This window comes from Pseudomonas sp. RV120224-01b (assembly GCF_003208145.1).
Classification (GTDB): domain Bacteria; phylum Pseudomonadota; class Gammaproteobacteria; order Pseudomonadales; family Pseudomonadaceae; genus Aquipseudomonas; species Aquipseudomonas monteilii.
Map to the genome: position 1 here is coordinate 1 of NZ_QKMQ01000011.1, position 113,607 is coordinate 113,607.

Genomic DNA, 113,607 nt, shown 5'->3' on the forward strand with positions numbered 1-113,607 from the left:
TAGTCATCCACTCGGATCAAGGGTGGCATTATCAGCAGGCTCAATACCGTCACAAACTTGCCGCACGAGGTGTGAAGCAGAGCATGTCCCGCAAAGGCAATTGCCTGGATAATGCGGCGATGGAAAGCTTCTTCGGCACGCTCAAGTCGGAGTTTTTCTACCTGAATCGCTTTGAGAGTGTCGAGGAACTAAAAGCGGGACTGGATGAGTACATTCACTACTACAACCATGACCGCATCAGGCTGAAACTCAATGGCCTGAGCCCTGTGAGCTACAGGACTCAGACCACTGGCTAAAACTGTCCAACTTTTGGGGGGCAGTCCAATCCTGTGGGAGCGGGCGTGCCCGCGAAGAGGCCAGTACAGGCGACAACTACTCAGCCTTCTTCTCCGCCGTTTTCAATTCCTTGATCCGCTGGTCTATCAGCTGACACTTGTCGGGCAAGTCCTTGCTCGCCGTCTCCAGATCCATCCCCTGAAGTTCATCATTGATCTCCTTGGCCTTTTGCGGATTCTGCTCGGTCAACTGGGTAACCAGCCCGGCCAGCTCTTCACGTTTCTGCGTGGCTTCTTCCGGTGTGCAGGCCCAGGCGGGCAGGGCGCAGGACAGAGCAATGGCGCAAGTGAGGGACAGTAGCGGTTTCATCCTTTCTACCTCCAGCGATGGCTATGTGCGGTGGAGGGCAAAAGGCGCGGGCAAGTTCAGCGATTGCGACCGATGGCGATAACGGTTAGTCATCCAGCGAGGTGGGGCACTCATATCGTGGCTCTCATTTAACTTTCCGGAACGTCACCACCCACTCTCCGGTCCCAACCTGTGTACCCCTTCCGTCCATAGCTGGAGCCCATCACCATGAGCATCCCCTACGATTGGGACCTGATCGAGCGCTTGTTGCACGAGGTGCAGAACGGCGCTGGTCACAGCTTTACCCCACGCCCCTATGCCGAGCAGCACGCTGCAGCGCTGGCTGCCAAGGGTGAGCCGGTGGGAGACCTGGACCTGCTTAAAACCCTTGCCTGTGAGTACGAGAAGCTGCTGTTCAAGCGTGGCTTCATCGAAAGCCGGCCTGAAGAAGAGGGCGGAAATGGCGAAAACTTCGTGCTGACCGAGCGCGGTTTGCGCCTGATGAGCCTGATCGACAGCAGCATCCCCGGCTTCGAGCACCCGCGTCAGGTGCTGGACGAGCAGGCGGATGCGCTGGATGAAGCCACCTTCGAACAGGTGTCAGCGAAGGCGCAGATTGCTTGAGGTCGTTTTGAGGCTGGCAACGGTGGGCATGGAAACCCGATAATCGGTAACTTCTGAATACTGCCGAGCCTTTGCCCATGCCTACGATCACCCCAGAGGCCCGCCCATGAGCGCGGTCCGCAAGAACCCTGACGCCTTCGCTTTCCAGGTGATGCTGGGGCTGTGCCTGATCTGGGGTTGCCAGCAGGTGCTGATCAAAACCGCCGCCGTGGATATCGCCCCGGTGATGCAAGCGGCCCTGCGCAATGGTATCGCTGCCGTTCTGGTAGGCCTGATGTTGTGCTGGCGCGGTGGCTGGGAACAGGTCGGCACTACATGGCGCGCCGGGGTGGTGGCGGGTGGGTTGTTCGGCCTTGAATTCCTGTTCATCGCCGAGGGGCTGAAGCTGACGTCGGCCGCGCACATGTCGGTGTTCCTCTATACCGCACCGGTGTTTACCGCGCTGGGCCTGCATTTCCGGTTACCTAGCGAGCGCCTGAGACTGTTGCAGTGGCTGGGGATTCTGCTGGCATTTGGTGGCATTGCCATGGCGTTTGCCGGTGGCATGTCGTTCGAGGAGATGGATGGCCGCATGCTGCTGGGTGATGCCTTCGGTGTCATCGCCGGCCTGGCCTGGGGCGCGACCACGGTGGTGGTGCGCTGCTCGCGGCTGTCGGAGGCCCCGGCGACCTTGACCCTGTTCTATCAGCTGGCGGTGGGTTTTGCCGGGCTGTTGCTGATTGCCTTGCTCAGTGGACAGATCGGCGCCGTGTCGCTGACGCCATTGGCCATGGGCAGTGTGCTGTTCCAGGGGATTGTGGTGTCGTTCGTCAGCTACCTGACCTGGTTCTGGTTGCTGCGCAAGTACCTGGCATCAAACCTCGCTGTGTTTTCGTTCATCACCCCGCTGTTCGGGGTGACCTTTGGTGTACTGCTGCTGGATGAGCCGCTGAGCGTCAACTTTGTGATTGGCGCGTTGATGGTGCTGCTGGGGGTGATTCTGGTAAGTGCCGAGCCTTGGGTGAAGAAGCAGCTACGGCGGTATGTAGGTTAAAGGTTTGCCGGGCAGGCGCCGCCGGCCCGCTCGCTGCGTGCCAACCGCATCAGCCCTCCGGCCACCACCAACCCGCCCGCCGCCGCCATCAGTGCCGGCTGCAGCCCGCCGCTGTACTGGATGCTGAGTGCTGCCAGCAATGGGCCACTCAGTTGCCCCAGGGCAAAGCATGCGGTCAATAGCCCGGCATTGCGTTGCGTGGCATGGGGTGCCAGCTCTCGCGAGCGTTGCATCACCAGTTGCATGCAGGCCAGGAACGGCCCGCCACACAGCACCACGCCCAGCGCCAGCCCGATGCCCCCGCCCAACAGGCAGGCCAGCACGCCGACCCCTTGCAGCCACAGCGTGGCGGTCAGCCAGGTTGAGGTGCGGCCGCCACGGCGCAGGCTTACCAGCAGCACGCCCAAGGCCGCCGCCAGGCCAAACGCCGGCCAGAACAGGTCGGCCTGCCACTGCCCCTGGAACTGTTGGTTGGCCATTTGCGACAGGAAGGTGGCCGGCAAGATGTAACCCACGCCGTACAGCGCATACACCAGGCCCAGGCGGCCAATGCCGACGCTGCGGGTAGGGCCTTGGCGCACTGGCGACGGGGCTGGCGCCGCATGCAGGGCGCGTGGCAGCCATGGCCGCACGGCCAGCAACATCATCAGCGCAGCCACGGCATAGATCAGCCACAGGGCGGCCGAGCCCAGCCCCAGCACATGCGCCACCAAAGCCAGCAGCCCGGTCACGGCAATGCCCAGGCCCGGCCCGGCGAACACCAAGGCGCCTTGGCGCTGGCGGTTGTGTGCATTGGCCACTTGCTGGCTGAGGCTGGTGATCATCACCAGCACCCAGGCACTGGCCACACCGGTACCAAAGCGCAGCAGCAGGTGGCTCCACAACCCATCAGCGGCCCACGAGGCCAGAGTCAGCAGCACGCACAGCCACAGCCCGCCTTGCAGGCGCAGTCGCACCTGGCCGGGTGAGCGGGCGAACATGGCATCTACCGCGCCAATGAAATAGCCCAGGTAGTTGGCTGCCGCGACCAGCCCGGCAACCGCCAGGTCGAACTGGCCTTCGGCGATCAGTTGCGGCAATTGTGGCGTGAGGGCGAAACGGCCGATGCCCATGGCCATCATCAGCGCCACGGCGCTGGCCAGCAGTTGGATAAGTGGCGACATGACAAGTCTCCTGCACGGATGTAAGCGATAGCCGGCAGGTTAGGGCGGTTTCTTTTTCAATAAAATTGAATAATGATGATCAAGTTGTTCTGTTTTGGAGAAAGCCGTGGAATTCAGCCAGCTGCGTATCTTCCAGGCCGTGGCCGAGGAAGGCTCGGTCACCCGTGCTGCAGAGCGCCTGCATCGGGTGCCGTCAAACCTGTCGACGCGCCTGCGCCAACTGGAAGAGCAGTTGGGCGTCGAGCTGTTCCTGCGCGAACGCCAGCGCCTGCAGCTATCGCCGGCGGGCAAGGTGCTGCTGGACTACGCACACCGCATGTCGGCCTTGCGCGACGAGGCGCTGGCTGCCGTGCGGGGCGGCCAGCCGGCCGGGGATTTTGTGCTGGGGACCATGTACAGCACAGCGGCAACCCATTTGCCGGCGTTGCTGGCGCGCTATCACCAGGCCTACCCGGCGGTGAACCTGCAGGTGCGCGCTGCCCCTAGCGGCGAGCTGCTGGAAGGCTTGCTAAGCCACCGCCTGGATGCTGCCCTGGTGGATGGGCCGCTGAACCTGGCCGGGCTGGATGGGGTGCCGTTGTGTGACGAGCATCTGGTGCTGATCACCAGCCCGGAGCACCCGGCGGTGCATACCGCCAAGGATGTGGCAGGGAAGGCGGTGTTCACGTTCCGCCAGGGCTGCTCGTACCGCATGCGCCTGGAGGCCTGGTATGCCCATGCGCATACCCCTATGGGCCGGGTCATGGAGATCGAGTCTTACCAGAGCATGCTGGCCTGCGTGATTGCTGGCGCAGGGGTGGCGATGATGGCCCAGTCGATGCTCGACAGCTTGCCCGGGCGCGACCGGGTAAGGGTGCACCGTCTGCAAGCACCGTTCGATCAGGCGGTCACCTGGCTGATGTGGCGCCAGGGTATGCGCGGCGCCAATTTGCAGGCGTGGATCGACCTGCAACAAAGCGAAACGATTAACCAGTCGTCGGAATGCGCCGTTACGGCTTGATCCGCGTCAAAATGGCCCTTATCTGTAAGAGCAGAGGCATGCGTAATACAGGACATCGGGCTATGATCTGTATGAAACATCGCAGGATTGATTTGCCGTGAGGCTGACCCGTCAAGGGGGCATTATGAATAAACCACTGTCCAACTGGCTCCACGACCTGGCGGTTGCCTTGGGGCTGATTCCACCACCCTTGCAGCCGGTGCCGATCCCGACTGATGAAGAGCAGCGCAAGCGCCAGCCGCGTCGTCGCTGATAAAAAACAAAGGCCGCTGCATCCGGTTGGATGCAGCGGCCTTGTTTTATCTGTCAGGATCTATCAGGCCAGCTTCACTGCTGCCACCGACTTACGCGACATCAGGCTAACCACCACAAAGCTCACCAGGCCAATAGCCAGGCTGTAGTAGATCGGCGTATTGGCCTCCAGCCCGTCCTTGAACATGAACAGCAGCGCGGTGGCAAAGCCCAGCGACATGCTGGCAATGGCGCCGGCGGTGGTCGCACGCTTCCAGAAGATCGCCCCGATCAGCGGGATCAGCATGCCGCCGACCAGCAGGTTGTAGGCCAGGGTCAGTGCGTTGATCACGTCGTTCACCATCAGCGCGATACCCAGTACCACCAGGCCGGTGAGCAGGGTGAACAGGCGGCTGACGCCAAGGCTCGACTGCTTGCCGCCACGCAGCTTGGGCAGCAGGTCTTCGGTCACGGTCGTCGAGGCCGCCAGCAGGCCGGCACTGGCGGTGGACATCATGGCTGCCAGCGCTGCCGCCATCAGCAGGCCACGGATGCCATCGGGCAGGGTGGTCTTGATCATTTCGGCGAACGCATTGTTCGGGTTGGCCAGGTCGGGCATCAGCACATGTGCAGCCATGCCGATCGCGGCGCAGGCCAGGCCGTACAGCACGCAGTACACACCGGCGGTGGTACCGGCACGCTGGCAGACTTTCTCGTCACGGGCGGTGAACACCCGCTGCCAGATATCCTGGCCGATGAGGATGCCGAAGAAGTAGATCAGGAAGTAGGTGATGATGGTGTCCCAGCCAATGGTGGTCAGCTGGAAGCTGGCCGCCGGCAGCTTGGCCACCAGGGTGTCCCAGCCACCGGCCTTGTACAGGCACACTGGCAACAGGATGAACATCAGGCCGACGGTTTTGATCACGAACTGCACGATGTCGGTCAGGGTCAGCGACCACATGCCGCCAATGGTGGAGTACAGCACCACTACACCGCCGCCGAGCATCAGCGAGGCCCAGAATGGCAGGTCCAGCAGCACTTGCAGTACGGTGGCCATGGCCAAGGTGGAGGTTACGCCGATCATCAGCGCGTAAGCCAGCATGATTACGGCGCTGGCCTGGCGAGCAGTCGGGTTGTAGCGCTGCTCCAGCACCTGAGTCACGGTGAAGATGCGCAGGCGCAGCAACGGTTTGGCGAGGAACAGGTTGATGGCGATGATGCCCAGGCCCAAGGCTGCACACAGCCAGAAACCGGAAATGCCGTGGACGTAGCCCAGGCGTACGGTGCCAACGGTAGAAGCACCACCGAGCACGGTCGTGGCCATGGTGCCCATGTACAGGACAGGGCCGAGGTTTCGCCCGGCTACCAGGTAGTCTTCGTGGGTTTTCGCGCGCCGCATGCCATACCAGCCAAGCCCGAGCATGCCGGCGGTATAGATCATTACAACAATGATGTCCAAGGCCATTGGGGGTCTCCCGATTATCTTTATTATGGCGAGATCGACCACGCGGGCGGTTGCACGGCGCCCGGCGGTCTTGTCGTGTTGTTGGCGGGCCTCAGTGGCCCTCCCTCATGGCTCCTGCCGGGGTGTAGCGGTATTAGCGACGCACTACGCCCGGTAGCACGCAGAGCATTTCGAACAGCAGGTTGGCACCGAGCAGCGAGGTGTTGCCGGTGGTGTCGTAAGGCGGGGAGACTTCGACAAGGTCACAGCCGATCAGGTCCAGGCCGTGGCAGCCGCGAATGATCTCCATCGCCTGGATGGTGGTCAAGCCGCCAATTTCCGGGGTGCCGGTGCCAGGCGCCCAGGCCGGGTCGATGCCGTCGATGTCGAACGACAGGTAAACCGGGCCGCCGCCGACTTTTTCCCGCACTTCGGCCATCAGTGGCTCCAGCGACTTGTGCCAGCACTCTTCGGCCTGCACCACACGGAAGCCCTGGCGGCGGCTCCAGTTGAAGTCGTCGGCGGTATAGCCCTGGGCGCGCAGGCCGATCTGCACCACGCGGTCGCAATCGAGCAGGCCTTCTTCCACGGCGCGGCGGAAGGTGGTGCCGTGGGCGATCTTCTCGCCAAACATGTGGTCGTTGACGTCGGCGTGGGCATCGATGTGCACCAGGCCGATCTTGCCGTGCTTCTTGTGCAGTGCGCGCAGGATCGGCAGGGTGATGGTGTGGTCGCCACCCAGGGTCATCGGGATGACATTGTGCTCGACGATCTCGTCATACGCTTCTTCGATGATGCGCACGGCGTCCAGCAGGTTGAAGGTGTTGATCGCCACGTCGCCGATGTCGGCCACCGACAGCGAGTCGAACGGTGCAGCACCGGTGGCCATGTTGTACGGGCGGATCATCACCGACTCGGCGCGAATCTGCCGTGGGCCGAAGCGGGTGCCGGAGCGCAGCGAGGTGCCGATGTCCAGCGGCACGCCAATGAAGGCGGCATCCAGGCCTTCGGCGCTTTGCAGGTGGGGGAGACGGAGCATGGTGGCGATGCCGCCGAAACGCGGCATTTCGTTGCCGCCCAGTGGTTGGTGGAGAGTCTTGTCCACGGTGGGCCTCATCAGTCGGTCGATTGTTCTGTTTGTTCGAACCTGTGCCGCCGCGCGCCATTTCAAGTGTGGTTTTGCCGGCGGGCAGGGACATTTCGGCCAAGTCTGCTGAAGGTAGTGGCGGGGAAGAATCGCTACCGACAAAAACTTAGTTCAGGAATTTCTGAACTAAAGGCGGGCAGAGCGGTTAGACTGCGCGCAAATACCCCTGCGGAACCGTTGCACCATGGCCTCGACCTTGCCCGACCTGAAACTGCTGCGCATCTTTATCAGCGTGGTGCGCCACCAGGGCTTTGCCAACGCCCAGCGCGAGCTGAACCTTTCAACCTCGGCCATCAGTACTTACATGAGCCAGTTGGAGGGGGCCCTGGGTATCGTGCTGTGTCACCGTGGCCGTGGCGGCTTCAGCCTCACCAGCAAAGGCGAACTGTTCCACCAGGAAACCCTGCGCCTGTTGGCCGAGCTGGACGGCTTCGAGCAGTATGCCGCTGCCCTCAAGGGTGAACTGCGCGGCACCCTCAACCTTGGGGTGATCGACTCCACGGTCGGTGACCGGGCCTTGCCGCTGGCCGAAGCCATCGGCGCCTACAGCCAGGAGCACCCGGCGGTGCACCTGCACCTGTCGGTGTCCAGCCCCTACGAGCTGCAACTGGGTGTGCAGGACAACCGCCTGGACCTGGCCATTGGCGCGTTCTCCTCGCGCATGAGCGGCCTGCTGTACCAGCCGTTGTACCGTGAGCAGCACTGGTTGTACTGCAGCAGCCGTCACCCGTTGTATACCGAGCGGCGCATCCCTGAGCCGGTGGTGACGCAGCAACGCATGGTAGGGCGTGGCTACTGGAGCCAGGCCGAGTTGGCCCGGCATGGTTTCAAGCACAGCGCGGCGACGGTGGAGAGTATGGAGGCGCAGCTGATCCTGATTCTGTCCGGGGCTTATATCGGCTATTTGCCCGAACATTACGCCCAGGCCTGGGTCGACAAGGGCGACTTGCGTGTGCTGTCGCCGTCGACGTTTGGTTACCAGGCCCCGTTTTCGCTGATCATCCGTCGCGGGCGTAGCCGTGAACCCTTGATCCAGACCTTCCGCGACCTGCTGAAAAGCCAGCTCAACGTGGGCTGAGAAGCAACGCGTTCATGCATTCCGTCGGGAGGCGCTAAATTCCGGCAAAAGCAGACCGCTAACCTGATAGCGCTCTGCTACATATCAACTTGCGCTGATGATTTTCCCTCATTTCATCCTGCAAGGATCGCCCAAGATGCGCATGAATTTGCCCGTCACTGAGCACGAAAGAACCTTTTCCAGCGATCAACGCCTGATTTCCACCACGGACCTGAACAGCCGCATCACCTACTGCAACGACGCCTTCGTGGCGATCAGCGGCTTCACCTACGACGAGCTGGTTGGCCAACCCCACAACCTGGTGCGCCACCCGGATATGCCGCCGGCGGTGTTCGGGCATATGTGGGAGACCATCAAGCAGGGCAAACCGTGGATGGGCGTGGTCAAGAACCGGGCCAAGAACGGGGACTATTACTGGGTCAGCGCCTATGTCACGGCGATCTACGAACAAGGCCGCATCAGTGGCTACGAGTCGGTGCGCTCTGTGCCCACGCGCGAGCAGATCCGCCGTGCCGAGTCGCTGTATGCACGTCTTCGCGCCGGCCGTGCAGCGGTGCCATGGGCGGCGCGGCTGGGGCATGGGCTGGGGCACGGCTGGCCGCTGATTGGCGCGGGCCTGCTGTCGGCGGCTGGCTACCTGTGGCTGCCACCCTATGCAGCGCTTGGCGTGCTGATGGCCAGCCTCCTGCTGGCCTGGTACCTGGTCGAGCACCGGCAGAACCAGGCCATCCGCCGTACGCTGGCCGAGCACCCCAAGGCCTTCACCAGCCCGCTGGTGGCGTTGACCTACAGCGACAACCCAGGGCTGCAGGGCCAGCTCGACCTGGCAATCATCAGCGAGGAAGCACGACTGCAAACGGCTTTGACCCGTTTGGTGGATGCAGGCGTCGGGGTGAAGTCGCGGGCGGCGCAGTCGTCCGATTTATCCGATGCGCAAGCACAAATGCTCGACCGCCAGCGCAGCGAGACCGACCAATCCGCGACGGCCATTGCCCAGATGGCGGCGACCATTCAGGAGGTTACCCACAACGTGCAAAGCACCGCACACGCGGCGGGTGATGCCGACCAGCTGGCGCAGCAGGGTAGCGAACTGGCGCTGCAGAGCCTCAAGGCCATGGGCAGCATGAGCGATGCGGTCAATGACATCGGCCTGGCAGTCAATGCCTTGGCCGAGCAGACCCAGTCGATCGGCAGTGTGGTCGATGTCATTACCTCGATTGCCGAACAGACCAACCTGTTGGCACTGAACGCAGCCATCGAGGCGGCGCGCGCGGGCGAGCAGGGGCGCGGGTTTGCCGTGGTGGCGGATGAAGTACGTTCGCTGGCCCAGCGCACCCGTGCGTCTACCGATGAGATCCACCACATCATTGCCTCGCTGCGTGCAGGTGCCGAGCGTGCGGTGAGCACGGCCAGCCGGGGCGAGCAGATCTCGCGGGACAGCGTGCACAGTGTCGAGGCCGTGCAGGCTGCGCTGAGCGGGATAGCCCAGGCGGTCAGCCGTATCACTGGCATGAGCCAGCAGATGGCGACGGCGTCGGAGCAGCAGAGCCATGTGGCCGAGGACATCAACCAGCAGATCGTGAGGATTGCCCAGCTGTGTGACCAGAGTGCCGGGCAGGCCAGGCAGGGGGCGGAGATCAGCCAGGATCTGGAGCGTATGGCGGAGTATCTGCATAGCCTGGCGGAGCGCTTCAACCGCTGAGATTGCCGGGGCCGCTGTGCGGCCCTATCGCAGGCAAGCCAGCTCCCACAGGTACTGCATAAGCCTGTGCCTTGTGCAGTACCTGTGGGAGCTGGCTTGCCTGCGAATGGCCCGCAAAGCGGGCCTCGTTTATGTGGCAAACTGTCTCCGCCAAGGAGAACCCCATGCCCAGACCCCGTTGCGAGCGCTGCCAGCGCCCGCTCGACCATTGCCTTTGCCCACTGATCCCCGCACTCGACAGCCGCACCCGCGTCATCCTGCTGCAGCACCCCAGTGAAACCGCCCATGCCCTGAATACCGCACGTCTTGCTGCCCTTGGCCTGAACAATGCCGAGTTGCGGATTGGAGAGGTGTTCGAGGACTTGAGTGAACTGTTGGCGACGCCCGGTTACCGCCCGGCGCTGCTATTCCCGGGTGACGACGCCCAGGTGCTCTCGGCGTATAGCGAAGCCGAAGATCAACCCTTGCTGCTGATCGTGCCCGACGGCACCTGGCGCAAGGCGCGCAAGCTGCTGTACATGAATCCGTTGCTGGAGGGGTTGCCGAGAGTGACCTTGGGGGCCGTTACGCCTTCACGTTACCGGCTGCGCAAAGCGCCGGAGGAGGGGGCATTGTCGACGATCGAGGCGGTGGTGGGGGCATTGAATACGCTGGAGCAGCCTGCCTGCTTCGATGCACTGCTGGCGCCGTTCGAGGCGTTGATCGAGGGGCAGATCAAGGCGATGGGGATGGAGACGTTTCTGCGTAACCATGGTACCGAGTGAGGGCTGGGGGCCGCAAAGCGGCCCCCGAATCTCAAATCCGATCAACGCATCTCGGGCAGGCGCGCCTCGGTGCGTACCTCAGTGGTCGCCAGCGCCTCTGGCGGCAGCGAGATATGTTGCTTGGTCAGCAACTCACCCATGGTCGCCAGCACGCGGTAGCGCGAGAACTCCTCGGTATAACGCACTTCGGTGTAGCGGCGGTCAGCGTTGTACAGCTCGTTCTCACTGTCCAGCACGTCCAGCAGGGTACGTTGGCCCAGGCCGAACTGGTCCTGGTAGGCAGCACGTACGCGCTTGGTGGTCTCGGCGTATTCACGCGCGGTCGGCAGCTGCTTGCTGGCGTTGTTCATGGCGTTCCACGCCAGGCTCAGGTTCTCGGTCAGCTCACGCAGGGCGTTGTTGCGGATGTCCAGGGCCTGGTTGATCTTGTGCGCGTCAGACTGCAGGCGGGCCTTGTCGCTGCCACCGCGGAACAGGTTGTAGTTCATCTCTACACCGGCCTGCCAGTCGTTGTTGTTGTGGCCTTTCTCGCCGCCGGTGTTGTTGTTGGCACCGGTTGCCAGAATGGCGTCGAAGCGCGGGTAGAAAGTCGACTTGCCGACTTCGTACTGCTGCTCGGCCGCGTTGACGTCAGCCTGGGCAGATTTGATGTAGGGGTTGTTCTGACGCATGCTGTCGCGGGCGCCGTCGAGGGTTTCTGGCACCTCGGCCTTGATGGTCTGCGGGCTTTCCAGCTCGTCCGGGGCGCGGCCGATCACGCTGAAGAAGTTGGCCTCGGCATCGGCCAGGTCGACTTCGGCGGTGTCCAGGTTGTTTTCTGCCAGGGCGCGACGTGCGCGGGACTGGTCGAGGTCGGCGGTGCTGCCAACGCCGCGCTCGTTACGCAGGCCGATCTGGTCGTTGACGCGCAGGTGGGCTTGCAGGTTGTTCTTGGCCAAGGTTACCAGCTCGCGGCGCTTGAGCACTTCCAGGTACACCTCCACGGCACGCAAGGCGACATCTTGGGCAACGGCCTGGGTGTAGTAGGCACGGGAGGTGGAGACTGCCTCGGTACGGCCCACTTCATTCGAGGTGTTGAAGCCGTCGAAGATCATCTGCCGCAGGCGCAGCTCGGACTGGGTGTAGTTGAGGGTTTCCTTGTTGTGGTTACCCTCGGCACGGGTAGTGGTGTTGTCCGAACGCTGGCGGCCATAGCCAGCGACCAAATCCACGGAAGGGTAGTAGCCACCACGCGCAAATTTCACGTCCTCATCGGCCGACAGCTTGCTGTTGCGATTGGAGCTGACTTGTGGGTGGTAGTCCACGGCGCTCTGGACGGCCTCGGTGATCGACATCGCCTGTACGTTGGCACTCGCCAGGGCCAACAGTAATGCACTGGTGATGGGGTTCAAAACGCGCATGGTACATCTCCCTGATCCTGGAATTGATCCTGCTGCTCGCCAAAAAAATGACGATAATGTTATCGCGTATAGTGTTGCAGGTTTTTAACAACACAGCTAAGTACATTCAACGTGATATGTAAGAAGATTTATTCATATCAAATTGATATATAAGATCTTTATTTTCTAACAAGAAAGCCAATAAGTGCTGATGGCGAATGCGCGTATCGCTTCCAAAGCCAGTGTCTGCAAGGCTTTCGTGCGGTTCCAGAATTATTCTAAATAAAGGAAATATCCGTTAGGCGAAAGTGATATTTGGCGACAAAAAAATGTCACTTTGGCTTATGCAGAGTTTTCTGTCTGAGGATATACAGGCTGACCAGCACGGCGCTTGTCAGCATGAATGTGCGCGCCCAGAAGAGGGGAACCAGGTAGCACGATAGACCAATGCTGGCCCACATCAGGCCGATGGCGTAGACCTTGCCCTTGAGGGGAATGCCTTCACCACTGAGGTAGTCGCGAATCCACGGCCCGAGCCTGGGGTGGTTGACCAGCCAGTGGTGAAAGCGCGGCGAGCTGCGGGCAAAGCAGGCTGCCGCCAGTAGCAGGAAGGGGGTGGTGGGCAGTACCGGCAGGAAAATCCCCAACACCCCCAGCGCAACGCTGAGCCAGCCGATGGCCAGCAGCAGGTAGCGCACAGGCAGATTAGTGGTGGCGTGGTTTGAGCAGCGCCGGTTTTTCGTCAGGGGCGTGCAGCAGCAGGAACAGCGCGGTCAGCGCTTCGGGGATCTGTACGATCATGTCGTCCTGCAGGTTGGCGTTGCTGGCGATGTCGGCGAACTCTGGCTGTTCGTCGAACAGGCCCGAGCCGACCATGATCGGCAGCAGCATCTCGCTGACTTCTTCTTCGGCGTTCTCGAACCAGGCTTCTTCACGCAGGAACACGCCTTCCATGAAGCCGATGCACCAGCCACGCAGGTCGGAATCGTCCGGCTCGTCGGTCAGGTCCAGGTCGCATGGCAGTTCGAATTCGTCGTCGCTGGCCAGCTGGCGGGCGATGTGCGCCTTGAGGGCAACCAGCGTCGCCTCGATTTCGGTGCGCTGGGCATCGCTGCTGTAGTGCGGCTCTTCGGCGAACAGGGCGTCGATCCACTCGCGCTCCGGTACATCCTCGGCGTTGATCGACAGGGCGGTGAGGTAGCCGTGTGCGGCGACATAGTCCAGCGCTTCTTCGTGCAGCTCGTCGGCGTCGAGGAAGGCTTGCAGGCGGGTCAGTTGCTCGGCGAAGGACATTACAGGGCTACCTTGGGGAATAAACGATAACGAATTCTAGCACCTTGCAGCGGCAGCGGGGCAAAGGGAACGTCTATCGCAGTGGTGCCCTGCGCAGTGCGGTGCTGCGGTATACTCCGCGGTTTTTCATCCAGGGGCAGGGTTTACCGGTCGCCTGGCAAAAACCGCTTACGCTTTTGGCGTGTGCGGGGCGGGTTTTTCGTCCAGCCTGTTTCCAGGATGGTACGGCGATTTGGAGTTGCACATGCTCGAACAGGCTCAGCGCGTTCTCAAGGACATCTTCGGCTACGACAGTTTCCGAGGGCGCCAGGCAGCAATCATCGAATGCGTGGCCAATGGCGGCGATGCCCTGGTGCTGATGCCCACCGGCGGCGGCAAGTCGTTGTGCTTCCAGGTACCGGGGCTGCTGCGCCCGGGCCTTACGGTGGTGGTTTCGCCGCTGATCGCGCTGATGGATGACCAGGTTGCCACCCTTGACGAGCTGGGCGTGGCGGCGGCTGCGTTGAACTCCACGCTGACGCCTGAGCAGCAGCGTGACCTGGCCGGGCGCCTGCGCCGTGGCGAAGTGAAGATGCTGTACCTGGCGCCGGAGCGCCTGGTGCAGCCACGCATGCTCGATTTCCTGCGCGACCTGGACATTTCGTTGTTCGCCATTGACGAAGCCCACTGCGTCTCGCAATGGGGCCACGACTTCCGCCCCGAATACCTGCAACTGGGCCAGCTGGCCGAGCTGTTCCCGCATGTGCCGCGTATTGCGCTGACCGCCACCGCCGACATGCGAACCCGCGAGGAAATCGTCCAGCGCCTGCACCTGCAAGGCGCCGAGCGCTTCCTGTCGAGCTTCGACCGGCCCAACATTTTCTACCGCATCGTGCCCAAGGAAGCGCCGCGCAAGCAGCTGATGGCCTTTCTGGGCGAGCGCCGTGGCAACGCAGGCATCGTCTACTGCCTGTCGCGCAAGAAGGTCGACGAAACCGCCGCCTTCCTCTGTGACCAAGGCTTCCCGGCATTGCCGTACCACGCTGGCCTGGCTGCCGAGACGCGCGCGGCCAACCAGCACCGCTTCCTCAATGAGGAAGGGCTGATCATGGTCGCCACCATTGCGTTTGGCATGGGCATCGACAAGCCCAACGTGCGCTTCGTTGCCCACCTCGACCTGCCCAAGTCGCTTGAGGCCTATTACCAGGAAACCGGCCGTGCCGGTCGTGACGGCCTGCCCTCCGATGCCTGGATGGCCTACGGCCTGCAGGACATGGTGATGCTCAAGCAGATGCTGCAGAACTCCGAAGGTGACGAGCGCCACAAACGCATCGAGCAGCACAAGCTCGATGCCATGCTGGCGCTGTGCGAGGAAACCCGCTGCCGCCGCCAGTCTCTGTTGGCCTATTTCGACGAAACCCTCGAACAGCCCTGCGGGCATTGCGACAACTGTGTCGACAAGATCCAGACCTGGGACGCCACAGAGCCGGCCCGCCAGGCCCTGTCGGCGGTGTTCCGCACGGGCCAGCGCTATGGCGTCGGCCACCTGGTCGATGTGTTGCTGGGCAAGGACACCGAGAAGGTACGCAATTTCGGCCACGAGAAGCTGTCGGTTTTCGGCGTCGGCAAGGGCCTGGCCGAGGTCGAGTGGCGTTCGCTGTTCCGCCAACTGGTGGCGCGCGGCCTGGTTGATATCGACCTGGAGGGCTATGGCGGCCTTCGCTTGTCCGACAGCTGCCGGCCGCTGCTGCGTGGCGAGGTCACCCTGCAATTGCGCCGCGACCTCAAGCCGCAGACCACGGCCAAGGCGTCGTCGTCCAGCGGCGGCAGCCCGGCCAGCCAGCTGGTGCGTGCCGAAGAGCGCGAGCTGTGGGAAGCGCTGCGTACCTTGCGGCGCAAGCTGGCGGAGGAGCACAGCGTGCCACCCTACGTCATCTTCCCCGACTCGACGTTGCTGGAAATGCTGCGCAGCCAGCCAGTCAGCCTCAGCGACATGGCCCAGGTCAGCGGCGTGGGTGCGCGAAAGCTGGAGCGCTATGGCCAGGCATTCCTCGAAGTGCTGAACAACAGTGGCGGCACCGACGAGGCGCCGAAAGTGGTGCTCGACCTGCACCACGAGTTGGTCAGCCTGGCGCGCGCCGGCATGACGCCGGCGCAGATCGCCGGGCAGCTCAACTGCAGCGAGAAGAACGTGTATAGCCTGCTGGCCGAGGCACTGGGCCGCCAGGAACTGAGCCTGGACCAGGCCCTCGACCTGCCGGAAGACCTGCTGATGGAAGTGCAGGACGCCTTCCTGGATGGCGAAGGCGAGCTGCCAGCGGTGTCGGCCATTGCGCCGTTGTTCGGCGCCCGGGTGCCGGAGGGCGTGCTGTATTGCGTGCGCGCCGCGTTGGCGGCGGAGTTCGAGCTGTAAGCGGCGGCAGGATCGAAGGCAGAAGCGCCATCTGCTGACCTTTGTCATGCTTTTTGACGATTATCGAACACACCAGCGTGCCCGAGCCTTGCCTCGTGGCGCCGGCCATGGTTAGCTGCCTAATAATTAGATCTATTCAATGAGTTGCTTATGCCCCTGACCGACAACCAACACCGCTTTGGCATGCAGCTGGCCCAGATGTCCCGGGGTTGGCGTGCCGAACTGGATCGCCGCCTGGCCGGGCTCAACCTGTCCCAGGCGCGCTGGCTGGTGTTGCTGCACCTGGCCCGTTTCGAAGAAGCCCCGACCCAGCGTGAGCTGGCCCAGAGTGTGGGCGTTGAAGGCCCGACCCTGGCGCGCCTGCTCGACAGCCTTGAGGCACAAGGGTTGGTGCGTCGGCAGGCGGTGCTGGAGGACCGGCGGGCGAAGAAGATTGTGCTGTGCCCGCCGGCCAAGCCGCTGATCGACCAGATCGAGACCATTGCCAATCAACTGCGGATCGAGCTGTTTACCGGGGTGGATGAGGCAGAGTTGCAGGTGTGCATGCGGGTGCATGCCAAGATCCTGGCCAACCTGGAAAAGTCCTGAGGGCCATTGGGGCTTAAAGTTGGCGATGTCCCTGTAGGAGCGGCTTTAGCCGCGAACACCGGCGGAGCCGGTGCCATGCACCGCGTTGCATTCTTCGCGGCTAAAGCCGCTCCTACAGGGATCTAATCGATCCCGAGAGCGATGAGGCCCTAGAAGGTATGCCCAAGGTTCAGGTACACCGCCTGCTCATGCGCACTGTTGGTGCCATAGCTGAAATTCAACGGCCCCAGCGGCGTCTCCAGCCCCAGGAAGATACTCGCCGCATTGATGTACCCACTGTCGAACGCATTGTCGTTGTTCCACGCCCGCCCACGTTCCAGCGACCCGCCAATGTACAGCGGGAAGTCCAGCGGCACGTAGGCCCGTGGCGTCAGCCGGCGGTAGTAGACCATGCGCATCAGGCTCACGTTCTGCCCCGACACCGAGTCCTGGCGGAACCCTGACAGCTGCCGCGCGCCACCGATCACGAAGCTCGACGTCACCACTTCGGCGTCATCCAGCGTGCGCCCGTAGCGCCCGCCCAGCACGAAGGTGTTCGGCCCGCTGCTGATGGCCTTGTCCAGGTTGAACAACCACTGCCGATAATCCTGGTCCGAGTCCAGCGACTTGTCGTACTTGCGCAGGGTCAGCCCTATGTCTTCGCCGCTGTGGGGGAAGTACACGTTGTCGAGGGTGTCGAACGAGTACTTCAGCTCGTAGAAACCTTCGTTGAAGCTGACTTTGGGCAGGTCCTGGTCGCCGATGCGCACCTCGGCCTCGCCCCACGCCTTGCCCACGCCCAGGCGCACTTCGCCATTGGTGCCGATCTGCCGGCCAACGTTGAGGCCAAAGCCGTAGCGCTCCAGGCGGTACTCGGCAATAGGGTCGTTGTCCAGGGTGGCTTCGATGTTCTGCGAGCCGAAGTCCAGGTACGGTGCGATGAAGTAGCGTGAGCCCACGTCCAGCGGTTGGTAGAACTCACTGTACAGCTCTTGCTGGTCACCGATCTGACCACGGGTCAGCCATTCGGCACCCAGGCTGTTGATGCCGTTGACCCGGTAGCTGGCACCCAGGTTGAAGGCGCTGTCGCCACGCAGGTCGTCCGACAGGTTCAGGCCCAGGCGCAGGTAGTCGGTACCGCCGCGTCGGCCGCGGGCATTGATCACCAGCGTGTTGTCGTCGCCCTTGTGCACCACGCGGTACTGCACCCGGTCGAAGTAGTCCAGGCCGTACAGCGTGCCCATGTCGGTCTGCAGGCGGTCCAGTTCCAGCGGGGCATCGATCGGCTGGCGAATGTACGAGCGGATCACATCGTCGCTGACCTTGGAGTCGTTCTCGATCCGGATTGCGGTAATCACCGGTGTACGCTGACGTGGCGAGCGGGCCACCGCCAGGCTGCTGTCTTCGGGCTGGCGCAGGCTGGCAAGGCGCGGGTCGAGCAGGCGGGTGGCGCGGTAGCCAGCGTCGATCATGTCCCGGGCGCGGCCGAAGTCGGTTACACCAAACGCGGTCAGCGAAGGCTGGATGAGGATATCGTCGCGGTGCAGGCTGGCCAGTTGCTCTTCCGAGTTGCGCCGGGTCATCAGGGTGATCGACTGGTTGAGCACGTCGACCACCGTGGCCAGTTGCTTGCGGTCACGCAGCGGGGTGCCGATGTCGACCACGATGGCCAGGTCCACGCCCATTTCCCGGGCCACGTCCAGCGGGATGTTGTCGACCATGCCGCCGTCCACCAGCAGGCGACCCTCCAGTTCGACCGGGGCGAACACGGCGGGGATCGACATGCTGGCACGGATTACCTGGGGCAGGTGACCGCGACGGAACACCACTTTTTCGCCGCTGGCAATGTCGGTGGCCACGGCGCGAAAGGGGATGGGCAGCTTGTCGAAGTCGCGTGTGTCGGCGGTATGCGCCAGCTTGCTTTCCAGCAGCAGCGCGAGGTTCTGGCCCTGGATGACCCCCAGCGGCAGGCCCAGGCTGCCGTCGTCGCGAAAGCTGAGCTTCTGTTTGACGAGGAAGTCGCGGTCATCCTGCTTGCGCCGGAACGGCACGTCCTTGCGCGGTGGGGCATCGGACAGCGCCTGTTGCCAGTCCAGTGTGGTGGCGAGCTTTTCCAGCTCTTCGACGCTGTACCCGGAGGCGTACAACCCGCCGACCACAGCCCCCATGCTGGTGCCGGCGATGGCGTCAATGCGCACGCCTTGTTCTTCCAGGGCCTTGAGCACGCCGATATGGGCCAGGCCACGGGCCGCGCCACCCGACAACACCAGCCCGACCTTGGGCCTGGCCGGTTCGGCGGCAATTGCCGTGAGGCTGGTGAGGGTGAGCAGAAAGCAGAACAGCAAACGGCGCATCGTGAGTCTCAAACCGTGGGCTAAAGACCGCTAGTATAAGCGGCCCCTTACCTGGAGATGCGCCACCATGGCCGACAGCAAGCCGGAAATCGTCATCACATATTGCACCCAGTGCCAATGGCTGCTGCGTGCCGCCTGGCTGGCCCAGGAACTGCTCAGCACCTTCGCCGACGACCTTGGCCGGGTGGCGCTGGAGCCGGGCACCGGCGGTATCTTCCGCATCACCTGCAATGGCGTGCAGATCTGGGAGCGCAAGGCCGACGGCGGGTTCCCCGAGGCCAAGGTGCTGAAGCAGCGGGTGCGCGACCAGATCGACCCTCAGCGTGACCTTGGCCATAACGACCGCTGATCACGCACCTTCGGGCAGTGGCTGCTTGGGCGGCTGCTCGGCGGCCAGGCGGCTGGACAGCACGATGGCGAAGATGATCAGCGCGCCGCCCAGCAGCATGCGCAGCGTGGGGGTTTCGGCGAACACGACCCAGGCCACTGCAATGCCGTAGACCGGCTCCATGCCGAATACCACCGCGGCGGTGCGCGCCTTGATCACCGCCAGGCTGGCGACGAACAGGCTGTGCGCCACGCCGGTGCAGAAGATACCGAGCAGGGCGATCCACAGCCAGTCCATGGGTGCCACGTCTGCCAGGCCCGGTGCTGCGAAGGGCAGCAGGCACAGGCCCACCACCAGGTTTTGCCACAGCGCAGCCTGAACCGCAGGCAAGCGCCCGGAGCCTGCGCGGTTGGTGAGTGACAGCAGCGAGAACAGCAACCCGGAAAGCAGTGCCCAGAGCAGGCCGCCCGTGGCTTCGCTGGCCAGATCGAAGGCCGGTGTGACCAAGACCAGGCCAATGCTGACCAGCAGTACCAGCACGGCCTCGTTGCGGCGGATGCGTTCGCGGAACAGCAGGCCTTCGAGGATGACGGTAAGGGCCGGGAAACTGGCGAAGCCGAGGGTGGCGATGGCCACGCCGCCGACTTTGACGGCGATGAAGAAGCTGACCCAATGGCCGGCCAGCAGCACACCACCGAGCAGCAGGCGGCGGATGTCCTGACTGCTCAGGCGTTGCCAGCCCGGGCCGGCGAGGCTGGCGAACAGGGCCAGGGCAAGCACGGCGAAGGCGGCGCGGCCGAACACGATGATTGCCGGGCTGGCGCTGGCAGCCAGTTTGCCGAAGACGCCGGTCAGGCCGAAGAACAGCGCGCCAATGTGCAGGGCGCCGAGGGCGGTGCGGTGGTTCATGGTGGTCCTTGCTCAAGATCTCTAATGGCTGTGCCGGCCTCTTCGCGGGCTCGCCCGCTCCCACAGGTATTGCACAAGTCCCGAAAGCAGTGAAGTGCCTGTGGGAGCGGGCGTGCCCGCGAAAGGGCCGGTACAGGCAAAGTGTATAGGTTCAGGCAAACCCGTTCTGTCGCAAGACTGCTGTCAGTTATCGCCAGGCTCTCGCCGCAACGCCAAAGGCGTACACCCGAACGCCCGCAACATCGCCGCCGAAAACGCACTCTGCGAGCTGTACCCCACCTGCGCGGCAATCTCCCCCATCGGCAACAAGGTGTGTGTCACCAGCCGCCGCGCCTTAAGCAAGCGTCGCTGGCGAATGTAGTCCATCGGCGTCATGCCACACTCCGCCATGAATCGCGCATGCAGCCGGGTACCGGAAAGCCCGGCCAGCCGCGCCAGGTCGGCCACCTGCAGCGGGTAGGCGGCATGCTGCTCGATATGCGCATCGAAGGCCGCATAGGGCAGGCGCCGGCTGGCGGTAACGCTGGCTGCTGCGCTGGGGTTGAGGCTGGCCAGCAGCAGCGCCGCGCCTTGCCGGGCAATCAGCGGGTCGTCCATCGGGCTGGCCGCCAACCAGTCCACCAACTGCTGCTGGCGGTCGTCCAGGCCCAGCGCGGCAGGGCAGTCGAGCAGCCGGCGGCTGGCATCGGCATGCTCGCCCAACTGCTCGTGCAACCACTGCTCGCCGGGCACATCGAGCACCAGGCAGTGGCTGCCGCCGTCGCTGGCACAGGTGTGGTGCGCGCCGGCCGGCACCACGACCAGCCCCTGCCGATCGATGCCGGCGCCTTGCCCTTGCACCTCGAACTCCAGGCGGCCGCGCAGGCCGAACACCAGTTGTGGGTGTTCGTGGCTGTGGGCGATCAGGCTGTCGCGGTAATGGCGCAGCGAGAGGATCGGGCCGGCGGTCATGGGAGGTCCTCGCAGGGCAGAAGCCCATTGTGCCTCATTCGCTGCACACCATCACTCGTCACCGTTTTGCCACGGCGCTGTCACGCGCGCCTGCCAGTCTCCAGCAAACTGCGCCGGAGCCTGCCCATGACCCATGCCGAACTGTCCCGTCCCTCGCGCAAGCAACGTGTGCGCACCCTGTGGATCTCCGATGTGCACCTGGGCACTCGCGACTGCCAGGCCGAGCACCTGTCGCAGTTCCTCAAGGGCTACCAGGCCGACCGCGTGTACCTGGTCGGCGACATCATCGATGGCTGGAAGCTGCGCGGCGGTATCTACTGGCCACAAGCCCACACCAACGTGATCCGCCGGCTGCTGACCATGAGCAAGCGCGGTACCGAGGTGATCTATGTCACCGGCAATCATGATGAATTCCTGCGCCGTTACTCCAAGCTGATACTGGGCAACATCCAACTGGTGGACGAGGCAGAGCACCTGACCGCTGATGGTCGCCGGCTGCTGGTGATTCATGGCGACCAGTTCGACGTGATTACCCGTTACCACCGCTGGTTGGCGTTCCTCGGTGACCGCGCCTACGAGTTCACCTTGGTGCTTAACCGCTGGCTCAATCACTGGCGTGCGCGGTACGGCTATGGCTACTGGTCACTGTCGGCGTACCTCAAGCACAAGGTGAAAGGCGCGGTGAACTTCATCAGCGACTTCGAGGATGCCATTGCCCACGAGTGCACCCGACGTGGTTTTCACGGTGTGGTGTGTGGGCACATTCATCACGCTGAAATCCGCAAGGTAGGCGAGGTGGAGTACCTCAATTGCGGCGATTGGGTGGAGTCGTGCACGGCGCTGATCGAGCATTGGGATGGCAGCATCGAGCTGTACCGCCTTGCGGATGCCCAGGCACGGGAAGCGCAGGTAGCCGCGGCGATGCGAGAACCGGCATAGAGGGCTGCTGTGCAGCCCTGATGCTTACAGGCTGATCTTGCCCAGCAGGATATCCCTGAACATCACGAAATCCCCTATCAGGCTGTAAAGCGGATAGGTAAAGGTTGCCGGCCGGTTTTTCTCAAAAAAGAAATGCCCGACCCAGGCAAAGCCGTAGCCGAACAGTGGCACGGCCAGCAACAGCAACCACTTGCCACTGCCGATGGTATAGGCCAGCAAGGCAATCACCAGGCTGGTGCCGACAAAGTGCAGGCGGCGGCAGGTGGGGTTGCTGTGTTCCCCCAGGTAGTACGGATAGAACTCGGCAAAACTGCGAAACTGCGCTGTGCGGTTCATGGCAGTGCTCCGGGATTAATACTTCTGGACAAGATGCACGGCGTGGAGCCTGATTCGAGTCTAGAGTGATTGGCGGGGCCTACCAGTGACAATAGGCGCCAATTGAGTATCCTTGGGGTTCACCGCAGGAGCGGTCGGTAGAAAGAAGCCTGTCATGAGCGAAAGAACCACGTCAGCCAGTTGGGCATCAGGGATTGTGAAGGCACTCGAACTGGAAGGGCTGGACTGCCAGGCCATGTTCAAGCAGCTGGGGCTGGACTTCGCGGCCCTCGACGACCCTGACGCCCGCTTCCCGCAAGACTCCATGACCCGGCTCTGGCAGCTGGCGGTGGAGCTGTCGGGTAATGAGGCCATTGGCTTGAACATGGCGCGGGTGGTACGCCCGGCGTCGTTCCATGTGGTGGGCTATGCGTTGATGTCCAGCCGCACGCTGGCCGAAGGCTTCGAGCGCCTGGTACGTTACCAGCGCATCATCGCCGAAAGCTCGGACCTGAGCTTCGTGCTTGGCCCTGAAGGTTATTCCCTGATCCTGACCGTACACGGCGACCACCTGCCGCCCACGCGGCACAGCGCCGAGGCCTCGCTGGCTTGCGCGCTGGCACTGAGCAAATGGCTCAGCGGTCGCCCGGTGCAGCCGAGGCGGGTGCTGGTGCAGGGGCCTCAGCCGAAGAATATCGAACCGTACAAGGTGGCGTTTCATTCGCCGCTGGTGTTCGGTGCGCCGCACGATGCGCTGGTGTTCGAGCGGGCCGACATGGAGGCGCCGCTGCCCACTGCCAACGAAGCCATGGCAGTGTTGCATGACCGTTTTGCCGGGGAGTATCTGGCCCGTTTTTCCGAAAGCCGGGTTACCCACCGCGTGCGCCAGGTGCTGTGCCGCATCCTGCCGCAGGGCGAGCCCAAGCGCGAGACCCTGGCGCAGGCCCTGCACCTGTCGCAGCGTACCTTGCAGCGGCGGCTGCAGGAGGAGGGCACCAGCTTCCAGGCCTTGCTTGACGACACCCGCCGCGAACTGGCCGAGCAGTACCTGGCCCAGCCGGGCATGACCCTGCTGGAGGCCGCGTACCTGCTGGGCTTTGCCGACCCCAGCAACTTCTACCGGGCATTCCGCCGCTGGTTCGATGCCACGCCGAGTGAGTACCGTGCCCGTATGGGCGCGGAGGCCGAAGCGGTCAGTGACGCCAGAACGCCGGCATACACAGCACCAGCACCGTAATGATTTCCAGTCGGCCGAGCAGCATGCCGGCCGCCAGAATCCACTTGGCCGCGTCTGGCAGCGTGGCGTAGTTGCCCGACGGGCCGATCACTTCGCCCAGCCCCGGGCCCACGCCCGAAACCGTACCGGCGGCACCGGTCAACGCGGTCATCCAGTCCACGCCCAGCAACGACAGCAGCAGGGCCATGACGCAGATGGTGATGGCGAAGAAGAACGAAAACGTCAGGATCGAACGCACGATGTCTTCATCGAGGCGGTGGCCGTTGTATTTCTGCTTGATCACCGCGCGCGGGTGGATCAGCTGGTTAAGGCTGGCCTTGAGCAGGATGTAGGCCACCTGGAAACGGAAAATCTTGATACCGCCCGCCGTCGAGCCGGAGCAGCCGCCCACGAAACCCAGGTAAAAGAACAGCATCAGCGAGAAGTTGCCCCACAGGCTGTAGTCGCCCAGGGCGAAGCCGGTGGTGGTGACCACCGAGGTCACGTTGAGTGCCACGTGGCGCAGGGCGTCGAGCCAGTGCAGGTTAGTGCTGTACCAGTACCAGGTGCCCAGCACTATCCAGGTAACAACCAGCATGCCCAGCAAGCCCTGCACCTGCTGGTCGCGGATCAGCGCCTTGCGGTTGCCGCGCAGGGTGGCCACATACAGGGTGAACGGCAGGCTGCCCATGATCATCACCACCACCGCCACCCAATGCACGGCCGGGATGTCCCATTTTGCCAGCGACTGGTCAGAGGTGGAGAAACCGCCGGTAGAGATCGCCGACATGGCGTGGTTGATCGCATCGAACGGGCTCATGCCTGCCCACCAGAAGGCCAGCGAGCCAAGGATCGAGAAACCGACGTACACCCCCACGATCGACTTGGCGACCATGTGCGAGCGCGGCATGACCTTTTCCGAGCGGTCGGACGATTCGGTCTGGAACAGGCGCATGCCACCGATGCGCAGCAGCGGCAGGATCGCCACCGCCATGGCGATGAAGCCGATACCGCCGAGCCAGTGCAGCATCGAGCGCCACATGAGAATGCCCGGCGACATGCTGTCGAGCCCGCTGAGCACGGTGGCGCCGGTGGCGGTGATGCCCGACATGCTTTCGAAGAAGGCGTCGGTATAGCTGATGTGCTGGGTCAGCAGGAACGGCAGGGCGGCGAACACGCACACCACCAGCCAGCTGCTGACCGTCAGCAGGTACATGTCGCGAGGGCGCAGGTGCACATGCTCGGGGCGCCCCTGCACCACCAGGGCCAGCCCGGCGATGAAGGTGATCAGGCTCGACCAGAGGAACGACGGCATGTCACCGGTGCGTTCGAAAACTACCAGGGTCGCCATGGGCACGGCCATGCTGACGGCGAGGGTAATCAGGAAGATGCCGATGATGAAACCAATGATCCTTAAGGTCGGCAACGCCATGTGATCTGCTCTGACTCGATTCGGAAGGGCGCCATTCTACCTATGGGTCTGGTGATGTAAACGCTAGAATGGCCGCACATTCAACTGCCAGGAGGGTAGCCGATGGAGGCTCTCGACGCATTGCTCAACCGTGTTTCCGTGCCACGCCTGACCGACCCGGCGCCTAACGCTGCCCAGCGCGAGGCGCTGTTCCAGGCCGCCTTGCGCGCCCCGGACCACGGCCAGCTGCGCCCATGGCGCTTTCTGACCATCGAAGGCCAGGGCCGTGAGAAACTGGGCGAGCTGTTTGCCGAAGCCGTGCAGAGCAAGGGCGATGCCAGCCAGGCCGCGCTGGACAAGGCCCGCGCCATGCCGTTGCGGGCACCGTTGCTGATTGTGGTGGTGGCCAAGCTGCAGGATCACTTCAAGGTGCCGAAGTCTGAACAGCGCCTGGCGGCGGGCTGTGCGGCGCATGGCATTCTGATTGCCGCGCATGCGCAGGGTATCGGCGCGGTGTGGCGTACCGGGGACATGGCGTTTGATGCCCATGTGCACAAGGGGTTGGGGTTGGCCGAGAACGAGGAGTTGATCGGGTACCTGTATGTCGGCACGCCGCTGACCGAGCCGCGTACGGCGCCCATCCTGGAAACTGCCGAGTTCGTCAGCGCCTGGGGCGAATAAACCGTTTTCAGGCTGATTGATCTATCAAGGCATCTGGCCTCTTCGCGGGTTTACCCGCGAAAGGGCCGGTGACCTTTACATCCCTTCAACTGCCAGCAGCCTCAGCCACAGGCAACTCCAGCCGAGCCACAAACCCACCCTGTGGATGATTGTCCAAAATCAGGCTGCCGCCATGGCGCTCCGCCGCCTTGCGCGCAATCGCCAGTCCCAGCCCATGCCCCGGCGCCTCCTGCCCCGGTGCACGGAAGAACGGTTCCCCCAGTTGCACCAGATGTTCTGCTGCCGCCCCCGGTCCATGGTCACGCACGCTTATCACTATGCGGTCCTGTTCACGCAATGCACTCACTTCTACCGGCTGCCCGACCGGATTGAAGCGCAAGGCGTTGCGCAGCAGGTTGTCCACGGCCCGCTCGATCAGCGTCGGCCAACCTTGCAAAGTCAAGCCCGGTTGCGCCTCCAGGCGCACATCCTGGTCGGGCGCGCTGAGTAGGGCATCCTTGCGCACGCTGCCCAGCAGGGCGTTGAGGTCGACCGGTTCGGCATGAGCCTGCTCGGCATCCACCCGGGCCAGGGCCAGAATTTCGCTGATCAGGTCTTCCAGGCGGTCGCACTCGCGGGTCAGGCGTGGCCACAGGGTTTCCCGCTGCTCGGGCCCGGCGCGCTCGGCCAGCGCCAGGGCAATTCGCAGCCGGGCCAATGGGGAGCGCAACTCGTGGGACACATCGCGCAGCAACTGGCGCTGGCTGCCGATGGTGCTTTGCAGGCGCGCGCCCATCTTGTTGAAGTCCTTGGCCAGCACACCGAACTCGTCGCGCCGCGCTGCCAGCCGCGCCAGGCTGTTCTGCTGGTAGGTGGTCTGCCCCAGGTCATGCACCGCGCTGCGCAGGCGGCTGAGCGGGCGGGTAATGGACAGGGTCACCAGCAGGCTGAACAACGTCAGCACAACCAGGGCAATGCCCAGTGCACTGAGCGGCCACATCAGGCTTTCGCGGTGCCAGGCATCCAGTGCCGGGTGGGGAATGCGGTAGATCAGCAGGTAGGTTTCGCCGGTGTCGGGGCTGGTGTACTCCTCGGTCAGCCTGCGCCACGGCAGGCGCCGCTGGTCATTGTGCTGGCGCGCTTCGAAGGCCGCAGCACGGCGCGGAAAGGTACCGGGCACCACGGCTTCGCCACTGTCGTCGAGCACTTGCACGTCGATCTTGTAGCGGTCTTTGCGCCGTTCCAGGAAGTGCTGTGCCGAATCCAGGCCTTCCTGCTCGTAATGCCTGGCCCACTTGCTGGCCAAGGTATTCAGGCCCGGGTGACGGCTGAGGATCCAGGCGTCCTGGTTGAGCATGTGGCCCAACAGGATCGACAGGCCTGCGACCAGGGTAATGGCCAGCCAGAAACTGGCCAGGATGCGCCAGAACAGTGAACGCAAGTGCACCTCCTAAACGGGAAAAGCCCGGCCCGCAGTGATGCGGGCCGGGCATTGGGCAAACAGCTTACTGAGCCTTGGTGCCTTTTTCAGCTTTCCAGGCCTGGAACTCCTGCCACTCGGCTTTCTTGGCGGCGCGTTCCTTTTGCAGTTCGTCGAACTTCTTCTGCTGCTCAGGCTTGAGCAGGTTGCGCACGGCGCTGTCGGTCTTGTCGCGGCTGGCTTTCAGCTCGTCCTTCATGGCTTTCTGGTCGGCGGCCGGCAGCTTGGACAGGTAGCGCTCGGTGATGTCGCGGCGCTGTTGCATCTGCTCGCCCATCAGCTTGCCGATCTGTTGGCGTTGGTCGCGGCTCAGGTCCAGCTGATGGAAAGGCGCATCACCGCGATGATGCGGGCCGTCGTGACGCGGGCCGCCGTCAGGCATGGCCATGGCCACGGTCGGCAGGGCGGCGGCGAACATCAGGGCGATAAGGGTCTTGCGCATGGTGTCTCTCCTTTCATAGGCCGGTGGTTACCGGATGAGCACAGTCTAGGGAGATCACCGTCAAGCGCAGTCAGGGGATGGTAAAGGCTCGGTAAAGATGCTCAGAGGCAGTAGTAATAGCCACGGCTACGCAACGCCACGATGCGTGGCCGGCCGTCGGCGTGGGGGCCAATCTTCTTGCGCAGGTTGCTGACATGCATGTCCAGGCTGCGGTCGTACAGGGTCAGCTTGCGGCCCAGGCCGATTTGCGCCAGTTCCTGCTTGTCCAGCGGCTCGCCGGGCTGGCGCAGCAGCGCTTCGAGAATGCGGCTTTCGGACAGGGTCAGGGTCATTTCGCGGCCATCGATACTGGCCACGCCACGGGCAGGGCTGTACACCAGGTCGCCCAGCTCCACCTGGCTGGTGGTGGCGGTGGGGTGGCTGCGGCGCAGTACGGCGCGCAGGCGGGCGGTGAGTTCACGTGGGTCGCAGGGTTTGGCCAGGTAGTCGTCGGCACCCAGTTCGAGGCCAAGGATGCGGTCCAGCGGCTCGCCACGGGCGGAGAGCATCAATACCGGCAGTTCGGTATGTTCGCTGCGCAACTGCTTGAGCAGTTCCAGGCCGCTGCCATCGGGCAGCATCACGTCCAGCACGACAGCAGCCGGGGCGTGTTCGGCCAAGGCCTGGCGTGCGCTCTGGCCATCGTGGCAGGCACGTACGGTGAACCCTTCCTGGGTCAGCCAGCTGCCGAGCAGCTCGCACAGCTCCTGGTCATCATCAATCAGTAACAGCTCGCTCATGACTCACTCAATTCAACCAATGACGGCGGCTATTCGGTCCGCCAGTGGCAAAGATACCGCAGACTGATGGCAACTGTGTAACTGCCTCTACCGTGTCGCGTTCTTTGCGGACAAGCCCGCGAGGAACGCGACGCGGTCTCAGATCACGGCAGTACTTGCTTGAATGGCTTGACCACGACTTTGTCGTAAACGCCCGCAGCAATGTACGGATCGGCATCGGCCCAAGCCTGCGCCGCAGCCAGGGTTTCGAACTCGGCAACGATCAGGCTACCGCTGAAACCCGCTTCGCCCGGGTCGTTGCTGTCGATGGCCGGGTGCGGGCCGGCCAGTACCACGCGGCCTTCGGCCTTGAGCTGCTGCAGGCGTTCGATATGCGCCGGGCGGGCGGCCAGGCGCTTTTCCAGGGAGTTTGCGACGTCGCTGGCGATGATGGCGTAGAGCATGTCAATCCTTGGGTTTGGAGGTAGAAGGGTCGTCGTGCAGGTGGCGCGACAGGTACACGCCTTGCGCCACCAGGAAGATCACGGTCATGCCCAGGCTGCCGAACACCTTGAAGTCCACCCAGAAGTCCTGGAAGGTGAAGGCGACGAACAGGTTGGCCGCGCCGCAGAACAGGAAGAAGGCAATCCAGGCCACGTTCAGGCGCGCCCAGATGGCATCGGGCAGGGTCAGCGCGTGGCCCATGATGCGCTTGATCAGCACCCGGTCGCCGATGAAGTGGCTGCCGGCAAAGCCCAGGGCGAACAGCCAGTTCACCACCGGCGCCTTCCACTTCAGGAAGGTTTCGCTGTGGAACGTCAGGGTCAGGCCGCCGAACACCAGGCAGGCCACCAGGGTCAGCCACTGGCCCTTTTCAAGCTTGCGCTGGCGCAGGAACAGCGCGCCATACACCACCAGCGAGCTGATGATCAGCATGGCCGTGGCGCTGTAGATGCCGCCGAATTCGAAGCTGTGGCCGGCGACTTCCAGGGGGCGCGGGTCCAGCTTGTAGACGATGAAGAACAGCAGCAGCGGGATGAAATCGATGAATTGTTTCACAATGGCAGCCAGAATCGGGATGTGACGGCATAATAACAAACATCGATTCCAGCGAAAGCGCTCCTCCATGAATGTTGATCTGCACTGTCACAGCACGGCCTCCGACGGCGCCCTGTCGCCCTCGGTACTGGTTGCCCGGGCCCATGAGCACGGGGTGCAAACGCTGGCACTGACCGACCATGACACCATCGAAGGCCTGCCCGAAGCACGCCAGGCCTGCATCGAGCGGGGCATGCGCTGGGTTAGCGGCGTCGAGCTGTCGTGCACCTGGGGTGGTGCGACCATCCATGTGCTGGGTTATGACTTCCCGCTCGACGCACCGCCTTTGCTGGCGGCAATCGAAGCGCTGCACCGTGGCCGCTGGCTGCGCGCCGAAGAAATCGACAAACGGCTGGCTGCCAAGGGCATGCCTGGCACCCTCGAAGGCGCCCGTGCCGTGCAGCACGAGCTGGGCGACAGCGGCAACGCCCCGGCGCGCCCGCATTTTGCCGAGTACCTGGTGCGCGCCGGGCACGTCAAGGACCGTGGCGAAGCGTTTCGCAAGTGGCTGGGCGCCGGCAAGCTGGGCGACGTCAAGCAGCACTGGCCGACCCTTGACGAAACTGTCGCCACCCTGCGCGAGTCCAAAGCGTGGGTGAGCCTGGCGCACCCCATGCATTACGATCTGACCCGCAGCAAGCGCAGACGGCTGATTGCCGACTATATTCAGGCAGGCGGGCAGGCACTTGAGGTGGTCAACGGAATGATGCCGGCCGAGCAGGTGGGCACCATGTCCATCCTTACCCGTGAGTTCGGCCTGCTGGCAAGCGCTGGCAGTGACTTCCACGGCCCCGGCACCTGGGGCGAGATCGGTGCCTATCGGCCTTTGCCCGAGGACTTGCCACCTCTGTGGCGTCGATTCAGCCATGAACAGCCTTTGGCGCTATGAACAGGACGACTACGTGAGCCAATTTTTCCAGATTCATCCGGAGAACCCGCAGCAGCGCCTGATCAAGCAGGCCGTCGAGATTATCCGCAAGGGCGGCGTGGTGGTGTACCCGACGGATTCGGCCTACGCGCTGGGTTGCCAGATGGGTGACAAGGCGGCCATCGAACGGGTGCGGCGCCTGCGTGGGCTGGACAAGACGCACAACTTCACCCTGATGTGCTGCGACATGTCGCAACTGGGGTTGTACGCCAAGGTCGACACCGGCACCTTCCGCCTGCTCAAGGCGCATGTGCCTGGGCCTTACACGTTCATCCTCAACGGCACGCGTGAAGTGCCGCGCCTGCTGTTGCACGATAAACGCCGCACCATCGGGCTGCGGGTGCCGGCCCATGCCATCACCCTGGCCTTGCTGGCCGAGCTGGGCGAGCCGTTGATGAGCGTGAGCCTGATCCTGCCGGGCGACACCGAGCCGATGACCGACCCGTACGAAATCCGTGAGCGCCTGGAGCATCACGTCGACCTGGTGATCGATGGCGGCTTCGGAGACCTCAAGGCCTCTACCATCATCGACCTGTCCGGCGATGAGCCTGAGCTGATCCGCGAAGGCTGTGGCGACCCCACGCCGTTCCTGGTCAACGCGTGAGCCAGGTGGAAATGCCCGAGGCACCGGCCGAGCAGGCCGAGGCGCCTCGGCAGTTGCAATTGGCCCTGGTCTACGGCGAAGCCCTGACCGAGCTGCCGCTGGACCTGTACATCCCGCCGGACGCACTGGAAGTCATCCTCGAAGCCTTCGAAGGCCCGTTGGACCTGTTGCTGTACCTGATCCGCAAGCAGAACATCGACATTCTCGACATCCCGGTGGCGGAAATCACCCGCCAGTACATGGGCTACGTGGAGCTGATGAAGAGTGTGCGCCTTGAACTGGCCGCCGAGTACCTGGTGATGGCCGCCATGCTTGCCGAGATCAAGTCGCGCATGCTGCTGCCGCGTTCGGCCGATGTCGAGGAAGAGGAGGGCGACCCGCGCGCCGAACTGATCCGCCGCCTGCAGGAGTACGAACGTTTCAAGGCCGCCGCCGAAGGCATCGATGAATTGCCACGGGTAGGCCGCGATGTGGTGGTGCCACGCCTTGAGGCGCCGCAGGCCAAGGTGCGCAAGCTGTTGCCGCAAGTCAGCCTGGAAGAGTTGCTGGTGTCCATGGCCGAGGTGATGCGCCGCAACGACCTGTTCGAAAGCCACCAGATCACCCGTGAAACGCTGTCTACCCGCGAGCGCATGAGCCAGGTGCTGGAGCGCCTCAAAGGCGGTGCTTTCGTGCCGTTTGTCGAGTTGTTTGCCGCCGAAGAGGGCAAGCTGGGCGTGGTGGTCACCTTCATGGCGATTCTTGAGCTGGTGAAGGAATCGCTGATCGAACTGGTGCAGAATGAACCTTTCGCCGCCATTCACGTGCGGCTCCGCCCGGCGCTTGTTGAAGAACCTGATGAACCTGAATGACCCCCGCGACCTGGCGTCGCTGATCGAAGCTTTCTTGCTGGCGTCGGGCAAACCGCAGTCCCTGGAGCGCCTGTACGAGCTGTTCGAAGAGGCCGAGCGCCCAGAACCCAAGGTGTTCAAGCAGGCTCTGGACGTGCTGGGCAAGTCGTGCAGTGGCCGAGCGTTCGAGCTCAAGGAAGTGGCCAGCGGCTATCGCCTGCAAATCCGCGAGGACTATGCGCCCTGGGTCGGGCGCCTGTGGGAAGAGCGCCCGCAACGCTATTCACGTGCGCTGCTCGAAACCCTGGCGCTGATTGCCTACCGCCAGCCCATCACCCGTGGCGAGATCGAGGACGTGCGGGGCGTGGCGGTGAACAGCAACATCATCAAGACCATGATGGAGCGCGAGTGGATTCGCGTGGTCGGCTACCGCGAAGTACCCGGGCGGCCGGCGATGTTTGCCACCACCAAGGCGTTTCTTGACCACTTCAACCTCAAGAGCCTGGATGAGCTGCCGGCCTTGGCCGAGCTGCGCGAGATGGAGCCGGAGCCGGTGCTCGACCCGGACGATGCGCCAGTGCCGGCGCACCTGCAGGCGTTGGCAGATGCCAGCCTTGGGGAGGAAGAAGAGGGTGTTGAGCCGAAGGAGGAAACCAGCTTCCGTAGCTTGCTGGTGGAGCTGGATGCCATGGAAGAAGGGCTGAAGACCGACTTTGATGATTTGCGCGAGGAAGAGCCTGAGGCCTCGGTGGAAGAGGAGGGCAAGTTACAGCCCTGATCTGCTGTTGCCCATACACCACCATTAGGCAGAAACCCCAGCCAAAGCCCACAAAACCCTCTACCCTCCAGTGCGTTCCCCCGCCAAACCGCGTATGATGCGCGGCCTTTTGGCGCGCTCGTCGCCAAAAAACCTGTTTTCATTCCTACACCGGGAGGTGCCCAGATGAGTGAGCAAGACCTGCAAGATACCGAAATCACCCCGCCATCCGGCGAAAAGCTGCAAAAAGTGCTGGCACGCATTGGCGTGGGTTCGCGCCGTGACGTCGAAGCCTGGATCAGCCAGGGCCGCATCAAGGTCAACGGCGTCGAGGCCACCCTTGGCCAGCGCGTCGACCTGCATGACGCCATTGCCGTAGACGGCAAGCTGATCAAGCGTGAGGAGGCCGCCGAGGCCACTCGCCGGGTGATCATGTACAACAAGCCCGATGGCGAAATCTGCACCCGTGACGACCCGGAAGGCCGCCCGACCGTGTTCGACCGCCTGCCACGGCCAAAAGAAGGCCGCTGGATCAACATCGGCCGCCTCGACATCAACACCACCGGCCTGCTGCTGTTCACCACCGACGGTGAACTGGCCAACCGCCTGATGCACCCGTCCTACGAGATGGACCGTGAGTACGCGGTACGTGTGCGCGGTGAAGTCGATGACGAAATGATCGAGCGCCTGAAAGCCGGTGTGATGCTGGAAGACGGCCCGGCCAAGTTCACCGACATCCAGAAGGCACCGGGTGGCGAAGGCTTCAACCACTGGTACCACTGTGTGGTGATGGAAGGCCGTAACCGTGAGGTGCGTCGCCTGTGGGAATCCCAGGGCATGGTGGTCAGCCGCCTGAAGCGCGTGCGTTTCGGCCCGGTGTTCCTCAACTCCGACCTGCCGATGGGCCGCTGGCGTGAAATGACCCAGGGCGAAATCGACATCCTGGCCGCCGAAGTGGGCCTGCAGCCGGTTGCGCTGCCTGCCATGAAGCTCAAGGCCAAGGACAAGATGGAGCGCCTGCAGCGCAAATCGACCCGCCCGCTGGGCCGTGGTGAGCGCGTGCGCAACCTGCGCCCGGCCCACGAAGGTGCCGCGACCAGTGAACGCCCGGCGCGTCAGCCGCGTGAAGAGGCCCCGCGTAAAAACACCCGTGGCAGCACGGTGGCCGAGCGCCCGAGCGAAATGCGCAAGCGCCCGAGCAAGCCTGAAGGTGACAAGCCGGCAGGCCGCGGTCGCGGTAAACCGCGTGGCTGATAAGTCAGTGTGGTAATCAAGAAACCAGCCTTCGGGCTGGTTTTTTTATGCCTGTGAGAATTTGGGGCTGCTTTGCAGCCCATCGCCGGCAAGCCAGCTCCCACAGGTCTACGGCTGATGCGGCCATTGTGCTGTCCCTGTGGGAGCTGGCTTGCCGGCGATGGGCCGCAAAGCGGCCCCAAGATATTGAACAAAAAGAATTTTTCTGACGACTGGCAAGTTCTTGAACCGGCTTGTAAAGAAATCTGTACAAAAATGGCCGGTTTCAGCCCTGATTCCAGATTTACCCCAATCGTGTAAACAAACCTTGCCGTCACCGCTGTGGCAAACCCGCCACCTCCACATTGCCCTCCCTTGCCCAAACCCCCGTCCCCACGGTGTTATAGCCGCCATTGCCGTGTGCAAGAGCCCGTCCACAGAGCCTGGCTGACAAAACAACAAATGGAGGCGCCATGTACGCCGATCACTCCGCCTTTGAAGGCCCATACCACAGGATCGCTGCGTTTTTTCCGGATGGAAGAGCGCAACGCGTTGACGCCTGCGCGCTTGCAGGGGTATACAGTGCGCCGCGTTTTACCTGTGACCCTTTTGCGTACCGCGCACTCTTGATCACGCCTGGTTGACCCGCTTCGGCGGCACCTGAGGTCAAGAAACCCAAGGTAACCACCTTGCCCATTCCGCTGCGCCACGAGCGCGGTGGGTCCGATTCCGTCACAGGTAAAAACAATGCAGGTGACTTCGTTCATGAGTGGACAAAACATGCATTCAGGCGAGCTCAAGCGGGGCCTGAAGAACCGCCATATCCAGTTGATCGCCCTGGGTGGTGCAATTGGTACCGGCCTGTTCCTTGGCTCGGCAGGCGTGATGAAATCCGCCGGCCCGTCGATGATCCTTGGCTACGCCATCTGCGGCTTCATCGCCTTCATGATCATGCGCCAGCTTGGCGAGATGATTGTCGAAGAGCCGGTGGCCGGCTCGTTCAGCCACTTCGCCCACACCTACTGGGGCGGCTTCGCCGGCTTCCTGTCGGGCTGGAACTGCTGGGTGCTGTACATCCTGGTGGGCATGTCGGAGCTTTCTGCAGTTGGCAAGTATGTCCACTACTGGTGGCCGGAGATCCCGACCTGGGTCACGGCTGCGGCATTCTTCGTGCTGATCAACGCCATCAACCTGATGAACGTGAAGTTCTTCGGTGAAGCCGAATTCTGGTTTGCCATCATCAAGGTCGTCGCCATCGTCAGCATGATCGGCCTGGGTGCCTACCTGCTCACCAGCGGCAGCGGCGGGCCGGATGCCACCATCGCCAACCTGTGGTCCCACGGCGGCTTCTTCCCGAACGGTGTCAGCGGGCTGGTGATGGCCCTGGCGTTCATCATGTTCTCCTTCGGTGGCCTGGAAATGCTCGGTTTCACTGCTGCTGAAGCCGACAAGCCGAAGACCGTGATTCCCAAGGCGATCAACCAGGTCATCTGGCGCATCCTGATTTTCTACGTGGGCGCCTTGGTGGTATTGCTGTCGTTGACGCCATGGGACAACCTGGTCGCCAGCATCGATGCCTCGGGTGGCAGCTATGGCAGCAGCCCGTTCGTGCAAGTGTTCTCGCTGCTGGGCAGTGACGTTGCTGCCCACTTGCTGAACTTCGTGGTCCTGACAGCCGCGCTGTCGGTGTACAACAGTGGCACCTACTGCAACGCGCGCATGCTGCTGGGCATGGCCGAGCAGGGCGATGCCCCGGCGTCGCTGGCCAAGGTCGACAAGCGTGGCGTGCCTGTGCGTTCGATCCTGGTGTCGGCTGCCGTTACCTTCGTGGCCGTACTGCTTAACTACCTGATGCCGCAGAATGCCCTGGAGCTGCTGATGTCGCTGGTGGTGGCTACCCTGGTGATCAACTGGGCGATGATCAGCTATTCGCACCTGAAGTTCCGCCAGCACCTGGACCGTACCGGCCAGAAACCGCTGTTCAAGGCGCTGTGGTACCCGTACGGCAACTACATCGTGCTGGCCTTTGTGGTGCTGATCCTCGGTATCATGCTGATGATTCCGGGTATTCAGGTTTCGGTGTACGTCATGCCGGTTTGGCTGTTCGGGATGTTTGTGGTCTACATGGTCAAGCCACGCCGTCGGATGAATGCCGGTGGGGCTGCGGGTCACGTAGCCAAGTAAGTTGTTCGAGGCAGTATGTAGAAACCCGAAGCCGGGTGACTGGCTTCGGGTTTTTTTGTTGCCTGTCCCGGCCCTTTCGCGGGCATGCCCGCTCCCACAAGGTCACCACAGGCTTCAGGGCAGCGCTGTACCTGTGGGAGCGGGCGCGCCCGCGAAGAGGCCAGCACAGGCAAAAACTCAGATCTGCTCCAGCAACCAACCCCTGAATGCCCGCAAAGAAGGCAAGGCCTCATTCCTGGGTGGGTAGATCAGGTAGTAACTGCGCTGGCTGGCAAACGCCACCCCCGGGCTGTACAGCTCACCCTTGGCCAGTTCTTCCTCCACCAGTATGCGCGGCACCAGCCCGATACCAATCCCGGCCCGCACCGCCTGGATCAGGTGCGAGGTCAGCTCGAAGCTCGGCCCCAGGCGCATTGCCCGGTGCGGCAGGCCATGGTGCGAGAACCATTCGCCCCAGGCATGCGGGTTGTTGGCCACATTCAACAGCACCTCTTCACTGATCCGTGCGGGGCTCCAGCCCTGGCTGTCGGCCCCGGCCTCCGGTGGCAGGATCACTACCAGTTCCTCGGCATGCAGGCGATGGCAGATCAGCCCCGGCAGGTCGTGGCTGGCCACGCCGATGGCGGCGTCGATTTCGCTGGTGTCGAAGTTGATGGCTTCGATACGTGAATGAATGTGCACCAGCATGCCCGGGTGGGCGCTGTAGAACGCATGCAGCCGTGGCAGCAGCCATTTCGAGCCGAACGTTGGCAGGGTGGCCAGGCGCAAGGTGCCGACCCCCGACTGATACGCCAGCGCCTGCAAGGTGGCACTGCGGATGCGCCCCAGCGCCTCGCTGAGCTCGCGCTGGTAAAGGCGACCGACATCCGTCAGCTGTACCTGGCGGCCTTCGCGGCGGAACAAGGTGAGGCCCAGTTGCTGTTCCAGCGCCTGCACCTGGCGGCTGACCGCGCTTTGCGTCAGCGACAGTTCGGCGGCGGCGCGGGTGTAGCTTTCATGCCGGGCGGCGGCCTCGAATGCCAGCAGCAGCGACATGGACGGTGTCAGGTGGCGGTAATTCATTCATAAAAGTCATTGATAGCGGCAGGATTATCCGTTTGCCCCTGAAGCGAAACTACAGGAACATTGGCCTATACGTCATCCCTGCATGCATCAACCCATGCCGGAGCGACAGGAATCCCGTGAATTAGCCAATATCAAGAGGCCATCCTTCGATGATCGCCCAGCTGCCGACCGTTGCACCGAGCGCCAACTACCCCGAATTCCTCGAAGCCCTGCGCAGCAGCGGCTTCCGTGGCCAGATCAGTGCCGACTACGGCACCCGCACGGTGTTGGCCACCGACAACTCGATTTACCAGCGCTTGCCCCAGGCTGCAGTGTTCCCGCTGGATGCCGACGATGTGGCGCGGGTTGCCACGCTGATGGGCGAGGCGCGCTTCCAGGACGTCAAGCTGACCCCGCGCGGCGGTGGCACCGGCACCAATGGCCAGTCGTTGACCGACGGCATCGTCGTCGACCTGTCGCGCCATATGAACAAGATCCTCGAAATCAACGTCGAGGAGCGTTGGGTGCGGGTGCAGGCCGGTACGGTCAAGGACCAGCTCAATGCCGCGCTCAAGCCGCACGGGCTGTTCTTCGCCCCTGAGCTGTCCACCTCCAACCGTGCCACTGTCGGTGGCATGATCAACACCGACGCCAGTGGCCAAGGCAGCTGCACCTATGGCAAAACCCGTGACCATGTGCTGGAGCTGCACAGCGTGCTGCTCGGCGGCGAGCGCCTGCACAGTCTGCCAATCGACGATGCCGCGCTGGAGCAGGCCTGTGCCGCGCCCGGCCGGGGCGGCGAGGTGTACCGCATGGCCCGGGAGATCCAGGAAACCCAGGCCGAACTGATCGAAACCACCTTCCCCAAGCTGAACCGCTGCCTGACCGGCTATGACCTGGCGCACCTGCGCGACGAGCAGGGCCGCTTCAACCTCAACAGCGTGCTGTGTGGTGCCGAAGGTTCGCTGGGCTATGTGGTGGAAGCCAAGCTCAACGTGCTGCCGATCCCCAAATATGCGGTGCTGGTGAACGTACGCTACACCAGCTTCATGGATGCCCTGCGTGATGCCAATGCGCTGATGGCGCACAAGCCGCTGTCGATCGAGACCGTCGACTCCAAGGTGCTGATGCTGGCGATGAAGGACATCGTCTGGCACAGCGTTGCCGAGTACTTCCCGGCCGACCCCGACCGCCCGACCCTGGGTATCAACCTGGTGGAGTTCTGCGGCGATGAGCCGGCTGAAGTCAACGCCCGGGTGCAAGCCTTCGTCGAGCACTTGCAGGCGGATACCAGTGTCGAGCGCCTGGGGCATACACTGGCTGAAGGCGCCGAGGCGGTGACCCGCGTCTACGTGATGCGCAAGCGTTCGGTGGGCTTGCTGGGTAACGTCGAGGGCGAGGTGCGCCCGCAGCCGTTCGTGGAAGACACGGCGGTACCGCCAGAGCAACTGGCCGACTACATCGCCGACTTCCGCGCCCTGCTGGACGGTTACGGCCTGGCCTACGGCATGTTCGGCCACGTCGATGCTGGTGTACTGCACGTGCGCCCGGCCCTGGACATGAAGGACCCGGCCCAGGCCGCGCTGGTGAAGCCGATTTCCGACGCCGTGGCCGCGCTGACCAAAAGCTATGGCGGCCTGCTGTGGGGCGAGCACGGCAAAGGCCTGCGTTCGGAATACGTGCCGGAGTACTTCGGTGCGCTGTACCCGGCGCTGCAGCGCCTGAAAGGTGCCTTCGACCCACACAACCAGCTCAACCCCGGCAAGATCTGCACACCGCTGGGCAGTGCCGAGGGCCTGACCCCGGTCGATGGCGTAACCCTGCGCGGCGACCTCGACCGCACCATCGATGAGCGCGTGTGGCAGGACTTCCCCAGTGCCGTGCACTGCAACGGCAACGGCGCCTGCTACAACTACGACCCCAACGACGCCATGTGCCCGTCGTGGAAGGCCACCCGTGAACGCCAGCATTCGCCCAAGGGCCGCGCCTCGCTGATGCGCGAGTGGTTGCGCCTGCAAGGCGAAGCGAACATCGACGTGTTGGCCGCAGCCCGTAACAAGGTGTCGTGGCTCAAGGGCCTGCCGGCACGCCTGCGCAACAACCGCGCGCGCAGCCAGGGGCAGGAAGACTTCTCCCACGAAGTGTACGACGCCATGGCCGGTTGCCTGGCGTGCAAGTCGTGCGCCGGGCAGTGCCCGATCAAGGTCAACGTGCCGGACTTCCGTTCGCGCTTCCTTGAGCTGTACCACGGCCGCTATCAGCGCCCGCTGCGTGACTACCTGATTGGCTCGCTGGAGTTCACCATCCCGTACCTGGCCCATGCACCGGGCCTGTACAACGCGGTCATGGGCTCGAAGTGGGTCAGCAAGCTGCTGGCCGACAGCATTGGCATGGTCGACAGTCCGCTGATCAGCCGCTTCAACTTCCAGGCCACGCTGACCCGTTGCCGTGTCGGCGTGGCCAGCGTGCCGGCCCTGCGTGAACTGACCCCGGCCCAGCGCGAGCGCAGCATCGTGCTGGTGCAGGATGCCTTCACCCGCTATTTCGAGACCCCGCTGCTCTCAGCCTTCATCGACCTGGCCCACCGCCTGGGCCACCGGGTATTCCTGGCGCCTTACAGTGCCAACGGCAAGCCTTTGCATGTACAGGGCTTCCTGGGGGCGTTCGCCAAGGCGGCGATCCGTAACGCTACCCAGCTCAAGGCCCTGGCCGACTGCGGCGTGCCACTGGTGGGGCTGGACCCGGCGATGACCCTGGTGTACCGCCAGGAGTACCAGAAAGTGCCGGGGCTGGACGGTTGCCCGAAGGTGCTGTTGCCGCAGGAATGGCTGATGGACGTGCTGCCCGAGCAGGCGCCGACCGCACCGGGCAACTTCCGCCTGATGGCGCACTGCACCGAGAAGACTAACGTGCCGGCCAGTACCAAACAGTGGGAGCAGGTGTTTGCCCGCCTGGGCCTGAAGCTGGTGACCGAGGCGACGGGTTGCTGTGGTATGTCGGGGACCTACGGCCACGAGGCGCGTAACCAGGAGACTTCGCGGACCATCTTCGAGCAAAGCTGGGCGACCAAGCTGGACAAGGAAGGGGAGCCGCTGGCGACCGGTTACTCGTGCCGCAGCCAGGTCAAGCGCATGACCGAGCGCAAGATGCGCCACCCGCTGGAAGTGGTGTTGCAATACGCCCAGCGCTAGGTTTCAGGGCCTCGGGGGCTGCTTTGCAGCCCATCGCCGGCAAGCCAGCTCCCACAGGATCACCACAGGCCTGAACATTGTGGTGATCCTGTGGGAGCTGGCTTGCCGGCGATAGGGCCAGTGCAGGCACTGCAAGAGTCAGAGTTCTTGTACCTGATCTCGATGCTGCCGCACCTGACAGTGCAGATACAAGCTCAACACCAGTCCGCAAGCCGACGCACCCGCCGCAAACAGAAACATCGAAGCAAACCCGAACCCCGCCGCCACCGCGCCCACCAGTGGCCCGGTCACCCCCAGTGACAAATCAATGAACAGCGAATACGCTCCCACCGCCGCGCCGCGGTTGGCCGCCGACACCTGATTCACCGCCTCCACACCCAGCGCCGGGAACACCAGCGAGAAGCCAAACCCACTAAGCGCTGCCCCTGCCAAGGCCAACTCGGCGCTGGGCGCCAGCCACAGCATCAACAACCCCAGTGTTTCCACCGACAGGCAGGCAATCGCCACCCGGAACCCGCCAATGCGGTTGATCAGGTTGCCAAACAGCAGCCGCGCACTGATGAAGCTGGCGCCGAACAGGGTCAAGGTCAGCGCGGCATTGGCCCAGCCACGGCTGGCGTAGTACAAGGTGATGAACGTGGCGATGGTGCCAAAGCCGATCGAGCCCAGCGCCAGCCCCGAGCCATGTGGGAACACCTTGCCCAGCACTTGCAGAAACGGCAGGCGTACACCGCTGACGATGGGCGCAGCCTGCCTGGGCCAGGCCAGCAGCAGGCCGAAGGTGCACAGCAGGATGATGCCGAGGCCCATGCTCCACAGCCCCAGGCTCTTGACCATCAGCACGCCCAACGGTGCACCGACGGCCAGTGCGCCGTAGCTGGCGATGCCGTTCCAGGAGATGACCTTGGCGGTGTTTTCAGCGCCCACCCGGCCGATGCCCCAGCCAATCGCGCCCGCACCCACCAGGCTTTCGGCGCTGCCGAGCGCTAGCCGGCCGATCAGCAGGCAGGCCAGGCTCAGCCAGGGCTGGTGGGTGAGGAAGGCACAGGCCAGCATGAACACCCCGCTAAGCCCGCAGCCTGCAAGGCCATACATGACCGCCTTCTTGCTGCCGTGGTTGTCGATAATGCGGCTGGCAGTAGGGCGGCTGAGCAGCGTGGCGAGGTACTGCACGCTGATCACAAGGCCCGCGACCACGGCGCTGAAGCCGAGGTCGTTGTGCACATAGCCGGGCAGCACGGCCAGCGGGATGCCGATGTTGAGGTAGCCGATGAAGGTGAAGAGCACAATCGAGACCACTTGGGCACTGATTGCGAGAGACGAAGACTGCTGCTTGGGCATGAGGGGTCCTGAAGCGGTAAAGCGAGTAACGGCTGATCATAGCCTTGTACAGGGTTCTGTGGATGAAGGTTTGCACGCGGGGTGACTGCGGCAGGTTTGGCCGCTGTCACCCAGCCGGAGGCAATCAGCCGTTGTTGTATGGCAGCAACCAGCTCACGCTGAAGTCGGCATCTGGATAATCGAGGCGCAAGCGAGGCAGTACGTAGCCACCACAGGAGCGGCACGTGTCCATCAGGGTGAAAACCTTGATGCTGGCCACATCGCTGCTCTGGGTGAGCAAGTCCTGGTTGATCGTGGAGGCGATCAGGCGCTCGGAATCCAGGTGGCGGCGATGGTTCTTGATCGTCAGCCAGTTGGCCCGACGCAGGACGGGCAGATGGGTGAAGCGTGGGTCCGGGAGTAAGTCATGCATGCGTGCGCGTGCATCGATGTATTCAATGTGAGGTTGCGTGGTACCAGGAGGGGACTCGATCATGATCCTCTGCCTGGCCTTGCCGCCGGACAACGAGAAATACACACGGCGCTCGCCGTTTCTGAGTGTGACTGTGGCGAAGGCGAAGTTGGCGCCTGACAGGTGTTCCCTCAATCGGCTCTTGCCGGTTTCAGTGAGCATCTCTGCGATTGTCATGGGCGTATAGGATGCGCGCACGCCTGAGGCCGGTAACAGCCGATTGAGCACACCGTTAACGTGCAACTGATCAACGGCGCTGAACCTGCCCAGGTGATGGAAGTCGGGAATGATGTGTTTGTTCAACCCGATCACATCGTTCAGTGTGAAACCGGCCAGGTGATCCTGCGCACGTGGGAACGTCAGGATGTTCCGTGCAAACTCGGGGTAGTGTGCCTCTTCCAGCGAGTCTAATGCCCGGCTGAATGCAGTCGGGGTCGCGGGTGGGCTTGTGCGCCGCTGGTAGGTTATCCAGTCCCGCAGGAGGCCGACGATGTTGTCGATGTCTTGCTGCAAGTTTGGCCTGGAGGCCACGATGCGGTAGGTTTCGCTGACATCGAGGTATTGGGCGATTGCAGCCAGGTCGGTGACCCGGGTGAAGGCCAGGCGTGAATGTTCTGACGGGACTGGGTAACGGGTTGGGGTCAGCGTGCCTTGCTTCAATGCTGTTGTCTGGCTGCTTAGCCAAGCGTCGAAGTCAAAGGGTGTGCCGTAGAAGATGCCGGTATCGGCTTCGACAACCAGCCAGTCGCCATCGAGGTGTTCGACACGTGCGCCGCGCAGCGTGCGCCGGTCAGCAAGGCCCCGGGTCAGCCTGCCCAGCCGCACCGTAGGGCAGTGACCGGTGAAGAGGGCGACTTCGCCGTGCGACATGTCGGCAGGCAGCCCGAACCAGAGTTCGGAAACCGGGTAACCGACCACACCCTCGTTATAAAAGCTGGGAGGGTTGAGCAGCCCCATCGCATGGGCCTCCTCATCGCTCAGCGGTTTGAGGATCATGTGCCCGGTAGGGCGAGAATGACCTTTTTGCGAAACAACCTCCTCCGTGTACAGCACCAACTGATTGTCCCGTACCATTACCTGCGCCACGCTGTCGCTGTTCGCGCCAGGTGCCCGGTAGGTGATCGGCTGGGGCTCGATGCGCACGCTCTCGAATGACCGGCTCACGTGCTGGCCGTATGCCGGGGTGCCTGCCTGATTGGCGATGGGCGCCAAGTGCAGGGCGATGCCCTGTGGTGGTGCATCGGGGTAGGGGCTTGGCTGCAAGGCCGGGTCTTGCGACCAGCGCAGGGGAGCCTGTCGCATGCGTTGGGCTGTGCTGGCAGATTGCCCTGTGCCGCGACGGTACGCGACACCGTTGACGATCACATCGACAACGTCCGGGTCGCGCCCGATGATTACGGGGTAGACGAACGGGTTGGAAGCCCGGTCCCACGCTCGGGTGATATCGTCACCTTCGCTCAGTAGAAGGCTGATTACATCGGGTTTCTGGCCGGGCAGCAATTTATGCAGTGGAACCGCTTCGGAAAGCTTCGCAGCGGCGTCCGCACCCAGGGTGCCCGTCCAGTTCTTGGGGGCTGCCCCATATTGATTGAGCGTGCTGGCTAACGGCTTGCCCTTCAAGTGCCTGGCAGCTTGCAGCATTCCGAGGCGCATGAGATGTGTTTGCCGGCCTGCTGAGCCGTAAAGCCTGGTGAGCGGCTTGATGACGCGGCCCCCCAGGGTGAATGCACCGCCCAGCGTACCGAGTGCGTCCAGGCCACAGGACAGGGCTTCTGCACCTGTGCGGACATCGAAGCAGCCCAGCCCGGGCACGAGGTTGGAGAACAGCTTGAACAGGTAGCGTCCCGTGCTGTCTTTGCGCCGCTCGGCAAGGAAATGTTCATGGGGCGTGGTGCCTTTGCCGCTGTTGTAAAGCGCATCGCGGTTAGCGAGGGCTACGGTTTGGGCGTAACAGCGCGCCAAGGCGTGCAAGCGGTCATTTGCCGGTGCATCGATCAGTCGTGCGGTTTTCGGCCAAGGGCTGGCCAGCCAAGGAATATCGATGTCGTTGTAGTCGCGGTACCGGAAGTCGAAGCTTTCGGCCCACGCTTCCCGTGATGTCGTGGCAAGGGTGTGGCGGCGCCACTTCAGGTGTTCGGGGAACAGTTCGTAGAGGAAGTCGCAGGCATCACCAGGGAGGTAGACGAGGATGCCTTGCGTCCCCGTTTCTGCATGCCAGTCTGCTTCAGGTGAGTCGCCGTAGCTGGGTACGGCGCCTTTGACAGGGCCGATGTAGACGGGCCACGTCACGCAGTGACAGCTCCAGGTGCTGTCTTGCAGGCGTTCCCGATCCGTTTGCGGAAGATGCCGTAGCAGGCGGTACATGACCTCTTCGTAAGTGGCTTGAGCCCGCTGGTACCAAGCCTGGAACTCGCGGTCGTAGAGCGCCGTGGCATCGGGTAACGTGCTGTGCTTGTAGCCAGCACCATGATCCAGATAAGCGTTGAGGTGCAGTTGCTTGTCCCCGTTGTAGTCGTCGGCGGCAAAACCCGCTTGGTGCAGCGCCTCTTTGGCCAGCGCGAAACGGTCAGGCAGGTCACGCAGGCTTTCCTGGTCCCAGGCGTTGAGGTAGTGGTCATACGCCAACTGGCATTGCGATTCAGGCCAGGGGCGAGTCTCTTCGAGAAACCCTTGCAATTGCGCCCACTCGGCTACAGTCGTGGCCATGGCGGTTTCGAACACCAGGTTGTTCTTTTCGGGCCACTGGGTGGCTTGCTCTGCGGCAAAGAACGTTACGGGTTGGTTTTTTTCCAGCAGCAGGTAGGCACCTTGGCGCAGGTTGGCCCACCGTAGATCGTGGTCATGGAAATAGTCGCCGGGATCATCGTCGATGAGCAGTTCCGGGGCAAAGCGGCGTATCAGTAGCTCGGCGGCAAGTTCTGCAATGGCGGGTGCACCGCCGAGATGGGCGTGCAGGCTATTGATCAGGTCGAGGCGAATCTCGCGCAGGTATACGTACTTGTTGTGTTCGTTGAACAGTTTGAAACCCAGTATGTGGCCTGGGCGGCGTTGGGGCGCAGGGTAGAGTGCATCAATCAGCGTTTGCTCCGCCAGGGCGCGGTACAAGGGGGCATTTTCGGGGGAGGTATCCCATTGCACCGCAGTCGCCAGGCGCCTTCCCAGGCGGTCGAAGGCCAAGGAGCCGAGCAGGGCATCGAGCACTTGTCCTGCCGGGGCGTTCAGGGCCGAACCGGAAAGGGCGATACGTCCATACGAATTTGGTTGCTTGCCTGCCTTGCGCTCACGCGCTGTGGGTGGCCGATACCGCAAACCTTGGTAGTAAAACGGCGCCTGTATTTCATTGAGCAGCCTTTCGAACAGGCTCTGATTGGGCGCTCGCTTGAATACATGTGTGGCCAGGGCAGGCAGGTCAAGGTAGTCATCAACTGCAAGTAGCGGTTGCCATGGGCGCAGTGGCGGCGGGCCGACCCGTTTGCCGCGTAGCAACAATGTCGCCACGACATAGGCGTTTGCGCGCTTGAGTTGGCTACGGTGGTCGAGTGTCTGGGCAAGGCTGCAAATTGCATAAGGCGCATCGAGGTGAGATTCGGGCCTTGGTTCAGGGGAGGGGGTAGCGCCCGTCTCTACGACAAGCTGTGCCGCCAAGGTCTCATAGAGCAGTGCACAATCGCTCGCAGTCGCGGGCATGGACGCGTCGCGGCCGAGGAACTGATTGAGGTATTGCCGAGCACTGTCGCTGCTCAACGCTGTAGCGAGGGTGCTTTCAAACGCTTCATCCGTGAGTGCTTTTGCAAACAGCGGATCCAGACCGAATGCCTGATCGAAATGATCGTTCAGCGAAGTGGCCAGGTCTTGCACCCCGGAAATCTCACTGATGGTGAGGGCATCGTCAGGCGTGAGTGCGAAGATTTTTTCTTTATCGGCAGCGCTGAGGTAGGACTGACTCGACATGGGGCCTCCAGTGTGTGGGAAGCATCCAGTCTGTCGCGTGCGTGTTGGGCAGGGTGGTAACGGGTTACCCCGTGGGATGAGGGGCACTTGGACAGTGTGAAAACGTGATGACGGGGGTAGCCCGCAGGTCAGCCGTTTTCACACTGTTGGAGGTTGCGCGATTTATTCCTGGTCAGCGCTGGATTGATCGTCACCATCCTGCTCGACGGCAGCTGCCGGTTCGGCGTGAACGGTCACGGATGGCTCTTCTGGGTTCAGGCTTGGGAAGGGAAGATTCGGGATTTCGTGCATCTCGTCGTTCCTCGCAAGTGTGAGTGAAAAGTCTGCGCCAGGCGCGGTTGAAGCTTCGCAAAGCTGGGGCAGGATACACAAGTCTGGATGACAGTTTGGTTTTTTTACCGTTCGTTTGTCGGTTTTGCGGGCGAACAGCGCACAGGCTTCATAAAAAAACGGGGCCGATTGCGGCCCCGTTTTTCAGCGATCACTTACGGCCTTCAGCCGTTTCCGCCACCTTGTCGGTGCGGGCGCACATGATGAAGTCGTTGCGGTGCAGGCCTTTGATCGAGTGGCTCCACCAGGTCACGGTAACCTTGCCCCACTCGGTCAGCAGCCCGGGGTGATGGCCTTCGGCCTCGGCGATTTCGCCTACGGCGTTGGTGAACGCCAGGGCGTGCTTGAAGTTCTTGAACAGGAAGACGCGCTCCAGCTCCATGTGGCCGTCACGTACTTCGATGTTCCAGTCCGGGATTTCGCGAATCAGCTCGGCCAGCTCTTCGTCGGTGACTTTTGGCGCGTCAGCGCGGCAGGCTTCGCAATGGGCTTGGTTCAAGGCATTCATGGGTGTTTTCCGGTTCGAGTTGTTATCGGCAAGGTCGCTCAGGCAGCGACCTTGGGTGGAAACTTCGGTGCGTGCAGGCCCAGCTGCATGGCCTTGTGGACCATGCCCATGATGTCTTCGTGGGCCAGGTCGAACAGGCACTTCATGTTGGGGAGCACGAAATACAGCGGCTGCAGGATGTCGATACGGTACGGGGTACGCATGGCTTCGATCGGGTCGAAGGCCTGGTGTTCAGGCTCGCCAGACAAACTGTAGACGGTCTCTTTCGGTGACGAGAGGATGCCGCCGCCATAGATCTTGCGGCCTTGGGCGGTTTCCATCAGGCCAAACTCGATGGTCATCCAGTACAGGCGCGCCAGGTACACGCGTTGTTCCTTGGTTGCCGCCAGGCCGAGCTTGCCGTAGGTGTGGGTGAATTCGGCGAACCATGGGTTGGTCAGCAGCGGGCAGTGGCCGAAAATCTCGTGGAAGATATCGGGCTCTTGCAGGTAGTCCAGCTCTTCCGGGGTGCGGATGAACGTGGCGACCGGGAAGCGTTTGCTGGCCAGCAATTCGAAGAAGGTCTGGAAGGGAATCAGCGCCGGAACCCGGGCAACCTGCCAGCCGGTGGTGGCGCCCAGCACCTTGTTGATCTCGCCCAGTTGCGGGATACGGTCATGGGGCAGCTTGAGCTGGTCGATGCCGTCCAGGTATTCCTGGCACGCGCGGCCTTCGATCACTTTCAGCTGACGGGTGATCAGGGTGTTCCATACCGCATGCTCTTGCTGCGGGTAATCGATAAAACCATGCGCATCGGGCTCGCGTGCCACGTAGTGCGTCTGTTTCATGAGGCTCTCCTGGTGAGGGCTTTTCTTGTTATGTGCAGGACATGCCTAAGGAATATCCCTTCACTGGCCGTTTTGCACGGGTGCAAGCCGCTGTCGCGCCAGCGGTTGAAGCGGATTTCGTAACGATAATTTTACAAAAGAGCCCGGGTGTCGGAAAATTCGGGGCATACGGCTGATGGTTGCGCTGTTTTTGTCAGCTTATCTTTACGACTTTTCCGCGCGATGTTGAAAAACATTGGCGCTTCGAGAGCCCTCATGCGTATCAAAGTGCACTGCCAGAACCGCATTGGCATCCTGCGCGACATCCTCAACCTGCTGGTGGAGTACGGCATCAACGTGCTGCGGGGCGAGGTGGGCGGTGACCATGGCAATGCCATCTACCTGCACTGCCCGAACCTGATCAACCTGCAGTTCCAGGCCTTGCGGCCGAAGTTCGAGGCGATTGCCGGGGTATTTGGCGTCAAGCGCGTGGGCCTGATGCCCAGCGAACGTCGGCACATGGAGCTGAATGCCTTGCTCGGGGCGCTGGACTTCCCGGTGCTGTCGATCGACATGGGCGGCAGCATCGTCGCCGCCAACCGCACGGCAGCGCAGTTGCTGGGGGTGCGCGTGGATGAGGTGCCGGGCATGCCGCTGGCGCGCTATGTGGAAGACTTCGATCTGCCGGAGTTGGTGCGGGCCAACAAGTCGCGCATCAATGGCCTGCGTATCAAGGTCAAAGGTGATGTGTTCCTGGCGGATATCGCACCGCTGCAGTCCGAGCACGACGACAGCGAGGCGTTGGCTGGCGCCGTGCTCACCCTGCACCGTGCCGACCGCATTGGCGAACGCATCTACAACGTGCGCAAGCAGGAACTGCGCGGCTTCGACAGCATCTTCCAAAGCTCGCGGGTGATGGCCGCCGTGGTGCGCGAGGCTCGCCGCATGGCGCCGCTGGATGCGCCGCTGCTGATCGAGGGTGAGACCGGCACCGGCAAAGAGCTGCTGGCACGCGCCTGCCACCTGGCCAGCCCCCGTGGGCAGTCGCCGCTGATGGCGCTCAATTGCGCCGGCTTGCCCGAGTCGATGGCCGAAACCGAGCTGTTCGGTTACGGCCCCGGGGCATTCGAAGGGGCGCGGGCAGAGGGTAAGCTGGGGCTACTTGAACTGACCGCAGGCGGCACGCTGTTCCTTGACGGGGTAGGGGAGATGAGCCCGCGCCTGCAAGTGAAGTTGCTGCGCTTTTTGCAGGACGGTTGCTTCCGCCGGGTAGGCAGCGATGAAGAGGTGTACCTGGATGTGCGGGTGATCTGCGCGACCCAGGTGGATTTGTCCGAGCTGTGCGCGCGCGGCGAGTTTCGTCAGGACCTTTATCACCGCCTGAACGTGTTGTCGCTGCACATTCCGCCTTTGCGCGAGTGCATGGATGGCCTGGAAGGGTTGGTGCAGCACTTTCTCGACCAGGCCAGCCGACAAATCGGCTGTGCCATGCCGCGGCTGGCGCCGGCGGCGATGGATAAACTTGGGCAATACCATTGGCCGGGCAATGTACGGCAGTTGGAAAACGTATTGTTCCAGGCGGTTTCTTTATGTGAAGGCGGCGTGGTTAAAAGCGAGCATATACGTTTGCCGGATTATGGCGCGCGGCAACCGTTGGGTGAGTTTTCGCTGGAGGGCGATCTTTCGCAGATTGTCGGACGCTTTGAAAAAGCGGTGCTGGAAAGTTTGATGGGGGAGTTTTCGAGTAGCCGGGCTTTAGGGAAAAGGCTGGGCGTTTCGCATACAACAATCGCCAACAAGTTAAGGGACTATTCGCTTGGCAAGTCTGCCGATTAGTTGGGCTTTGCAAAAAGTGAAAGGGGCCCGCAGGGCCCCTGATTCAGAAGGTATCAGCCGTTAGAGCAGCCGTTCCCCATCACGCGGTATTCGAGAATGTGCTTCTGGCCCTTGGAGTCCTCGTAGGTCATGCGGGCTGGCACGACTTCGCACACGTTGGGCACTTCGCTCATGGAGATGACGCGGGCAATGTCCAGGTGCTGCGAGTAACTGTACTGTTCAACCGGAATCTGCTCGGCATCTTTGGCTTCGCCGGCCATTGCCGCGCCGCAAAGACTGCCAAGTACCAATACCAGTAAAGCTTTCATTTTCTATTTACCTGTCTAAGGTCGTGAGGGGGCACGCGGCGCTTATGGCGCCGCGAGTACTGCTAGTTTTAACTATCGGGATTAGAGGGAGATTAACGTTTGCCTTCGTGGGGGCTGTTACCAGTTGTTAATCGCCTTGCCGTTGCTGGCGAGGTGAATTTTAGGGTTGTGGCCAAGGCCGAAACAGTGGGTCTTTTGATAAAGTGTTTTGACAGAATCTGTAACAATCCTCTGGTAAAGCCCCCCGTTTTTTCGTGGTCAGGGCTGTAATCCGCATGCCAGAGCACTTTGGCGGAACGGGCGTACCAAATTACTACCAACGTCGAATGGCTTTTGTCGCTCTGGTACAGTTACAAACGGTTCCATACAAAAACAACTATTACACCGAGGTAACACAGATGAGTGCGGCTCCACTGTATCCCGTTCGTCCCGAGGTTGCGGCCACTACCCTGACCGACGAGGCCACCTACAAGGCCATGTACCAGCAATCGGTGATCAACCCGGACGGCTTCTGGCGCGAGCAGGCCCAGCGAATCGACTGGATCAAGCCGTTCACCAAGGTCAAGCAGACCTCCTTCGACGACCATCACGTCGATATCAAATGGTTCGCCGACGGCACTCTGAACGTTTCCTCCAACTGCCTGGATCGCCACCTTGAAGAGCGCGGCGACCAGTTGGCCATCATCTGGGAAGGCGACGACCCTTCCGAACACCGCAACATCACCTACCGCGAACTGCACGAGCAGGTGTGCAAGTTCGCCAACGCCCTGCGTGGCCAGGACGTGCACCGGGGTGATGTGGTCACCATCTACATGCCGATGATCCCCGAAGCCGTGGTCGCCATGCTGGCCTGCGCCCGCATCGGTGCGATCCACTCGGTGGTGTTCGGTGGTTTCTCGCCCGAGGCGCTGGCTGGCCGCATCATCGACTGCAAGTCCAAGGTGGTGATCACTGCCGACGAGGGCCTGCGTGGCGGCCGCCGCACCCCGCTCAAGGCCAACGTCGACCTGGCGCTGACCAACCCTGAAACCAACAGCGTGCAGAAGATCATCGTGTGCAAGCGCACCGGTGGCGACATTGCCTGGCACCAGCACCGCGACATCTGGTACGAAGACCTGATGAAAGTGGCCTCCAGCCACTGCGCGCCGAAAGAAATGGGGGCCGAGGAAGCGCTGTTCATCCTCTACACCTCCGGTTCCACCGGCAAGCCGAAAGGTGTGCTGCACACCACCGGCGGTTACCTGGTGTATGCCGCACTGACCCATGAGCGGGTATTCGACTACCGCCCGGGTGAAGTGTACTGGTGCACTGCCGACGTGGGCTGGGTCACCGGCCACAGCTACATCGTGTACGGCCCGCTGGCCAACGGCGCCACTACCCTGCTGTTCGAGGGTGTGCCGAACTACCCTGACATTACCCGCGTGTCGAAGATCGTCGACAAGCACAAGGTCAATATCCTCTACACCGCACCCACTGCCATCCGCGCGATGATGGCCGAAGGGCGGGCGGCTGTTGAAGGTGCCGACGGCTCCAGCCTGCGCCTGCTCGGCTCGGTGGGCGAGCCGATCAACCCCGAAGCCTGGAACTGGTACTACAAGACCGTGGGCAAGGAGCGTTGCCCGATCGTCGATACCTGGTGGCAGACCGAGACCGGTGGCATCCTGATCAGCCCGCTGCCGGGCGCTACCGGCCTGAAGCCTGGGTCGGCTACCCGTCCGTTCTTCGGCGTGGTGCCAGCGCTGGTGGACAACCTGGGCAACCTGATCGACGGTGCTGCCGAGGGCAATCTGGTGATCCTCGACTCCTGGCCGGGCCAGTCGCGTTCGCTGTTCGGCGACCACGATCGCTTCGTCGACACCTACTTCAAGACCTTCCGTGGCATGTACTTCACCGGTGACGGTGCGCGCCGTGACGAGGATGGCTATTACTGGATCACCGGTCGTGTGGATGACGTGCTCAACGTATCCGGGCACCGCATGGGTACCGCCGAGATCGAAAGTGCCATGGTGGCCCACGCGAAGGTGGCCGAGGCTGCAGTGGTAGGCGTGCCGCACGACATCAAAGGGCAGGGCATCTATGTGTATGTCACCCTCAATGCCGGTATCGAGGCCAGCGAGCAACTGCGCCTGGAGCTGAAGAACTGGGTGCGCAAGGAAATCGGCCCGATCGCCTCGCCGGATGTGATCCAGTGGGCACCGGGGCTGCCGAAAACCCGTTCGGGCAAGATCATGCGCCGTATCCTGCGCAAGATTGCCACCGGTGAGTACGATGCGTTGGGCGATATCTCGACCCTGGCCGACCCGGGCGTGGTGCAACACCTGATCGATACCCACAAGGCAATGAACCTGGCTTCGGCCTGACAGCGAGGCAGGGCCGTGTGAACAGAAAACCCCGCCCGGGCAACCGGGCGGGGTTTTTGCTTTACTGTTACCCGACATTCATCGGTAACTGTTCTGTCACCGGCCTTGCACACGTTCGGGGCGCGAGGAAACAACGCGGACCTGTTTCGGTGCGTTCATGCAGCCATTTTCTACAACGCGGCACGCTACACTTGCCGTAGTACAAGGCTTTGCCAATAATAGGCCCAGGAATTGCTAGGTCTATTGGTTCTATTTCTTGTGCCTTCGCATATTTTGCGCTGGTCGTCAACATCGCCCGCAGCGGTTTCAGGCGCTTCTGTAAGTAGTTGTCGCTTTGAAGAAATATCGACTACCGGGCTGTCGCTAAAATGCCACTCACTCGCTCGTGGTCTGCGACCTTGGTCGAACCCTGCGCGGCTCGCGTTGTACCCATTCGCATATCGGGCAGCCGTTACCTGCCTTGTATTGCCCCGTACCGATGGAGTTACCTGATGAAGAAGCTCGCACTGCTTGGCGCCCTGGCGCTATCCGTATTTTCCCTGGTGTCGCAGGCCGATGAAAAACCGCTGAAAATCGGCATTGAAGCCGCCTACCCACCCTTCGCCTTCAAGCAGCCCGATGGCAGCATCGCCGGTTTCGACTACGACATCGGCAACGCCCTGTGCGAAGAGATGAAAGCCAAGTGCACCTGGGTCGAGCAGGAGTTCGACGGCCTGATCCCTGCGCTGAAAGTGCGCAAGATCGACGCCATCCTGTCGTCCATGTCGATCACCGAGGACCGCAAGAAGTCGGTCGACTTCACCAAGCGTTACTACCTCACTCCGGCGCGCCTGGTGATGAAGGAAGGCACCACGGTCAGCGAAAGCCTGGATGAGCTGAAAGGCAAGAAGATCGGCGTGCAGCGTGGCTCGATCCATGACCGCTTCGCCAAGGAAGTGCTGGGCGCCAAAGGTGCCACCGTGGTGCCTTACGGCACCCAGAACGAAATCTACCTGGATGTGGCCGCTGGCCGCCTGGACGGCACCGTGGCCGACGCCACCCTGCTGGAAGACGGCTTCCTCAAGACCGACGCGGGTAAAGGCTTCGCCTTCGTAGGCCCGTCCTTCACCGACGCCAAGTACTTCGGTGACGGTATCGGTATTGCTGTGCGCAAAGGTGACAAGGCCAACGTCGACCGCATCAACGCGGCCATCGACGCCATCCGTGCCAACGGCAAGTACAAAGAAATCGAGAAGAAGTACTTCAACTTCGACATCTACGGTCCAGACTCGAACTAAGACGTCGGGTTTCACCTGTGCAATGGTGCAAACAGCAGAGGCTCTGAGGTTTGCACCATTTTTCATTCTTTAGGTCGAGGACCTCATCATGTTGAAAGGCTACGGGGCAGTCATCCTCGACGGGGCGTGGCTGACGCTTCAGCTCGCCCTGTCGTCGATGGCCCTGGCCATCGTGCTCGGCCTGATCGGTGTGGCGCTGCGCTTGTCGCCGGTGCGCTGGCTGGCCTGGCTGGGTGACCTGTATTCCACGGTGATCCGTGGTATTCCGGACCTGGTCCTGATCCTGCTGATCTTCTACGGCGGGCAAGACATCATCAACCGGGTGGCACCGCTGCTCGGCTACGAAGACTACATTGACCTGAACCCGTTGATTGCCGGTATCGGTACCCTGGGCTTCATCTTTGGCGCCTACCTGTCGGAAACCTTCCGCGGTGCTTTCCTGGGGATTCCCAAGGGCCAGGCCGAGGCGGGCGTGGCGTATGGCATGAGCCCGCGCCAGGTGTTCTTCCGCATCCAGGTGCCGCAAATGATTCGCCTGGCGATCCCGGGCTTCACCAACAACTGGCTGGTACTCACCAAGGCCACCGCACTGATCTCGGTCGTCGGCCTGCAGGACATGATGTTCAAGGCCAAGCAGGCGGCCGATGCCACCCGCGAGCCTTTCACCTTCTTCCTGGCGGTGGCGGCACTGTACCTGGTGCTGACCAGCGTCTCGCTGCTGGCCCTGAAGTATCTGGAGCGCCGCTACTCGGTGGGCGTCAAGGTGGCTGAACTATGATCTTCGACTACAACGTCGTCTGGGAGGCATTGCCGATGTACTTCGGCGGCCTGCTGACCACCCTCAAGCTGTTGGCGATTTCGCTGTTCTTCGGGCTGCTGGCGGCCATTCCGCTGGGCCTGATGCGCGTGTCGAAACAGCCGGCGATCAACCTGACTGCGTGGCTGTACACCTACGTGATCCGCGGCACCCCCATGCTGGTGCAGCTGTTCCTGATCTACTACGGCCTGGCGCAGTTCGAAGCGGTGCGCGAAAGCTTCCTCTGGCCGCTGCTGTCCAGCGCCACCTTCTGCGCGTGCCTGGCGTTCGGCATCAACACCAGCGCCTACACCGCCGAAATCATTGCCGGCAGCCTCAAGGCCACGCCCCATGGCGAGATCGAGGCGGCCAAGGCCATGGGCATGTCGCGCATGAAAATGTACCGGCGCATCCTGCTGCCCTCGGCCCTGCGCCGGGCGCTGCCGCAGTACAGCAACGAAGTGATCATGATGCTGCAAACCACCAGCCTGGCGTCGATCGTCACCCTGATCGACATCACCGGTGCCGCACGCACGGTCAACGCCCAGTACTACCTGCCTTTCGAGGCCTACATCACGGCGGGCGTGTTCTACCTGTGCCTGACCTTCATCCTGGTGCGCCTGTTCAAGATGGCCGAACGCCGCTGGCTCGGCTACCTGGCGCCGCGCAAGCACTGACCGCTCTGTGAGAATCGACAGCATGTACAAACTCGAAGTCCAAGACCTGCACAAGCGCTACGGCAGCCACGAAGTGCTCAAGGGCGTGTCGCTGGCGGCCAAGGCCGGCGACGTCATCAGCATCATCGGCTCCAGTGGTTCGGGCAAGTCGACCTTCCTGCGCTGCATCAACCTGCTGGAGCAGCCGCACGCGGGCAAGATCCTGCTCAACAACGAAGAGCTCAAGCTGGTGGCCGGCAAGGACGGCGCGCTGAAGGCTGCCGACCCGCGTCAGTTGCAGCGCATGCGCTCGCGCCTGTCGATGGTGTTCCAGCACTTCAACCTGTGGTCGCACATGACCGCACTGGAAAACATCATCGAAGCGCCGGTGCATGTGTTGGGTGTGAACAAGAAGGAAGCGCTGGAAAAGGCCGAGCATTACCTGGCCAAGGTGGGTGTTGCGCACCGCAAGGACGCCTTCCCCGGGCATATGTCGGGGGGCGAGCAACAACGTGTGGCAATTGCCCGCGCACTGGCCATGGAGCCGGAGGTTATGCTGTTCGACGAACCGACCTCGGCACTGGACCCTGAACTGGTGGGCGATGTGCTCAAGGTGATGCAGGCGCTGGCCCAGGAAGGCCGCACCATGGTGGTGGTGACCCACGAAATGGGCTTTGCCCGTGAGGTGTCCAACCAGTTGGTGTTCCTGCACAAAGGCCTGGTGGAAGAAACCGGCTGCCCGCGTGAAGTGCTGGCCAACCCGCAGTCGGAGCGCCTGAAGCAGTTCCTCTCCGGCAGCCTGAAGTAAAAGCTGCATTTTTGCACCAGAATAGGGCATGCTGCGCGGCGAGCGCAGCCTGACCCGGCGCACAGACTCGAACGACCTCAGGTTTCGGACCGCACCCTATGACCACCCAGCGAATCGGTTTTCTCATCTGGCCCAGCACCAGGCCCTTGACCCTGGCGCTGGCCGAGGAAGTGTTGCTGGTGGCGCAGCGGGTGCACCCGGATGTGGTCTACGAAATGGCCTTCCTGCAGGCGGAGCCGGCGCAAGAGAGTGGCTGGCGCCTGCCGGGCGAGCCGTGGACTGGTCGCCTGGAGGGGTGCCACAAGCTGTTTCTGGTTGCTGACGAGCCGCCTGCGGCAGTAGGGGCAGCCTTGTCGGCTGCCCTCAAGCAGCAGGCGCGCAGCGGTTGCATGATCGGTGGCCTGTCTGCCGGGGTTTATCCTCTGGCGATGCTGGGCTTGCTCGACGGTTATCGTGCTGCCGTGCACTGGCGCTGGCAGGATGATTTTGCCGAGCGTTTCCCCAAGGTCATCGCCACCAGTCACCTGTTCGACTGGGACCGCGACCGCCTGACGGCCTGTGGCGGCATGGCCGTAACCGACCTGCTGCTGGCCGTGCTGGCCCGCGATCATGGGGCGGAGCTGGCGGGGGCTGTTTCGGAAGAGTTGGTGGTAGAGCGTATCCGCGAGGGTGGTGAGCGCCAGCGCATCCCGCTGCAGAACCGCCTGGGCTCCAGCCACCCCAAGCTGACCCAGGCGGTGCTGTTGATGGAAGCCAACATCGAAGAGCCGCTGACCACCGACGAAATTGCCCAGCATGTGTGCGTGTCGCGCCGGCAGCTGGAGCGCATCTTCAAGCAGTACCTGAACCGCGTGCCGAGCCAGTATTATCTGGAGCTGCGGCTGAACAAGGCGCGGCAGATGCTGATGCAGACCAGCAAGTCGATCATCCAGATCGGGTTGTCTTGTGGCTTCTCGTCGGGGCCGCATTTTTCCAGTGCTTACCGCAACTTCTTTGGCGCGACGCCGCGAGAAGATCGTAACCAGCGGCGTAGCAGCAGCCCGTTTGAGCTGAGTTCGGCGCCTGCTGAAAAAGGCTGATATTCACGCTGCCTGTACTGGCCCTATCGCCGGCAAGCCAGCTCCCACAGATATGTCGCAATCCTCAGGGTCTGTGGTGATCTTGTGGGAGCTGGCTTGCCGGCGATAGGGCCAGCCCAGGCAACCACTCTTCTATATGTGAACACCCGTTCACCCAGCCCCCTCTCTCCCGTACACTGCGCGATTGCGACAGTGTTTGTCGCATTGCCGAAAACCTTGTCAAAACTGGGTTTTGCGCTGTAACAAGTTGTCGCTTGGCCGCAAGGACAGGCGCGGATCAGTCCTTACAATCCCCCCATCGCTCGCCACTTCCAGGCCAGCGTTCCTCTTCAGGAGACTCAGATGTCCGTTGAGCAAGCCCCGGTGCAACGTGCCGATTTCGACCAGGTCATGGTCCCCAACTATTCTCCGGCGGCCTTCATTCCTGTGCGAGGCGAGGGTTCCCGCGTTTGGGACCAGTCGGGTCGCGAGCTGATCGACTTTGCCGGTGGCATCGCGGTAAACGCCCTGGGCCATTGCCACCCGGCACTGGTCAAGGCCCTGACCGAGCAGGCCAACACCCTCTGGCACGTATCCAACGTGTTCACCAACGAGCCGGCCCTGCGCCTGGCCCATAAACTGGTGGATGCCACCTTTGCCGACCGGGCATTCTTCTGCAACTCCGGCGCCGAATCCAACGAGGCCGCTTTCAAGCTGGCCCGTCGCGTTGCGCATGACCGCTTCGGCCCGGAAAAACACGAAATCATCGCCACCGTGAACAGCTTCCACGGCCGCACCCTGTTTACCGTCAGCGTCGGTGGCCAGCCGAAGTACTCCGATGGTTTCGGCCCGAAGATCACCGGCATCAGCCACGTGCCCTACAACGACCTGGAAGCGCTGAAGGCACAGATTTCCGACAAGACCTGCGCCGTGGTGATCGAGCCGATCCAGGGCGAGAGCGGCGTGGTGCCGGCCGACAAGGCCTACCTGGAAGGCGCGCGCAAGCTGTGCGACGAGCACAACGCCCTGCTGATCTTCGACGAAGTGCAAACCGGCGTGGGCCGTACCGGTTCGCTGTATGCCTACCAGCACTACGGCGTGACGCCAGACATCCTGACCAGCGCCAAGAGCCTGGGCGGCGGCTTCCCGATCGGCGCCATGCTGACCACCACCGAGCTGGCCAAACACCTGGCCGTCGGCACCCACGGCACCACCTATGGCGGCAACCCGCTGGGCTGCGCCGTTGCCTGTGCCGTGCTGGATGTGGTCAACACCCCGGAAACCCTGGCCGGCATCAAGGCCAAGCACGCACGCTTCAAGACCCGTCTGGAACAGATTGGCCAGAAGTACAACCTGTTCAGCCAGGTACGTGGCGTTGGCCTGCTGCTGGGCTGCGTGCTGACCGAAGCCTGGCAAGGCAAGGCCAAGGACGTACTCAACGCTGCCGAAAAAGAAGGCGTGATGGTGCTGCAGGCCGGCCCGGACGTGGTTCGCTTTGCGCCAAGCCTGGTGGTTGAAGACGCCGACATCGATGAAGGCCTGAACCGCTTCGAGCGCGCCGTGGCCACCCTGACCAAAGGCTGATCCGCCTGCGGCCACTTCGCCGGCCCCAGCCATGGCTGAGCCGGGCCGGCGATACCCGATTCCAGTGCAGGTGCCCGTGCGCCTGCCGTTTTTCCGTGCCGCCGTAAGCGGCCCGTATTCCAAAGGAGTGACACCATGCTGGTGATGCGCCCCGCGCAAATGGCTGATCTGAACGAAGTGCAGCGCATGGCTGCAGACAGCCCCATTGGTGTCACCTCGCTGCCGGACGACGCTGCTCGCCTGGGCGACAAGATCGCCGCTTCCGAGACTTCCTTCGCCGCCGAGGTCATCTTCAACGGTGAAGAAAGCTACTTCTTCGTGCTCGAAGACAGCGAAACCGGCAAGCTGGCCGGCTGCTCGGCCATTGTGGCGTCGGCGGGCTACTCCGAGCCGTTCTACAGCTTCCGCAACGAAACCTTCGTGCATGCCTCGCGCGAGCTGAAGATTCACAACAAGATTCACGTGCTGTCGCTGTGTCATGACCTGACCGGCAACAGCCTGTTGACCAGCTTCTATGTATTGCCAGAGCTGGTGAACAGTGGCTGGGCCGAGCTCAATTCGCGCGGTCGCCTGCTGTTCATGGCCGCGCACCCGGAGCGTTTCGCCGACTCGGTCGTGACCGAAATCGTCGGTTTCAGTGACGAGCAGGGCGAATCGCCGTTCTGGGATGCCATCGGCCGCAATTTCTTCGACCTCAACTATGCCGACGCCGAGCGCCTGTGTGGCCTTAAAAGCCGCACCTTCCTCGCCGAACTGATGCCGCACTACCCGATCTATGTGCCGCTGCTGCCTGATGAAGCGCAGGAAGCCATGGGCCAGGTGCACCCGCGCGCGCAGATCACCTTCGACATCCTCATGCGCGAAGGCTTCGAGACCGAGCACTACATCGACATCTTCGACGGCGGCCCGACCTTGCATGCGCGTACCTCGGGCATTCGCTCGATCGCTCAGAGCCGGGTAGTGCCGGTGAAAATCGAAGAAGCGCCAGCCAAGGGCGGGCGCCCGTACCTGGTCTGCAACGGCCAGCTCCAGGACTACCGCGCGGTGCTGCTGGACCTCGACTGGGTACCCGGCAAACCGGTAAGCCTGAGCGTGGCGGCAGCCGATGCACTGGGTGTGGGGGAGGGCGCCAGCGTGCGCCTGGTGGCGGTCTGAGGTCTGGCGACAGACGTTTCGGGATTGATGCGTTAGCAGAGTTTCGCGCCGGCCGATGCCGTCGCACAAGGAGATAGCATGATCGTTCGTCCTGTACGCAGCAGCGATTTGCCTGCGTTGATCGAATTGGCACGCAGCACCGGTACCACCGGGCTGACCACGCTGCCGGCCAACGAAGAGCGCCTGGGGCATCGCGTTGGCTGGGCGGAAAAAAGCTTCCGTGGCGAGGCCGAGCGTGGCGACACCGACTACCTGTTCGTGCTGGAAAACGACGAAGGCCTGGTGGTGGGCATCAGTGCCATTGCCGGTGCCGTCGGCCTGCGCGAGCCCTGGTACAACTACCGGGTCGGCCTGACCGTCAGCGCCTCGCAGGAGCTGAAGATCTACCGCGAAATCCCCACGCTGTTCCTGGCCAACGACCTGACTGGCAACTCCGAGCTGTGCTCGCTGTTCCTGCGCAGCGACTATCGCTCCGGGCTGAATGGCCGCCTGCTGTCGCGCGCGCGCATGCTGTTCATTGCCGAATTCCCCGAGCTGTTCGGCAAGAAGATCATTGCCGAAATGCGCGGCATGTCGGACGAGCAGGGGCGTTCGCCGTTCTGGGAAAGCCTGGGCCGGCACTTCTTCAAGATGGAGTTCAGCCAGGCGGACTACCTCACTGGCGTGGGCAACAAGTCGTTCATCGCCGAGCTGATGCCCAAGTTCCCGCTGTACACCTGCTTCCTGTCCGAGGCGGCGCGCAATGTGATCGGCCGTGTGCACAAGGACACCGAGCCGGCGCTGGCCATGCTCAAGCAAGAAGGCTTCAACTACCAGGGCTACGTCGACATCTTCGATGCTGGCCCGGCCATCGAATGCGACACCGCCAAGATCCGCGCCGTGCGCGAGAGCCAGACCCTGGTGCTGGCGGTCGGTACGCCGGGCGATGACGCCACCCCTTACATCATCCACAACCGCAAGCGCGACGACTGCCGTATCACGGCTGCACCTGCGCGGTTGGCCGCCGGCACCCTGGTGGTCGACCCGCTGACCGCCAAGCGCCTGCGCATGGGCGCCGGCGACAATGTGCGTGCGGTGCCGCTGTCGGCTAGCCGGGAGGCCCAGTAAATGACCACGCATTTCATCGCAGGCAATTGGCAGGCCGGCCAGGGCGAAGCCCTGCAGTCGCTGAACCCGGTGACCCAGGCCGTGATCTGGCAAGGACAGGGCGCCGATGCCAGCCAGGTGGACGCTGCCGTGCAGGCCGCGCGCCAGGCGTTCCCGGCCTGGGCGCAGTTGAGCCTGGAAGCGCGCATCGATGTGCTGGAGAAGTTCGCGGCGCAGTTGAAAGCGCACGCCGAAGCCATGGCCCAGTGTATCGGCGAGGAAACCGGCAAGCCGCTGTGGGAATCGGCGACCGAAGTCACCAGCATGATCAACAAGGTGGCGATTTCGGTGCAAAGCTACCGCGAGCGCACCGGCGAAAAGAGTGGCCCGCTGGCCGATGCCACGGCGGTGTTGCGGCACAAGCCCCACGGCGTGGTGGCCGTCTTCGGCCCTTACAACTTCCCCGGCCACTTGCCTAACGGCCACATTGTGCCGGCGTTGTTGGCAGGCAATTGCGTGGTGTTCAAGCCCAGTGAGCTGACCCCCAAGGTGGCCGAGCTGACCGTCAATTGCTGGATCGCCGCTGGCTTGCCGGCGGGTGTGCTGAACCTGGTGCAGGGCGCACGCGAAACCGGTGTGGCGCTGGCTGCCAACCCAGGCATCGATGGCCTGTTCTTCACCGGTTCCAGCCGCACCGGCAACCTGCTGCACCAGCAGTTCGCCGGTCGCCCGGACAAAATCCTGGCCCTGGAAATGGGGGGCAACAACCCGCTGGTGGTGGACGAGGTCAAGGACATCGACGCGGCGGTGTACACCATTATCCAGTCGGCGTTCATTTCTGCCGGCCAGCGCTGCACCTGTGCCCGGCGCCTGCTGGTGCCGCAAGGTGCCTGGGGTGATGCGCTGATCGCGCGCCTGGTCGAAGTGTGCAAAACCATCACGGTAGGTGCGTTCGATGAGCAACCGGCGCCTTTCATGGGGTCGGTGATCTCGCTGCAAGCGGCGCAGGCGCTGATGGCGGCCCAGGCCGAGCTGGTTGCCAACGGTGGCGTGAAGCTGCTGGAAATGACCCAGCCGCAGGCCGATGCCGCGCTGCTGACCCCGGGCATCGTCGATGTCACTGGCGTGGCCGGGCGACCGGACGAAGAGTTCTTCGGCCCACTGCTGCAAGTCATCCGTTATGCCGACTTCGATACGGCCATCGATGAAGCCAACAACACTCAGTACGGCCTGGCCGCCGGGTTGTTGTCCGACTCCCGCGCCCGCTACCAGTACTTCTGGCTGCGCAGCCGTGCCGGCATCGTCAACTGGAACAAGCAACTGACCGGTGCCGCCAGCAGCGCGCCGTTCGGCGGTGTGGGGGCCAGTGGCAACCACCGCGCCAGCGCCTATTACGCGGCTGATTACTGCGCTTACCCCGTGGCTTCGCTGGAGACCGCCAGCCTTGCCTTGCCGGCGACGTTGACGCCGGGCGTCACCCTATAACAACAGGTCACGGAGCCTAGCCGATGAAATCCTATGAAGTGAATTTTGATGGCCTGGTGGGGCCTACCCACAACTATGGCGGCCTGTCCTACGGCAACGTGGCTTCGCAAAGCAACAGCCAGCAGGGTTCCAACCCGCGTGAAGCCGCGCGCCAGGGCCTGGCGAAAATGAAGGCGCTGGCCGACCTGGGCTTCAAGCAAGGCGTGCTGGCGCCGCAGGAACGCCCGGATGTGGCCGCCCTGCGCCGCCTGGGCTTCAGCGGCAGCGATGCCGAAGTGATCCAGCGTGCGGCTAAAGAAGCGATGCCGCTGCTGGTGGCCAGCTGCTCGGCGTCGAGCATGTGGGTGGCCAACGCGGCCACGGTCAGCCCCAGTGCCGACACCGCGGATGGCCGCGTGCATTTCACCGCTGCCAACCTGAACTGCAAGTACCACCGCAGCATCGAGCACCCGACCACCAGCCGTGTGCTGGGCGCCATGTTCAACAACGAGAAACACTTTGCCCACCACGCAGCATTGCCTGCCGTGGCACAGTTCGGTGACGAGGGCGCGGCCAACCACACGCGCTTCTGCCGTGCCTATGGCGAGCCGGGCGTTGAGTTCTTCGTTTACGGCCGCAGTGCCTTCGACAGCCGCTACCCGGCGCCGCAGAAGTACCCGGCCCGGCAAACCCTGGAGGCCTCGCAGGCCGTGGCCCGGCTGCATGGGCTGAGTGATGGCGGTGTGGTCTACGCTCAACAGAACCCGGCAGTGATCGACCAGGGCGTGTTCCACAACGATGTGATTTCGGTGGGTAACGGCGAGGTGCTGTTCTACCACGAGGACGCCTTCCTGGAGACCGACACGGTGCTTGGCCAGCTGCGAGCTAAACTGGCCAGCAAGGGTGGCAACTTCCAGGCTATCTGTGTGCCACGCGCGGAGGTGACGGTTGAGGATGCGGTGCGTTCCTACCTGTTCAATAGCCAGCTGCTCAGCCGCGACGACGGTTCCATGCTGCTGGTGGTGCCGGAAGAGTGCCGCAACAACGAGCGGGTCTGGGCCTACCTGGGCCAGCTGACCAGCCAGGGCGGCCCGGTGAAGGAGGTCAAGGTGTTCGACCTCAAGCAGAGCATGCAGAACGGTGGTGGCCCGGCTTGCCTGCGTTTGCGTGTGGCGTTGAAGGAATCGGAACTGGCAGCGGTCAACCAAGGCGTTATCATGACCGCCCCGCTGTACGACACCTTGGGAGGGTGGGTCGACAAGCATTATCGCGATCGCTTGAGCGACGCGGACCTGGCCGACCCACAACTGCTGGTGGAATGCCGTACGGCACTGGACGAATTGACCCAGATCCTGAAGTTGGGTTCGGTGTACCCGTTCCAACGACAACCTTGAAGAGAGACTTTGCAATGACCGACGCCCTGCGCCTGATCCTCGAAGATGAAGACGGCACCCAGCTGGAAACTTCCTGCACCCGTTTTGCCGTGGTCTGGCAAGGCAAGGAAGTGTGGATTCAGCAGGACGGCCGTGGCCAGCTGCTGATCGGTGTGGATGTCGAGGAAGACGACACCGAGTATGCCAACCTGCTGCTGCGCCCGATGGCCACCAATCTGGTCAGCCTGCAGCTGGAAATGGAGCCGGCCGAGGTTGGCGAAGACGACGATCACGTCCACGGCCCTGACTGCGGCCACCACCACTAAGGAAGCCCCTATGCTCGCCCTTGGCAAATTGCTTGAGCTGACCCTCACCGATCACGAACCGGCCGAGAAGACCCAAGTGACACCCAAGGGCGCGCGTTTGCGCTGGCTGGGGGAGGGCGCGCTGGAAGTGCGCCCTGCCGAGCACGAGGACTGCGGGCTGGACTTGCTGTTGTCCGCCGGCATCCATGGCAACGAAACAGCGCCGATCGAATTGCTCGAGCGGCTGCTGCACGGCGTGGCCAATGGCAAGATCAAACCCAAGGCACGGTTGCTGTTCCTGTTCGGCAACCCGGCGGCCATCCGCAAGGGTGAGCGCTTTATCGAGCAGGACATCAACCGGCTGTTCAACGGCCGCCATGAGCTTTCCAGTGGTTTCGAGGCATTGCGTGCCGCCGAACTGGAGCAGTTCGCCCGGGTGTTCTTCAGCAAGCCGGGGCGCAGCCGCCTGCATTACGACCTGCATACCGCCATTCGCGGTTCGAAGATCGAGCAATTCGCCTTGTACCCTTATAAAGAGGGGCGCAAGCATTCTCGTCGTGAGTTGGCGCGCCTGGCGGCAGCGGGCATGGAGGCGGTGCTGTTGCAGAGCAAATCCTCCATCACTTTCAGTGCCTTCACCTATGAGCAGCTGGATGCTGAAGCCTTCACCCTGGAGCTTGGCAAGGCTCGCCCGTTCGGCCAGAACGAGCAAGTCAACCTCGACAAGCTGGAAGAGCGGCTGATCCGCATCATCGAGGCGACCGAGCCAGAGGGCGAGGGTTCGCTGGATGGCCTGCAGCTGTTCAGCGTGTCTCGCGAGATTATCAAGCACAGCGACAGCTTCCACCTGCACCTGCCCGCGGACATCGAGAACTTCTCCGAGCTGAGCAAGGGTTACCTGCTGGCCGAAGACCTGGCCGAGACGCGCTGGGTGGTCGAGGAGGAGGGTGCGCGCATCATCTTCCCAAACCCCAAGGTCAAGAATGGCTTGCGGGCCGGCATCCTGATCGTGCCGGATTCGGGGCAGCGGCTGGGCTGAGACCGCGTCGCCTGCGAAACAGGCGACTCGGTTTCGGATCCCATTCATGATGAAAACCTTTTAATTCACCGCCTGTTCCATTTTCCCTCCCCATCGGCGGTAATTGGCTTGCCAGTGGCGAAAGGCAGGATTTAGCATCCGGTCATGTCATTTTCGTTTGCATAGCCCGAAAAACCGTTCAAACGACGGTTTCTATCGTATAAACACACTGCATCGAGATTGCAGGACCGATATAATGCGGCCCTTTGCCGTCGTTTCGTCGACGTGTTTGCCCAAGTGGGCCGCCGTTTCCGTGGAAGAACCTATGAAAAGCGCAGAAATCCGTGAAGCCTTCCTTCGCTTCTTCGAAGAGCAGGGCCATACCCGAGTCGCCTCCAGTTCGCTGATCCCGAACAACGACCCGACCTTGCTGTTCACCAATGCCGGTATGAACCAGTTCAAGGACTGCTTCCTCGGCGCGGAGAAGCGTGCCTACACCCGTGCCGTCAGCAGCCAGAAGTGCGTGCGCGCCGGTGGCAAGCACAACGACCTGGAAAACGTCGGTTACACCGCGCGTCACCACACCTTCTTCGAAATGCTGGGGAACTTCAGCTTCGGCGACTATTTCAAGCGCGATGCCATCACCTTCGCCTGGACCTTCCTGACCTCGGACAAATGGCTGAACCTGCCCAAGGAAAAGCTCTGGGTCACCGTTTACGCCACTGACGACGAAGCCTACGACATCTGGACCAAGGAAGTCGGTGTGCCGGAAGAGCGCATGGTGCGCATCGGCGACAACAAAGGCGCCCCGTACGCCTCCGACAACTTCTGGACCATGGGCGACACCGGCCCGTGCGGCCCGTGCACCGAGATTTTCTACGACCACGGCGCAGACATCTGGGGCGGCCCACCCGGCTCGCCAGAAGAAGACGGCGACCGTTACATCGAGATCTGGAACAACGTTTTCATGCAGTTCAACCGCACCGCCGACGGCGTGCTGCACCCGCTGCCAGCGCCGTCGGTAGACACCGGCATGGGCCTGGAGCGTGTCAGCGCCGTGCTGCAGCACGTGCACTCGAACTACGAGATCGACCTGTTCCAGAACCTGCTGGCGGCGGCTGCCAAGGCCATCGGTTGCAGCAACGACGGCCAGGCCTCGCTGAAAGTGGTGGCCGACCATATCCGTTCGTGCGGCTTCCTGATCGCCGACGGCGTGCTGCCGTCCAACGAAGGCCGTGGCTATGTGCTGCGCCGCATCATCCGCCGCGCCTGCCGTCACGGTAACAAGCTGGGCGCCAAGGGCAGCTTCTTCTACCAGATCGTTGCCGCACTGGCCGCCGAAATGGGCGAAGCCTTCCCAGAGCTGAAGAGCCAGCAAGCGCACATCGAGCGCGTGCTCAAGGCCGAGGAAGAGCAGTTTGCCAAGACCCTGGAGCAGGGCCTGCGTATTCTTGAGCAAGACCTGGCTCAGCTCAAAGGCGACGTGGTACCGGGCGACGTGGTGTTCAAGTTGTACGACACCTACGGCTTCCCGATGGACCTGACCGCCGACATCGCCCGTGAGCGCGAGTTGACCATCGACGAAGCCGGCTTCGAGCGCGAAATGGACGCCCAGCGTGAGCGTGCCCGTTCCGCCAGCGCCTTCGGCATGGACTACAACAGCCTGGTCAAGGTCGACACCGCCACCGAGTTCCTCGGCTACGACGCCACCGAAGGCCAGGGCAAGATCATCGCCCTGTACAAGGACGGCCAGTCCGTCGACCAATTGGGCGAAGGCGAGCAGGGCGTGGTTGTGCTCGATCGTACGCCGTTCTACGCCGAATCCGGTGGCCAGGTGGGTGACACCGGTTTCCTGCAGGCTGGCGCCGCGCGTTTCGACGTGCGCGACACCACCAAGACCGGTGGTGCCTTCCTGCACCACGGCGTGGTCGCCAGAGGTGCGCTGGTAATCGGCTCGCCGGTCGAGGCCAAGGTCGATGCCGACGTGCAGCACGCCACCTCGCTGAACCACTCCGCCACCCACCTGCTGCACGAAGCGCTGCGCCAGGTACTGGGTGAGCACGTACAGCAGAAGGGCTCGCTGGTCGACAGCCAGCGCCTGCGTTTCGACTTCAGCCACTTCGAAGCGGTGAAACCGGAGCAGATCAAGGCCCTGGAAGACATCGTCAACCGCGAAGTGCGCAAGAACACCCCGGTAGAAACCGAACTGACCGACATCGAAACCGCCAAGGCCAAAGGCGCCATGGCGTTGTTCGGCGAGAAGTACGGCGACACCGTGCGTGTGCTGAGCATGGGCGGTGATTTCTCGGTTGAGCTGTGCGGCGGTATCCACGCCAAGCGCACCGGTGACATCAGCCTGTTCAAGATCATCAGCGAAGGCGGCGTGGCCTCTGGCGTACGCCGTATCGAAGCCGTTACCGGCGCAGCAGCGCTGGCCTACCTGAACGCTGCCGAAGAGCAGGTCAAGGAAGCCGCGCAACTGGTGAAAGGTAACCGCGACAACCTGATCGACAAGCTGTCGGCTGTGCTTGAGCGCAACCGCCAGCTGGAGAAGCAGCTGGAACAGCTGCAGGCCAAGGCCGCCAGCGCCGCCGGGGACGATCTCTCCAACGCGGCCGTTGAGGTCAAGGGCGCCAAGGTGCTTGCTGCCCGCCTGGATGGGCAGGACGGCAAGGCCCTGCTGGCCCTGGTCGATCAGCTGAAGAACAAGCTCGGCCACGCAGTGATCCTGCTGGGCAGCGAGCATGAGGGCAAGGTTGTGCTGGTGGCCGGCGTAACCAAGGACCTCTCCAGCCAACTCAAGGCTGGCGATCTGATGAAACAAGCCGCTGCGGCGGTGGGTGGCAAGGGCGGTGGCCGTCCGGACATGGCCCAGGGTGGTGGCGTCGACGTCGCTGCACTGGACCAGGCCCTGGCGCTGGCCGTGCCATTCGCAGAGCAGGGACTTTGAGATGAAGGGGCGGGTGGTCTAGTCACTCGCCCCTTCATGTTGGATTGTTTTTTGGGGCCCTGTATGGGCTGAGGCACCATTGAAATGGCGTTGATCGTACAGAAATTTGGCGGCACCTCTGTCGGTTCCATCGAGCGGATCGAGCAGGTAGCCGAAAAGGTCAAGAAACACCGTGAAGCGGGCGACGACCTGGTGGTTGTATTGTCGGCCATGAGCGGTGAAACCAATCGTCTGATCGACCTGGCCAAGCAGATCACCGATCAGCCGGTTCCGCGTGAACTGGACGTGATCGTGTCGACCGGTGAGCAGGTCACCATCGCCCTGCTGACCATGGCCTTGATCAAGCGTGGTGTGCCAGCGGTGTCCTACACCGGCAACCAGGTGCGCATCCTTACCGACAGCGCGCACAACAAGGCGCGCATCCTGCAGATCGACGACCAGAAGATTCGCGCCGACCTCAAGGAAGGCCGCGTGGTCGTGGTGGCGGGCTTCCAGGGTGTGGACGAGCACGGCAGCATCACCACCCTGGGCCGTGGCGGCTCCGACACCACCGGCGTGGCCCTGGCGGCAGCGCTGAAGGCGGACGAGTGCCAGATCTACACCGACGTCGATGGCGTCTACACCACCGACCCGCGCGTCGTGCCGCAGGCCCAGCGCCTGGAGAAGATCACCTTCGAAGAGATGCTGGAAATGGCCAGCCTCGGTTCCAAGGTGCTGCAGATCCGTTCGGTGGAGTTCGCCGGCAAGTACAACGTCCCGCTGCGCGTGCTGCACAGCTTCAAGGAGGGTCCGGGTACCCTCATTACCATTGATGAAGAGGAATCCATGGAACAGCCGATCATTTCCGGTATCGCCTTCAACCGTGATGAAGCCAAGCTGACCATTCGCGGCGTGCCGGACACCCCGGGCGTGGCCTTCAAGATCCTCGGCCCGATCAGCGCTTCGAACATCGAAGTGGACATGATCGTGCAGAACGTTGCCCACGATAACACCACCGACTTCACCTTCACCGTACACCGCAACGAGTACGAGAAGGCGCAAAGCGTGCTGGAAAACACCGCCCGCGAAATCGGTGCCCGTGAAGTGATCGGCGACACCAAGATTGCCAAGGTCTCGATCGTTGGCGTCGGCATGCGTTCGCACGCCGGTGTGGCCAGCCGCATGTTCGAAGCTCTGGCCAAGGAGAGCATCAACATCCAGATGATCTCCACCTCCGAGATCAAGGTCTCGGTCGTGATCGAAGAGAAGTACCTGGAGCTGGCCGTACGCGCGCTGCACACCGCGTTCGAGCTCGACGCTCCTGCCCGACAGGGCGAGTAAGGCGCTGCCTGGAAGGGCGCGGCTGGTGCCGCGCCCTTCGCGTTTCTGCTCGCCACGCAGGCCCTGTCCTGCCCTGTGTGGCGCGTAACCGGGGTCCCGTCGTCGTCCACGACTGGCCCTGATACCCAAGACTGTTACCCCTGAATGTTTTGCGTAAGGAGAAAGCTATGTTGATTCTGACTCGTCGGTGCGCCGAGAGCCTGATCATTGGAGACGGCGAGATCACCGTGACGGTGCTTGGCGTCAAAGGCAACCAGGTGCGTATTGGCGTCAGCGCCCCGAAAGAAGTGGCTGTTCACCGCGAGGAAATCTACCTGCGGATCAAGAAGGAGAAGGATGAAGAGCCAAGCCTTTAATTTTTTTGAAGTTTTTTTCAAAAAAAGGGTTGCAAAGGTGAAAGAGGTTCTTTAATATTCGCCTCGTGTTGCGGTGAGGTGGCCGAGTGGCCGAAGGCGCTCCCCTGCTAAGGGAGTATACCTCATAAGGGTATCGGGGGTTCGAATCCCCCCTTCACCGCCATTATTTGCGTAGGGCGCTGTAAACGGTAAGAACGCTAAGTCGTTGATTTTAAACGAAAACGTTCTTGCAAAAAAGTTTCAGCGACCTATAATGCGCGGCAAGACACGGACTCATAGCTCAGCTGGATAGAGTACTCGGCTACGAACCGAGCGGTCGCAGGTTCGAATCCTGCTGAGTCCGCCACTTTTTGAAGTGGCTATGCTTGCAAAGCTGTTTCAGTCAACCAGTGGTAACCTGGTCTAAAACTACCACCACGGACTCATAGCTCAGCTGGATAGAGTACTCGGCTACGAACCGAGCGGTCGCAGGTTCGAATCCTGCTGAGTCCGCCATACCCCATCAAGAAGCCCGCTCATTTGAGCGGGCTTTTTGTTTTTCTGCGCCAATGAATTGTTGGTGATGTCGATCTACGCTCTTCTGTAATGATTGTGGTGTAGCTTGGCGCCGCCGTGCGGCAACCCAAACAAATGTGCTTTCCCATCCACAACAACCGTCGCACTGATAGCTTCGAGCGTTGTCCTAGCTTTATCACGCAAACGATTGTTCTGGCCAAAAATTTAAGCGATCTGACAGCTTTAGCAGTGTATGATTGCGCCCGTCAGCCCCGCCGGGGCTTGTGGAAAACCACCATGGACTTACCCAGTAGTTACTCGCTAACACGATTCATACAGAAAGATCTGACCGATTGATTCTCCCGGCGTGCTCCGCTGCTGGGAGTGGAGTTCGCCTATGACTGAAGTAGAAGTAAAAAAAGCGCAAGAGAGCCTGCAGGATCGCCTGGCCCAGGTGGTCGAACTGCTGCAGCGCCAACGTGTGGTCGAAGACCTGACTCACCGCCAGGAAGGCGCGCACAACGACCTGGTGGAAAACCTCGTCCACCGCCAGAACCTCGTCGAGCTGCAGCGCAAGCTCGATGACCTGCACCCCGCCGACATCGCCTATATCCTCGAAGCCTTGCCCCTGGAAGACCGCCTGACGGTCTGGCAGCTGGTGCGCTCGGACCGCGATGGCGACATCCTGCTGGAAGTATCCGACTCGGTTCGTCAATCGCTGATCGCTGACATGGACGATCACGAGCTGTTGGCTGCCGCCAAGGAAATGGACGCCGACGAGCTGGCCGACCTGGCCCCAGAGCTGCCGCGCGACGTTATCCATGAGCTGATGGAAACCCTCGATGCCCAGCAACGCGAACGTGTACGTTCGGCGCTGAGCTACGACGAGGAGCAGGTCGGTGCGCTGATGGACTTCGAGATGGTCACCATCCGCGAAGACGTCAGCCTGGAAGTGGTGCTGCGCTACCTGCGCCGCCTGAAAGAGCTGCCCAACCACACCGACAAACTGTTCGTGGTCGATTACGACGGGATCCTCAAGGGTGTGTTGCCCATCAAGCGCCTGCTGGTCAACGACCCGGAGAAGAAGGTGGCGGAGGTCATGGCGACCGACCCGGTATCCTTCCAGCCCGAGGAAGATGCCTATGATGCGGCGCAGGCTTTCGAGCGTTACGACCTGGTATCGGCACCTGTCGTAGACAAGGGTGAGCGCCTGATCGGCCGTTTGACCATTGACGAGATGGTCGACCTGATCCGTGAGGAGAGCGAGAGCGAAGTCCTCAACATGGCGGGTCTGCGTGAAGAGGAAGACATCTTTGCTTCGGTCTGGCGCTCGTTCCGCAACCGCTGGGCGTGGCTGGCGATCAATCTGATTACCGCGTTCCTCGCTTCGCGAGTGATCGGGGTGTTCGAGGGGTCGATCGAAAAGCTGGTGGCGTTGGCTGCGTTGATGCCGATCGTTGCGGGTATTGGTGGCAACTCGGGTAACCAGACCATCACCATGATTGTCCGCGCCATGGCGCTGGACCAGGTATCGCCGGGCAATACCAGCCGCCTGATGCGCAAAGAGTTGGCGGTGTCGCTGATCAACGGCCTGGTGTGGGGCGGAGTGATTGGTGCCGTGGCTTTCTGGTTGTACGGCAGCTGGTCGCTGGGCGTGGTGATGACCGCCGCGATGACCTTGAACCTGTTACTGGCGGCGCTGATGGGTGTGCTCATCCCGATGACACTGGCCCGCTTGGGGCGCGACCCGGCGATGGGGGCGAGTGTGATGATCACTGCCGTGACCGACAGTGGCGGCTTCTTCATCTTCCTCGGTCTGGCCACCTTGTTCCTGCTGTAGGCTCGCCAGAACCAGCCACCCACAAAAAAGCCAGCTTACGCTGGCTTTTTTGTGCTCGCTTGCAGGCCTCAGGAGGCGTCGGCGGCCATTTCCACATCGTGAGCGATGAGGGCGACCAAGGCATTCTGCTGGCGGTGAGACAGTTGGCGGAAGCGCTGCAGCAACTCGCGCTCATGCAGGGACAGCTCAGGGCTGTCCAGGCGCATGCTCAGCTCGTCACCCAACGCACCTTCCTGGATAAGGCTCTGCTCCAGGCGCGCGATGATTTCGGAGTTCATGCTGCGATGATGGTTGCGCGCTACCTCGGCAATGCGCTCACGCATCCCGTCTGGCAGGCGGACGACGAACTTGTCAGCGGTGCGGCTCGAATAAATAGCCTGTTTCATTGGGCGCATATAAATTGACCGGAGTTTGGTTCAGGGGAAGCGGTTCTCAAATTGGCCGCACGGGGTGGAAGTACGACCGTGGCGACGACAAAATGTTCAACCGTCAGTGAAAAATGGATGCTCATCTTGCCTCATGGTCGCCGTTTCCTTGGCGTCAATTCTGTGACAAATAGTGAGCCGGATAAAGGCTTTATGCCAGTACCAATTATCAGAAATGAGCACTGGTTTGAAAAGTTTTACATGCTCCGGCTTGCCTGACCGTCAGTCTTTTGCCGTCAAAAACTGGTAAAACACAGCAAAAGGACAGGAAAACCCCTAGAATGCGCCGGTTTCCCTCCATAGAGCATAGTGGCTATGCAACATGACGCAAGCGACCGCCGATCAGGGACAGGCCGGCTGATATTTCTGGTAGGACCGTCAGGTTCGGGAAAAGATTCCCTGATCGACGCTTCGCGTGAGCGGCTGGCGGCCGCCGGGGTAGAGGTTGCCCGTCGGGTCATTACCCGCTCCGCCGAAGCCAAGGGCGAAGCTGCCCAAGGGGTCACGGCGGAACAGTTTGAAACCCTGTGCGCGCAGGGGGCATTTGCCATGTGCTGGCGGGCCAATGGCCTGGGCTATGGCATTCCCCGCCAGGTGGATGAGTGGCTGGCGGCGGGCAAGGCAGTGCTGGTGAATGGCTCGCGGGCTTACCTGCCCGAAGCGCGTCAGCGTTACCCGGACATGCTGGCAGTGCTGGTCGAGGTCAGGCCGGATGTGCTGCGCCAGCGCTTGCTGGCCCGGGGCCGCGAAAGCGTCGAAGAGGTTGAACAGCGGTTGGCGCGCAGTGCTCGTTTGCAGGTGTTGTCCGATCCTTCGGTGCATGTGCTGGACAACTCGACAAGCCTGGAGGCCGCGGTCGCGGCCCTGTTCGGGTTGCTTCGCGATGAAGGTGTGCTGCCGCCGGTGTAGCAGTGCCAGAAAAGGATTACGCGAAAAAGCCAGGTAGAGGCATGACAAACGCCAGCATGCTGGTTAACATGCTGGCCGTCCCGCTGTGCAGCGCTCGCTGCCGGTGCTTGCGTCTCAGTAGCTCAATTGGATAGAGCATCCCCCTCCTAAGGGGAAGGTTGCAGGTTCAATTCCTGCCTGGGACGCCATTTCCTGTTTCCCCACATGCCCGCCCTCCATCATTGCAACGCGCGATGGTGTTGTTCGTCTGCCTTGCTACCGGCCAGGCGCTGACGCATCACGAAGTACCCCGCCACCACCAGTACCACTGTCAGCACTGTGAACCAGAACTGGAAGCGTGACGCCGGTTCGAATGCCTGGGTGCCGATCACCGCCAGCAAGGCGAACAACGCGACAATGTTGGCATACGGGAACAGCCAGGCCCGGAAGGCAGCCGGATCGATCGCTTCATGGCGGGTTTTCCAGCGCATGGCCACGTGGGCGATGATGATGAAGATCCACACGACCATCACCAGGCTGCCGGTGCTCTTGGCCAAGGTCATGAACAGGTCGCCGCCGCTGACGAAGTGCACGGTCAGGATCATCGTGCAGATCGACAGGCTAAGCAGCAATGCATTGATCGGCACACCTTTGGCGCTCGTGCGCGAGAACAGCTTGGGTGCGTGCCCGCGCTGGCTGAGGGAGAACAGCATGCGCGAGTTGGAGAACATGAACGAATTCATCACCGACATGAACGAGACGAACAGCACCAGTTTCATGGCCACCGCAGCACCACCGAACCCGGCCAGGCTGAACAGCGAAACGTAGGGTGAGGCCAGGTTGGCCTTGTCGGTCCACGGCAGGCAAAGGATCAGGATCGACACCGAGCCTACATAGAACAGCATCACCCGCAGGATCACGCTCTTGATTGCGCGAATCACGTTCTGTCGCGGGTTTTCCGACTCCCCTGCAGCCACGGCGGCAATTTCGCTGCCGCCCAGCGAGAAGATCACCACGATCACGCCGGCCATTACCGGTGACAGGCCGTTGGGCATGAAGCCGTCATGGGCGGTGAGGTTGACCAGCCCGGGGGAGGGAATGTTGCTGTGCAGGCCAAGCAGGATCGAAATGCCCAGCAGCATGAAGATGACAATGGTGGCAACCTTCATCGCGGCCAGCCAGTATTCCACTTCGGCAAAGGAACGTACCGAGTAGGCGTTGCTGGCCATCAGCGTCACCAGCATCAGGAAAGCGCCTGCCCAGATCGGCAGCCAAGGTAAAAAGTCATGCAGGATCGCGCCCAACAGCACGGCTTCGAGGGTGATGGTCATCATCGACTTGAACCAGTACAGCCAGCCGACAGCAAACCCGGCCCAGTCACCGAGGTAGGTGTTGGCGTAGGTCGAGAACGAACCGGCATCCGGGTTGCGGCAGGCCATTTCGCCGAGCATGAACATGACCAGGGTGACCACCAACCCCCCGATGAAGTACGACAGGATGGCCGCAGGGCCCGCCGAGGCGATTAACGCACCAGACCCCATGAACAGCCCGGCACCGATTACCCCGCCCAGGGCAATCATGGTGATGTGCCGCTGCTTCAGGCTTTGTTTCAAACTGTTGGATTGCATTTCCTTGTCCTCTCTTATTATTGGGGGCCGACAACGTCCCCCTACGCAGGCACTGTCGTGCGCCTGCGTCCAGGCGTGGCAAATAGCTACCAGGCTGCCACCATGGACAATAAGGCCAAGGACCTCAAACGAATTCTGTGCACAACATCCTGCTGATTTTTCCTAAGGACTGTTGCGCTTCATGCCGCGCGGCTGACACTTTTCTCCTAAAGCCCCCAGTGCTTCAGCGCCCACAACACCCCCATGCCCACAACCAGCGTCAGCATCGTGCTGCGTGTGCGCCAGGCTACCAGCGCAGCCAGTACCGCCGCGGGTATCTGCGGGTTCGTCCAGTCGAACCCGGCATGTCGGTCAGGGAAGACCACGGCCGGCAACACCAGCGCAGCCAGTACACTGGCCGGCACATAGGCCAGTGCGCGGCGAAACAGTGGCGGGATGCGCAGCACCGTGTGCAGTTCGATGAACGACAGCCGGATGGCGAAGGTGCCCAGGCCGATCAGTACGAAGGTTATCCACTGGGTCGTTTCGCTCATGATGCGTTCTGCTCTGTATGGGCTTCAGGTACGGCGTGTTGTTTTTGTCGGCTCTCGATGGCCAGCCCGGCGATGATCCCGCCCACGGCACCGGTTAGCAGGCCGAGGTTGTAGGGCAGGTCAACGGCCAGCACCGCAAGCACGCCACCGGTCAGCGCGGCGCCGAGCATGGCGGTATTGCGAATGCCGGGTATCAGCAAGGCCAGGAACGACAACGGTATGGCAAAACCCAGTGACCAGTCTTCCGGAATGCCTGCGCCCAGGTACATGCCCGCCAGTACCGAGAGGTTCCAGCCGAACCACATGGTGATCGCCGTGCCGGCGTAATAGGGGTAGGCATGCTGGCCTAGCCCGCCTGCGCCCATTTTCAGCGTGCACAGGGCAAAGGACTGGTCCGAGAGCATGAACGCCATTGGCCACTTGTGGCGGCGCGGGAGGTGGCCCAGGTGTGGGGCCAGGCTGGCGCTGTACATCAGAAAGCGCAGGTTGATCACCAGTGCTGTAACCACCATCGTCACTGGCAGGGCGGCGTTTTGCATCAACTGCATCACCACCATTTGCGCAGAGCCGGAGTAGAACAGCAGGGTCATGCCAATGGCGTCGGCGGGTGACAGGCCCATGCCGATTGCCGTAACCCCGGTGATCAGGCCAAAAGGCACAATGCCGGAGGTCAACGGCAGAACGCTTTGTGCGCCCTGCTTGAATGCTTGGGTCGCGCTTGGGTACTGCATGGGAGTTCCTTGGAGGTGTTCGGAAGGCGCATGGACACCCTCACGTTAATGCGCCTGACAGTTGGCCACAACGTCAGATTTCTGGAATAGTAGGCCTAAAAAATATAGGCCTCCTACCGTGTATCTCGACAGCCCCACCCGGCACTCGCTCCAGCTCAATGCCTTGCGCGCCTTCGAGGCGTCTGCGCGCCTGGGCGGTTTCGCGCGTGCCGCACTCGAACTCAAGGTGACCCCAGGGGCCATCGCCGCCTTGGTCAAGACGCTGGAAAACGAATACGGCGCTGCGTTGTTTGAGCGCCATGCCAAGGGCGTACGCCTTACGCCCCTGGGTGAAAGCGTGAAAAGCCAGTTCACCGAGGCGTTCGATGCAGTGGAAGCTGCCGCGCGTACGCTACGGCGGCTGGCTGCGCCGCAGCGTGTGCACATTGTGACGTCGCCGGCCCTGGCGCAGTTGTGGATAGGGCCACGCCTGCCGGAATTGACCCGCTTGCTGGCGCCCATCGAGATCTCGGTTACGGCGGTGGATGAGCCGCCCAACCTCAAACGCAGCCCATTCGACCTGTGCCTGTTCTACACCGAAAAACCTGAGCGCTGGCAGCGCAGGATCGCCACGGAAGAAGTGTTGCCCGTATGCGTACCGGCCCTGGCAGAGAGCATCATCACCCCTGCGGACCTTGCCAATGCCCGTTGCATTGCTGACGTAGGCTGGAATGACTGGGCGGTGTGGACCGGCGCAGCCATGCCCGGGCACAAGTTCGTGGCCCGTGGGCCGGGCTTTTCCCTGTACTCGATTGCATTGCAGCAGGCCTTGCTCGCTGCGGGTGTACTGATGGGGCGCAGAAGCCTGGTGCAACGCTACCTGGACAGCGGCGAACTGGTGGCGCCAATCGACTGCGCGGTGCCTTTGGGCATGACCATTGCCGCGTGGCGATTACCGGGTGCCAAGGGCAACCAGGTGGTGGCTGCGGTGGAGGAGGCGCTGTTGCAGTTGGCTTGAGCCTTGGCTCTGCCTGTCGGATGGCGCCCCCGACAGGTCTCGTCGCCAATCCTCACACGTGGCTTACCGCGTCTTCATTGCCATCGGATGTGCCGTCTGCCTGGGAGAGCTGTTCTTGTGCTTTCTCCTGGATCCGGTTCTCGATCTCCTCTTGCAAGCGCTGAGCGATCAACTCGCCGACCTTGGCCTTCACCTCTGGCGGCAGGGCTTCGTACTGCGCTTCGGTCAGGCCAATTTCGCTCAGCAGTTTTTCCTTGATCATCTCGCCGTGCGATTTGGACATCAGGTCCTGAAACGCTTGCCTGGCACTGCTGGTTACTTCCGTGCTTGCGTCAGCGGACGGGCCGATGCTGGTGCCAGGGTTCTGCAGTTGCAGCTTGAGCTTGGCAAACGCTTCTTCGCGGGCGTCTTCGGCATCCTGCTGCGAGGTATTCTCACTGCCCTGTTGCGCCGTGGCATTGCTGGCCACTACCGGTAGGCGAAACTGCAGCATATCGCCTGCCGCCGGGTCGACGCCGCTGGTGCGTTGTTGCTGGTGGACTGCGGCCTGCCAGCCGAGGCCGTTGAGGGCGATAGTCATGAAATCCTCCTTGGAAATGTGAGTGGCAGGCGAGGAGGGGCAAATGCCATGCCAGTCGGGGCGGCGCGTAAATAGAGCGCTGGGGCTATTCCGGTCGTGGCACGGCGGGCATATGCTTGCCCGTCAGAGGCATGATCTTGCCGCCTGCGGCAAATTACACATTGTCGGCAGCCCCTTGACCGGAGCGCAGTTGCTGGGCATCATGGAGAGCGTCCATGAATCAGGAAACCAGGCCGGCCCCCGCCGGCTTCAGTGAACAGCAGTTGCACACGTTATTCGAGTTGATCAGCGATGGCATCTGGGACTGGAATGCCAACACCGGCTACGTCTATCGCAACCCGGGCTGGTACGCGATGCTCGGCTACGCCAGCCACTCCATGGCCAACTCGGTACTGACCTGGGAAAGCGTGATTCACCCGGAAGACTACCCACGGGTAATGGCGCATTTCGAGGCGTATATCAGCCAGCGCAACGAGCGCTACCTCATCGAATACCGCTGCCGTTGCGACGATGGCAGCTACCTGTGGATCGAAGACAGCGGCTACATCATCGACCGTAACGAAGACGGTTCGGTGACGCGCATGCTCGGTGCGCACCGCAACATCGACGCCGGCAAACGCCTGGTGGCGCAGCTGGAGCAGAAGAACCAGTCGCTGGAAGGGCAGGTGGCCGAGCGCACCCGTGAGTTGTCCTGGGTGAACCAGCAGCTGCAGCGGCAACTGGACGAGAACCGTGAGTTGGCCGAGCGCGATGCGTTAACCCGCATTGCCAACCGCTATCGTTTGGAAAAGGCTTTGCAGCTGGAGTGCGAGCGGGCGCAGCGCTTCCGCCAGCCGTTGTCGCTGATCGCCATGGACCTGGATGATTTCAAACCGATCAACGACCGCTACGGGCATGCCCGGGGCGATGCTGCGCTGGTGCGGGTGGTCGACAGCCTGCGGACCTGCCTGCGCGAACTGGACCTGTTGGCGCGCTGGGGCGGGGACGAGTTTGTCATCGTGTTGCCGCAGAGCACGCTGGGCGAGGCGCTGGATGTCGCCGGGCGCTTGCGCCAGGTGATGGCGCAACTGGAGCCTGTGGGTGAATGCCGGCTGACCATGAGTTATGGCGTGGTGCAGTGGCAGGAAGGGGAGGACCAGCATGCACTGCTGGCACGGGCTGACAAGGCGCTGTACCGGGCCAAGGGGGCTGGCAAGAACGCCATTGCCGAGTGAATTGGTTTGCCTGTACCGGCCCTATCGCCGGCAAGCCAGCTCCCACAGGTACAGCACAAGGCCTGAGGCCTGCGCAGTACCTGTGGGAGCTGGCTTGCCGGCGATAGGGCCGGTACAGGTATAAAAAAGACCCGCAGCGCCTCTAGGCGCGGCGGGCCAAATCGGCCTCGGCCGCTTCAGTGTCAGATATGCAGGGCGTGGCCCAGGGCACGCAGTGCCGCTTCCTGTACCGCCTCACCCAGGGTCGGGTGGGCATGGATGGTACCGGCCACATCCTCCAGGCGGGCACCCATCTCCAGCGACTGGGCAAACGCCGTGGACAGTTCGGAAACCGCCACGCCAACCGCTTGCCAACCCAGGATCAGGTGGTTGTCACGCCGCGCGACCACGCGCACGAAACCGCTTTTCGACTCCAGGCTCATGGCCCGGCCGTTGGCGGCGAACGGGAACTGCGCGACGATGCAGTCCAGGCCTTGCTGGCTGGCCTGTTCCGGCGTCTTGCCGACCACGACCACTTCCGGGTCGGTGAAGCACACGGCGGCTATCGCAGCGGGCTCGAAGCGGCGTGCCTTGCCGGCGATGATCTCGGCCACCATCTCGCCCTGGGCCATGGCCCGGTGCGCCAGCATCGGTTCGCCGGCCACGTCGCCGATGGCCCAGACGTTGTGCATGCTGGTCTGGCAGCGCTCGTCGATGGCAATGGCGGCGCCATTCATCTTCAGGTCCAGGCATTCCAGGTTGAAGCCCTTGGTGCGTGGGCGGCGGCCCACGGCCACCAGCACCTGGTCGGCTTCCAGGCGCAGTTGTCCGCCCTTGCCATCGTTGGCCAGCAGGCAGCCATTTTCGTAACCTTCGACGCTGTGGCCAAGGTGCAGGGCGATACCCAGCTTTTTCAGTGACTCGGTCACCGGGGCGGTCAGTTCGCTGTCGTAAGTCGGCAGGATGCGCTCGCGCGCTTCCACCACGCTGACCTGCGCGCCGAGCTTGCGGTAGGCGATGCCCAGCTCCAGGCCGATGTAGCCACCGCCCACCACCACCAGGTGTTGCGGCAGGGCTTTCGGTGCCAGGGCCTCGGTAGAGGAGATCACCGGCCCACCCAGCGGCAGCATCGGCAGTTCGACACTGCTGGAGCCCGTGGCCAGCAACAGGTGCTCGCACTGGATGCGCTGGCCATCCACCTCGACCTGCTTGCCATCAAGCACCTTGGCCCAGCCGTGCACCACCTTCACCCCGTGCTTTTTCAGCAGGGCGGCGACACCGGTGGTCAGGCGGTCGACGATGCCGTCTTTCCAGGCCACGCTCTGGCCGATGTCCAGGCGCGGCGAAGCCACGCTGATGCCCAGCGGCGAGGGCTCGGTAAAGCGCGAGGTCTGGTGGAACTGCTCGGCCACATGGATCAGCGCCTTGGATGGAATGCAGCCGATGTTCAGGCAGGTACCGCCCAGCGCCTGGCCTTCCACCAGCACGGTAGGGATGCCCAGTTGCCCGGCGCGGATGGCAGCCACATAGCCGCCAGGGCCGCCGCCAATGATCAACAGGGTTGTCTGGATAGTCTGTTGCATGCTCACTCCACGAACAGGCAGGCGGGTTGTTCGAGCAGGCCACGCACGGCCTGGATGAACAGGGCGGCGTCCATGCCATCGACCACGCGGTGGTCGAACGAGCTGGACAGGTTCATCATCTTGCGCACGACGATCTGGCCGTCGATCACCACGGGCCGCTCAACCATGCGGTTGACACCGACGATTGCCACTTCCGGGGTGTTGACCACCGGCGTGCTGACGATGCCACCCAGGGCGCCGAGGCTGGTCAGGGTGATGGTCGAGCCGGACAGCTCTTCGCGGCTGGCCTTGTTGTTGCGCGCAGCGTTGGCCAGGCGTGAAATCTCACCGGCATTGGTCCACAGGCTGCCCGCTTCGGCGTGGCGCAACACGGGGACCATCAGGCCGTTGTCACCCTGGGTGGCGATGCCCACATGCACCGCGCCATGGCGGGTGATGATCTGCGCTTCGTCATCGTAGGTGGCGTTGATCTGCGGGAAGTCACGCAGCGCCACGACCAGGGCGCGCACCAGAAACGGCAGCAACGTCAGCTTGCCACGGCTGTCGCCGTGCTTGCTGTTGAGCTGCTGGCGCAGGGCTTCCAGGGCGGTGACGTCGATTTCTTCCACATAGCTGAAGTGCGCGACCCGGCGCTTGGCGTCCTGCATGCGCTGGGCGATCTTGCGGCGCAAGCCGATCACCGGCACCTGCTCGCTGTCGGTGCGCCTGGCATAGCCATTGGGGGTTTGCCCGGCTGCGCTTTGCGGTTTGCTCATGAACGCGTCGAGGTCTTCGTGCAGGATGCGCCCGGCCGGGCCGCTGCCATGCACGTAACGCAGTTCGATACCAGCATCCAGCGCACGTTTGCGCACCGCCGGCGAGGCCAGTGGCTTGTCGCCCGGTTGGCGCGGCACGATGGGCGCTGCCTCGTGGTTGGCTGGCGCCTGGTGCGCCGCCGGTTTAACGTCTTTCTGTGGTTCAGGTTTAGCGGCTACCGGGGCCACAGGCGCTTCGGCCGGCTTGGCTTGCGGCGCATCCACATGGTTGCCGCTGCCTTCCACTTCGATGCGGATCAGCTCACTGCCGACCGCCATCACTTCACCGGGCTGGCCACCCAGGGCCAGCACCTTGCCGCTGACCGGCGACGGGATTTCCACGGTGGCCTTGTCGGTCATGACGTCGGCAACCACCTGGTCCTCGGCGATGATGTCGCCCACCTTGACGAACCATTCCACCAACTCGACCTGCGCGATGCCTTCGCCAATGTCCGGCATCTTGATGACGTGCGTGCCCATTCAGACCTCCATGACCTTTTTCAATGCCGCACCTACCCGCGAAGGCCCTGGGAAGTAAGCCCATTCCTGCGCGTGAGGGTAGGGGGTGTCCCAACCGGTGACGCGCTCGATCGGCGCCTCCAGGTGGTGGAAGCAGTGCTCCTGCACCAGCGACACCAGTTCTGCGCCAAAGCCACAGGTACGGGTGGCCTCGTGTACCACCACGCAACGGCCGGTCTTTTTCACCGACTCGACGATGGTGTCCAGGTCTAGCGGCCACAGGCTGCGCAGGTCGATCACTTCGGCGTCCACGCCACTTTCTTCGGCGGCCACCTGGGCCACGTACACGGTGGTGCCATAGGTGAGCACGGTCACGTCATTGCCGGGGCGGGTGATGGCGGCCTTGTCCAGTGGCACGGTGTAGTAGCCGTCAGGCACGGCGCTGTGCGGGTGTTTCGACCACGGCGTAACCGGGCGGTCGTGGTGGCCGTCGAACGGGCCGTTGTACAGGCGCTTGGGCTCCAGGAAGATCACCGGGTCGTCGCATTCGATCGAGGCAATCAGCAGGCCTTTGGCGTCGTACGGGTTGGAGGGCATCACGGTGCGCAGGCCGCACACCTGAGTGAACATCGCTTCCGGGCTCTGGCTGTGGGTCTGGCCGCCATAGATGCCGCCACCGCAAGGCATGCGCAGGGTCAGCGGGGCGATGAACTCGCCGGCCGAACGGTAGCGCAGGCGGGCCATTTCAGAAACGATCTGGTCGGAGGCCGGGTAGAAGTAGTCAGCGAACTGGATTTCCACCACCGGGCGCAGGCCGTAGGCACCCATGCCCACGGCGGTGCCGACGATGCCGCTTTCCGAGATGGGCGCGTCGAACACGCGGGACTTGCCGTACTTGGTCTGCAGGCCTTCGGTGCAGCGGAACACGCCGCCGAAGTAGCCGACGTCCTGGCCGTACACCACCACATTGTCGTCGCGCTCAAGCATGACATCCATGGCCGAGCGCAGGGCCTGGATCATGGTCATGGTAGTGGTGGCCATGGCGGTTTCCGGGTTGATGCTGTTGTTGTGGTCGTTCATCTCAAACCCCCAGTTCCTGGCGTTGGCGGCGCAGGTGGTCGGGCATCTCCTTGTACACGTCCTCGAACATCGAGGCGGCGCTCGGGATGTGACCGTTGGCCAGGGTGCCGTACTGCTCGGCTTCTTTTTGCGCAGCAATCACGGCCGCTTCGAACTCGGCCGTGGTGGCCTGGTGTTCTTCTTCGGACCAGTGGCCGATCTTGATCAGGTGCTGCTTCAGGCGGGCGATCGGGTCGCCCAGCGGGAAGTGGCTCCAGTCATCGGCAGGGCGGTACTTGGACGGGTCGTCCGAGGTCGAGTGCGGGCCGGCACGGTAGGTGACCCACTCGATCAGGCACGGGCCCAAACCACGGCGGGCACGTTCGGCAGCCCAGCGCGAAGCGGCGTAAACGGCGACGAAGTCGTTGCCGTCCACCCGCAGCGAGGCGATGCCGCAGCCCACGCCGCGGCCGGCGAAGGTGGTCGACTCGCCACCGGCGATGGCCTGGAAGGTAGAAATGGCCCACTGGTTGTTGACCACGTTGAGGATCACCGGGGCGCGGTAAACGTGGGCAAAGGTGAGGGCGGTGTGGAAGTCCGACTCGGCGGTGGCGCCGTCACCGATCCAGGCCGAGGCAATCTTGGTATCGCCCTTGATGGCCGAGGCCATGGCCCAGCCGACCGCCTGCACGAACTGGGTCGCCAGGTTGCCGCTGATGGTGAAGAAGCCGGCTTCGCGCACCGAGTACATGATCGGCAGCTGGCGGCCCTTGAGGGGGTCGCGTTCGTTGGACAGCAACTGGCAGATCATCTCCACCAGCGACACGTCGCGGGCCATCAGGATGCTTTGCTGACGGTAGGTGGGGAAGCACATGTCGGTGCGGTTAAGCGCCAGCGCCTGGCCGCTGCCGATGGCTTCTTCGCCCAGGCTCTGCATGTAGAAGGACATCTTCTTCTGGCGCTGGGCAACCACCATGCGGCTGTCGAAGATCCGCGTCTTGAGCATGGCGCGCATGCCTTGGCGCAGGATCTGCGGGTCGATGTCTTCGGCCCAGGGGCCTTGGGCGTCGCCTTGCTCGTCGAGCACGCGGACCAGGCTGTAGGACAGGTCGGCGGTGTCGGCAGCATCGACATCGACAGGGGGTTTACGGGCTTGACCTGCATCGTTCAGGCGCAGGTAGGAAAAATCGGTCTGGCAGCCTGGCCGGCCGGTGGGCTCGGGCACATGCAAACGCAGGGGGGCGTACTCGTTCATGCTTTTTACGCTCGCTCGGGTATTTGTTTTTGTGAGCTCTGAAGCGGCCGCCGCTGAGTACCGGCTTGTGACTGGTAAGTCAGCGTCCCCTACATCTTAGTGGTCCGGCAGGAGAATTTTTCTCTCAAGTTGATTGCCTTTGCCGAGCGGGGCAGATAAACATTCCGCATAAACACAAAAAACCGGTGATTTTGTCTCATGCGCAAACTCGATCGTACCGATATCGGCATTCTTAACAGCCTGCAGGAAAACGCCCGCATCACCAATGCCGAGCTGGCACGCTCGGTCAACCTGTCGCCTACGCCCTGTTTCAATCGGGTGCGGGCCATGGAAGAGCTGGGGGTGATCCGCCAGCAGGTGACCTTGTTGTCGCCCGAAGCGTTGGGGCTGGATGTGAATGTGTTCATCCATGTCAGCCTGGAAAAACAGGTAGAGCAGTCGCTGCACCGCTTCGAGGAAGAAATTGCCGAACGGCCCGAGGTGATGGAGTGCTACCTGATGACGGGCGACCCGGATTACCTGTTGCGGGTGCTGCTGCCGAGCATCCAGGCGCTGGAGCGGTTTCTCGATTACCTCACGCGGTTGCCGGGGGTGGCGAATATCCGCTCGAGTTTTGCCTTGAAGCAGGTGCGGTACAAAACCGCTTTGCCCCTGCCGGCCAATGGCATGACCTTGCGGGAGTAGCGGGCAGCACAGGTGCTAAAGAGGGTGCTTGATATTTTAAACACCCCCAGCCTATGTTGTTGTCAGCGCACAACAACAAGGACAAGCGTCATGAGCACCGCTCAGCTTCAGGGCATCGATGAAATCGAATGCGTCACCCCCGACCTCAACGGCGTGCCGCGCGGCAAGGTAATGACCGCCGAGGGCTTCCTCGAAGGCCGCCGCCTGCAGATGGCACGCGGGGTGTTGCTGCAATGCATCATGGGCGGTTACCCGCCGGCGAAGTTCTACGGCAGCGACGACGGCGACCTGGCACTGGTCGCCGAACCCAGCCAAGTCCATCGCCTGCCCTGGAGCAACGACGCCCGCGCCCTGGCCATTTGCGACGCCAATGAACTGGATGGTCGCCCCTCGGCACTGTCCACCCGTGGCCAGCTCAAGGCCGTGATCGCCCGCTACGCGGCGCTGGGCCTGGCGCCAGTGGTGGCGACCGAGCTCGAATTCTTCGTCTTTGCCCCCAACAGCGACCCCCAGCAACCGTTCCTGCCACCCGTAGGCATCGATGGCCGCCGTGAGCTTGGCCACTCGGCGTTCAGTATCAGTTCCAATAACGGCCTGCGCCCGTTCTTCAAGGAGGTGTACCAGTGCATGGCCGCGCTCGGCCTGCCGCGCGACACCTTCATGCATGAAATGGGTGTCAGCCAGTTCGAGATCAACCTGCTGCACGGCGACCCACTGCTGCTGGCCGACCAGACCTTCCTGTTCAAACACCTGCTCAAGGAAGTGGCACTCAAGCACGGGCTGACCGTGGTGTGCATGGCCAAACCGCTGGCGCGCACGCCTGGCAGCTCCATGCATATTCACCAGAGCCTGGTCGATACCAGCAGCGGGCGTAACGTGTTCAGCGATGAGCAGGGCCAGCCTACCGATACCTTCCACCATTTCATCGGCGGCCTGCAGGCCTGCATGGCCGACTTCACTGCGCTGTTTGCGCCCAACGTCAATTCGTACCAGCGGCTGTGCCACCCCTATGCTTCGCCGAACAACGCCTGCTGGTCCGAGGACAACCGTGCAGCAGGCCTGCGCATCCCGGCCAGTGCACCGGTCGCGCGTCGGGTGGAAAACCGCTTGCCCGGCGCCGACGCCAACCCCTACCTGGCCATCGCCGCCAGCCTGGCTGCGGGGTTGCACGGCATCGAGCAGCGCCTGCAACCTTCGCCGGCCATCCAGGGCGAGTTCGAAGTGCCGGAGCACTTGAGCTTGCCATGCACCCTCCATGCTGCGCTGGAGCGGCTCAAGCGCAGCGCGCTGGCGCGGGAACTGTTCGGCAGTGAGTTCATCGAAGGCTACATCGCCAGCAAGACCCTGGAGCTGACCGATTTCTTCGACGAAATCACCCCGTGGGAGCGCCGGGTCCTGGCGGCACAGGCCTGATCGCGACACGACCTGCACCGGACACGCCCCGGCTGCACCATTTTGCAGTCGGGGGCCTGCACTGACCGGCGTTTGCCCTTATGCTGCTAGCACCTACCGCCACCTGACCAGGGAGCATTGCGGGACGTATGCGAAATGTATGGAAGCCGTTTCAGTCGTTGTATTTCGCCGCGCTGATGATGTTGATCGGCTCGGGCCTGCTCAGTACCTACCTTGCCTTGCGCCTGGCGGCCGACCACGTCGACAGCCTGTGGGTGGGTGCGTTGATGGCGGCCAACTATTTTGGCCTGGCGGTGGGCGGCAAGGTTGGCCACCGGTTGATCGGCCGGGTAGGGCACATACGCGCCTATGCCACCTGCGCTGGCATCGTCGGTGCGGCAGTGCTTGGCCATGGCCTGACCAGCTGGCTGCCGGCCTGGGTCGGGCTGCGCATGATCGTGGGCCTGGGCATGATGTGCCAATACATGGTCATCGAGAGCTGGCTCAACGAGCAGGCTGACGTGAAGCACCGTGGCGCGGTGTTCAGCGGCTACATGATTGCCTCGTACCTGGGGCTGGTGCTTGGCCAGCTGATCCTGGTGGTGCACCCCGCGCTTGGCCCGGAGCTGCTGATGCTGGTGGCCATGTGCTTTGCCCTGTGCCTGGTGCCGGTGGCGATGACCCGGCGCATTCACCCGGCGCCCTTGCGCCCGGCGCCGATGGAGCCGAAGTTCTTCATCAAGCGTGTGCCGCAATCGCTCAGTACGGTATTGGGCTCGGGATTGATCGTCGGCTCGTTCTACGGCCTGGCGCCCTTGTATGCCTCCAGACAAGGAATGACGACCGAGCAGATCGGTCTGTTCATGGGTAGCTGTATTTTTGCTGGCCTGCTGGTGCAGTGGCCACTGGGCTGGTTGTCTGACCGTTACGACCGGGCGGTGCTGATCCGCAGCGTGGCAATTGGCCTGGCGTTGGCCGCTGCGCCCTTGGCGATACTGCCCAGCGTGCCGCTGGAGTTGCTGTTTGGTATCGGCTTTTTGATTTCGTTGCTGCAGTTCTGCCTGTACCCGCTGGCGGTGGCGTTTTCCAACGACCACGTGGAAAGCGAGCGGCGGGTGTCGCTGACCGCCATGCTGCTGGTGACCTACGGTGTGGGTGCGTGCATCGGGCCACTGGCGGCGGGCGTGCTGATGAAGGTGCTGGGCGCGCAGATGCTGTATGCGTTCTTTGTGTTCTTCGCCTTGGTGCTGGTGTGGCGCATTCGGCCGAAAGCGGTTACCGGGCTGCACCAGGTTCAGGATGCACCGCTGGGCCACGTGGCGATGCCGGCGGCGGGTTCGCCGTTGTCGGCAGCGCTGGACCCACGGGTGGATGAGCAGACCGTGCAGGACATGATGCAGGCGCCGGTGGCGGCTGAAGATACCGAGGATGAAGGGAAGGGGGCTGAGCCACAGGCCACTGAACCGCAGGAGGCCAGCAAGTCGGTGTAAGCCTGTGCCGGCCTCTTCGCGGCGGTTCGACGCCTCGATGAGCCCGCTCCCACAGGAGTAGCGCTAAGCCTGAGGGCAACACTTTACCTGTGGGAGCGGGCAAGCCCGCGAAGAGGCCGGCACTGGAGAGACACAAAAGAAAACGCCACCTCATCAGGTGGCGTTTTTTCATTCAGCCGACGATCAATAGTCATCCTTGTCGAACCGCCGCGCCTCACGCTGCAGCTGGTACACAAAGCTCTCGATCTTGCGCTGTGCCTGCCCGCTCAGGTTATGGAAGCGTACGCCGGCAAAGGTGGTGTTGATGCGCTCTTCATAGTGCAGGTGGCGCAGTTCGACCATGGTGTCCACCAGGCCCAGCGGGTTACCCGCCTTGAAACGCTCGTACACCTGGCCCAGTTGCAGGCGGTCTTCGACATTGCCTTCAAAGCGCAGTTTGCAGCCGGTAGCCGAGATATCCAGCAGCTTGCCGCGCAGGGCGCCGTTGCCCTTCAGGTGGGCACCGTCGAGGATGATATCGACCAGCTGCGACAGCTTCAGCGCGGCGCGGAACGCATTGCGGCGCTGGTGGTAGGTCATCTCTTCTGGCATGGGGCCGCTGTAGCAGCGGTGGCCGTCGACTTCGGTAATCTTCAGCTCGTGGTTGCATTCCCAGGCGATGCGCACGCCATCGTGGAAACCTTCGATGCGGAAGTGCTCGCCGTTCTCGATGAACTTCTCGCCGTCGCGGGGGATCATTTCGTCCAGGGCCAGGGTGTTGCTTTCACGGTCCACGTGCACCACATAGCTCTGGAAGCGCTGGCTACGGTCGTGGAAGGTGATGATGAGGGGGTCGTGGCTTTCCTGCAGCTGCCGCAAGTTGGCCGCAATCTCCAAGGGGGTGCTCAGCACCTTTGGCGGTTGCGGGGCATCGGATTCATTGAACACGGCTTATCGTTCTCCAGGCAAAAGCGACACACGCAAGTAACGGCATTTTGCCAGTATGTTCTGTGCCTTGATAGAAAAATCACACTTGGCTGAGGGCCCGTGGCTTGGCCAGCGGCGAGGTGCTGCCGCGGCTGTCGTACAGCGACGGCGAATCGCCGCCCATGAGGATCCGGATCTGGTTGCTGGTGACGTGTTGCTGCACCTGGATGATCCGGCCATTGGTCTCGTTAAGCTGTTGGCAGGCTTGCATCAACTGGCTGATCACGTCGAGTTGTTGCAGGATCAATTCACCGTTGGGCGATTGTGCCGCCACAGCCTCCACACCGGCGCGATCTGCGCTCAGGCCAAGGCTGGTAAGCAGGTTGTTGCGCCGCAGGCCTTGCTGCTCGAGCAGCACGATCAAAGACTGTTTGCGGGCCAGGATACTTTCCAGCGGGGCCATATCGCGGCCATGCAGGGCTACAGACTCCTTTTGCAGGAGGTCGAGCAGTTCCTGCATCGGGGCAATGTCGTCTTCGATCAGTTGCAGCAAGGTGATGTCGTGCATGGCTAACTCTTGGCTTTTCTAGCGTCCGTGAAGTCAGCGCGCCGTACGGTCAGCGCTGGGCTTCGAAATCGAGCAGTTTGCTGGCGACCCGGCCGGCATCGACCTGGTAGCTGCCGTCGGCGATCGCCTGTTTCAACTGGGCCACGCGGGCGCTGTTGACCACGGGCTCGTCGCGCAGCTTGTCGCTGATCTTCTGCAACTGCTGGGCCTCTTGGCTGAGGTGCACCGCTTCTCCGCTGGCGCTGGTGGCGCTGGCTGCTTCCTGGCTGGCTGCCGGCTTTTCGGCGCTGCCAGACGCGGAGTTGCCGCGCACACCGCCCGTGACGGACGGCGAGTTATTCAAACGACTGAAGTCGATGACCATGATCAGAAACCTCTGGGTATTTGGACGCTTGCCTTGTTTTCGGCCAACCCGATAGAAACTTTAGGCACAAATGCATAGCCGCCTGTCGGCAGGCTCGCGTAACCCGTTTTCTGACACAGTTTAGGAAATGCGGTTCCTCACCGCCAGCGCAATCGGGTGGCTGGCTTACATACTGACCTCGACCTGGCCGGGGCCGGTCACCCTGGCCTTGACCACCCGCTTGGAATTGAGGTTGCGTACCCGGATCTGCTCGCTCAGCCCGCCCTTGCTCAGGGCCTCGCCCGGCATGCGCACGCTCAGGCTGCCGCTGCGGGCAATGATCACCACCTGGTCACCTTTGCGGACCACCTCGGCCTGCTCCAGGTGTTGCGGGGTGAGCACCTGGTCGATCACCGTGGGGCGCAGCATCTTCATGCCCACTGCCTGGTCCAGCTCGGTCAGAAAGCCCTGGCCAAGGGTGCCGACATCGCGCTCGCGCAGGGCCACGTCGCCTTCGCCAACCGTGTTGTCGCGCTTGAGCGGGCGGGTTACCACGACCACGTCGCGGAACAGCCGCACGGTGGCCGGCACAAACACTGTCCACGGGGCTGCGCTGTCGCAGCGAACCCGCACCGTCACCCGTCCCAGTGGCTGCGCGGGGCTTTCCAGCGAGGCGTCCAGTGGCTGGCTGCACAGCGGCATGCGCAGGCGCGGGTCCAGCGGGTTGACCTGGATTTCGTAACGGCCGGCTGTCTGGGTGGTGGCCAGGTAATCTTCTACGGTGAATTCAAGAAACCCTTGGGTGACACCGATAAGTTGTTCAGGCAAGGTGAACGCGTCCGCTAACGTACGAACGCCGGGCGCCAGCAGGCACAGCGTGGCCAGCAAGCCGGTCAGCAGGCGCGTCAATCGTCGGAAAAATGTCGTTTTCGTGTGCATGACGCTCAAAAAAGCAAAGCCCGTGCCGACTCGCTACCTGAGTTGCAACGAAAGGCTGAAAGATTAAGGAGTCTGGCATGGCGGGTGTTATGGATTCGGTCAACCAGCGCACGCAGCTGGTGGGGCAGAATCGCCTGGAATTGCTGCTGTTTCGCCTCAATGGCGAGCAGCTATACGGCATCAACGTGTTCAAGGTCAGGGAAGTGCTGCAATGCCCTGCGCTGACCCTGCTGCCCAAGGCGCACCCGGTGGTGCGTGGCGTTGCCAACATTCGCGGGGCGACCATCCCGATTCTCGACCTGTCGATGGCCACCGGGTTGCGGCCGCTGCAGGAAGACACGCGCAACAGCTTCGTGATCATCACCGAGTACAACACCAAGACCCAGGGCTTCCTGGTGCACTCGGTGGAGCGCATCGTCAACATGAACTGGGAAGAGATCCATCCGCCACCCAAGGGCACTGGCCGTGACCACTACCTGACGGCGGTCACCCGTGTTGACAACCGGATGGTCGAGATCATCGATGTGGAGAAGGTGCTGGCCGAAGTGTCGCCATCGTCGGAGTCGGTATCGGCCGGGGTGATCGACGCCGAAGTGCAGGACAAGGCCGTGCTGATGCGGGTGCTGACCGTCGACGATTCGTCGGTGGCGCGCAAGCAGGTCAGCCGTTGCCTGCAGACCGTGGGGGTGGAAGTGGTGGCACTCAATGATGGCCGTCAGGCCCTGAACTACCTGCGTCAGCTGGTGGACGAGGGCAAAAAGCCGGAAGAAGAGTTCCTGATGATGATCTCGGACATTGAAATGCCGGAAATGGACGGCTATACGCTAACGGCGGAGATCCGCAGCGACCCGCGCATGCAAAAATTGCACATCTGCCTGCATACTTCGCTTTCCGGGGTGTTCAACCAGGCAATGGTCAAGAAGGTCGGCGCCGATGACTTCCTGGCCAAGTTCAAGCCGGACGACCTGGCCCAGCGGGTGGTCGACCGGATCAAGGCAGCGCATTGAAGCAGCCGGGGGCAGGCCCCCGGCACCAGTGATTGAAAAGAGGCGGCAGTAGTGTCTACGGGTAATTTGGATTTCGAACAGTTCCGGGTATTCCTGGAGAAAGCCTGTGGCATCCTGCTGGGCGAGAATAAGCAGTACCTGGTTTCCAGCCGTCTCAACAAGCTGATGGAGCAACAGGGCATCAAGAGCCTGGGCGAGCTGGTGCAGCGTATCCAGGCCCAGCCGCGCGGCGGTTTGCGCGAGCAGGTGGTGGATGCCATGACCACCAACGAGACCCTGTGGTTTCGCGATACCTACCCGTTCGAAGTGCTGAAGAACAAGGTGATTCCCGAGTTCATCCGCAACAACCCCGGCCAGCGCCTGCGCATGTGGTCGGCGGCCTGTTCGTCGGGACAGGAGCCGTATTCCATCTCGATGGCCATCGACGAGTTCGAGCGCAGCAACCTGGGCCAGCTGAAGATGGGTGCGCAGATTGTGGCCACCGATCTGTCCGGCACCATGCTCACCAATTGCAAGACCGGTGAGTACGACAGCCTGGCGATTGCCCGCGGCCTGTCGCAGGAGCGCCTGCAGCGCTACTTCGACCCCAAGGGGCCAGGGCGCTGGGCGGTAAAGCCAGCGATTCGCAGCCGCGTCGAGTTCCGCTCGTTCAACCTGCTCGACAGCTATGCCAGCCTGGGCAAGTTCGACATCGTGTTCTGCCGCAACGTGCTGATCTACTTCTCGGCGCAGGTGAAGAAGGACATCCTGCTGCGCATTCACAGCACCCTGAAGCCGGGTGGCTACCTGTTCCTCGGTGCGTCGGAAGCCCTGAACGGGTTGCCGGACCATTACCAGATGGTGCAGTGCAGCCCGGGGATCATCTACCAGGCCAAGTAAGCACAAAGGCCGGCAGCGAAAGTTGCCGGCCTTTTTGTTTGCCTGCGTCGGCCTCTTCGAGCGTGCAGGAAAAACACTGACGTCAATTTTTTGATTTGCCGCTTTTGCCACCCGGCAATTGCCGCTTTCGCCGCCCAAGGCGGAAGGCCTTTGCCGCTTTTCTGGCATCACCCTGACACCACCGTACCTCGAAAGCCTGAGTTTCCGGGCTTTTTACGCGTTGGCACAGCCCTTGCTATACCTTGCTCAACGACATTCCGGTCAACCTCTGAAGGTTTCCCCGACATGAGCATCAGTTTCGACAAGGCGCTTGGCATTCACGAAAAGGCACTGGGCTTCCGCGCCCAGCGCGCCGAAGTGCTGGCCAACAACATCGCCAACGCCGACACGCCCAACTACAAGGCGCGTGACATGGACTTTTCTTCGGTGCTCGCCGCCGAAACCAGCAAGCAGCAAAGCGGCCGCTTCGCCATGGACCGTACCAACAGCCGGCACATCGAAGCCGAAGGCCTCGCCATCGCCGCTGACGATACCCTCAAGTACCGCACGCCGCTGCAGCCGTCGATCGACCAGAACACCGTGGACGCGCAGATCGAGCAATCGAACTACACCGAAAACGCCATTGGCTTCCAGGCCAGCTTCACGCTGCTCAACAGTAAATTCAAAGGGCTGGTTTCCGCCCTGCGGGGAGAATGACCATGTCCCTTTCCAGTGTTTTCAACATTGCCGGTAGCGGTATGAGCGCGCAGAACACGCGCCTGAACACCGTTGCGTCCAACATTGCCAACGCCGAGACCGTGTCTTCGAGCATCGACCAGACCTACCGCGCCCGCCATCCGGTGTTCGCCACCACCTTCCAGGACGCACAGGCCGGCAGCAGCCAGTCGCTGTTCGAAGACCAGGGTGAGGCAGGGCAGGGCGTGCAGGTAAAAGGCATCGTCGAAGACCAGAGCACCCTGGAGGCCCGCTACGAGCCGAACCACCCGGCGGCGAACAAGGACGGCTACGTCTACTACCCGAACGTCAACGTGGTCGAGGAGATGGCTGACATGATCTCTGCCAGCCGCGCGTTCCAGACCAATGCCGAACTGATGAACACGGCCAAGACCATGATGCAGAAAGTGCTGACCCTGGGGCAGTGATAAGGAATTCGGACCATGGCAATCGATACTAACGGTGTGAACCTCAATGACGTGCTGTCGGCGTCGGGCGTGGGCACCAGCACCAAAAAGACCACGGACACTGCATCCAAGACCGGCACCGATTCGCTCGGCAAAGATGCCTTCCTGCAGTTGCTGGTCACCCAGATGCAGCACCAGAACCCGCTGGACCCGCAGGATAACGGCGAGTTCGTTGCCCAGCTGGCGCAGTTCAGCAGCCTGGAAGGTATTACCTCGCTGAACGACTCGGTCAGCGCCATCACCAGTGCCATGGCTTCGTCCCAGGCGCTTCAGGCATCGTCGCTGGTAGGGCGGTCGGTGGTGGTTCAGAACGACAAGGCCGTGGTTGATACCGCTGAAAGCTTCAATGCCCAGTTCGTTGTACCCCAGGCCATCAGTGAAGCGAAGATCACCATCAAGGACAAGGACGGCAACACGGTCAAGACCATCGAGTTGGGTGAGCAGAAAGCCGGTTACGCCGACTTTATCTGGGACGGTACCAACAACAGTGGCGAGAAAGTGGACCCGGGCACTTACACCTTCACCGCAAGCACCACAGTCGATGGCAAGGCGGTGCAAATGAGCACGCTGCTGCCGGCCAAGGTCACCAGCGTCAGCTTCAGTGCCTCGGGCGAAATGGTGCTCAACCTTGCCGGTGTAGGCAAGGTCTCCCTCTCCGACGTGCAAACCATTGGTATCTAAGGCCCGCTAGAGCGGCAAAAGGAGCGAATTCATGTCTTTCAATATCGGCCTTAGCGGTCTGTACGCAGCCAACAAACAACTGGATGTCACGGGCAACAACATCGCCAACGTCAATACCACGGGCTTCAAGTCCTCGCGTGCCGAGTTCGCGGATGTCTATGCGGGCGCCAACCGCCTGGGTGTGGGCAAGAACCAGGTGGGCAATGGTGTGCGGCTGGCAGCCATTTCCCAGCAGTTCACCCAGGGTGATGTAAACACCACGGGCAACGTGCTGGACATGGGCATCCAGGGGCAGGGCTTCTTCGTGCTGTCTGATAACGGCTCGAAGGTTTACACCCGGGCGGGCTCCTTCCAGCCAAGCAAGGACAACTTCGTCGAGACCTCCGATGGCCTGCGCCTGCAAGGTTACATGGCGGATGCCACCGGCAAGATCCAGAAAAGCGGCCTGACCGACCTGAAGATCGACACGTCGGCATTGCAGCCCAAGGCAACCTCGTTGATCGACCAGGGCATCAACCTGAACTCCTCGGCGGCCTCGATTCCTTTCCTGGTGTATGACAACACCAAGCCGCCGTCCATGGCCGCATTCGACCCGGCGGACCCAAGCACTTATCAGCGCTCCAGCACCAGCACCGTGCTGGATGCTAACGGTGTTCAGCACGAAGTGCAGCAGTACTACCGCAAGACCGACACCAACGAATGGACCATGTACACGCTGGTCGACGGTCGCAACCCGTTCGACCCGGCCAGTACCACCCCGCTGGCCGGCACCATCAACTACAACAGTGATGGCACCATCAGCTCCATGGTGGCTGACACCACGGGCGTGCCAAGTGGTGCGTCGTTCACGGTCAGCAATGGCGCGTTTGCCATGACCGGCTGGGTGCCGGCCACTCAGGATGCCAATGGTGACTGGGTTGCCAGTGGCGCGGCAGGTACCAACCAGTCGCTGGGTGTCACCTCGCCTGCCTTGGTGGCAAACAAGCCGTTCGACCCTTCCGACGATACGACCTATACCCGCTCGTTCCCGACCAAGGTGTATGACAGCCAGGGCAACGAACACACCATGGAGCAGTTCTACCGCAAGACCGGTACCAACGAGTGGACCATGTACACCCTCGTTGACGGGCGCAACCCGTTCAACCCGGGCAGCACAGAGCCGCTGGTGGGCACGATCGCATTCAACAGCGATGGTTCGGTCAACTCGATGACAGCTGACAACACGGGCCATCCGGCGGGCACCTCGTTCACGGTCGTCAACAATACCTTCAGCATGATTGGCTGGGTGCCGGCAGTCGAAGATGCTTCGGGTAACTGGAGTGCCAACGGTGCGGTGGGCGATGCTGCCGGCATGAAAATGTCGATGGCCAGCACCACCTCCTACAACACTGAAACGGCGCGTATGTCCCAGTCCCAGGACGGTTATGCCACGGGCATCCTGTCCAACCTGAGCATCGACGCGACGGGTGTGTTGTTCGCCTCCTTCAGCAATGGCCAGTCGCGCGCCATTGGTCAGGTCGCGCTGGCGAGCTTCGCCAACGAGCAGGGGCTGCAGCAAATCGGCAGTACCCGTTGGACCGAGACCTACAACTCGGGCATTCCGGGTATCGATTCGCCGAAAACCGGTACCTTGGGCGCGATCGAGTCCAACTCGCTGGAAGGTTCCAACGTCAACCTGACGCAGGAGCTGGTTGATCTGATCAAGGCGCAAAGCTACTACCAGGCGAACGCCAAGACCATTTCGACCGAAAGCACCGTCATGCAGACCATCATTCAGATGACTTGACCGTGATTGTTTGAGTGCGTACAGGCGAACCCCTTTCTCGTGAAGGGGTTCGTTGTTTTTGCAGGAGGGGTGATGAAAAGGCTGTTTGTCGCAATGCTGGTTGCCTGCTGTCTTGGTCAGCTGCAGGCGGCGCCAGCGCCTTACTGGCGATGGGAGAGCCTGGTGGATGGGCGTCTGGTGTGTTCGCAGTGGTCGCCAGGTGAGGGCTGGAGGCGCTTTGCCGGGCCTTACAACAATGCGCGTTGCCGTGACGTGCCATAGGCACAGGCTTGCCTGTAGATGAAACCGTTTTGCCGCCAGCGGCAAAGCAGCGCCGGATAACCGGCGGCTGTCGTCGCCCGGGCTTTCCCAATTGCCCGTATTCATGGGCTTTTTCGTGCTTTTGGCAAGTTGGTTCGGAACTTGCTTTAGCCCCTGTAGAGCAACGGCGAACGGCAAACGGCCGCCAGTGCAACGGAGGATGATTGTGGACAAGATGCTTTATGTGGCCATGACCGGGGCCAGCCAGAACGCGCTGGCGCAGAAGGCGCATGCCAACAACCTGGCCAACGTTTCTACCAATGGTTTTCAGCGTGACCTGGAGCAGGCGCGCTCGATGCCGGTGTTTGGTGACAGCTTTCCGGCGCGTGCCTTTGCCATGACCGAGCGCCCGGGCACTGACTTCAGTGAAGGCCCGATGGTGGAAACCGGCCGCGACCTGGATGTGACCGTGAGCGGTAACGGTTTTATCGCCGTGCAAGCGCCAGATGGCAGTGAAGCGTATGTGCGTACCGGTAGCCTGAACATCGATGCCCTCGGGGTGTTGCGTGCCGGCAACGGTATGCCTGTGCTCGGCAACGGCGGCCCCATTGCCATTCCGCCTGAGCAGAAGGTCGAAATCGGCTCCGACGGCACCATCAGCATTCGCTCCATGGGTGAAGACCCGCGCGTGATGGCGGAAGTCGATCGCATCAAGCTGGTCAACCCCGACACCAAAGGCCTGACCAAAGGCCAGGACGGGCTGATCCATACCACGTCCGGCCAACCCGCCGATGCCGACATCAACGTGCGGGTGGTATCAGGCTTTCTGCAGGGCAGTAACGTCAACACTGTCGAGGAAATGACCTCTGTGCTGGCGCTGTCTCGCCAGTTCGAACTGCACGTCAAGATGATGAACGCGGCCAAGGAAGGCGACGAAGCCATGGCGCGTGTTTTGCAACTCGGCTAACCACATTTGAACGGGTGCCGTAAATCAGGCGCACGAGGAGAACACTAAATGCTTCCGGCTCTCTGGGTCGCTAAAACCGGCCTGTCCGCACAGGACACCAACCTGACGGTCATCTCCAACAACCTGGCCAACGTCTCGACCACCGGCTTCAAGCGTGATCGTGCCGAATTCCAGGACCTGCTGTACCAGATCAAGCGTCAGCCAGGTGCGCAGTCTACCCAGGACAGCGAGTTACCGTCGGGTCTGCAGGTCGGTACTGGTGTGCGCATTGTCGGCACGCAGAAAAACTTCCAGACCGGCAGCTTGCAGACCACGGAAAACCCGTTGGACATGGCCGTCAATGGCCGTGGTTTCTTCCAGATCCTGCAACCTGACGGCACCGTCTCCTACACCCGCGACGGTACGTTCCACCTGAACTCCGACGGCCAGATCGTCAACGCCGATGGCCTGGCGCTGGAGCCTGCCATCGTGGTCCCGAACGACGCCCAGACCTTCACGGTGGGCCAGGACGGCACCGTGTCGATCACCACCGCCGGCAACCCGGCTGCACAGGTTATCGGCAACATTCAGACCGCCGACTTCATCAACCCGGCGGGCCTGCAGGCGATGGGTAACAACCTGTTCCTGGAAACCGCTGCCAGTGGTGCGCCGCAGGTCGGCACCCCGGGCCTCAACGGCTTCGGCACTACCCTGCAGCAGACGCTGGAAAACTCCAACGTCAGCACGGTGGAAGAGCTGGTGAACATGATCACCACCCAGCGTGCCTACGAGATGAACTCCAAGGTCATCTCCACCGCCGACCAGATGCTGTCGTTCGTGACTCAGCAGCTCTAAGTCCAGTAGCTTCGTTACACCCGTGAGGTATGCATCATGAATCGTCTGTTGTCCGTGTTCGCCCTGGGGGGGGCGGTGTTGCTGGCAGGTTGCGTCGGCCCGACGCCCAAGCCCAACGACCCGTACTATGCGCCGGTCCTGCCGCGCACCCCGTTGCCGGCAGCGGCCAACAACGGTTCGATCTACCAGGCCGGTTTCGAGCAGAACCTGTACAGCGACCGCAAGGCGTTCCGGGTGGGTGACATCATCACCATCACGCTTAACGAGCGCACGTCCGCCAGCAAGAACGCCGGTTCGCAGATCGCCAAGACCAGCAAGACCGACATTGGCCTGACGTCGCTGTTCGGCACCACGCCCAACACCAACAACCCGTTCGGTGGCGGCGACCTTTCGCTGGAGGCCGGTTACAGCGGCGACCGCGCCACCAAGGGCGATAGCAAGGCTACCCAGGGCAACACCCTGACCGGCTCCATCACCGTCACCGTGGCCGAAGTGTTGCCCAACGGCATCATCGCCGTGCGTGGCGAGAAGTGGCTGACCCTGAACACCGGCGAAGAGCTGGTGCGTATTGCCGGCATGATCCGCGCTGACGATATCGCCACTGACAACACCGTGCCGTCCACCCGTGTGGCCGATGCGCGCATCACCTATTCCGGTACCGGCTCGTTCGCCGATGCCAGCCAGCCCGGGTGGCTGGACCGCTTCTTCATCAGCCCGCTTTGGCCTTTCTGAGTACGGATGACCATGTTCAACGTGAGGCAGCTGATTGCCACAACCCTGCTCTTGTCCTGTGCGTTCGCTGCCCAGGCCGAGCGCCTGAAGGACATCGCCAGCATCTCTGGCGTGCGTTCCAACCAGTTGATCGGTTACGGCTTGGTGGTGGGGCTGAACGGCACGGGTGACCAGACCACCCAAACGCCGTTCACCCTGCAAACCTTCAACAACATGCTGTCGCAGTTCGGCATCAAGGTGCCGGCCGGTTCCGGTAACGTGCAGCTGAAAAACGTTGCAGCGGTGTCGGTGCATGCCGACCTGCCGGCATTCGCCAAGCCTGGCCAGGTAGTGGACATTACCGTTTCCTCGATCGGTAACTCCAAGAGCCTGCGCGGCGGCAGCCTGCTGATGACCCCGCTCAAGGGTATCGACGGCAACGTCTACGCCATCGCCCAAGGCAACCTGGTCGTCGGCGGCTTTGATGCAGAAGGCCGTGACGGCTCGAAGATCACCGTCAACGTTCCGTCGGCCGGCCGTATTCCGGGCGGTGCCAGTGTCGAGCGTGCAGTGCCGAGCGGCTTCAACCAGGGTAATACCCTGACCCTGAACCTCAATCGCCCCGACTTCACCACCGCCAAGCGTATCGTCGACAAGGTCAACGACCTGCTCGGCCCTGGTGTGGCACAGGCCGTGGACGGTGGTTCGGTGCGGGTCAGTGCGCCGATGGACCCAAGCCAGCGCGTGGATTACCTGTCGATCCTGGAAAACCTCGAAATCGACCCGGGCCAGGCCGTGGCCAAGGTGATCATCAACTCGCGTACCGGCACCATCGTCATTGGCCAGAACGTCAAGGTGTCGCCTGCGGCGGTCACCCACGGCAGCCTGACCGTGACCATTACCGAAGACCCGATCGTCAGCCAGCCTGGGCCGTTCTCCAATGGCCAGACCGCCGTGGTGCCACGGTCGCGGGTCAATGCCGAGCAGGAAGCCAAGCCCATGTTCAAGTTCGGCCCGGGCACCACGCTGGATGAAATCGTCCGTGCGGTGAACCAGGTGGGCGCAGCGCCAGGCGACCTGATGGCGATCCTCGAAGCCCTGAAACAGGCCGGCGCCTTGCAGGCCGACCTGATCGTGATCTGAGGACGGCGCGGATGAACAGCAAAAGCCTGGTTTCCGGCAGCGCCGACAGCGGTGCCTACACCGACCTCAATCGCCTGAGCTCGCTCAAGCATGGCGACCGCGACAGCGATGCCAACGTGCGCAAGGTCGCCCAGGAGTTCGAGTCGCTGTTCATCAGCGAAATGCTCAAGGCCTCACGCAAGGCCAGCGACGTGCTGGCTGACGACAACCCGATGAACACCGAAACGGTGAAGCAGTACCGTGACATGTATGACCAGCAGCTGGCTGTGAGCATGTCGCGCGAAGGTGGCGGTATCGGGTTGCAGGATGTGCTGGTGCGCCAGCTGTCGAAGAACAAGGCCAGCCCGGCCAGCACCAGCCCGTTTCCACGTACCGAGGGCAACGCCCCGACATTGTGGGGCAACAAGGTGGCCGAGCCGGTGCATGCCACCCAGTCGACCGCCACCCGCAACGACGTCGCTGCACTCAACTCGCGTCGTCTGGCGCTGCCGAGCAAGCTCACCGACCGCCTGTTGGCCGGCATCGTGCCGTCGGCGGCCACGGCCAACACCGCCACCGTGCCTGCCCGTGACGGCCAGCAAGTGGCCAAGGCCTTCGCCGTGCCGGACAACGGCCTGCGCATTGTCGGCCGTGCCGTGGCCCAGCCGCCGCTGGCGCCGAACAAAGCCTTCGGCGACAGCGATGAATTCGTCGCCACCATGCTGCCGATGGCCGAACAGGCGGCCAAGCGCATTGGTATCGACCCGCGCTACCTGGTGGCCCAGGCCGCACTGGAAACCGGGTGGGGCAAGTCGGTCATGCGCAACACCGACGGCAGCAGCAGCCACAACCTGTTCGGCATCAAAGCCACTGGCAACTGGGACGGCGGTGAGGCGAGGGCGATTACCAGCGAGTACCGTGATGGCCAGTTCGTCAAGGAGACGGCGGCGTTCCGTTCGTACGATTCCTACCAGGACAGCTTCCACGACCTGGTCAGCCTGCTGCAGAACAATTCACGCTATCAAGATGCGGTGAAGGCCGCCGATAAACCAGAACAGTTCGTGCAAGAGTTGCAAAAGGCCGGGTACGCCACCGACCCGAATTACGCCAGCAAGATCTCGCAGATCGCAAGACAGATGAAGTCGTACGAGCACTACGCAATGCTCGGTACCGCAACAAAACTTTAAGGGTATGGAACCATGGCGAGTCTGATCAACATTGGTATGTCGGGGCTGGGTGCCGCGCAATCGGGGATGTACACCCTCGGTAACAACATCGCCAACGCCGATGTCGAAAGCTACTCGCGCCAGCAGAACGTGCAAAAGACCAAGGGCGGGCAACAAGTCGGCCAGGTGTTCATTGGCACGGGCACCACGTTGGCGGACGTTCGCCGGGTGTACAACGCATTCATCGAGAACCAGCTGCGTACCACCACCTCGCTGAGCAGTGAGGCGTCCTCGTACCTGGATCAGATCACGCCGCTGGATACGTCCTTGTCCAGTAGCGATACCGGTATTACCGCTGCGCTGCAGAGCTTTTTCACCTCCATGCAGGACGCGGCAGCCAAGCCAACCGAAGACGCTTCGCGTCAGCTGTTGCTGACCAGCGCACAGTCGCTGGCCAAGCGTTTCAATACCTTGTCGTCGCAGTTGAATCAGCAGTTGAGCAATATCAACAGCAACATGACGGCGATTACCGACCAGATCAACAACCTGACCAAGACCATCGCCGGGTTGAACGAGCAAATCGCCCGCGTGGGCGCTGTTTCCGGTCAGCCCAACGACTTGCTGGACCAGCGTGACGGCGCGGTGCGTGAGTTGAACAAGCTGATCGGCACAGACGTGGTCGAGCGTGACGGCACCTACGATGTCTACCTGAAGAACGGCCAGGCGCTGGTGCTGGGCAACACCACCCAGACGGTGGGTGTGGAGCCTACGGCGAGCGACCCGGGCCGTTTGAGCCTGGTGCTCAACCGCGGCTCGACCAAGATGGACATCACCAGCAGTGCCACCGGAGGCGAGCTGGGTGGGTTGATCCGCTACCGCAGCGAAACCCTCGACCCTGCGCTTAACGAGCTGGGGCGCGTGGCCCTGGTGGTGGCAGACCAGATCAATAGCCAGCTGGCCCAGGGTATCGACAAGGATGGCAACTTTGGCGCCACCCTGTTCGGTGACATCAACAGCGCCAAGGCCATGAGTGAGCGCAGCGTCGCCAAACTCGGCAACAGCATCGGGTCCGGCAACCTGGATGTCAGCATCAAGGACACCGGCAAACTGACTACCAGTGACTACCAGGTGACCTTCACCAGCGCCACAGGCTACAGCGTGCGCAAGCTGCCGGAAGGCACCGAAATGGGCAGCTACGACCTTAACGACACGCCACCTCCGGTCATCGATGGCTTTACCTTGTCGCTCAACGGCGGCGGTTTGAGTGCTGGCGACAGCTTCAAGATCACACCTACTCGCAATGCGGCCGCCAATATCGAGACGGTCCTCACCGACCCCAAGCGCCTGGCGCTGGCGTCACCCCTGACCGCCACCAACGGTGCCGGCAACAAGGGCACCGGTGTGATCACCCAGCCGACCCTGACCTCGCAGCTGGACATCTACGATGCCACGCAGCGTTCGCAGTTGCAGGCAGGCCTGAAGAATTCCACCCCGGTGAAGCTGGTGTTCGGTGACGAAACCACTTCGCCCCAGGCTTACAAGCTGTACGACGCCAAGGGTACGGAAATCGGCAGCGGCACCATCGTGCCGGGCCAGGAGAACAAGCTGAAGCTGTCGGTGCCGATGGTCGATGGCAGCGGCAATGCGACCGGTAGCAGCTTCACCTTCGAAATGAGCGTTTCCGGCGCGCCGCAGAACGGCGACAGCTACACCGTGTCGTTGACGGGGGCTGGCTCGGCCGACAACCGCAACGCCCAGTCGGTGATCGACCTCCAGACCAAATCCACGGTTGAAGTGGGGGCCAACGGCAAGGGCATCAGCTTTACCGATGCCTATGCCAAGCTGGTTTCAAACGTTGGCGGCAAGGCTGGCCAGGCGGAAATGGACAGTGATGCCACCAATGCGCTGCACAGCTCCGCGCTGGACAGCCGCAACAGCCTTTCCGGCGTGTCGGTCGATGAAGAGGTCGGCAACCTGGTCAAGTTCCAGCAGTACTACACCGCGTCGTCGCAGATTATCAAGGCGGCACAGGAAACCTTCACCACCTTGATCAATGCTCTTTAAGGAGACGTAGACCATGCGCATTTCCACTTCGCAGTTCTACAACAGCAACAGCGCCAACTACCAGCGCAGCTTCTCCAACCTCGACAAGACTCGGCAAGAGGCCTCTGACGGTATTCGGGTGCGTCGCGGGGCTGACGATCCGGTAGGCTCGGCACGCCTGCTGCAACTGCAGCAGCAACAGAACATGCTCGACCAGTACACCCGCAACGTCACCAATGTGCGCAACGCGCTGGGCACCGCAGAAAGCACGCTGAATGCGATTGGCACCATCTTGCAACGCGTCAACGAGCTGGCCGTCAGCTCGGGTAACGCCGGTTTCACCGATGCAGACCGCAAGGCCAATGCCACCGAGCTGGCGTCGCTGGAGGATCAGCTGTTCTCGTTGATGAACAGCAAGGATGAAAGCGGTGCGTACCTGTTCTCGGGGTCCAAAGGCGATACACCGCCTTATGTGCGCAACGCTGATGGCACTTATACCTACCAGGGCGACCAAGGCAAGCTGAACCTGCAAGTGGGTGACATGCTCACCCTGGCAGCCAACGAAACTGGCTACGATGCCTTCGAGCAAGCGCTCAATACCAGCCGCAGCGAAACCAGCCTGGTGTCGCCTGCCACCGACGATGGCCGGGTCAACTTGTCCAATGGCCAGGTGAGCGGCAGCGCAACGTACAACGACCGCTTCCGCAGCGGCGAGCCGTACACCATCGAGTTCACCAGCAGCACCCAGTTCAAGATCACCGATGCCGCTGGCAAGGACGTGACGCTGGAAGCCAGTCAGGGGGGCACCTTCGACCCCAATGGCAAGAACACCACGGTCAATTTCCGTGGTGTTGACCTGCGTCTGGACATCACCTTCCAGGACGGCGATGCCGCCGACCCTGATGCGGCCATCGCCGGCCATGTCTTCAGCCTGAGCTCCAAGGCGGATGAAATCTCTGGCACCCGCAGTGCAGGCAACAGCTCGTCGGCCCAGGTGACCGGCGCTACCATCACCGATGCTGAGAAATACAAGTCGGCGTTCCCTGAGGGTGCGGTACTCAAGTTCACCAGTGCTACCGAGTTCGAGCTTTATGCCTCCCCTGTGAGCGCCGACAGCAAACCGATTTCCAAGGGCATGCTCAGTGGCAACACGGCGACCGCCATGGGGGTCGAGTTCACGCTTTCGGACACGCCCAGCGCAGGCGACAGCTTTGGCATCAAGGTCGACACGCACCAGACCCAGAACGTCCTCGATACCATCAGCCAGTTGCGCGCGGCGCTGGCCACCCCGGTCGACAACGACCCCGTGGCCAGGCAGAACTTCCTGGCATCGCTGGACTCGGCGATTGGCAACATCGCCAGCGCCACCAACCAGGTCAGTTCCTCCATTTCGTCGATAGGTGGCCGTGGCCAGGCAATCGATGTGCAAGTGGAAACCAATGAGGCCCTGAGTGGCGAAAACGCCAAGACCCAGAGCTCGATTCGTGAGAGCGATCCGGCCGAGGTGATGATTCGCCTTCAGATGCAATCCAACATGTTGCAGGCTTCGTTGCAGGCCTACGCCAAGATTGCCGGTCTCTCGCTGGTCAATTACATCTGATCCTCACGGGCGTTTGCCCGTCATGACGCACGGGCACGCCGGCCTGGGTTGATAACGACCGGCCGGCTTGCCCTTGTGTCGCCCAGGCCTGAACGCCCGCCTATTTCCAAGCGCACCGCCTCTCCAGCAAGGTCGTCATCGTGTCAGAGCAGCCACTCGTCAGTATCGCCATTCCTGCCTTCAATGCCGATTTTTTTCAAGCAACCTTGGTCAGTGCGCTTGGCCAGGACTACCCCAACCTGGAAGTCGTCATTTGCGATGACAGCGCCGGCGCCGAGATCGAGGCTATCTGCCAGGCGCTCGGCAACGGTGCTGCGGTGCCCGTGCGCTATACGCGCAACCCTGTCCGGTTGGGGTTTGCACGTAACCTGCAAGCGTGCCTGGAGCAGGCCAACGGGGAGTTGGTGAAGTTCCTGTGTGATGACGACCTGTTGCTCGACAGTTGCATCAGCCGGCAAGCGCAGGTTTTGACGCAATGGCCTCAGCTCAGCATGGTGATCGGTCAGCGTCTGCTCTGGTCGGCTGATGACATCCTCTTGCCTTCCCGTGCGCTCAACAGTGTGATCGCGCCGCAAAGTGCCGTGCTTGTCGGTACGGACTTGCTGGCCAGCATCGCCGAGAACGTTCCGAATCTGTTCGGTGGCATCAGCCATGTGCTGTTCCGCCGTGCCCAGGTGCTGGAATACCTGCCGCAACTGGTACAGGGTGGCCAAGGGTTCGCCGCACGGTTGGACCTGGCCTTGTACGCATGCCTGCTGCGCCGCGGGCACCTGGCGAGCCTGGAGCGCATACTGAGTGTGGAGCGCATTCACCCAGGCCGGCTCAGTCATCACTCGAGCATGACCGAGGCCTACAAGCATGAAACCGAGTGGCTGCAGCAGATGCTGGCGGCGCGCACCGGCGAGTCGGCGCCGGCCAATGGCTGGGTGCGTTACCTGCCGCTGGAGGCTTACGATCCAGGGGCCGACCCAGCCTGGGAGGAGTTGGACATCCGCCGCTTCCATGCCGGCCAGGTCGCCAATTTCTCGCAGCAGGTAGGCAGCAACGCCCTCAGCTTTACCGAGCTCTATGCCGAATGGCTGGCCTGCCGCAACCTGTCTGACGGGCAGTTGCGGTTGCTGCCCAAGCGGGTCGAGCAGTGGCCGGTACAGCCTGCCATCGTCCCGGTCGTAACCTGTCGCGAAGGCGATGAAAGTGCACTGCGCGCCACCCTGGATTGCCTGGCAGCACAGTCTTATGCCGCCAGCCAGGTATTGGTGCTGGTGCCTGATGGCTTCGACAGGGTTGACGCGCCAGGCGTGCAATACCTGGCCTTGAGCGGCAGTGGCTACGCTCAACTCAATCGGTGGCTGGCAGGCACACGCGTAGCCGACTGGGTGCTGCTGTTGCGGGCCGGTGATCGCCTGCGGCCACATGCGCTGGTGGTCATGGCCGAGCGCATGGCACTGCGCGACGAGAGTATGTGCCTGTACGCCGATGAAGACACCTTTGGCGCCCTGGCGCCCGGCAACCCGGTTTTCAAGCCGGACTTCAACCTCGACTTGATGCGCAGCGTGCCCTATGTGGGCCGCACCCTGGCATTCAAGCGTGCTGCTCTGCTGGCGCTGGAAGGGTTCGATACCCGGTTCGAGAGCCTGGCGCCACAGGATCTGCTATGGCGAATGGTCGAGGCTCATGGCTTGCATGTGGTAGAGCATGTCGCGCAGATGCTGGTGCATTGCCAGTCGGGGTATGCAGAGTGGATGAGCGAGCCGGCAGGGCAGGCTGAGGCGGCACGCGTGGTCGAGGATCACTTGCGTCGCATAGGCGTCGATGCCTTGGTGGAGAGCACCGCTGGCAGCTTGGTCACGCGTGTGACCTATCGGCATGAGCAGCAGGCAAGTGTATCGGTACTGATCCCTGCAGGGGCCAACCTGAACGCGCTTAGGCGTTGCGTCGAGTCGCTGTTCCAGTACACCGAGTACAGCCATTTCGAAGCGCTGGTCATCGCCAATGGCGACGAGCCGCAGGCGGTTGCCGAGTGGTTGGCGGCGATGCGTGGCCTGGGCAGTGACCAGTTGCGCGTCATCGATGTTCAGGCGCAGGGCAGGGCGGCGATGCTCAACCAGGCCAGTCGCCATGCGCAGGGCGAGTATTTGCTATTGCTCGCACCGGAGTGTGCGCTGTTCGAACCGCGTTGGCTCAGTACCTTGATGAGTCAGGCGCAGCGTCCTGAGGTCGGCCTGGTGGGGCCGGCGCTCTGTGGGAGCAACGGCGAGCTGGTGTCTTCCGGCTTGGTGCTCGGCCTTGGCGGCGGTACAGCGGGTAGCCCGTTCCCGGGCAGATTCCTGTCAGCCGAAGGTTACATGGGGCGCCAGCAACTGGTACAGAACTGGAGCGCACTGAGCCTGGACTGCCTGCTCATTCGCCGGGCACTGTTCGAGGAGCTTGATGGGCTGGACACCTCGGCCTTCCAGGTCGCGTTGTTTGACGTTGACCTCTGCCTGCGTGCGCGTGAAAAAGGCTTCCTGTCGGTCGGGACACCTTTTGCTCGTGTCATGAGGCTACCGGGTGGTGAAGCTGCCGAGCTGGCTGACGAGCTTGCCAAGGCCGACCGGGACATTGCTTACGACCGTTGGCTGAGCCGCATTGCCCGGGACCCGGCCTACAACGACAACCTGAGCCTCAAGTTCGCCAATTTCAACCTGGAGCCAGGCCTGCGCAGTGGCTGGGACCCTTTCATTGCCCGTGCCATGCCGTCAGTGCTGGCGTTGCCGATCAATACCACGGCAGTGGGGCATTACCGGGTCATCCAGCCGTTCACCGAGCTTGAGCGGGCGGGCTGGATCCAGGGGCGGGTCAACCACGTCTCCCCTGGCATTATCGAGCTCGAGCGCGAAAAGCCTGATGTGATGATCCTGCAGTGTCGTTACATGCCGGGCAACATCCGGGAAATGGCGCAGTTCAAACGCTTTTCGCATGCGCGGATGATCTACGAGCTGGACGACTACATCATTGACCCGCCGAAAAAGAATGACCATGCCCGCAACCTGCCCGGCAACCTTGCCGAGTTGGTGGCCCAAGGCATCGGGCAGTGCGATCGGCTGGTGTGTTCGACCGAGCCGCTGGCTGATGCGTTATCCAGCATGCATCAGGATATCCGCGTAGTGCCCAACATGTTGTCCGCCCCGCTCTGGGCTGGCCTTTCCAGTCAGCGTCAGACCAGTATCCGGCCGCGGGTCGGGTGGGCGGGTGGCACGAGCCATCGTGGTGATCTGGAGCTGTTGCAAGACGTCGTGAAGGCGCTTGCCAACGAAGTTGACTGGGTCTTCTTCGGTATGTGTCCGGAGCCCTTGCGCCCCTATGTGAAAGAGTTTCACAAGGCGGTTCAACTGGCTGATTACCCGCGCAAGCTCGCCAGCCTCAACCTTGACCTTGCGCTGGCGCCGTTGGAGCAGAACCTGTTCAACGACTGCAAGAGCAACCTGCGCTTGCTGGAGTACGGGGCGTGTGGTTTTCCGGTGGTCTGTAGCGACACCAAGGCCTACGCCGGCTACCTGCCTTGTACCCGGGTCAAGGACAACACCACCGAGCAATGGCTGGATGCGATTCGCATGCACCTGGCTGACCCGCAGGCCAGCTACCGTCAGGGCGATGCCCTGCGCGCGGAAGTGCTGCGTGACTACATGCTGATGCCGCACCATTTGCAGCATTGGGCCAACGCCTGGTTGGCAGACTGAACATTGGCGTGGGGCGATGCCCGCGCCTGATTGACAATTGGACAGGTGCTATATGATCGATACCGCAATCGGCTCGCGCAATGATGTGACCATTGTTTTGCTGGGCGAGGATCAGGCGCACAGCCGCGCCCGCGCGCAGCACTACTACCAGCAGGCTTGCGTGCCCTGTGTGGCGTTTGACTTGCCGGCTGGGCCGAGCTCGGCTGGGTTCGCTCAGGCCCTCGCAGAATGCCTGGAAGGGCTTGCCACGGCTTATGTGGCGCTGGCGCTGGATACCGACTTCGTGCTGGCCCCGTCTCTGGACACTGCAGCGGCGTGCCTGCACGCGCAACCTGGGGTGGTGGCTGCGCAAGGCCAGTTGTTGGGCTACAGGCCGGGGAGTGGCAAGGTCGAGTACTACCGCGTAGGTTCGGCATTTGCACCTGCCATTGCCGAAACCGGTACAGGCAGGCTGTTGCAGTACGCCCAGGCGGGGCAGCAGGCCTGGCGTGCGGTCATGCGTGTGTCGACTTTGCAAGCCGTGTTGACGGCTTTGCCAGACAACCTCGATGCGCTTGCCGTGCGTGTGGCGATGTCCCTTGCCGTGTTGGCGCAAGGGCCGGTTGCGCACCTGGCCCAGACCGATGTGGTGACTGAGCATGAGCCCGCCGGCTCCAGCCCGGTGGAGCGTGAAGAGCGCCTTACGCAGCTGGTACGCGACTTGCGCCAGTGGGATGCCGGGCTGTATCGGCTCTGTGGTGACGAACAAGGCTTCACGGCCCTCAACCGGTTTGTGCGCAACACCTACGATCTGAGTGCGGCGTCGTTGATCTTCACGTCCAGCTGGCGCAGTGTGATCGATGACCCTGAGCGGTTGTTCGAGCCACATCAGGACGTACAGCTGCCCTATTACAACGGTGCACTGTTTGCGCGGTTGACCGAGCTTGAGTTTCTCTGCCACGCATGGCCGACCAGCCCGCAGCAGCAACGTGCGCTGGAAGGGATCTGGGTGCAGCAGCGTGACTTGCTGCAGGAGCACCCGAACGATAGCGCAGAAAGCTTGAGCCACCGCTACTGGCAGGCCTTGGCGTTGAGCCTGTTCAACCGCGACGTCTGCCATCTGCTGTTGTCCACGCTGGACAGGGCAGAGGAAGCTGCGCATGTTCGTGAGCTGACGGATTGGCTTGCACGTCTTGAGCAGGTCCCGGGTATTGATGAACAGTGCCGTTTGCAGGGTACCCCGTCGGGTCAGGTGATCGAGGCCATCGCGGCCGCTACACCGGATGAGGCTGGACGCCAGCGCGTTCTCCGGTATCTGGGCAAGCACCCGGCCGAGCAGATCGCCTTCGTGGTTCTCGACCTGGAAAACGACGATCAAGCGCTTCAGGCCACGTTCGACAGCCTGCTGGCCAGCGGCATACGCAATTTCAAGCTGCTGGTACTCAAGGCTGGCAAGCCACCGGCCATCACCACGCCGCGCGACACGTTGCATTTCATACAGGTCAGTGACAGCAATTGGGTAACACACCTGAACCAGGCGGTGCGTCAGTTGCCGAGCGCCTGGCTGATGCTGCTGAGTGCCGGCGATGTACTGCTTGCCGGAGGCCTGTTGCGCCTGTCGGTGGAGCTTGTCGATGCACCGGCCTGCCAGGCCATCGCCGCCAATGAAGTACAGCGCGACGGTGAAGGGCGTTTGCACAGCGTCGAACGCCCAGGTGCAGACCTCGATCTGCTGCGCAGCCAGCCTGGGTTGATGTCTCGGCATTGGCTGGTACGTCGCCAGGCGGTGCTGGATCTGGGGGGGTACAGCGAAACCTGCCGTGAGGCGCTGGAGCTCGACCTGCTGCTGCGTCTGGTAGAGGCCCAAGGCTTGAGCAGCCTGGCGCACATGGCCGACTACCTGGTGATCGGTGAGCAGGGCAGTAGTGCACTGGATGAGGAAGCTGCCAAGGTGGTTGGCCGACACCTGACGCAACTGGGTTATCGCGCACAGGTGAAGATACAGGCGAATGAAGGGTTGTCCATCGACTACCGGCATTCGTCCACGCCGTTGGTAAGCGTGCTTGTGGCAAGTGAAGGCGATGCCGCGCAGCTGCAGGCTTGCCTGCGTAGCGTGCTGCAGCGTACCCGTTACCCGCGCTACGAAGTGCTGGTGGTGTGTGCCGAGCACGAGGTTGCAGCGCTGCAGCCGTTCGCCGGCAAAGTGCATGTGCTGGTCGGCCAGTCAGGCGATTCGCGCAGCAGTTGGCTGAACCTTGCGGCTAGCCAGGCACGAGGGGCTTATCTGGTGCTGGTGTCTGAGCGCAGTCAGGTCATTACCCCTGCCTGGATCGAGGCACTGCTCAATGAGGCTCAGCGCCCGGAAGTGGGTGTGGTAGGTGCCTGCCTCGAAGGGGGCGATGCTGCGCTTCTGCATGCAGGTTATGCCTTGCTGCAGGGGCCGCAGGTGGCTTCGCCCTGGCAGGGCATGAAGCCGCAAGCGAGTGCTGAAGCCCGGTGGCCATTGGCCGTGCGCGGTTGTCAGGCGGTCAGTGCCGACTGCCTGATGGTGAGCAAGGAGGTGTTCGAGCATTGCGCGGGTTTGCAGGTTGCCCAAGGTGCCGATATCGACCTGTGCCGGGCCGTTGTCGAGGCCGGGCAACTGGTGGTCTGGACGCCGCAGGCCAGGCTGCTGCTCAGCGCCCAGCCTGAAGCGGATCATGCGTTGGCGCAGGCGCTGTTCGATCGCTGGCCCTCGGCCTTCAGCGAGCAGGCGGCGTCGTCCTTAGGCTGGCTGGAACAGGTCGAATAGGTCGAGGCGGATTATTGACAGGGCTGCAAGCTGACAGCGCAGCCCTGTCCTGCCTGTTTCGACAATCCCCCCGAGCCCGGCCGATCAAGGCCGGCTCCACGCTTGAGCGGTATCTCCCGCTGCACGCGCATTTACCTTGCCCGGTCAGGCTGATTGGCAATCTTTTTGCTAGATAACGGCAACTTACTGAATTGGTCAGTATTTTGTCAGCCCGCTATGGGCGTCAGCCTGTCAAGGTGTGTCGACAATGAAAGCAGTCATCCTGGCCGGAGGCCTGGGTACCCGTATCAGTGAAGAGTCGCATCTGCGCCCGAAACCGATGATCGAAATTGGTGGCAAGCCCATCATTTGGCACATCATGAAAATCTACTCCCATTACGGGATCAACGATTTCGTGATTTGCCTCGGTTACAAGGGCTATGTGATCAAGGAATACTTCGCGAACTATTTCCTGCACATGTCAGATGTCACCTTCGACATGTCGGAAAACCAGATGCATATCCACAACCGGCATGCCGAGCCTTGGCGGGTCACGCTGGTGGACACTGGCGAGAATACGGCAACTGGCGGGCGCCTCAAGCGGGTACGCGATTACGTTGGCGACGAAACCTTCTGCCTGACGTATGGCGACGGCGTTGCCGATGTGGACCTGCCAGCCTTGATCGATTTCCACAACCGCCATGGCAAACTGGCCACGGTCACTGCCGTTCAGCCGCCCGGGCGTTACGGTGCGCTGGATGTGCGGGGCGAGCAGGTGCATGGCTTCCAGGAAAAACCACTGGGTGACGGTGGCTGGATCAATGGCGGCTTCTTCGTGCTTGACCCCGGGGTCTTCGACTACATCGAAGGCGACGCCACCACATGGGAATACGAGCCCATGCGTGCCCTGGCGCAGGATGGCCAGCTGATGACCCATGTGCACCGTGGCTTCTGGCAGGCCATGGACACGCTGCGTGATCGCAGTTACCTGGAAGAGCGCTGGAAGGCCGATGAAGCACAATGGCGCATTTGGTCATGAGCCGTAGCTTCTGGTCGGGGCGTCGGGTTTTCCTGACAGGGCACAGCGGCTTCAAAGGCGGCTGGCTAGCCCTTTGCCTGCGCGAGATGGGCGCCGAAGTGTATGGCTACTCCCTGGCCCCCGATACCGCGCCCTCGCTTTATGACAGCGCCCGGCTAGCCGAATGCGTGGCTGGCGAGTTTGCCGATATTCGTGATGCTGACCGGTTGCTGCGCAGTGTGGCGGCATTTCGCCCGGAGGTTGTCTTGCACCTGGCCGCGCAGCCGCTGGTGCGCGAATCCTATCGCAGCCCGGCGCAAACGTACGCCACCAACGTTACCGGCACGCTCAACCTGCTTGAAGCCGTGCGGCAGTGCGACACGGTGCGTGCCGTGCTGGTGGTCACCAGCGACAAATGCTACGAGAACCGCGAGTGGCAATGGCCATACCGTGAGCAGGATGCCTTGGGGGGGCATGACCCCTACAGCAGCAGCAAGGCGTGCGTCGAGCTGCTGTGCGCCTCATGGCGCGAGTCGTTCCTGCGCGAGCGCGGTGTGGCGCTTGCGACCGCGCGTGCGGGCAACGTGATCGGTGGCGGTGACTGGTCAGCAGACCGGTTGCTGCCCGATATCCTGCGTGCCTGGGAAGCCGGCGAATCGGTGACCTTGCGCTACCCCGATGCCGTGCGCCCGTGGCAACACGTACTCGATCCGCTTCACGGCTACTTGCTGCTGGCCCAGGCGTTGATCGAGCGTGGCCAGGATGTGGCAGAGGCCTGGAATTTCGGCCCTGACAGTAGCGGGACGGCAACCGTGGGTGAGTTGGTACATGCCATGGCGCAGTTGTGGCCAAGCGAGGCGGGCTGGTCTGTCGAGGCGCGCGTGCAGCCTCATGAAGCAGGCTTGTTGACCCTCGACTCCTCCAGGGCTCGTCAATCGTTGGGCTGGCGGCCCAAGTGGGGCCTGAAGCAATCGTTGCGTCACACCCTTGAATGGCATCACGCCTGGCGCGATGGCCAAGACATGCAGCAATACTGCCGCACGCAAATAGCGGCACACGAAGGTGAGTTCAATGACTGATCAAACGGCGCAGCAGTTGCGCCAGCAAATTACCGAGCTCGTTGGCCGTTATGCCGAGCTGGAACTGGCCGCGCCCGGTTTTGTACCGGGTCAGCATGCGGTTCCGCCCTCTGGCAAAGTCATTGGTGCACCCGAACTACAAGCCATGACAGAAGCTGTGCTGGACGGCTGGTTGACCACCGGGCGCTTCAACCAGGCATTCGAAAAACGCCTGGCACGTTACCTGGGGCGGCGTGGCGTGCTCACCGCCAACTCCGGCTCTTCGGCGAACCTGTTGGCGTTTTCCGCCTTGACGTCGCCACGCCTGGGGGATCGTGCCATTCGCAAGGGGGACGAGGTCATTGGCGTGGCAGCGGGCTTCCCTACCACCGTCAACCCGATCCTGCAGTTTGGTGCCGTGCCGGTCTTCGTCGATATCGAGATGGGTACGTATAACGTCGACCCGGCCTTGATCGAGGCGGCGATCAGCCCGCGGACCAAGGCGATCATGTTGGCCCACACGCTGGGTAACCCGTTCAACCTGGCCGTGGTGCGAGAACTGTGCGACCGCTACGGCTTGTGGTTGATCGAGGACTGCTGCGATGCGCTGGGTGCCACTTATGATGGCCGCCAGGTGGGCAGCTTCGGCGACCTGGGTACACTCAGTTTCTATCCGGCCCACCATATCACCATGGGCGAGGGCGGGGCGGTTTTCACCGATTCTCCGCTGCTCAAGCGTATCGTCGAATCGTTCCGTGACTGGGGGCGTGACTGCTATTGCGGGCCAGGTGAAGACAACACCTGCAGCAAGCGTTTCTGCTGGCAGCTGGGTGACCTGCCGCAAGGTTACGACCACAAGTACACCTATTCCCACTTGGGCTACAACCTGAAGAT

General features: G+C 62.3%; 102 protein-coding genes and 4 tRNA genes (1 of these 106 only partly in view). 69 read left to right on the forward strand and 37 right to left on the reverse strand.

All coding sequences use genetic code 11. The features are described 5' to 3' along the window. The coding region (locus N436_RS17385; protein WP_146232441.1) for an IS3 family transposase at window positions 1–296 on the forward strand (296 nt) is incomplete at its 5' end. 76 nt (window positions 297–372) lie between these two features. On the opposite strand, the gene N436_RS17390 is transcribed toward N436_RS17385, so the two are convergent. Beyond that, the gene (locus tag N436_RS17390; RefSeq protein WP_105946027.1) at window positions 373–645 is read right to left on the reverse strand and encodes a hypothetical protein; all 273 of its coding nucleotides are present in this window, start codon (window positions 643–645) and stop codon (window positions 373–375) included. A gap of 207 nt (window positions 646–852) precedes the next feature. On the opposite strand from N436_RS17390, the gene N436_RS17395 reads away from it, so the two are divergent. Together N436_RS17395 and N436_RS17400 are read left to right on the forward strand one after the other, a co-directional pair. After that, entirely contained in the window at window positions 853–1,248 is a 396-nt protein-coding gene (locus N436_RS17395) for a transcriptional regulator (protein ID WP_104834183.1), read from the forward strand. Between the two features lie 106 nt (window positions 1,249–1,354). Next, window positions 1,355–2,281, forward strand: coding sequence for a DMT family transporter (locus N436_RS17400; RefSeq protein ID WP_110741618.1), 927 nt, complete (start codon window positions 1,355–1,357; stop codon window positions 2,279–2,281). Here the strand turns inward: N436_RS17400 and N436_RS17405 are convergent. Beyond that, window positions 2,278–3,444, reverse strand: a complete 1,167-nt coding sequence (locus N436_RS17405; protein ID WP_110741619.1) for an MFS transporter — start codon at window positions 3,442–3,444, stop codon at window positions 2,278–2,280. The two genes, N436_RS17400 and N436_RS17405, sit on opposite strands and share 4 nt — an antisense overlap. Window positions 3,445–3,550: 106 nt before the next feature. Between N436_RS17405 and N436_RS17410 the strand changes: the two genes are divergently transcribed. Continuing rightward, window positions 3,551–4,444 (forward strand): LysR family transcriptional regulator, encoded by an 894-nt coding sequence (locus N436_RS17410; RefSeq protein ID WP_016711885.1) that lies wholly within the window; start codon window positions 3,551–3,553, stop codon window positions 4,442–4,444. 124 nt (window positions 4,445–4,568) lie between these two features. After that, on the forward strand, window positions 4,569–4,697 hold the full coding sequence (locus N436_RS28770; RefSeq protein WP_009683677.1) for a PA1414 family protein: 129 nt from the start codon (window positions 4,569–4,571) through the stop codon (window positions 4,695–4,697). A gap of 63 nt (window positions 4,698–4,760) precedes the next feature. Here N436_RS28770 and N436_RS17415 read toward each other — a convergent pair whose 3' ends face one another. Together N436_RS17415 and speB are read right to left on the reverse strand one after the other, a co-directional pair. Then, window positions 4,761–6,140 (reverse strand): sodium:solute symporter, encoded by a 1,380-nt coding sequence (locus N436_RS17415; RefSeq protein ID WP_105946029.1) that lies wholly within the window; start codon window positions 6,138–6,140, stop codon window positions 4,761–4,763. Window positions 6,141–6,273: 133 nt separating this feature from the next. Next, window positions 6,274–7,224 carry an agmatinase gene (gene speB / locus N436_RS17420; protein WP_003254586.1) on the reverse strand — a complete coding sequence of 317 codons (951 nt, stop codon included), beginning with the start codon at window positions 7,222–7,224 and terminating at the stop codon, window positions 6,274–6,276. Between the two features lie 226 nt (window positions 7,225–7,450). Here speB and N436_RS17425 point away from each other — a divergent pair, with 226 nt between their 5' ends. The 3 genes from N436_RS17425 to N436_RS17435 all read left to right on the forward strand — a co-directional run bounded on the left by N436_RS17425 (window position 7,451) and on the right by N436_RS17435 (window position 10,810). Then, window positions 7,451–8,344: a LysR family transcriptional regulator gene (locus N436_RS17425; RefSeq protein ID WP_016711883.1), complete on the forward strand. Its 894-nt coding sequence runs from the start codon at window positions 7,451–7,453 to the stop codon at window positions 8,342–8,344. Between the two features lie 136 nt (window positions 8,345–8,480). Continuing rightward, window positions 8,481–10,046: a PAS domain-containing methyl-accepting chemotaxis protein gene (locus tag N436_RS17430; protein WP_105946030.1), complete on the forward strand. Its 1,566-nt coding sequence runs from the start codon at window positions 8,481–8,483 to the stop codon at window positions 10,044–10,046. Between the two features lie 164 nt (window positions 10,047–10,210). Continuing rightward, on the forward strand, window positions 10,211–10,810 hold the full coding sequence (locus N436_RS17435) for a tRNA-uridine aminocarboxypropyltransferase (RefSeq protein WP_110741620.1): 600 nt from the start codon (window positions 10,211–10,213) through the stop codon (window positions 10,808–10,810). Window positions 10,811–10,851: 41 nt separating this feature from the next. Here the strand turns inward: N436_RS17435 and N436_RS17440 are convergent, their stop codons facing one another. From N436_RS17440 to N436_RS17450, 3 genes are all read right to left on the reverse strand, one after another. Further along, complete coding sequence (locus tag N436_RS17440; RefSeq protein ID WP_105946032.1) at window positions 10,852–12,210, reverse strand: TolC family outer membrane protein; 1,359 nt, start codon at window positions 12,208–12,210, stop codon at window positions 10,852–10,854. Window positions 12,211–12,521: 311 nt separating this feature from the next. Further along, a complete protein-coding gene (locus tag N436_RS17445; RefSeq protein ID WP_110741621.1) occupies window positions 12,522–12,887 on the reverse strand; it encodes a YbaN family protein in 366 nt (121 codons plus the stop codon). 7 nt (window positions 12,888–12,894) lie between these two features. Next, window positions 12,895–13,482, reverse strand: a complete 588-nt coding sequence (locus N436_RS17450) for a YecA family protein (protein ID WP_105946034.1) — start codon at window positions 13,480–13,482, stop codon at window positions 12,895–12,897. Between the two features lie 244 nt (window positions 13,483–13,726). Here N436_RS17450 and recQ point away from each other — a divergent pair, with 244 nt between their 5' ends. Next, on the forward strand, window positions 13,727–15,874 hold the full coding sequence (gene recQ, locus N436_RS17460; protein WP_110741622.1) for a DNA helicase RecQ: 2,148 nt from the start codon (window positions 13,727–13,729) through the stop codon (window positions 15,872–15,874). Between the two features lie 150 nt (window positions 15,875–16,024). After that, window positions 16,025–16,462, forward strand: coding sequence for a MarR family transcriptional regulator (locus N436_RS17465; RefSeq protein WP_110741623.1), 438 nt, complete (start codon window positions 16,025–16,027; stop codon window positions 16,460–16,462). 149 nt (window positions 16,463–16,611) lie between these two features. Here the strand turns inward: N436_RS17465 and N436_RS17470 are convergent, their stop codons facing one another. Next, on the reverse strand, window positions 16,612–18,795 hold the full coding sequence (locus N436_RS17470; protein ID WP_110741624.1) for a patatin-like phospholipase family protein: 2,184 nt from the start codon (window positions 18,793–18,795) through the stop codon (window positions 16,612–16,614). Window positions 18,796–18,862: 67 nt separating this feature from the next. Here N436_RS17470 and N436_RS17475 point away from each other — a divergent pair, with 67 nt between their 5' ends. Next, window positions 18,863–19,144, forward strand: coding sequence for a SelT/SelW/SelH family protein (locus N436_RS17475; RefSeq protein WP_003259082.1), 282 nt, complete (start codon window positions 18,863–18,865; stop codon window positions 19,142–19,144). Here N436_RS17475 and N436_RS17480 read toward each other — a convergent pair whose 3' ends face one another. After that, complete coding sequence (locus tag N436_RS17480; protein WP_110741625.1) at window positions 19,145–20,032, reverse strand: DMT family transporter; 888 nt, start codon at window positions 20,030–20,032, stop codon at window positions 19,145–19,147. Between the two features lie 183 nt (window positions 20,033–20,215). Next, the gene (locus N436_RS17490; RefSeq protein WP_110741626.1) at window positions 20,216–20,983 is read right to left on the reverse strand and encodes an AraC family transcriptional regulator; all 768 of its coding nucleotides are present in this window, start codon (window positions 20,981–20,983) and stop codon (window positions 20,216–20,218) included. 126 nt (window positions 20,984–21,109) lie between these two features. Between N436_RS17490 and N436_RS17495 the strand changes: the two genes are divergently transcribed. Continuing rightward, window positions 21,110–21,922: a UDP-2,3-diacylglucosamine diphosphatase gene (locus N436_RS17495; RefSeq protein WP_016711873.1), complete on the forward strand. Its 813-nt coding sequence runs from the start codon at window positions 21,110–21,112 to the stop codon at window positions 21,920–21,922. A gap of 24 nt (window positions 21,923–21,946) precedes the next feature. On the opposite strand, the gene N436_RS17500 is transcribed toward N436_RS17495, so the two are convergent. After that, window positions 21,947–22,258, reverse strand: a complete 312-nt coding sequence (locus N436_RS17500) for a DUF962 domain-containing protein (protein WP_016711872.1) — start codon at window positions 22,256–22,258, stop codon at window positions 21,947–21,949. Window positions 22,259–22,412: 154 nt separating this feature from the next. On the opposite strand from N436_RS17500, the gene N436_RS17505 reads away from it, so the two are divergent. Next, window positions 22,413–23,474 (forward strand): AraC family transcriptional regulator, encoded by a 1,062-nt coding sequence (locus tag N436_RS17505; RefSeq protein WP_105946039.1) that lies wholly within the window; start codon window positions 22,413–22,415, stop codon window positions 23,472–23,474. Here N436_RS17505 and N436_RS17510 read toward each other — a convergent pair. Next, complete coding sequence (locus tag N436_RS17510; RefSeq protein ID WP_105946040.1) at window positions 23,431–24,885, reverse strand: TrkH family potassium uptake protein; 1,455 nt, start codon at window positions 24,883–24,885, stop codon at window positions 23,431–23,433. The genes N436_RS17505 and N436_RS17510 overlap by 44 nt on opposite strands. Before the next feature lie 102 nt (window positions 24,886–24,987). On the opposite strand from N436_RS17510, the gene N436_RS17515 reads away from it, so the two are divergent. Continuing rightward, complete coding sequence (locus N436_RS17515) at window positions 24,988–25,545, forward strand: NAD(P)H nitroreductase (protein ID WP_110741627.1); 558 nt, start codon at window positions 24,988–24,990, stop codon at window positions 25,543–25,545. A gap of 85 nt (window positions 25,546–25,630) precedes the next feature. On the opposite strand, the gene N436_RS17520 is transcribed toward N436_RS17515, so the two are convergent. The 5 genes from N436_RS17520 to N436_RS17540 all read right to left on the reverse strand — a co-directional run bounded on the left by N436_RS17520 (window position 25,631) and on the right by N436_RS17540 (window position 29,263). Next, on the reverse strand, window positions 25,631–26,971 hold the full coding sequence (locus N436_RS17520) for a HAMP domain-containing sensor histidine kinase (RefSeq protein ID WP_110741628.1): 1,341 nt from the start codon (window positions 26,969–26,971) through the stop codon (window positions 25,631–25,633). A 58-nt stretch (window positions 26,972–27,029) separates the two neighbouring features. Next, on the reverse strand, window positions 27,030–27,446 hold the full coding sequence (locus tag N436_RS17525) for a Spy/CpxP family protein refolding chaperone (protein WP_019099114.1): 417 nt from the start codon (window positions 27,444–27,446) through the stop codon (window positions 27,030–27,032). Window positions 27,447–27,547: 101 nt separating this feature from the next. Continuing rightward, on the reverse strand, window positions 27,548–28,225 hold the full coding sequence (locus tag N436_RS17530; RefSeq protein ID WP_060497458.1) for a response regulator transcription factor: 678 nt from the start codon (window positions 28,223–28,225) through the stop codon (window positions 27,548–27,550). Window positions 28,226–28,368: 143 nt separating this feature from the next. Next, window positions 28,369–28,668: a YciI family protein gene (locus N436_RS17535; protein WP_110741629.1), complete on the reverse strand. Its 300-nt coding sequence runs from the start codon at window positions 28,666–28,668 to the stop codon at window positions 28,369–28,371. Between the two features lies 1 nt (window position 28,669). Next, the gene (locus tag N436_RS17540; RefSeq protein WP_016711865.1) at window positions 28,670–29,263 is read right to left on the reverse strand and encodes a septation protein A; all 594 of its coding nucleotides are present in this window, start codon (window positions 29,261–29,263) and stop codon (window positions 28,670–28,672) included. 67 nt (window positions 29,264–29,330) lie between these two features. On the opposite strand from N436_RS17540, the gene N436_RS17545 reads away from it, so the two are divergent. From N436_RS17545 to N436_RS17570, 6 genes are all read left to right on the forward strand, one after another. Next, a complete protein-coding gene (locus tag N436_RS17545) occupies window positions 29,331–30,191 on the forward strand; it encodes a PHP domain-containing protein (protein ID WP_110741630.1) in 861 nt (286 codons plus the stop codon). 13 nt (window positions 30,192–30,204) lie between these two features. Then, window positions 30,205–30,834, forward strand: coding sequence for an L-threonylcarbamoyladenylate synthase (locus N436_RS17550; protein WP_033693405.1), 630 nt, complete (start codon window positions 30,205–30,207; stop codon window positions 30,832–30,834). Between the two features lie 125 nt (window positions 30,835–30,959). Then, a complete protein-coding gene (locus N436_RS17555) occupies window positions 30,960–31,685 on the forward strand; it encodes a ScpA family protein (protein WP_161751096.1) in 726 nt (241 codons plus the stop codon). Further along, the gene (gene scpB, locus N436_RS17560) at window positions 31,672–32,442 is read left to right on the forward strand and encodes an SMC-Scp complex subunit ScpB (RefSeq protein ID WP_105946046.1); all 771 of its coding nucleotides are present in this window, start codon (window positions 31,672–31,674) and stop codon (window positions 32,440–32,442) included. Before N436_RS17555 ends, scpB begins: the two co-directional genes overlap by 14 nt. A 165-nt stretch (window positions 32,443–32,607) precedes the next feature. Next, complete coding sequence (gene rluB, locus N436_RS17565; protein ID WP_104834192.1) at window positions 32,608–33,675, forward strand: 23S rRNA pseudouridine(2605) synthase RluB; 1,068 nt, start codon at window positions 32,608–32,610, stop codon at window positions 33,673–33,675. A gap of 744 nt (window positions 33,676–34,419) precedes the next feature. Then, entirely contained in the window at window positions 34,420–35,838 is a 1,419-nt protein-coding gene (locus tag N436_RS17570; protein WP_177410260.1) for an amino acid permease, read from the forward strand. 177 nt (window positions 35,839–36,015) lie between these two features. On the opposite strand, the gene N436_RS17575 is transcribed toward N436_RS17570, so the two are convergent. Next, window positions 36,016–36,900: a LysR substrate-binding domain-containing protein gene (locus N436_RS17575; protein WP_105946048.1), complete on the reverse strand. Its 885-nt coding sequence runs from the start codon at window positions 36,898–36,900 to the stop codon at window positions 36,016–36,018. 152 nt (window positions 36,901–37,052) lie between these two features. Between N436_RS17575 and N436_RS17580 the strand changes: the two genes are divergently transcribed. After that, window positions 37,053–40,073 (forward strand): FAD-binding and (Fe-S)-binding domain-containing protein, encoded by a 3,021-nt coding sequence (locus N436_RS17580; protein WP_110741631.1) that lies wholly within the window; start codon window positions 37,053–37,055, stop codon window positions 40,071–40,073. Window positions 40,074–40,211: 138 nt separating this feature from the next. Here the strand turns inward: N436_RS17580 and N436_RS17585 are convergent, their stop codons facing one another. The 5 genes from N436_RS17585 to phhA all read right to left on the reverse strand — a co-directional run bounded on the left by N436_RS17585 (window position 40,212) and on the right by phhA (window position 47,481). Further along, entirely contained in the window at window positions 40,212–41,414 is a 1,203-nt protein-coding gene (locus N436_RS17585) for an MFS transporter (RefSeq protein ID WP_110741632.1), read from the reverse strand. Window positions 41,415–41,538: 124 nt separating this feature from the next. Beyond that, window positions 41,539–45,816 (reverse strand): deaminase domain-containing protein, encoded by a 4,278-nt coding sequence (locus N436_RS17590; RefSeq protein ID WP_110741633.1) that lies wholly within the window; start codon window positions 45,814–45,816, stop codon window positions 41,539–41,541. A gap of 162 nt (window positions 45,817–45,978) precedes the next feature. Then, the gene (locus N436_RS28775) at window positions 45,979–46,107 is read right to left on the reverse strand and encodes a hypothetical protein (RefSeq protein ID WP_016488505.1); all 129 of its coding nucleotides are present in this window, start codon (window positions 46,105–46,107) and stop codon (window positions 45,979–45,981) included. 190 nt (window positions 46,108–46,297) lie between these two features. Further along, window positions 46,298–46,654 carry a 4a-hydroxytetrahydrobiopterin dehydratase gene (locus tag N436_RS17595; RefSeq protein ID WP_003254532.1) on the reverse strand — a complete coding sequence of 119 codons (357 nt, stop codon included), beginning with the start codon at window positions 46,652–46,654 and terminating at the stop codon, window positions 46,298–46,300. A gap of 38 nt (window positions 46,655–46,692) precedes the next feature. Further along, complete coding sequence (gene phhA / locus N436_RS17600) at window positions 46,693–47,481, reverse strand: phenylalanine 4-monooxygenase (protein WP_025753872.1); 789 nt, start codon at window positions 47,479–47,481, stop codon at window positions 46,693–46,695. Between the two features lie 255 nt (window positions 47,482–47,736). On the opposite strand from phhA, the gene N436_RS17610 reads away from it, so the two are divergent. Further along, window positions 47,737–49,296: a sigma-54-dependent transcriptional regulator gene (locus N436_RS17610; protein WP_060500677.1), complete on the forward strand. Its 1,560-nt coding sequence runs from the start codon at window positions 47,737–47,739 to the stop codon at window positions 49,294–49,296. A gap of 53 nt (window positions 49,297–49,349) precedes the next feature. Here N436_RS17610 and N436_RS17615 read toward each other — a convergent pair whose 3' ends face one another. Then, window positions 49,350–49,604, reverse strand: coding sequence for a DUF2790 domain-containing protein (locus N436_RS17615; RefSeq protein WP_003260110.1), 255 nt, complete (start codon window positions 49,602–49,604; stop codon window positions 49,350–49,352). A gap of 398 nt (window positions 49,605–50,002) precedes the next feature. Here N436_RS17615 and acs point away from each other — a divergent pair, with 398 nt between their 5' ends. From acs to mgtE, 20 genes are all read left to right on the forward strand, one after another. Then, window positions 50,003–51,964 (forward strand): acetate--CoA ligase, encoded by a 1,962-nt coding sequence (gene acs / locus N436_RS17620; protein WP_110741634.1) that lies wholly within the window; start codon window positions 50,003–50,005, stop codon window positions 51,962–51,964. A gap of 491 nt (window positions 51,965–52,455) precedes the next feature. Continuing rightward, window positions 52,456–53,241 carry an ABC transporter substrate-binding protein gene (locus N436_RS17625; protein ID WP_060500683.1) on the forward strand — a complete coding sequence of 262 codons (786 nt, stop codon included), beginning with the start codon at window positions 52,456–52,458 and terminating at the stop codon, window positions 53,239–53,241. Between the two features lie 88 nt (window positions 53,242–53,329). Continuing rightward, window positions 53,330–54,019, forward strand: a complete 690-nt coding sequence (locus tag N436_RS17630; RefSeq protein WP_003254523.1) for an ABC transporter permease — start codon at window positions 53,330–53,332, stop codon at window positions 54,017–54,019. Continuing rightward, window positions 54,016–54,714, forward strand: coding sequence for an ABC transporter permease (locus N436_RS17635; RefSeq protein WP_016711852.1), 699 nt, complete (start codon window positions 54,016–54,018; stop codon window positions 54,712–54,714). Before N436_RS17630 ends, N436_RS17635 begins: the two co-directional genes overlap by 4 nt. Before the next feature lie 22 nt (window positions 54,715–54,736). Continuing rightward, entirely contained in the window at window positions 54,737–55,501 is a 765-nt protein-coding gene (locus tag N436_RS17640; RefSeq protein WP_016711851.1) for an ABC transporter ATP-binding protein, read from the forward strand. Window positions 55,502–55,599: 98 nt separating this feature from the next. Beyond that, on the forward strand, window positions 55,600–56,580 hold the full coding sequence (gene argR, locus N436_RS17645; RefSeq protein WP_110741635.1) for a transcriptional regulator ArgR: 981 nt from the start codon (window positions 55,600–55,602) through the stop codon (window positions 56,578–56,580). A gap of 342 nt (window positions 56,581–56,922) precedes the next feature. Next, window positions 56,923–58,143, forward strand: a complete 1,221-nt coding sequence (locus N436_RS17650) for an aspartate aminotransferase family protein (RefSeq protein ID WP_110741636.1) — start codon at window positions 56,923–56,925, stop codon at window positions 58,141–58,143. Between the two features lie 135 nt (window positions 58,144–58,278). Then, window positions 58,279–59,298 (forward strand): arginine/ornithine succinyltransferase subunit alpha, encoded by a 1,020-nt coding sequence (gene aruF / locus N436_RS17655; RefSeq protein WP_105946054.1) that lies wholly within the window; start codon window positions 58,279–58,281, stop codon window positions 59,296–59,298. A 78-nt stretch (window positions 59,299–59,376) separates the two neighbouring features. After that, the gene (gene astA, locus N436_RS17660; protein ID WP_105946055.1) at window positions 59,377–60,405 is read left to right on the forward strand and encodes an arginine N-succinyltransferase; all 1,029 of its coding nucleotides are present in this window, start codon (window positions 59,377–59,379) and stop codon (window positions 60,403–60,405) included. Next, complete coding sequence (gene astD, locus N436_RS17665; protein ID WP_110741637.1) at window positions 60,406–61,869, forward strand: succinylglutamate-semialdehyde dehydrogenase; 1,464 nt, start codon at window positions 60,406–60,408, stop codon at window positions 61,867–61,869. Between the two features lie 23 nt (window positions 61,870–61,892). Continuing rightward, window positions 61,893–63,242, forward strand: coding sequence for an N-succinylarginine dihydrolase (gene astB / locus N436_RS17670; protein ID WP_110741638.1), 1,350 nt, complete (start codon window positions 61,893–61,895; stop codon window positions 63,240–63,242). Between the two features lie 14 nt (window positions 63,243–63,256). After that, window positions 63,257–63,547: a topoisomerase II gene (locus N436_RS17675; protein ID WP_003256592.1), complete on the forward strand. Its 291-nt coding sequence runs from the start codon at window positions 63,257–63,259 to the stop codon at window positions 63,545–63,547. A gap of 10 nt (window positions 63,548–63,557) precedes the next feature. Continuing rightward, window positions 63,558–64,565: a succinylglutamate desuccinylase gene (gene astE / locus N436_RS17680; RefSeq protein ID WP_105946058.1), complete on the forward strand. Its 1,008-nt coding sequence runs from the start codon at window positions 63,558–63,560 to the stop codon at window positions 64,563–64,565. 304 nt (window positions 64,566–64,869) lie between these two features. Next, window positions 64,870–67,494 (forward strand): alanine--tRNA ligase, encoded by a 2,625-nt coding sequence (alaS, locus tag N436_RS17685; RefSeq protein ID WP_146232437.1) that lies wholly within the window; start codon window positions 64,870–64,872, stop codon window positions 67,492–67,494. An 84-nt stretch (window positions 67,495–67,578) separates the two neighbouring features. Further along, window positions 67,579–68,814: an aspartate kinase gene (locus tag N436_RS17690; RefSeq protein WP_019099135.1), complete on the forward strand. Its 1,236-nt coding sequence runs from the start codon at window positions 67,579–67,581 to the stop codon at window positions 68,812–68,814. Between the two features lie 167 nt (window positions 68,815–68,981). Then, window positions 68,982–69,170: a carbon storage regulator CsrA gene (gene csrA, locus N436_RS17695; protein WP_003254503.1), complete on the forward strand. Its 189-nt coding sequence runs from the start codon at window positions 68,982–68,984 to the stop codon at window positions 69,168–69,170. Between the two features lie 72 nt (window positions 69,171–69,242). Continuing rightward, window positions 69,243–69,333: transfer RNA gene (locus N436_RS17700), tRNA-Ser, on the forward strand. Window positions 69,334–69,439: 106 nt separating this feature from the next. Continuing rightward, window positions 69,440–69,516 (forward strand) — tRNA-Arg (locus N436_RS17705). A 72-nt stretch (window positions 69,517–69,588) separates the two neighbouring features. After that, window positions 69,589–69,665 (forward strand) — tRNA-Arg (locus N436_RS17710). A 397-nt stretch (window positions 69,666–70,062) separates the two neighbouring features. Further along, entirely contained in the window at window positions 70,063–71,505 is a 1,443-nt protein-coding gene (mgtE, locus tag N436_RS17715) for a magnesium transporter (protein ID WP_016711838.1), read from the forward strand. Between the two features lie 68 nt (window positions 71,506–71,573). Here the strand turns inward: mgtE and N436_RS17720 are convergent, their stop codons facing one another. Next, window positions 71,574–71,900 carry an Arc family DNA-binding protein gene (locus tag N436_RS17720; protein ID WP_003254499.1) on the reverse strand — a complete coding sequence of 109 codons (327 nt, stop codon included), beginning with the start codon at window positions 71,898–71,900 and terminating at the stop codon, window positions 71,574–71,576. A gap of 69 nt (window positions 71,901–71,969) precedes the next feature. Between N436_RS17720 and N436_RS28420 the strand changes: the two genes are divergently transcribed. From N436_RS28420 to N436_RS17730, 3 genes are all read left to right on the forward strand, one after another. Beyond that, window positions 71,970–72,149: a hypothetical protein gene (locus tag N436_RS28420; protein ID WP_146232438.1), complete on the forward strand. Its 180-nt coding sequence runs from the start codon at window positions 71,970–71,972 to the stop codon at window positions 72,147–72,149. A 96-nt stretch (window positions 72,150–72,245) separates the two neighbouring features. Continuing rightward, entirely contained in the window at window positions 72,246–72,839 is a 594-nt protein-coding gene (phnN, locus tag N436_RS17725) for a phosphonate metabolism protein/1,5-bisphosphokinase (PRPP-forming) PhnN (RefSeq protein WP_110741640.1), read from the forward strand. Between the two features lie 111 nt (window positions 72,840–72,950). Beyond that, window positions 72,951–73,027: transfer RNA gene (locus tag N436_RS17730), tRNA-Arg, on the forward strand. A gap of 30 nt (window positions 73,028–73,057) precedes the next feature. Here N436_RS17730 and N436_RS17735 read toward each other — a convergent pair. From N436_RS17735 to N436_RS17745, 3 genes are all read right to left on the reverse strand, one after another. Continuing rightward, window positions 73,058–74,446 carry an amino acid permease gene (locus tag N436_RS17735; protein WP_105946060.1) on the reverse strand — a complete coding sequence of 463 codons (1,389 nt, stop codon included), beginning with the start codon at window positions 74,444–74,446 and terminating at the stop codon, window positions 73,058–73,060. A 206-nt stretch (window positions 74,447–74,652) separates the two neighbouring features. Continuing rightward, window positions 74,653–74,979 carry an AzlD domain-containing protein gene (locus N436_RS17740; protein WP_016711836.1) on the reverse strand — a complete coding sequence of 109 codons (327 nt, stop codon included), beginning with the start codon at window positions 74,977–74,979 and terminating at the stop codon, window positions 74,653–74,655. Continuing rightward, the gene (locus tag N436_RS17745) at window positions 74,976–75,710 is read right to left on the reverse strand and encodes an AzlC family ABC transporter permease (protein WP_110741641.1); all 735 of its coding nucleotides are present in this window, start codon (window positions 75,708–75,710) and stop codon (window positions 74,976–74,978) included. Before N436_RS17745 ends, N436_RS17740 begins: the two co-directional genes overlap by 4 nt. 118 nt (window positions 75,711–75,828) lie before the next feature. Between N436_RS17745 and N436_RS17750 the strand changes: the two genes are divergently transcribed. Then, on the forward strand, window positions 75,829–76,707 hold the full coding sequence (locus N436_RS17750) for a LysR family transcriptional regulator (protein WP_105946062.1): 879 nt from the start codon (window positions 75,829–75,831) through the stop codon (window positions 76,705–76,707). A 52-nt stretch (window positions 76,708–76,759) separates the two neighbouring features. On the opposite strand, the gene N436_RS17755 is transcribed toward N436_RS17750, so the two are convergent. Continuing rightward, window positions 76,760–77,287, reverse strand: a complete 528-nt coding sequence (locus N436_RS17755) for a hypothetical protein (RefSeq protein WP_105946063.1) — start codon at window positions 77,285–77,287, stop codon at window positions 76,760–76,762. A 215-nt stretch (window positions 77,288–77,502) separates the two neighbouring features. Here N436_RS17755 and N436_RS17760 point away from each other — a divergent pair, with 215 nt between their 5' ends. Continuing rightward, window positions 77,503–78,501, forward strand: coding sequence for a sensor domain-containing diguanylate cyclase (locus N436_RS17760; RefSeq protein WP_110741642.1), 999 nt, complete (start codon window positions 77,503–77,505; stop codon window positions 78,499–78,501). 182 nt (window positions 78,502–78,683) lie between these two features. Here the strand turns inward: N436_RS17760 and lpdA are convergent, their stop codons facing one another. From lpdA to N436_RS17780, 4 genes are read right to left on the reverse strand one after another with little or no spacing between them, the layout of a single operon-like run. Further along, complete coding sequence (gene lpdA, locus N436_RS17765) at window positions 78,684–80,063, reverse strand: dihydrolipoyl dehydrogenase (protein ID WP_105946065.1); 1,380 nt, start codon at window positions 80,061–80,063, stop codon at window positions 78,684–78,686. Between the two features lie 2 nt (window positions 80,064–80,065). Next, complete coding sequence (locus N436_RS17770; RefSeq protein WP_105946066.1) at window positions 80,066–81,337, reverse strand: dihydrolipoamide acetyltransferase family protein; 1,272 nt, start codon at window positions 81,335–81,337, stop codon at window positions 80,066–80,068. Continuing rightward, window positions 81,338–82,396 (reverse strand): alpha-ketoacid dehydrogenase subunit beta, encoded by a 1,059-nt coding sequence (locus tag N436_RS17775; protein WP_012273542.1) that lies wholly within the window; start codon window positions 82,394–82,396, stop codon window positions 81,338–81,340. It abuts the gene before it with no gap. A gap of 1 nt (window position 82,397) precedes the next feature. Further along, a complete protein-coding gene (locus N436_RS17780) occupies window positions 82,398–83,630 on the reverse strand; it encodes a 3-methyl-2-oxobutanoate dehydrogenase (2-methylpropanoyl-transferring) subunit alpha (RefSeq protein ID WP_105946067.1) in 1,233 nt (410 codons plus the stop codon). Between the two features lie 198 nt (window positions 83,631–83,828). On the opposite strand from N436_RS17780, the gene bkdR reads away from it, so the two are divergent. From bkdR to N436_RS17795, 3 genes are all read left to right on the forward strand, one after another. Continuing rightward, window positions 83,829–84,314 (forward strand): Bkd operon transcriptional regulator BkdR, encoded by a 486-nt coding sequence (gene bkdR / locus N436_RS17785; protein ID WP_012273540.1) that lies wholly within the window; start codon window positions 83,829–83,831, stop codon window positions 84,312–84,314. Window positions 84,315–84,485: 171 nt separating this feature from the next. Beyond that, the gene (locus tag N436_RS17790; RefSeq protein WP_177410888.1) at window positions 84,486–85,727 is read left to right on the forward strand and encodes a glutamine synthetase family protein; all 1,242 of its coding nucleotides are present in this window, start codon (window positions 84,486–84,488) and stop codon (window positions 85,725–85,727) included. A 128-nt stretch (window positions 85,728–85,855) separates the two neighbouring features. Further along, window positions 85,856–87,196, forward strand: a complete 1,341-nt coding sequence (locus tag N436_RS17795) for an MFS transporter (RefSeq protein ID WP_110741644.1) — start codon at window positions 85,856–85,858, stop codon at window positions 87,194–87,196. A 183-nt stretch (window positions 87,197–87,379) separates the two neighbouring features. On the opposite strand, the gene N436_RS17800 is transcribed toward N436_RS17795, so the two are convergent. The 4 genes from N436_RS17800 to flgA all read right to left on the reverse strand — a co-directional run bounded on the left by N436_RS17800 (window position 87,380) and on the right by flgA (window position 89,952). Then, complete coding sequence (locus N436_RS17800) at window positions 87,380–88,123, reverse strand: flagellar brake protein (protein ID WP_110741645.1); 744 nt, start codon at window positions 88,121–88,123, stop codon at window positions 87,380–87,382. 79 nt (window positions 88,124–88,202) lie between these two features. Beyond that, window positions 88,203–88,670: a flagella synthesis protein FlgN gene (locus tag N436_RS17805; protein ID WP_028699581.1), complete on the reverse strand. Its 468-nt coding sequence runs from the start codon at window positions 88,668–88,670 to the stop codon at window positions 88,203–88,205. A gap of 49 nt (window positions 88,671–88,719) precedes the next feature. Then, window positions 88,720–89,034 (reverse strand): flagellar biosynthesis anti-sigma factor FlgM, encoded by a 315-nt coding sequence (gene flgM, locus N436_RS17810; protein ID WP_016711823.1) that lies wholly within the window; start codon window positions 89,032–89,034, stop codon window positions 88,720–88,722. Window positions 89,035–89,199: 165 nt separating this feature from the next. Beyond that, window positions 89,200–89,952 carry a flagellar basal body P-ring formation chaperone FlgA gene (flgA, locus tag N436_RS17815; RefSeq protein WP_016711822.1) on the reverse strand — a complete coding sequence of 251 codons (753 nt, stop codon included), beginning with the start codon at window positions 89,950–89,952 and terminating at the stop codon, window positions 89,200–89,202. A gap of 77 nt (window positions 89,953–90,029) precedes the next feature. On the opposite strand from flgA, the gene N436_RS17820 reads away from it, so the two are divergent. From N436_RS17820 to rfbH, 19 genes are all read left to right on the forward strand, one after another. Further along, window positions 90,030–90,959: a chemotaxis protein CheV gene (locus N436_RS17820; RefSeq protein WP_010955104.1), complete on the forward strand. Its 930-nt coding sequence runs from the start codon at window positions 90,030–90,032 to the stop codon at window positions 90,957–90,959. A 51-nt stretch (window positions 90,960–91,010) separates the two neighbouring features. After that, window positions 91,011–91,838 carry a protein-glutamate O-methyltransferase CheR gene (cheR, locus tag N436_RS17825; RefSeq protein ID WP_004575768.1) on the forward strand — a complete coding sequence of 276 codons (828 nt, stop codon included), beginning with the start codon at window positions 91,011–91,013 and terminating at the stop codon, window positions 91,836–91,838. Between the two features lie 285 nt (window positions 91,839–92,123). Then, window positions 92,124–92,534 (forward strand): flagellar basal body rod protein FlgB, encoded by a 411-nt coding sequence (flgB, locus tag N436_RS17830; RefSeq protein WP_016711821.1) that lies wholly within the window; start codon window positions 92,124–92,126, stop codon window positions 92,532–92,534. Window positions 92,535–92,536: 2 nt separating this feature from the next. Beyond that, window positions 92,537–92,980 (forward strand): flagellar basal body rod protein FlgC, encoded by a 444-nt coding sequence (gene flgC, locus N436_RS17835; RefSeq protein WP_027609421.1) that lies wholly within the window; start codon window positions 92,537–92,539, stop codon window positions 92,978–92,980. Window positions 92,981–92,995: 15 nt separating this feature from the next. Further along, window positions 92,996–93,700 carry a flagellar hook assembly protein FlgD gene (gene flgD / locus N436_RS17840; RefSeq protein WP_016711819.1) on the forward strand — a complete coding sequence of 235 codons (705 nt, stop codon included), beginning with the start codon at window positions 92,996–92,998 and terminating at the stop codon, window positions 93,698–93,700. 31 nt (window positions 93,701–93,731) lie between these two features. Further along, complete coding sequence (locus N436_RS17845) at window positions 93,732–95,486, forward strand: flagellar hook-basal body complex protein (RefSeq protein ID WP_105946071.1); 1,755 nt, start codon at window positions 93,732–93,734, stop codon at window positions 95,484–95,486. Between the two features lie 72 nt (window positions 95,487–95,558). Continuing rightward, a complete protein-coding gene (locus N436_RS28780) occupies window positions 95,559–95,747 on the forward strand; it encodes a hypothetical protein (RefSeq protein WP_082426447.1) in 189 nt (62 codons plus the stop codon). Between the two features lie 205 nt (window positions 95,748–95,952). Next, window positions 95,953–96,693, forward strand: coding sequence for a flagellar basal body rod protein FlgF (locus N436_RS17855; RefSeq protein WP_105946114.1), 741 nt, complete (start codon window positions 95,953–95,955; stop codon window positions 96,691–96,693). A 48-nt stretch (window positions 96,694–96,741) separates the two neighbouring features. Continuing rightward, window positions 96,742–97,527 carry a flagellar basal-body rod protein FlgG gene (flgG, locus tag N436_RS17860; RefSeq protein WP_012051601.1) on the forward strand — a complete coding sequence of 262 codons (786 nt, stop codon included), beginning with the start codon at window positions 96,742–96,744 and terminating at the stop codon, window positions 97,525–97,527. 36 nt (window positions 97,528–97,563) lie between these two features. Next, the gene (flgH, locus tag N436_RS17865) at window positions 97,564–98,259 is read left to right on the forward strand and encodes a flagellar basal body L-ring protein FlgH (RefSeq protein ID WP_060500738.1); all 696 of its coding nucleotides are present in this window, start codon (window positions 97,564–97,566) and stop codon (window positions 98,257–98,259) included. A gap of 12 nt (window positions 98,260–98,271) precedes the next feature. Next, window positions 98,272–99,381 (forward strand): flagellar basal body P-ring protein FlgI, encoded by a 1,110-nt coding sequence (locus tag N436_RS17870; RefSeq protein WP_027609424.1) that lies wholly within the window; start codon window positions 98,272–98,274, stop codon window positions 99,379–99,381. Between the two features lie 11 nt (window positions 99,382–99,392). Then, window positions 99,393–100,547 (forward strand): flagellar assembly peptidoglycan hydrolase FlgJ, encoded by a 1,155-nt coding sequence (gene flgJ / locus N436_RS17875; protein WP_105946072.1) that lies wholly within the window; start codon window positions 99,393–99,395, stop codon window positions 100,545–100,547. Between the two features lie 12 nt (window positions 100,548–100,559). Further along, on the forward strand, window positions 100,560–102,590 hold the full coding sequence (flgK, locus tag N436_RS17880) for a flagellar hook-associated protein FlgK (protein ID WP_105946073.1): 2,031 nt from the start codon (window positions 100,560–100,562) through the stop codon (window positions 102,588–102,590). Window positions 102,591–102,603: 13 nt separating this feature from the next. After that, window positions 102,604–104,169 (forward strand): flagellar hook-associated protein 3, encoded by a 1,566-nt coding sequence (locus N436_RS17885; RefSeq protein WP_110741646.1) that lies wholly within the window; start codon window positions 102,604–102,606, stop codon window positions 104,167–104,169. Between the two features lie 140 nt (window positions 104,170–104,309). Further along, complete coding sequence (locus N436_RS17890) at window positions 104,310–107,888, forward strand: glycosyltransferase (RefSeq protein ID WP_110741647.1); 3,579 nt, start codon at window positions 104,310–104,312, stop codon at window positions 107,886–107,888. Between the two features lie 52 nt (window positions 107,889–107,940). Beyond that, on the forward strand, window positions 107,941–110,658 hold the full coding sequence (locus tag N436_RS17895) for a glycosyltransferase (protein WP_105946076.1): 2,718 nt from the start codon (window positions 107,941–107,943) through the stop codon (window positions 110,656–110,658). Between the two features lie 247 nt (window positions 110,659–110,905). Then, window positions 110,906–111,676, forward strand: coding sequence for a glucose-1-phosphate cytidylyltransferase (gene rfbF / locus N436_RS17900; protein ID WP_105946077.1), 771 nt, complete (start codon window positions 110,906–110,908; stop codon window positions 111,674–111,676). Then, the gene (gene rfbG, locus N436_RS17905; protein WP_218274915.1) at window positions 111,658–112,734 is read left to right on the forward strand and encodes a CDP-glucose 4,6-dehydratase; all 1,077 of its coding nucleotides are present in this window, start codon (window positions 111,658–111,660) and stop codon (window positions 112,732–112,734) included. The genes rfbF and rfbG overlap by 19 nt, the downstream gene beginning before the upstream one ends. Continuing rightward, window positions 112,727–113,607 carry the 5' portion of a lipopolysaccharide biosynthesis protein RfbH gene (gene rfbH / locus N436_RS17910; protein ID WP_027615304.1) on the forward strand. Its footprint extends 442 nt past the window's final position, so the window shows 881 of its 1,323 coding nt (coding positions 1–881); the start codon lies at window positions 112,727–112,729; the stop codon falls past the right edge of the window. The genes rfbG and rfbH overlap by 8 nt, the downstream gene beginning before the upstream one ends.

What these genes read in the sequence shown, in the direction of transcription:
- N436_RS17390 (WP_105946027.1), bottom strand. Translation starts at nt 645, where the DNA reads ATGAAACCGCTACTGTCCCTCACTTGCGCCATTGCTCTGTCCTGCGCC.
- N436_RS17395 (WP_104834183.1), top strand. Translation starts at nt 853, where the DNA reads ATGAGCATCCCCTACGATTGGGACCTGATCGAGCGCTTGTTGCACGAG.
- N436_RS17400 (WP_110741618.1), top strand. Translation starts at nt 1,355, where the DNA reads ATGAGCGCGGTCCGCAAGAACCCTGACGCCTTCGCTTTCCAGGTGATG.
- N436_RS17405 (WP_110741619.1), bottom strand. Translation starts at nt 3,444, where the DNA reads ATGTCGCCACTTATCCAACTGCTGGCCAGCGCCGTGGCGCTGATGATG.
- N436_RS28770 (WP_009683677.1), top strand. Translation starts at nt 4,569, where the DNA reads ATGAATAAACCACTGTCCAACTGGCTCCACGACCTGGCGGTTGCCTTG.
- N436_RS17415 (WP_105946029.1), bottom strand. Translation starts at nt 6,140, where the DNA reads ATGGCCTTGGACATCATTGTTGTAATGATCTATACCGCCGGCATGCTC.
- N436_RS17425 (WP_016711883.1), top strand. Translation starts at nt 7,451, where the DNA reads ATGGCCTCGACCTTGCCCGACCTGAAACTGCTGCGCATCTTTATCAGC.
- N436_RS17430 (WP_105946030.1), top strand. Translation starts at nt 8,481, where the DNA reads ATGCGCATGAATTTGCCCGTCACTGAGCACGAAAGAACCTTTTCCAGC.
- N436_RS17435 (WP_110741620.1), top strand. Translation starts at nt 10,211, where the DNA reads ATGCCCAGACCCCGTTGCGAGCGCTGCCAGCGCCCGCTCGACCATTGC.
- N436_RS17440 (WP_105946032.1), bottom strand. Translation starts at nt 12,210, where the DNA reads ATGCGCGTTTTGAACCCCATCACCAGTGCATTACTGTTGGCCCTGGCG.
- N436_RS17450 (WP_105946034.1), bottom strand. Translation starts at nt 13,482, where the DNA reads ATGTCCTTCGCCGAGCAACTGACCCGCCTGCAAGCCTTCCTCGACGCC.
- recQ (WP_110741622.1), top strand. Translation starts at nt 13,727, where the DNA reads ATGCTCGAACAGGCTCAGCGCGTTCTCAAGGACATCTTCGGCTACGAC.
- N436_RS17465 (WP_110741623.1), top strand. Translation starts at nt 16,025, where the DNA reads ATGCCCCTGACCGACAACCAACACCGCTTTGGCATGCAGCTGGCCCAG.
- N436_RS17470 (WP_110741624.1), bottom strand. Translation starts at nt 18,795, where the DNA reads ATGCGCCGTTTGCTGTTCTGCTTTCTGCTCACCCTCACCAGCCTCACG.
- N436_RS17475 (WP_003259082.1), top strand. Translation starts at nt 18,863, where the DNA reads ATGGCCGACAGCAAGCCGGAAATCGTCATCACATATTGCACCCAGTGC.
- N436_RS17480 (WP_110741625.1), bottom strand. Translation starts at nt 20,032, where the DNA reads ATGAACCACCGCACCGCCCTCGGCGCCCTGCACATTGGCGCGCTGTTC.
- N436_RS17490 (WP_110741626.1), bottom strand. Translation starts at nt 20,983, where the DNA reads ATGACCGCCGGCCCGATCCTCTCGCTGCGCCATTACCGCGACAGCCTG.
- N436_RS17495 (WP_016711873.1), top strand. Translation starts at nt 21,110, where the DNA reads ATGACCCATGCCGAACTGTCCCGTCCCTCGCGCAAGCAACGTGTGCGC.
- N436_RS17500 (WP_016711872.1), bottom strand. Translation starts at nt 22,258, where the DNA reads ATGAACCGCACAGCGCAGTTTCGCAGTTTTGCCGAGTTCTATCCGTAC.
- N436_RS17505 (WP_105946039.1), top strand. Translation starts at nt 22,413, where the DNA reads ATGAGCGAAAGAACCACGTCAGCCAGTTGGGCATCAGGGATTGTGAAG.
- N436_RS17510 (WP_105946040.1), bottom strand. Translation starts at nt 24,885, where the DNA reads ATGGCGTTGCCGACCTTAAGGATCATTGGTTTCATCATCGGCATCTTC.
- N436_RS17515 (WP_110741627.1), top strand. Translation starts at nt 24,988, where the DNA reads ATGGAGGCTCTCGACGCATTGCTCAACCGTGTTTCCGTGCCACGCCTG.
- N436_RS17525 (WP_019099114.1), bottom strand. Translation starts at nt 27,446, where the DNA reads ATGCGCAAGACCCTTATCGCCCTGATGTTCGCCGCCGCCCTGCCGACC.
- N436_RS17530 (WP_060497458.1), bottom strand. Translation starts at nt 28,225, where the DNA reads ATGAGCGAGCTGTTACTGATTGATGATGACCAGGAGCTGTGCGAGCTG.
- N436_RS17535 (WP_110741629.1), bottom strand. Translation starts at nt 28,668, where the DNA reads ATGCTCTACGCCATCATCGCCAGCGACGTCGCAAACTCCCTGGAAAAG.
- N436_RS17545 (WP_110741630.1), top strand. Translation starts at nt 29,331, where the DNA reads ATGAATGTTGATCTGCACTGTCACAGCACGGCCTCCGACGGCGCCCTG.
- scpB (WP_105946046.1), top strand. Translation starts at nt 31,672, where the DNA reads ATGAACCTGAATGACCCCCGCGACCTGGCGTCGCTGATCGAAGCTTTC.
- rluB (WP_104834192.1), top strand. Translation starts at nt 32,608, where the DNA reads ATGAGTGAGCAAGACCTGCAAGATACCGAAATCACCCCGCCATCCGGC.
- N436_RS17570 (WP_177410260.1), top strand. Translation starts at nt 34,420, where the DNA reads ATGAGTGGACAAAACATGCATTCAGGCGAGCTCAAGCGGGGCCTGAAG.
- N436_RS17575 (WP_105946048.1), bottom strand. Translation starts at nt 36,900, where the DNA reads ATGAATTACCGCCACCTGACACCGTCCATGTCGCTGCTGCTGGCATTC.
- N436_RS17580 (WP_110741631.1), top strand. Translation starts at nt 37,053, where the DNA reads ATGATCGCCCAGCTGCCGACCGTTGCACCGAGCGCCAACTACCCCGAA.
- N436_RS17585 (WP_110741632.1), bottom strand. Translation starts at nt 41,414, where the DNA reads ATGCCCAAGCAGCAGTCTTCGTCTCTCGCAATCAGTGCCCAAGTGGTC.
- N436_RS17590 (WP_110741633.1), bottom strand. Translation starts at nt 45,816, where the DNA reads ATGTCGAGTCAGTCCTACCTCAGCGCTGCCGATAAAGAAAAAATCTTC.
- N436_RS28775 (WP_016488505.1), bottom strand. Translation starts at nt 46,107, where the DNA reads ATGCACGAAATCCCGAATCTTCCCTTCCCAAGCCTGAACCCAGAAGAG.
- N436_RS17595 (WP_003254532.1), bottom strand. Translation starts at nt 46,654, where the DNA reads ATGAATGCCTTGAACCAAGCCCATTGCGAAGCCTGCCGCGCTGACGCG.
- phhA (WP_025753872.1), bottom strand. Translation starts at nt 47,481, where the DNA reads ATGAAACAGACGCACTACGTGGCACGCGAGCCCGATGCGCATGGTTTT.
- N436_RS17610 (WP_060500677.1), top strand. Translation starts at nt 47,737, where the DNA reads ATGCGTATCAAAGTGCACTGCCAGAACCGCATTGGCATCCTGCGCGAC.
- N436_RS17615 (WP_003260110.1), bottom strand. Translation starts at nt 49,604, where the DNA reads ATGAAAGCTTTACTGGTATTGGTACTTGGCAGTCTTTGCGGCGCGGCA.
- acs (WP_110741634.1), top strand. Translation starts at nt 50,003, where the DNA reads ATGAGTGCGGCTCCACTGTATCCCGTTCGTCCCGAGGTTGCGGCCACT.
- N436_RS17625 (WP_060500683.1), top strand. Translation starts at nt 52,456, where the DNA reads ATGAAGAAGCTCGCACTGCTTGGCGCCCTGGCGCTATCCGTATTTTCC.
- N436_RS17630 (WP_003254523.1), top strand. Translation starts at nt 53,330, where the DNA reads ATGTTGAAAGGCTACGGGGCAGTCATCCTCGACGGGGCGTGGCTGACG.
- N436_RS17635 (WP_016711852.1), top strand. Translation starts at nt 54,016, where the DNA reads ATGATCTTCGACTACAACGTCGTCTGGGAGGCATTGCCGATGTACTTC.
- N436_RS17640 (WP_016711851.1), top strand. Translation starts at nt 54,737, where the DNA reads ATGTACAAACTCGAAGTCCAAGACCTGCACAAGCGCTACGGCAGCCAC.
- argR (WP_110741635.1), top strand. Translation starts at nt 55,600, where the DNA reads ATGACCACCCAGCGAATCGGTTTTCTCATCTGGCCCAGCACCAGGCCC.
- N436_RS17650 (WP_110741636.1), top strand. Translation starts at nt 56,923, where the DNA reads ATGTCCGTTGAGCAAGCCCCGGTGCAACGTGCCGATTTCGACCAGGTC.
- aruF (WP_105946054.1), top strand. Translation starts at nt 58,279, where the DNA reads ATGCTGGTGATGCGCCCCGCGCAAATGGCTGATCTGAACGAAGTGCAG.
- astA (WP_105946055.1), top strand. Translation starts at nt 59,377, where the DNA reads ATGATCGTTCGTCCTGTACGCAGCAGCGATTTGCCTGCGTTGATCGAA.
- astD (WP_110741637.1), top strand. Translation starts at nt 60,406, where the DNA reads ATGACCACGCATTTCATCGCAGGCAATTGGCAGGCCGGCCAGGGCGAA.
- astB (WP_110741638.1), top strand. Translation starts at nt 61,893, where the DNA reads ATGAAATCCTATGAAGTGAATTTTGATGGCCTGGTGGGGCCTACCCAC.
- N436_RS17675 (WP_003256592.1), top strand. Translation starts at nt 63,257, where the DNA reads ATGACCGACGCCCTGCGCCTGATCCTCGAAGATGAAGACGGCACCCAG.
- astE (WP_105946058.1), top strand. Translation starts at nt 63,558, where the DNA reads ATGCTCGCCCTTGGCAAATTGCTTGAGCTGACCCTCACCGATCACGAA.
- alaS (WP_146232437.1), top strand. Translation starts at nt 64,870, where the DNA reads ATGAAAAGCGCAGAAATCCGTGAAGCCTTCCTTCGCTTCTTCGAAGAG.
- N436_RS17690 (WP_019099135.1), top strand. Translation starts at nt 67,579, where the DNA reads ATGGCGTTGATCGTACAGAAATTTGGCGGCACCTCTGTCGGTTCCATC.
- csrA (WP_003254503.1), top strand. Translation starts at nt 68,982, where the DNA reads ATGTTGATTCTGACTCGTCGGTGCGCCGAGAGCCTGATCATTGGAGAC.
- mgtE (WP_016711838.1), top strand. Translation starts at nt 70,063, where the DNA reads ATGACTGAAGTAGAAGTAAAAAAAGCGCAAGAGAGCCTGCAGGATCGC.
- N436_RS17720 (WP_003254499.1), bottom strand. Translation starts at nt 71,900, where the DNA reads ATGCGCCCAATGAAACAGGCTATTTATTCGAGCCGCACCGCTGACAAG.
- phnN (WP_110741640.1), top strand. Translation starts at nt 72,246, where the DNA reads ATGCAACATGACGCAAGCGACCGCCGATCAGGGACAGGCCGGCTGATA.
- N436_RS17735 (WP_105946060.1), bottom strand. Translation starts at nt 74,446, where the DNA reads ATGCAATCCAACAGTTTGAAACAAAGCCTGAAGCAGCGGCACATCACC.
- N436_RS17740 (WP_016711836.1), bottom strand. Translation starts at nt 74,979, where the DNA reads ATGAGCGAAACGACCCAGTGGATAACCTTCGTACTGATCGGCCTGGGC.
- N436_RS17745 (WP_110741641.1), bottom strand. Translation starts at nt 75,710, where the DNA reads ATGCAGTACCCAAGCGCGACCCAAGCATTCAAGCAGGGCGCACAAAGC.
- N436_RS17755 (WP_105946063.1), bottom strand. Translation starts at nt 77,287, where the DNA reads ATGACTATCGCCCTCAACGGCCTCGGCTGGCAGGCCGCAGTCCACCAG.
- N436_RS17760 (WP_110741642.1), top strand. Translation starts at nt 77,503, where the DNA reads ATGAATCAGGAAACCAGGCCGGCCCCCGCCGGCTTCAGTGAACAGCAG.
- lpdA (WP_105946065.1), bottom strand. Translation starts at nt 80,063, where the DNA reads ATGCAACAGACTATCCAGACAACCCTGTTGATCATTGGCGGCGGCCCT.
- N436_RS17770 (WP_105946066.1), bottom strand. Translation starts at nt 81,337, where the DNA reads ATGGGCACGCACGTCATCAAGATGCCGGACATTGGCGAAGGCATCGCG.
- N436_RS17775 (WP_012273542.1), bottom strand. Translation starts at nt 82,396, where the DNA reads ATGAACGACCACAACAACAGCATCAACCCGGAAACCGCCATGGCCACC.
- N436_RS17780 (WP_105946067.1), bottom strand. Translation starts at nt 83,630, where the DNA reads ATGAACGAGTACGCCCCCCTGCGTTTGCATGTGCCCGAGCCCACCGGC.
- bkdR (WP_012273540.1), top strand. Translation starts at nt 83,829, where the DNA reads ATGCGCAAACTCGATCGTACCGATATCGGCATTCTTAACAGCCTGCAG.
- N436_RS17790 (WP_177410888.1), top strand. Translation starts at nt 84,486, where the DNA reads ATGACCGCCGAGGGCTTCCTCGAAGGCCGCCGCCTGCAGATGGCACGC.
- N436_RS17795 (WP_110741644.1), top strand. Translation starts at nt 85,856, where the DNA reads ATGCGAAATGTATGGAAGCCGTTTCAGTCGTTGTATTTCGCCGCGCTG.
- N436_RS17805 (WP_028699581.1), bottom strand. Translation starts at nt 88,670, where the DNA reads ATGCACGACATCACCTTGCTGCAACTGATCGAAGACGACATTGCCCCG.
- flgM (WP_016711823.1), bottom strand. Translation starts at nt 89,034, where the DNA reads ATGGTCATCGACTTCAGTCGTTTGAATAACTCGCCGTCCGTCACGGGC.
- flgA (WP_016711822.1), bottom strand. Translation starts at nt 89,952, where the DNA reads ATGCACACGAAAACGACATTTTTCCGACGATTGACGCGCCTGCTGACC.
- N436_RS17820 (WP_010955104.1), top strand. Translation starts at nt 90,030, where the DNA reads ATGGCGGGTGTTATGGATTCGGTCAACCAGCGCACGCAGCTGGTGGGG.
- flgB (WP_016711821.1), top strand. Translation starts at nt 92,124, where the DNA reads ATGAGCATCAGTTTCGACAAGGCGCTTGGCATTCACGAAAAGGCACTG.
- flgC (WP_027609421.1), top strand. Translation starts at nt 92,537, where the DNA reads ATGTCCCTTTCCAGTGTTTTCAACATTGCCGGTAGCGGTATGAGCGCG.
- flgD (WP_016711819.1), top strand. Translation starts at nt 92,996, where the DNA reads ATGGCAATCGATACTAACGGTGTGAACCTCAATGACGTGCTGTCGGCG.
- N436_RS17845 (WP_105946071.1), top strand. Translation starts at nt 93,732, where the DNA reads ATGTCTTTCAATATCGGCCTTAGCGGTCTGTACGCAGCCAACAAACAA.
- N436_RS28780 (WP_082426447.1), top strand. Translation starts at nt 95,559, where the DNA reads ATGAAAAGGCTGTTTGTCGCAATGCTGGTTGCCTGCTGTCTTGGTCAG.
- flgG (WP_012051601.1), top strand. Translation starts at nt 96,742, where the DNA reads ATGCTTCCGGCTCTCTGGGTCGCTAAAACCGGCCTGTCCGCACAGGAC.
- flgH (WP_060500738.1), top strand. Translation starts at nt 97,564, where the DNA reads ATGAATCGTCTGTTGTCCGTGTTCGCCCTGGGGGGGGCGGTGTTGCTG.
- N436_RS17870 (WP_027609424.1), top strand. Translation starts at nt 98,272, where the DNA reads ATGTTCAACGTGAGGCAGCTGATTGCCACAACCCTGCTCTTGTCCTGT.
- flgJ (WP_105946072.1), top strand. Translation starts at nt 99,393, where the DNA reads ATGAACAGCAAAAGCCTGGTTTCCGGCAGCGCCGACAGCGGTGCCTAC.
- flgK (WP_105946073.1), top strand. Translation starts at nt 100,560, where the DNA reads ATGGCGAGTCTGATCAACATTGGTATGTCGGGGCTGGGTGCCGCGCAA.
- N436_RS17885 (WP_110741646.1), top strand. Translation starts at nt 102,604, where the DNA reads ATGCGCATTTCCACTTCGCAGTTCTACAACAGCAACAGCGCCAACTAC.
- N436_RS17895 (WP_105946076.1), top strand. Translation starts at nt 107,941, where the DNA reads ATGATCGATACCGCAATCGGCTCGCGCAATGATGTGACCATTGTTTTG.
- rfbF (WP_105946077.1), top strand. Translation starts at nt 110,906, where the DNA reads ATGAAAGCAGTCATCCTGGCCGGAGGCCTGGGTACCCGTATCAGTGAA.
- rfbG (WP_218274915.1), top strand. Translation starts at nt 111,658, where the DNA reads ATGGCGCATTTGGTCATGAGCCGTAGCTTCTGGTCGGGGCGTCGGGTT.